Source organism: Psychrobacter sp. M9-54-1 (genome assembly GCF_016613355.1).
Classification (GTDB): domain Bacteria; phylum Pseudomonadota; class Gammaproteobacteria; order Pseudomonadales; family Moraxellaceae; genus Psychrobacter; species Psychrobacter faecalis.
In genome coordinates, this window is record NZ_JADGFW010000012.1 from 1 (window position 1) to 101291 (window position 101291).

Below are 101291 nucleotides of genomic sequence, written 5' to 3' on the forward strand. Positions count from 1 at the left end.
GAGTTACAATGTGGCTTATCCCGAACTGGGGTTTTAAGAGTATATTAGCGACTCTCATCAGGTCGCTTAATGCTATCAGGGCTGGCTTCATAAACCGCATCTAATTCTGCTTCCGTCAAATATTTTTCTACCGTCGGGTATAACTCGCGCTCTTCAAATCGAGTATGGTCGTATAATAGAGTGCCAAGCTCATGAACTTGTGCCACGCTGACCCCTTTATTGCCCGATTTTTGTGATTGTTCGACCGTATTTATCAGTTGATGTAATTGCTTATGCTGTCCATCAAGGGTTTCGAGTACTGACGCCACATCGGATTCAGTAGCGCGATACGGCTCTAAAGCATTAGCGATTAAGTTGTCTTCAATTTGGAAGTGGTAAGCCATGTCGTTAATATAGGAGGTGAGATTGTCCCAATGTTTGGCAATCTCTTCGGGTTCATCCAAGCTTTCTTTGGCATGGCGAGACAGATTAAGCCCAAGATGGTGCTGGCGTGACAGCGGCTGCAATTGATTGGCGCGTTTCATAATTAAATACCTTAATGCTTCGAGAAGTCATGATTGATTCATTATTTGGAGTCATATTTTATGTTTAACTATCTTTTAATTTTGCATTTACTCGGGGCTGCAATTTGGACAGGTGGTCATTTAATACTAGCATTAGTGGTGCTGCCAAAAGTGCTATCTTCACGTAATTTAGACGCATTGTTACAATTTGAGGGGCAGTTTGAAAAAATTGGTATGCCGGCATTAGCCATTCAAATCATCACTGGATTATGGATGGCATATAAGATATTACCTAACATAGAGATGTGGTTTGCCTTTGATAATGACATCAGTGTCTTGATTGGTATGAAGCTGAGTTTATTATTACTGACGGCACTAGTCGCGATGCATGCGCGCTTTTGGGTCATACCGCGCTTATCCGCTAATAATTTGAATGGGTTTGCCATCAATATTATTCTGGTGACGTTATTTTCAGTGGCGTTCGTCGTGGTTGGTACGCTGTTCCGTACGGGGTTTTAATGAGAAGTTTTTAGATAAAATGATATGGGCTAAGTAGCAATTAATAGCTAATACAAATCAACAAGCACAAAAAAACCTCAAGTAAATGAATACTTGAGGTTGAAACTTTGTACTTAAAAACCAAGTTTTAAATATGGCGCAGCGGACGGGACTCGAACCCGCGACCCCCGGCGTGACAGGCCGGTATTCTAACCAACTGAACTACCGCTGCTTAGGTCGTCTTTAGCATTTCATCTTCTAAAAGACCCACTCGCTAAATGAGTGGTGGGTGATGACGGATTCGAACCGCCGACATTCTGCGTGTAAGGCAGACGCTCTACCAACTGAGCTAATCACCCTGAGAAGCGTTAAAAAATTGCACTGCAATTTTAGCTTCGCAAGGGAAATCCTTTAAATAGGATTTCCTGAAAGTTTTAACATTCAAAGCTGTCACCCTTTAAATAACTTTCAACAGAAGAGAACTAACTAAAGCCTCGCTCTGTGGGTGTGTATTATATACATTTACACATGACTGTCAAATATTATTTTAAGTATTTTTAAAATTATGGCTAATAAACTTACTTACCGCTCAAACTAAGCTGTAAGTAGGGTGATGATAGACTATATAGCCGCTATATTGCTGGCTATTGCGTGCTTGCTAAAAGTCACTATACTGATAAGGCTTTTTGCATCTAACGAACAAGACGTCTACTTATAGGGCGTCTACTTAATAAAACAGCGGGCTAATAACTAATAAATAGATGAATGATTTGAGTGATATAGGGTCATGGAGGTGAGCATAGATAATTTTAATATAGAAGCTCTGTCTATTGAAGACTACTTTACTACCTGGTCGGTAGGAGACTTTGCTGGATTGGGTCTGATATTGCACGTGATTTTGATGATCGTCATGACCCTGCGTATCGTCTCGGTGCAGCGCAATATTGGGGTATCGATTGCTTGGGTTGCTGTGCTTTATACTTTGCCTTTGGTTGGTTTTATCGCTTATATCTTATTGGGTGAGCCGATGATTGGGCGACGTTATCGTGCGCGCATGAATCAGGCGCGGCTACTGATGAATGATATGGCCAAGCGTGAGCAAATGGTGTTTGATGAAGGACAAGAGCTGCTACCCGATAATTATCGCGGTGTCAGTAAAATCGGTACACGCTGGACAGGGTTTGGGGTGTTTCCTAATCATCAAATGCAATTATTGACCACGCCGAATGCTATCTTTGGGCGCTTGATTGAAGATATTAATGCCGCTCAGCGCATTATTCTGATGGAGTTTTATATTATTTATCCAAAAGGTCAGATACTCGACGTCATGGACGCGTTGATGGCAGCGGTACAGCGCGGCGTCGAGTGTCATATTTTGGCGGATAGTGTGGGCAGTTTTAGCTTTTTTAATAGCAAACAGCATCGGTTGTTAGAAGAGGCTAGGGTTTTTGTACACCAGTCGCTACCGGTTGGTTTGTTTAAGACGCTATTTAAACGCTCAGATTTACGTAATCATCGCAAGATTATCGTCATTGACGAACATATAGGCTATATCGGTAGCTTTAACTTGGTAGATCCAAAGTTTTTTAAACAAAATAAAAATGTCGGTCAATGGATTGATGTGGCGATACGCAGCGTCAGTCAACAACCGATAAATATTGCCACAGCGATGGCAAAAGTGGTGGTCACCGATATTGGCGCGGAAAATAAAGACAATCTCGATGCGCTCAATCACCGCGTGAATAATTATACGCGTAAGCTTTATGTCATGAATCCGACCATCAATGATATCAATAGCCGCGTTAAAGTGTTAGACGAGATTAGCGATACAGATGAGCTACCCGAGATTGGGTCGACATCGATTGTGATACCGCGTATGCCAGTCGTTGAGAATGTGCTGGCGCAGCTGATACCTTCGGCGCCGCAAGTGACGGCGCACGTGATTTATAATACCTTGGTGACGGTGATACATCGCGCCAATAAACATATTCGTATTACCACGCCGTATTTTGTCCCCGATGAAGCGTTATCAGGGGCGCTGACGACTGCTGCCAAACGCGGGATTGAGGTGACGGTTATTGTGCCCGAAAAAGTGGATTCATTTTTGGTGCAGCATGCCTCGCAAGCGTACTATCAAGAGCTACTCGAAGCCGGGGTGAGCATTGCTTTATTTAAAGGTGGACTGCTGCATGCTAAAACCGTGGTTATTGACGATGATTATTGTCTGTTTGGTACGGTAAATATTGATATGCGCAGTTTTTATTTAAATATGGAGGTCAGCTTAGCGATTTATACGCCAGAAATGGTCGCTCAGGTTGCGGATTGCCAAGAGGTTTACTTGCAGAGTTGTCGGTTTTTAAGTTTAGAAGAATGGCAAGAGCGCCACGGAGCAGAGCGCTTATTTGATAATGTGGTGCGCTTATTTAGTCCTTTATTGTAGCGCTTTTGATTTTAGGTTAAGGTAAACTACTTATTTTTATTACCATCTTATTGTTATTATTATTTGAAATGTTGGTTTTCAAAACGCTCAATTTTTAAAGGATAGGCTCGCCTTATGTCTGCATCGCCCTTAACGCCCCTTGATTATATCGCAGCAGGCTATTGGCAAGATTTTTTAGCCGGCCGTTTTGTTGCCGGCGGCATGGCTTATGAAGCGGAATTGCATCGATGCACACTCGATGAATCGCTGGCAAGTTTACAGCGCGTAGATACTTTGCTGTCGCAGATACGCCGTGACATGGTTAAGTCGGACAGCTGGGATGAGGCGGCGCTATTAATAGATGAGCGCTATCGTAATTTTATGGTATTTTTGGCATTTTATGCAGGGCGCGTATTGGCACAGCAATGGCAGTATACGCCGCATTGGTTCGGTGAGTTTGAGCTACGTAAGCGTTATCCTGCCTTGCCGCTGCTGACCGATGACTTTTATCAGCATATGGCCGTGGTTTATCGCGATGATAGTGAGGTTAATAATCAGTTTAATACGACTGAGTCGCTATTTTTTGCTTTAGAGCCGATAGGAATGCGGATGTTTGGTCATATTGATAGACCGTTTCAAGCGGTGCAAGGCGGTCAGGTGGCAAGTGGGCTATACCAAGCAGTAACTGCAAGAGTGCCAAACGCCATTAATAATAGTTATACATTACCCTTAGATGACGCGCAATCTTTCGATAAAAAATTGACTGAAGTAGGTGTGACGCAGCATAGCAGACAAGACATTTATACAAATCGTGTTAATAGTAATGCTGATAACGGGCTGCAAACAATACCTGAAGTTGTCCAAACAGAGGCGGTATCAGCAAAGCCTAATTTATCGACCGCTTCATTAGAAAGCTCCACTGTACAAACTATAACGGCAGAAACTGCGTCAGTAGCATCTTCACAAGCAGCGTTAAAAGAAGTTGCAGTAAAACCAACAGTAAAACCCGCACCAACTCCAGAACTTTTTACTCAATTGCTGATAGAGCTTGATGAAATAGACGTCGCCCAAAGCGCTGGCAAGACAGAGTATGAGCAAGCCCGTAAAGTTTTAGATCAATTTGAGCAGCATATTGCTAAGCAAGAGAAACCGCGCGCGCAAGTTATGTTTTCAGCAAAGCATTTGGTAGCAAAGCAGCAAGCCCTAACAAGATTGCAAGACGCTGCCCATGTAGGTAATAGCGCGGCGATGCTACGTTTGGCGATGTATGAGCTGCTTAGTGAAGGAATAAATACGGATAAAGTGGCTGGTATGGAAGTAGGCGTAGAATGGGTTCAGAAAGCCGCGAGCAAAAACGACAGCCGTGCCCAGCGCCTATTAAGTAAGCTCTACTATCAAGGATTTGGCGTGCCGCAAGATATGACTAATGGGAAATACTGGCTTGAGCAAGCGGCCAAAAATGGTCATCCAGAAGCGGCCAGTTTGATGAGCCAATGGCGGCAAGCGCAAACGTTAATCAGCACACAAAAACAAGAGCAGCATAGCCTCAAACGTTATCAGCTATTGTTTGCGGTAATCATTGTTATTGCTATATTAATCTTCATTATTGTCTAAATGCTTATTTTAAATTCTAGCTCTTAAATCCTCGTTTTTAAATCTTTGTTTCTGATAGCAAGTGCTTTAAAACTATTGTTTAGCATTAAATTCAGGTAGAATTGGCGCGTTTTTTATTGGCATCTCTTATTGTCATTTTATAACGTCACTTCCTATCGTCCGATCCATTACTAATCTGGGCTTCTTCATGCCATCTTCTGATAATTCCTTACCTTCTTTTGATAAGTCGACTCAGCCAAGCCGAGCCGTTTATAAACCACCTATTTATTATCAGGTGACGATTGGTTTGCTAAAACCGCTCTATCGTCTGCAAGTATGGCGCCGCTCGCATAAGCGTGATAATTACCAGCAAGAAGTCGAGCAGCGTTTTGGTAAGCGCTATCCTGCGCCGCCTGTCCCTAATGCCAAAATTAAACCTAATGCGCCTGCCATCGAAAATGGCAATCTTAAAGAGAGCAATGGTAAAAAGGTCATCTGGTGCCATGCGGTGTCTTTAGGCGAGACCAATACCGTCGCGCCTTTGCTGGATGCGCTATTAGCAAAAGGCTATCAGATATGGTTGACCAATACCACGCAGACTGGATATGCGCGCGGTGCTAGCCGCTTTGCCGATGATATTGCCCAAGGTCGCTTAAGTCATAGTTACGTTCCAGTCGACAGTCCTGCGGTTATCGAGACGTTTTTAGGACATGTACAACCCGTCGCCGCCCTGTTTGTAGAAACCGAGCTTTGGGCCAATATCTTAACTAAATTGTCCGAGCATCATATTCCAAGTGTTTTGGTCAATGGACGGCTGTCGGCGTCTTCTTTTAAAAGCTATCAAAAAATTGGCGCCGTCAGTGCCAGTATGATGAAAAACTTGAGTTTGATTATTGCGCAGGATAATGAATCGGCAAAACGCTTTCGGCAATTAGGCGCTCATAGCGCGCAAATTCGGGTGGCAGGTTCGCTAAAATGGGTCATTAATACCCCGAAGCTGAATGATGATAATGGTGGCGAAAAAGCTGAAATAGTAAACGATGGCGCAGACTTGGACTTAGATTTAGACGTAGCAGATCGTCCGATTTGGGTGGCAGCAAGCACGCATAGCGGTGAGGAAGAGATCGTATTATCATGGCAGCAGCAAATCCTATCTAACCCTTTGTTAGCCAATACCTTACTGATTATCGTGCCAAGGCATCCAGAACGTTTTGATGACGTGGCAGAACTGATTGAAAAATCAGGATTAGCGATGGCGCGGCGTAGTGCTGAAGATGCCATTAGCGCAAATACTCAAGTCTATCTCGCTGATAGTATGGGTGAGTTGATGCGCTGGTATGCGCTTGCCGATGTGGCATTGGTAGGCGGCTCATTGGTCGATATTGGCGGGCACAACCCCGTTGAGCCGGCAAGCGTAGCAACGCCAGTATTGATGGGTGCTTATACCCAGTCTTGCCAAAGCGTGGTTGATAAGCTTGCTAGTGTCGGGGCGTTATATCAGCCAAACAATGCGTTTTATAGCGCTATTGGTACTGATGAGCAGCTATCTCAGCAGCAGAAAATTGCGAGCAATCCGCCATCTAGCGATGATGATAGTTTGCTTTTTCAGCAGCTACAGTTTTGGCTTAGTCATTTGGAATTGGCAAAACAAGCAGGGCAAGCGGGTGCAGAAATAACTGAGCAGCAGCAAGCAGTCTTACATCGGCAGTTATCAATGATTGAAGGTGTTATTGAACAATACGCTAAACCATCTTTTGAGCAAGACCTGAGCCAAGACGTGAATTAACAGCGGATATAAGTGACGCTATGAACTGTATATTATTGCCAGCGACCAACTTTCAACATGATAACGCGTCTGCGTATATCAATGATTTAGCGCAAATTGCTCATGTGAATAAAGTGCTAAATGCCCAAGTAGGCGATAGGTTAAAAATTGGTCAGCTTGGCGGTAAGCTCGGTAGCGCTATCATTAAAACCATTACCTCCGATAGTATTCAACTAAGCGATATACAGCTGAATAACAATCCGCCAGCGAAGCTTAATCTTACAGTGGTGTTGGCCTTGCCAAGACCAAAGGTGTTACGCCGCCTAATCATGGATATGACGGCGCTTGGCGTTAACGATATCATTCTTATCAACAGCTACCGTACGCAAAAAAGCTATTGGCAAAGTCCAATGCTAGCTCGCCTTGACGAGTTTGTGTTAGAAGGTCTGCAACAAGGCGTGGACACAATTGCGCCGCGTATTAGCCTGCAAAAACGCTTTAAACCCTTTGTTGAAGATAAGCTTGCAAACTTAATGACCAATCGTGCTATCGTTGCTCATCCTTATAGCGCGCTGTCATTTGCGCAATATGTCCAGCAACCACTGGCAAAACCAAAGTCAGCTCATGAATCGACTTTACCAAGTATGGTATTTATCGGTGCTGAAGGTGGCTGGATTGATTATGAGATTGAGTTGCTTGCTGAGCAAGGATGTACGCCAGTTAATATCGGGCCACGCATCTTACGTACCGAAGCCGCAGTCAATGTCATTTTAGGGCAGTGGTTACTAGAAGGTCAGGATTAAGCTCAGGCAAATACATAAATCATTGATATCTTGTTAAAAATTAGACCAGTTTATCGGCACAGCAGGGCCAGATAAATTTATTGATAATTAATCTCATTTCTATTAGTATAATGTGTCTTAGACATTAAGGTCTTATTAATCCCGTTATCCCGCTATTCAATTATTTATTAATAATTTTAATGTCGCCTTATCTCACTTATCCGTAGCACCATTATGGGGAATGCCATGTCATTAACTGCTATCAGTGCAAATCTATCTTCTAGTAAGCTTACTTTACCCATTGCTGTATTTGGCATGATGTTGGGTCTTGCGGGCTGTAGTAACTCATCGACGCCAGAAGAAAACGTGGATGCTGACACTACAACCACTGCTGAACAATCTGGCGCTGAGCAAGAAGTGGCGAAAAATGATGACGCAACGGCCGCTGGTGGGCAAACGGTTACGATTTACTCATCACGTAATGAGCAGTTGATTAAACCGTTATTGGATAAATATACCGAAAAAACAGGTGTTAAAATTGAGCTGGTCACCGATAAAACTGGTCCATTGATGGCGCGTTTGCAAGCGGAAGGTAAAAACACGCCTGCGGATATGTTATTAACCGTTGACGCGGGTAACTTATGGCAAGCAGCAGAGCAAGGCTTATTGCAGCCTGTGTCTTCTACTATCTTAGAAACCAATGTTCCTGCTAAATACCGTGACCCAAAAGGTCAGTGGACAGGTCTATCTTTGCGCGCGCGTACAATTTTTTATGATCCAAGCAAAGTTAGCGCCGACCAACTATCTACTTATGCAGGTTTGGCCGATCCAAAATGGAAAGGCAAACTTTGTCTGCGTTCATCAAAAGCTGTTTATAACCAATCATTGGTTGCAAGCATGATGGAAAATCTGGGCGAAGAAAAAACAGAAGAAATTATTCGTGGTTGGGTAGCTAACTTAGCAACGGACGTCTTTAGTGATGATACCAGTATGTTAGAGGCGATTGCCGCTGGTCAGTGTGAAGTGGGTATTGCCAATAGTTACTACTATGGTCGCCTGCTTGATGAAAAACCAAATTTCCCTGTAAAAATATTTTGGGCGAACCAAGGCACGACTGGTACTCATGTCAACATCTCTGGCGCTGGGGTTATCGCTAACTCAGACAATCCAGATGGTGCGCTTAAATTGATGGAGTGGTTATCTTCTGATGAGGCGCAAGGTCTTTATGCCAGTTCTGATAAAGAGTATCCTGTAAAAGTAGGTATCGATGAGTCAGAGCTACTCAGATCTTGGGGTCCGTTTAAACAAGATAGTATCAGCGTGCAGAAGTTTGGTGAGCTACAAACCCAAGCCATTCAAATGATGGATAAAGCGGGTTATAAATAACAAGCTACAAGTCGCTGAGCGGTTGGTTTTTAGCGATTAGATGTTTATTCATCTAGCATCTAATCGCGTCATTATGCGTATGACACGGTAACAACTTATGATAACAATGCCAGAAGCGTCTGCTAAACAAGACAATACTGTCAATGAAGCTAATAACGACAATAAAAGCTCGTCTATCAGTCAAGACCATGTCGTCGGCAAACGTATTATCTCGAAATCAGTCTTAGGACTGATTTCGTTGTTTATGCTCGTACCGATTTTAATCGTACTATTATCATGGACGCAGCCGGTCGCTGATATTTGGACGCACATGCGTCAATATGTGTTGCCGCAAGTGTTAAAAAACACCGTCATTTTATTGCTGATGGTGACACTGATTTCTGGCGTTATCGGAACGGCACTTGCGTGGGTGACCAGTATGTACCGCTTTCCGGGACAGCGGTTTTTTGCCTGGGCGCTGATGCTGCCATTAGCGATGCCCGCTTATGTTTTAGCATTTGTCACTGTCGGTATCGTTGACTTTAGTGGACCGCTGCAAACGGCTCTAAGAGAGTTTGGTTTTACCACCGCTATCCCGTCGGTACGTAATGTTTGGGGCGCAGGTTTAGTCTTGTCATTAGCATTTTATCCTTATGTCTATTTGCTGGCACGCCAAGCGTTTTTATCGCAAGGCAGGCGCGCGATTGAAGCGGGGCAGATGCTTGGCTTAAGTCGTAGTAAGGTGTTTTTTCGGCTGGCATTACCACAAGCGCTGCCTTGGGTCATTGGTGGTTTGCTACTTGCTAGCATGGAAACGCTGGCAGATTTTGGCGCAGTATCGGTCTTTAATGTCGATACTTTTACAACGGCAATTTATAAAGCATGGTTTGGATTTTTTAGTCTAACCACTGCCGCGCAGTTGGCCGCGTTATTAATCGGCGTGGTTTTTATTGTCGTCTTGTTTGAGCAATATTGGCAGGCCAAGCGCGGTAATACGGTGACGCAGGGTAGTAGTCAGCGCTTTGAAGCCAGTAAACCTGCGCAGTGGGGCATGGCGCTACTTTGCACGCTGGTGTTTTTGATAGCGTTTTTGATTCCATTTTTGCAGCTGCTTTATTGGACCGCTTTAAATTTCCAGCAAGACTTTGATGCGCGTTATATTGATTTTGTCACCAATAGCCTTATGATTGCGAGTATGACCACCATATTTATCGCATTTTTGGCGATTATTATTGCGTGGATCAAGCGTCAATATCCGGATAAATCGACCAAACTCATGACTACCTTAGCCAATTTGGGCTATGTGGTGCCGGGTACGGTCTTGGCGGTTGGGATATTTATTCCGATAGCGTGGCTTGATAACCAGCTCATTGCTTTTGGTATTACTTCAGCACAGTTTTTATCCGGTAGTGTGATTGTGATGCTGCTGGCCTTATCGACGCGTTTTATGACGGTAAGCTTTCAGCCGGTAGATCGTCAGTTACAGCGCTTGACCGTCAATCAAGAAGCGGCAGCTAAATTACTCAGTGATAGCCCGTATCAGCGCTGGCGGCAAGTGATGCTACCCGTACTTAGCCCCGGGGTATTGACTGGGTTATTAATGGGTTTTGTCGAAGTCATGAAAGAGATGCCGATTACCTTGATGACGCGGCGACAAGGCTGGGATACGCTAGCAGTAAGGGTATTTGAGATGACCAGCGAAGGCATGTGGGGACGCGCCGCTCTGCCCAGTTTGTTGATTGTGCTGGTTGGTCTTATTCCTGTTTGGATATTGCTGCGTCAAAGCGATAAACAAAGTTAAGCGCATTTATCGTTAAGTAACCATAATCCAAGCGCTATAATCAAAGAGCCTTAATCAACTAGCCCTAGTTAAATAGTAGTTAAACAGTTTCTTTGAAAAAGAAACATATTAAAAAAGCCATATTAAAAACCGTGTCAATAAAAGGTTTTATTCACTAACAGCTTACTGGTACCGTCTATGTATACTGACTTGATGAACGATTCAACCAATCCAGCAGCGTCTAAATCTGTCAAGGTGGGCGGCAAGCCAAGACCGGAGCATGTGAAAAAACCACCGACAACGTTATTAACCAAAGCTCAAGTAGCAAAGCTGCAAGCGGATAAAGGCTTGCCTAAAAATACAGCAAAACAAAATATATTAAAACAAGGCATATCAAAACAAGGTACTTTAAACCAAAGCGTTATAAATCAAAGCGTTATAAATCAGTCTGTCTCAAATCAAGAAACGGCAGAACAGAGCCAATCGCAAAATAACCAAGCTATTAAAGCATCGACTAACAACACCGGTGCTGATGACGCTTACTTTAGCGTGCAAGACTTAATCGTTGGCTATGACGATACGATTATCGTGAATGGCTTATCGTTAGATTTAAAGCAAGGTGAAATAGGCTGTTTTTTGGGTTATAGCGGCTGCGGTAAAACCACGGCGTTAAGGGCGATTGCTGGGTTGGAGCAGAGTCGTGGCGGTAAAATTTGCTTAAGCAATCAGCGTCTCACCGAGCAGACAGCGCGCACCAAATTTGCGGTCGCGCCAGCCAAGCGCGGTATGGGCATGGTCTTTCAAGATTATGCGTTATTTGGACACTTAAGCGTGGCAAAAAACATCGCTTTTGGTCTTAATAAGTGGACGGCGGCCGATAAAAAAGCGCGTATTAAAGAAATGCTAGAACTTGTCGAATTGACGGAACATGCCGATAAACGTCCTAATGAGCTATCGGGTGGTCAGCAGCAGCGAGTGGCATTAGCACGTGCGTTGGCACCAAAGCCTAAACTCTTGCTACTTGATGAGCCGTTTTCCAATTTGGACGTGGTGCTACGTGAATCACTGGCGATGAGCGTGCGTGATATCCTTAAACGTACCAATACCACCGCTATTTTGGTTACCCATGATCAAAACGAAGCCTTTGCTTTAGCGGATAAAGTCGGGGTCATGGATAAAGGTAAATTGGTCCAGTGGGCGACGCCAAGTGAGCTATATCATGAGCCGGTCAGTCCGTTTGTCGCTGAGTTTGTCGGCGAGGGGGCAATGATAGATGGCATCATCAAAGAAGGTCATGTCGAAACCGCGCTTGGTGATATTTATCGGCGTATGGAAGTCTATGATGAGTTAGGGCAGCCACTATATTGCGAGTACGATTATCCAAACGGCACACCGATTAAGGTCTTGGTACGGCCTGATGATATCGTTCATGACGATGAAAGTACGCAGACGGCTTTAGTCGTCGGACGCGTCTTTCGCGGCGCAAACTATCTATATCGCTTACAGCTTGCTGACGGTCAAACCGTATTGTCCCTCGTTGCCAGTCATCATAACCATGAGATTGGCTCGCAAATTGGTATCTTACCTATCTTAGAGCATGTGGTGGTGTTTGATGAAAAAGACATCAATGCTACCACTTGGTCAGAGTACGATAGATCCGAGCGCGTGGAAGAAATCAGATAATTAGCAGTTTTAAGCTTGGCAATACTTTTTAAATTTAACGAAGACGTTAAGCGTGACGCGTTGCCAATATATGCAAATAGCGTCCAAGCCATTTATACGGCTCGAGTTGCGAGTAGCGCAGCTCCATGCGTATAACAGCTTCAGGGTCATTGTGACCACCACGTTTAAGCGGCGCATAATCATGAAATACCCGCAAGCCACTGGCAAGTATGGTTTGATACTCATGCGCATTTAGCCAAGAGTCGACTTCTTCTTTAGCGACCGGATGGTTGGGCGTGAGGCTTTTTTTATTGTCTGCTTTATACTCGCTGTTATCTAATAAGTTGAAATTACCCATAATAAGATTGCGATAATCAAAACTTGCTGGATTATAAAAGCACAGCGATAGCGCGCCATTTGCGCTCAAGTGCCTATCAAAAAAATTCATCACCGCGGCAGGTTCTGCCAACCATTCAAGCAGCGCATGACACATAATCAAATCAAACTTTTCTGTGTTACTCGCGAGCTTTTCTTCAAGCTCTTGATACGGACAAATATACCACCTAATATCTAAATCCTTTTCGACGCTTTCAGCGTTTGCTTGCGCTTTCTCCAGCATATTGGCTGAAATATCATTGATAACCAGCGTATGTCCTTGACTGGCAAGCTCAATGGCAATTTGCGCCAGTCCTGCGCCGACATCTAGAATACGTAACGGTCGCCCAAGCATTTGGCTCATCTGCGCACAATAGACAAAAATATCACGGCGCAATACTGCCAGACGAATGTCGCCCTTTAAGCCGCCATAAACCTTTTTTTCAAAGTGATCGGCAATCGCGTCAAAGCTGCGATCTGTACGCGTGTCGGGTTGTGCAATGGGCGGTATGATAGCTTGTTTGCTTGGCTGGCTAGTTGCATGATTAATGGATGGACTGCTTGCTTGGCTCTCTTTTTGTTTCATAAAGTGCTCTGTTTTATCTAAAATATTTGCATTGGTTGTTTATAACTTTTATTGGATTTTAATAGGGTTTTAGCGTATAAATAGTAGGGTTGCAGCCATAATTTTTATTAAATTATTTTAATTAAACTACACTTGTCCATTGCCTAGGATTTTAGGCAATTTTTTGCATTATCACTGCTAAGGATAGCAATCATGGTTTTACCCAATACCTCTATTATAAACAAACCCGCCATGACGCGTGGTCTATTATCGCTAGCGATTGCCAGTAGCTTATTACTTGTTGGTTGTAATGACGATGATAATGATCATTACGTTTCAGCGCCGTCTGTTAGCGCCAAATTTATAAAAACCTTTACGGCAAATGATATCAATAGCATTATTGGTTTGGGAAGTACAGCAACGCCTGTTGCTAAGTGCGGTGTTACCATAGAAAAAGTCACTTATGATACCAAAGGCGCTGCCGATGAAGATACCAATGCTACAGCCGCTTTGATGCTACCGACTGGCGACGCGGCCGAATGTAAAGGTGATCGTCCTGTCTTATTATACGCGCATGGCACGACAACGGATAAAGGCTACGACTTTGCCCAAGTCGGCAATGCTAAAAATCCAGCAGTAAGAGAAGCAAACTTAATCGCCGCAAACTTTGCCGCCCAAGGTTATATCGTCGTCGCACCTAACTATGCAGGCTACGATGAATCAAAACTTGATTACCATCCTTATTTGGTCGCCCAGCAGCAGTCAACCGACATGGTCGATGCTCTAGACAGTGCGCGCAGCATTATCGAACGCAAAAAACGCGCCAATGATGCCAATTACAGCAAAATTGATGATTCGGGTAAGCTGTTTATCGCTGGTTACTCGCAAGGTGGTTATGTCACCATGGCGACCGCAAGATTGTTAGAAGCGCAAAAGAAACCAGTGACGGCGATTGCACCATCATCGGGCCCTTATGCCTTGGCAGCTTTTGGTGATGAAATATTTAGAGGTAACGTCAATATTGGTGCATCGCGCTTTGCCCCACTGCTCGGTATTGGTTTGCAGGCAAAATACAGCAATATCTATAGCAAAAAATCAGATATATTCTTGGATAAATATGCCGACGCGCAGTTGCCTAGTAATACCCCATTTGGCGAGTTGGTTAAAGCAGGTAAGCTGCCTAACAATGCTTTATTCCAAAAGAATCCTAGCGATCCAAGGCTGGCAGGTCTATCACCAGGTAAGCTGTTTTCTATCTTGGGTGGCTACGATGATACCGATTATCTGATTAAAACGGATTTCCGAGCGGCTTATGTGGCAGATACGCAAAAAAATCCTGATGGTTTAACATTAGCTAATAGTAATAATTTACCGGCTGCTAATCCGCAAAATAATCTGCGTAAGGCGCTTAAGGATAATGACTTACGTGGTTACGTGCCTACAATGCCAACGTTTATTTGTGGCGGCAACCAAGACCCAACGGTTTATTTCGATACCAATACCGGCTCGATGGTAAAACTCATACAGACCGAAGTGGCTAAAAATCCTGCTAAGAAACTTAATATTACGGTTTTGGATGTGGATAAAGACAATGAAGCAGATCGCCCAGATTATCAAACGTTGACTATCATTGGGCAAGCGTCAATGAACCCTTGGAAAGTCAACGATGTAGTCAAAAAAGTACAAACCAACTTTAGTAATAGTGTGAAAAAAGTCAAAGACGATGCAGATCCCAACGGAGGCGTCGCGGCGCTATTGGCATTCTATACCAACTATCACGGTGATTTGGTCAGTCCAGCCTGTACTGAGGCTACGCGTGAGTTCTTTAATCAAGAGTTCAAACCTGTTTAAACTGCTTTGTAATTAAATGTCCTAATAGCTGTAGCCTTACTCACGAAAAACTGTATCCTTTGGGTGCAGTTTTTTTATGAAATAGCCTTTAAAAACAGCAAAGACAATGCCCAATTATTAAAGTCGTTTTTATCCTTATCACTAAAGATAAAAACGAGCGCTAATCAGCTGTTTTGCTTGATTTTAATAGCATCTACAATCCCCTAAATAGACAAAAATGTGTTAAAATAGCTTCTTTAATTAAACGTTATTTTTAACAAAAACCGTATCGCCATTTTCCTATTATTTAGCCTGTTTGATAACGCTTTTTATAGTCTGTACATCATGGATATTGACGCTTTTTAGCGCCTTTATTTTTGTACAACTATCAGCATCTTTAACCGAGCCAAATACTAGAAAAAAATGTGAATAAAGGAGTGTATATGAGCGACTCGATCAGTCCTATTGCCATCGTGGATGAATTAAAGCAGTCCTATCTGGATTATGCGATGAGCGTGATCGTCTCGCGCGCGCTGCCTGATGTGCGTGATGGGTTTAAGCCAGTGCACCGCCGTGTGATGTATGCGATGCATGTGTTGTCCAATGATTATAACAAACCTTATAAGAAATCAGCACGTGTGGTCGGTGATGTCATCGGTAAATATCACCCGCATGGTGATAGTGCTGTCTATGATGCAATTGTACGTATGGCGCAGGACTTTAGCTTGCGTTATCCTATGGTTGATGGTCAAGGAAACTTTGGCTCGATTGATGATGATCCACCGGCGGCAATGCGTTATACCGAAGTGCGTATGACCAAGCTGACCCATCAAATGCTAGCGGATTTGGATAAAGATACGGTCGACTGGGAAGACAACTACGATGGCTCTGAGCGTATGCCAAGCGTCTTGCCAGCGCGTATTCCAAACTTATTGGTCAATGGCGCAACCGGTATTGCGGTTGGTATGGCGACCAATATGGCACCGCACAACCTGACAGAGGTGATTAATGCCTGTTTAGCGTATGCCGAAAATCCGCAAATATCTGCCGAAGAGTTGATGTCGCATATATCAGGTCCTGACTTCCCTACTGGCGGTGTTATTTATGGTCGAGCGGGTATTCTAGACGCTTATCGCACGGGTAAAGGCCGCTTGCATGTACGCGGTCGCTATATCATTGAGCCGATGAGCGATACGGGCGTCAACCGTGACCGTGAGCGCATTGTCTTTACTGAAGTGCCTTATCAAACCAATAAAGCCAAATTGATTGAGCGTATTGCTGAGCTGGTACGCGACAAAAAAATCGAAGGTATTACTGAAATTCGTGACGAGTCTGATAAAGACGGTATGCGTATCGCTATCGATTTGCGCCGCGGTGAAACGGCAGAAGTGATCGTTAATAATTTATTCTTGCAAACGCCGCTCGAATCTAGCTTTAGTATCAATATGGTGGCGCTCGATAACGGTCAGCCAAAACTATTGACTTTGCGTCAGTTAATCGCCGCCTTTGTCCGTCATCGTCAAGAAGTGGTGACGCGTCGTACTATTTTTGAGCTTAATAAAGCCCGCGTTCGTGGTCATTTGCTTGAAGGCTTAACCGTTGCCCTAGCCAATATTGACGAGATTATTGCGACGATTAAAGCCTCTGCAAACCGCGGCCTTGCTCGTGAAAACTTACTCAATAATACATGGGGGTCAGGTAGTGTCGTTGCGATGCTAACTGCGGCAGGTAGCCAGTCGGTACGTCCAGACTTCATCGAAGGCGAAGACCCAAAAGCGCCGTTTGGTTTGATTGACAATCAAGAAAGCTATCGCTTATCACTTGAGCAGGTCAATGCCATTTTAGACATGCAGCTGCATCGTCTGACGGGTCTTGAGCAAGATAAATTGACCGAAGAATATCAAGATTTATTACGTGAAATTGCTCATTTAGAGTCAATTCTTGGTGATTTTGATAAATTAATGACCATTATCTCTGATGAGATGATCGAGATTCGTGAAAACTTCGGTGATGAGCGTCGTACCGATATCATTGATTCCCGTATGGACTTTAATCGTGAAGATCTGATCCCAGAGCAAACCGTTGTGATGACAGTATCGCGTACGGGCTATGCAAAAACGCAGCCGATTGATGATTATGTCGCGCAAAAGCGTGGCGGTAAAGGCAAATCTGCAACCGCGATGAAAGAAGACGATGTGATCGATCATTTAGTCGTGACCTCAACGCACGCAACGGTATTGTGTTTCACCGACACAGGCCGTGTATTTAGCTTACGTGGTTTTGAAGTGCCGATTGCCAGCCGCGGTTCGCGTGGTCGTCCGTTAGTGAATTTGATTGGTTTAAATGCTGATGAAACGGTCACCACGATATTGCCAATACCGCAAAATACCGCGGATGTGAGTGGGCATTTTGTCTTCTTTGCCACGGCAAATGGTACGGTTAAGCGTGTTGAGCTTGAACAGTTTGCCAATATTCGCTCGAACGGTTTGATTGCCGTTGGCCTAGAAGATGATGATAAATTGGTCAGCGCCCGTATTACCAATGGCAGTCAAGAAGTGATGTTATTTGCTTCGAGCGGTAAAGCCATTCGTTTTGATGAAAACGACGCGCGCGTGATGGGCCGTACTGCTAAAGGTGTGCGCGGTATGCGTCTGGCCGCCGATGAATTTATCAAATCGCTGGTGGTTATCGAAGATGATGTGCGCGAAATCCTCATTGCTTGTGAAAACGGCTTTGGTAAACGTACCTTTGTCGAAGAGTTTAATACGCAAAATCGCGGCGGTGGCGGTGTCATTGCTATCAAAACCAGCGCCCGTAATGGCGCCTTGGTTCGGGCGACCAAGGTTGAGCCTGAAGACGATATTATCTTAATCTCGGATAAAGGCACGCTGGTTCGTACGCCCGTTGAACAAGTGGCAAGCTCGGGTCGTAATACCCAAGGCGTTACCTTGATTCGTCTGTCAAAAGATGAAAAACTGGTGGCCATGGCGTGCGTTGAGAACGAAGAGGGCGACGACGAGTTGGTCGAGGCAATGAAAGAAGATGGTACTTTTGGCGTAGAGGGTCAAGAACAAATCGATATTGATGCCGAAACGGGTCATGCGACAGTGACCGACGTCAACGATGTTATCGATATTGCCAATGACTATACGTTAGATGACGAAACGTCGACTGATACCGCAGATGAAAACACCGACGATGACGAATAACTACTTCAGTTGTTAGCTTTTTAGTTTAGTGAGTAATACTGCTCTAGAATAAGCCTCTGACGTCATCGTTGGAGGCTTTTTTCTGAGCGCTGTTTATTCTTACAGCGTGTTTTTTAGCTTTTAACTTTGTATGCTTAGCTTCTATAAAATTATGATAAATAATATCTATTAAGCGCTATTTTTTAAGGCCGTTGTTATGCTTACGACCAATCAAACTTTTCAGGGAACGTTAGCGGCAATATCATCGAGTTTTTTATTCTCGATGATGTTTTTGTTTGGGTTATTTATGCTGCCATTGTCAGGGACGCAGGTAGCATCATGGCGCATATTGATGATGCTGTTGAGTTTGTTTATATTGGTCAGCTTTACTAAGCAGTGGCAACATGTCTTTGATTATTTAAAAACCTTAAAAACGCCAAAAGAATGGCTGATATTTATCTTGCCGACGCCGATTTTGGGTGGGCAAATTTGGCTATTTATGTGGGCGCCGGTCAATGGCTTTGGGCTTGACGTTACTTTGGGCTATTTTTTATTGCCGCTGGTGATGATCATATTGGGGCGCTTTTTTTACTATGAGCATATGAGCGCGCTACAGTGGTTAGCGGCACTGTTGGCCGCTTTAGGTATCGGTCATGATATTTGGCAATATGGCACCATCTCTTGGGTTACGTTGTTTGTCTGCTTGGGTTATCCGCCTTACTATCTGCTGCGGCGTAAGCTTGCCGTACCGCCGATTACTGGTTTGTTGTCAGATTTGACCTTGCTGACGCCAGTGGTACTTATTATGTTATACAGCAGTGGCGGCTTTAGCGTGGCGGCACAAAACATGAAGTTTTGGTATTTATTACCGCTGCTTGGCGCGTTTAGTGCGCTTGCGATGTCATTGACCATGATTGCGAGTAGTAAATTACCCGTCTCGTTATTTGGTGCCCTAAGTTATGTAGAACCAATGCTATTGTTTGTGTTATCTATCACCGTGTTAAACCAGAGCATTGAGGAAGGCGGCTCGTTATTTATGTACGGCATGATTACGCTGGCGCTATTTATTATGATTGCTGATAGTGTGATGGGTTATCTTCGTCGCCGCCGCGACAACCATTTGCATGGCTACCGCGAGCCACAAGTGGGCGGTTTTCCGCCGCGTCGCCGCTTGATAAACTACCGTATCGACGGGGTGTTAGCCGCACATCGTTTTCGTAAGATGCGTCGTTATCAAAGGAAGCTCGATAGCATACAGCGTAAAATCGAGCAGCTTGATAGCAAATAAATCCTCACATGTATGTCAAATGAATAAACTGGATTTTAAAATGAACAGACGGGTTAAGCCATTGTATTGCGTATCTATGCCGACTTTGACATAATGCTGAGCATGAGATACACAAGCGTTTATCTTAATTTTATTTAGTGACAGGATAGATAAAAATTTCTATCAACAATAGAGCTGATAGACAAAAGGCCTCCGACGTTCGCGTCTGAGGCTTTTGTTTTTTTCAAAATTGCCAAGGACGTGCGCTTATTTTTAAAGGCAGTTGTTATGCTCCTCACCAATCAAACGTCGCAAGGCACCATCGTTGCAATCGCAGCAAATTTTTTATATGCAGGGTTGTTTTTATTTGGTCTATTGATGCAGCCGTTATCAGGGACGCAAGTCGCTTCTTGGCGGGTACTGATGATGCTACTCAGTTTGGTGCTACTGGTCAGTGCGCTGAAACAATGGCAGCATATTTTTGATTATCTAAAAACCTTAAAGACGGCCAAAGAGTGGTTTTTATTTATCATTCCCACACCGATTTTGGGTGCGCAAATCTGGATATTTATGTGGGCGCCGGTCAATGATTTGGGATTGGAGGTGACATTAGGTTACTTTTTATACCCGATGATTATGATTGTCGTGGGGCGCTTTTTTTATAATGAAGACATGAGCTTGCTGCAATGGCTTGCGACCATTTGTGCGGCGCTCGGTATTGGCTACGATGTGTGGCAATATGGCGCTATTTCTTGGGCGACTTTATTTGTCTGTCTGGGTTATCCGCCTTATTATCTGTTGCGGCGTAAGCTTGCCGTACCGCCCATCACCGGACTTATCTCGGATTTGGTGTTATTAACGCCGGTGGTGATGGTGGTATTATACTTAAGCGGTGGTTTTGAGCTGGCGTTCGCGACCGATAAGTTTTGGTATCTATTGCCGCTACTCGGTATTATTAGTACAGCGGCGATGGCGCTGACCATGGTTGCCAGCCAAAAGTTGCCCGTGTCGCTATTTGGCACTTTATGCTACCTTGAGCCGATATTTTTATTTATATTTTCCATTACTATTTTGCACCAAAGTATCAATGACGGCGGCTCACTGTTTATGTATGGCATGATTGTCATCGCGCTGCTGATTATGATTGCTGATAGTGCGCTTGGCTATTTGGCACGTAAGCGTCATGACCGCCTGCAAGCGTACAATGAGCCACAAGTCGGCAGCTTCCCGCCGCGCCGCCGCCTAAAAAATCGCCGCATCAAAGGGGTTTTGATTGCCCATCGGTTTCGTAAAATTAGGAAGTATCAGCAAAAAATAGACAAGATGACGCGCAAAATCGAAGAACTACATGCCAAGTAAGGTTGTTCTATAAAGAAACTAAATTAAACTTAGCAGGCATCATTTCTCCTTATTACTCTACATAGTTTCTGTATTAAAGAGCGATTAATTGCGCTATTATCGACAATAAGGTCGCCTTGCTCAATGATGCTTGACGAGTTACAAAAATGAAGTCTGAGGGCAGGCGTAGCCTATTAATATATGTTTTATTTAAGATTATCGCTTATTCAAATTATAACTAGGATGGTTTATGTTACATCTTCATCATTTAGCAAATTCACGCTCGTTTCGTATTTTATGGCTATTAGAAGAGCTTGGACTCGATTATAAATTAACCTGCTATGAGCGCAACAAGGCTTACCGCGCCCCAGACAGTTTAAAACAAGTACATCCGCTCGGTCATGCGCCCATATTAGAGGTAAACGACCGTGCGCTCGTCGAGTCGGGATTTATCATTGAGTACTTGCTTAAGCATTATGATAAAGAACATCAATTTAAGCCTGCTGATGACAATGAAGCGGCATGGGATGCTTATACGTTTTGGCTACATTTTGCAGAAGCATCACTCATGCCGCCATTGGTCATGCGTCTGGTCTTTACCAAAGTGGTTGAGCAATCGCCGATGCTGATCAAACCTGTGAGCAAAAGCATTCGCAATCAGGTCGAGAAAAGCATGATTAGCAAAAGTTTGGATACAATGCTCGCCATGATGGAGCAACATCTGCAAGATAATCATTGGTTTGCCGGTAGCGAATTTAGTGCCGCTGATATTCAGATGCATCTTGCGGTCGTTGGTGCCAATGCGGGAGCAGGTTTAGATAGCAGTAAATATGCCAATATCTTAAACTGGCTAAAACGCTGTGAAGAGCGCGATGCCTTTAAGCGCGCAGAAGAAAAGGGCGGGCGTTTGAAATTTTAGATGCAGCACATTTCATCATTAATAAATGACTGAATTTATATTAAAATAAAGGTTTTGTTTATTTATAGACAAAACCTTTTTTAGGATAAAAAATGACAGACTTAAATAAAACAAACAACCGGCATAGCAATGCTGATACAAGCTTAACTACGGAACCAACTATAAATGCTGCTGAAGAAAATAAAAATAGCCAGCAAGTCTCTATCAAAGCGTGGTCACAAAAGCTGCTGGTAGTACTCCTATGTCTTGCAAGCTTTTATGGTGGTTGGAAATCCTATGAATCCAATATGGTAAATGAATGTACGGCTAATGGCGGTAAAATGATTGAGGGTCAAAGAACCATGCTATGCCAGTCTTTATAAAGTCGTCTTTATAAAAACATCACTATAAAAACGTCGCTATAAAAAGTATTTAGATAAAGAGTTTGCCTATGTTAAAGCTTACCTTTTTGGGCACCTCAGCGGGCGTGCCAACCAAGCAGCGTAATGTCACCGCATTAGCTGTTGAGTCTCTTAATCCCTATGCCTCAAACATCCAAAACACGACTCAATCTAAAAAATCACGGCCTTGGGTGTTGGTTGACTGCGGCGAAGGCACACAGCAGCAGCTCTTACATACTAAGTTATCTCTACATCAGCTCCAAGCCATTTGCATCACTCATGTGCATGGCGATCATTGTTATGGTCTGCCGGGGTTGCTTGCGAGTGCGGCAATGTCAGGGCGCCGTGAGCCGTTAATCATCGTTGCGCCAAAAGCAATCGCCACGTTGCTTGAAGCGGTAACTTTGACGACAGAGCTATATTTTCCATTTGTTATTAACTTTATGGCGATAGAAGATTTGTTGTCTGAGCCAAATGATAAGCATAAAGGTAAAGTAACGATCAATTTAGACCACCAGCATCAGCTGGTTATAGATATTCATCCTTTATCACATCGCGTGGCCTCTTATGGCTTTGCCATTACCCAAACTATCAGCCGCCGTACGCTGAATACCGATAAATTGACAGCCGATGGTATTCCAGCGGGCGCGCTGTGGGGCAAGCTGCAGCAAGGCAAAGATGTCACAGCCGAGGATGGTCGCACACTTTATTCAGTCGATTACGTCGATAATAATAGTCAGCGCACAAAGGTTGTGGTGGCGGGCGATAACGATACGCCAGAGTGCCTAAGTGCTGCGGTAGTCGATGCCGATTTATTGGTACACGAAGCCACTTATACCCATGAGGTGTTAAATAAGTTTCAGGCAAAAAACCCAGACTTTGATCCGATGCACAGTAGCGCGCAATCGGTCGGTCAATTTGCCCAAGAAAACAGCGTTAAAAATTTAATTTTGACCCATTTTAGCGCGCGTTATCAAAGCTTTGATAATCCTCATAGTGATACGCCCAATATGGCGCATATCCGCTTGGATGCCCAAAGTGCTTATCAAGGCAATCTATGGTTAGCCGCTGACTTTGATCAATATATGGTAAATGGCGCAGCTGACTTAGTAAGCGCAGAAGAGGGGAGCCGCGTACAGTATCTAGGCTCTGCACGCGACCATCATTCATGACTTATAGTCATATTTAAGATTGATTGTCCTCAGCTGCTAATTGCATTTGTCCTATCCAGTAACGGCTAAATTGATAGGCCACACGCCCCGAGCGGCCACCGCGCTCTGATGCCCAGCGTAATGCTGCTGCTCTAATGTCGTCAGGTAGCGTATTATTTTCCTCTGCATGATGATTACTTTCTTTAACGTCACTCGCATTATCTAGCTTGCGGTTTGGCGAAAGTGATAAATAATGGCGCACGATGTGTAAATACGTGTTTTGATCCATCGGATGAAAGGACAGCCAAAGTCCAAAGCGATCAGACAAGGAGACCGTTTCATCAATGGTTTCATAAGGGTTGACCTCGTCAGTCTGACCGTTATAAATATTGACATTGTCTTTCATCAACTGCGGCAAAAGATGGCGACGATTACTGGTGGCATAGACGAGTAGCTTGTCTTGCTCGGAATCCAGTGCGCCGTCCAACACACTTTTTAGCGTTCGGTAACTCTCATCTTGACCGTTAAATGCCAAATCATCACAGTACACCACATAACGGCAACCACAGTCCGTCGGCAGCGCATTAATCGCAGCGCGTATCTTATCAAGCATCCGTAGGTCATCACGAGCGATTTCGATAATACGTAGCCCTTCGCTATGATAGGCTTGTAGCAGTGCCCGAATCAGTGATGACTTGCCAGCGCCGCGTGTGCCTGTCATCAGGACGTGATTGGCAGGATAGCCCTTTAAAAACTGGCGCGTGTTTTGTACCAATTTTGCCTTTTGCGTATCGATACCATGCAAGTCATCTAAACTTAAAAACAAATTCACTGCCAAAGGCTCCAGGTGCCCTTGTTGACCGCCAACCCAACGATAAGCCAGCTGGGCAGGATCAATCTCGATAGTTGGCGTGACCTGCTCTTGCAAATACTGCTCAAGTAAATTTAATACATGGTCGGGTAGGGCGTAATTCATAACAGGCGTAGTAGATTGGGGCATAATACATAGTCGCTTATAATTTAGTTACTTATAATCATAAAAATGGCAGATTGCCTATTACATCTATCAAGTACATACATCAAGGCAGCACTTATCATGAAAAATAGTGCCAGTAATCAAGCTGCAATTCAAGCAAAGCCAAAGCAAGACTTGGCAAAACAAACGTTGCAAACGGATGCGCAGCAAATTCTGCCTGTATTGACCATAGCATTCTTGGACTTGAAGTATAATAAGATAACACATCAGCGTATCAGTCAGCAGAGTGTCACTAATGTGCTTGAATATCAAGGTTTAACACGCGCCAAGCATCCCCAGTTTGGTGAGGCCATGATGAAATGGCAATTAAGTACCGATGCTCATCGATACGGATCTGATTTATCTTATGAGGCCGACGTTCTAAAATCTATCAATCAGTTCTCGAACCATCAGGGTAGGTTTTCTTCTATCGCGCCGCCGCTATTAGCCAGTCATCATTTACAGCTACAAGTATTAAATAACAGTCAAACACTCACCATTGTTGTTATGCCAAATTATGCCAACGGTAGTGTCGCGCGCTATTTAAAACAAAGGCTGACTGCCGAGCAAAAGCAGCAATTAATCGTTCAAGCCGCAAAGCTTATTGCCAATTTACATCACATAGGTTGGCTACACAATGATATTAAGCCGAGTAATATTTTGCTAGATGCTTTCGTGCCAAATCATGCAGATATTGGCGGTATCGTACCTAATTTATTATTGACTGATTTTGCTTTGGCAGAACCCATTAATAATGGTATTACTCAAATAAATAAGAAAAATAGTACAGAAAACAATGCTGGCACGCCCGCTTACCTTGCCCCTGAACGCTGGCAAGGACAGGGCGCAACGCTGCAAAGCGATATTTATGCGTTTGGGATAATGCTATATGAAATATTGGCAGGCGAGCGACCGTTTAAGATTGATAATCCGAGTGGTGCGCCGTTAAGAGAATGGACGACTCAGCATTGCCAACAGCCAATTGCAACATTGCCGTTGGAGTATAGTCGCTATCAACGTATTATCAATAAAGCGTTGGCGAAGAGAATGGAAAAACGTTATCAAAGTATGGAAGAAATCGTGCTGGATTTGAAAAGATTATAATCATCAATGCTAAATGCTAGACACAAAAAAACCTGCTAAAAAGCAGGCTTTAATATTTGGTCTAAGATGTACTATCGAAAAATGGTGGGGCTGGAGAGACTCGAACTCTCACACCTTGCGGCGCCAGAACCTAAATCTGGTGCGTCTACCAATTCCGCCACAGCCCCATTTTCGTTACTCTATCATCAAAGGCAGTTAAATTCAAATACCATCGAGATAGTTAACTGATTCGGTAGTGCGTCTCAGTGGTTGGCTATTATATAGAGTTTCAAAGGTTTGGCAACCCCTATTTGCGATTTTTTTTAATTATTTGAAAATTATTTTTGCTAAATCTCATAAATATTTGATATTGCTGGCTTTTATTTCAGAGACTGATGGCTTTAATTATTATTATTATTTTTCTCTGCTGCTGTCATCTCTAATTGCTGTAATTTGCGGGTCAAAGTATTGCGTCCCCAACCCAGTAAGTTGGCGGCAGCTATTTTTTTACCGCCGCTATGATTGAGAGCAGCTTGCAGTAACACACGCTCAAACTCGGGCGTTGCCGTTTGTAAAATATCGGTTTCACCCGTTTGCAGCGACTGCTTCGCCCATATAGCCAACGCTTGCTGCCAGCTTTGCTTGTCATGCGTTTGGGTCAATTGACTGTTCTGGCTGTTTTGCATGTTTTGATGCACGTGATATGCCGCATTGCTTTGTTGCTCTACATTAGGGGCAATATTGTCTAGCAGCTCTGGCGGCAAATCCTCAATCATAACGGTGTCGCCCGTGGTCATTACCGTCAGCCAAAGGCAAACGTTTTCAAGTTGACGAACATTACCGCGCCACGCAAAAGATTGCATCATCTGAAGCGTGGTAGGATGCAGCTGCTTTTCGGCGCTATTTAATTGTTTGGCGGCGCGCTGCATAAAGTAGTTTGCTAATGCAGGAATATCTTCAGGGCGCGTCCGTAAGGGCGGCAATGGCATACGAATCACATTAAGGCGATAAAATAAATCTTCACGAAATTTGCCTTGTTTGACCAATTCTTCTAAGTTTTGGTGGGTAGCGGCAATGATGCGTACATTGACTTTGACCGGCTGCTGTCCGCCGACGCGAAAAAACTCACCGTTGGCCAATACGCGCAGCAGACGCGTCTGGGTACTGTACGGCATATCGCCGATTTCGTCTAAAAATAGCGTGCCGCCGTCCGCTTGCTCAAAACGACCTTGCCGCGTCGTCGTTGCGCCAGTAAAAGCGCCTTTTTCGTGACCAAACAATTCAGACTCAATCAAGTCATGCGGAATAGCGGCCATATTCAACGCGATAAAAGGTTGCTGCGCCCTTGGAGAATGCGCATGAAGCGCGCCTGCCACCAGCTCTTTACCTGTGCCTGATTCACCAGTAATTAAAACGGTAATAGGAGAGTGTGCCAAGCGTCCAATCGCGCGAAATACCGTTTGCATCGCTTGTGATTGACCGATGATACCGCTCGGATTGTTATTAATATCGCTATCCGTTTGGTTTTTAGATTTAGGTTTAGATTTAAGTTCGATGGTCGTTTTGGTTTCATTTTTAGCTTTTTTGACAGTCTTTTGAGCAGGCTTAGTTGCATCATTTGTTATTTTCAAATTCGGCTGATAATTAATGGCCTTATAAATTGTGGCGACCGCCTCATCTAAATCAAAGGGTTTGGGCAGATATTCAAATGCACCAGTCTGATAGCTATTGATAGCAGAACTCAGGTCGGAATGGGCGGTCATAATGACAATCGGTAGCGTAGGGAAGTGCTGATGTACCCAATCACTAAATGACAGACCGTCCATCATTGGCATACGAATATCGGTCAATATCACATCTGGTAGCTGGTCGGCTGCTTCATGCTGTTGCAAGATATCGTTCAGGCGCGTCCACGCTGCTTGCGCTTGGGTAAAGCTAATAACCGTTAAGCCTGCCTCTTCAAAGGTATCTGCCAAGATCAAACGCAGCGCCGCATCATCATCGATAAGCCATAACGTTGCAGGAGTAGCAGCAGGATTATTACCCACAGTGACCATAGGAATTTGCTCATTGCTCGTAAGGTATTTTGTGTCATTATGCTGAATCATGGGTTTGGCCTAATAAGCAGTGAGAAATGGAAAATGAATATAAAATCCTAGCCTTAACGGTCAGCGCTTGGCTGAGAAAAAGGCAGGTAGAGGGTAAAGCTGGTTTGATTGTGCTGATAAGGACTTTTAAAACTGCTGTTAAAACCTTGGGCTTGCTTTGAGCTGACGTCAATCATACCATGATGGCGGCTGATGATATCTTGGACGATGGATAAACCTAGACCTGTACCAGCTGCGCGGTTGGTCACCATCGGGAAAAATATCTGACCGATTAATGCGTCGTCTATCCCTGAGCCGTTATCGGTAATGGTGATTTGCAAGACTTGTTTGTGCTGCAAGCTACCGATGGTATGCTGAAAAACAACTCGCGTTTGGATATGCAGCTTAGGTTGATAGTTATCATTAATATCAGAGTGTTTCTGCGCAATAGCTGATGGAAAGTTGCCAAACGTGGCTGGCGTATTTTGCTGCAGCGTTTGCTCAAACTCAGTCATCGATTCGCAAGCATTATTCATCAGGTTTAAAAGCACTTGGATTAATTGATCTTTATCCGCGCATAACTCAGGTAACGATAAATCATAATCACGTTGTAGCACCACGTCTGGATATTGATGAATGATTAAAGCCAAAACGTGCTCTAGCGGTTCATGGATATTGAGCATTTGCCAGTTTGGCAATTGATGAGAGCCAAGAAGCTGACCAATCAACTGGGTCAAACGATCGGTTTCTGAAATGATAATATCAGTATAACTCCGCAGCTTTGCCGCATTCTTTTTCAGGTTATTTTCATCCGTTACATTCAAATTTTCATTCACAATAGCAGAAAATTCATTAAACCTAATGAATTGCCGCTGTAATAATTGCGCCGCCCCGCGAATACCTGCCAATGGATTTTTAATTTCATGGGCGACCGAGCGTAACATATGACGGGCGACGCTATATTGCTGCTGCTGGCGCTGTTCTTCTGAAATACGACTTTGCCGGTCTTTGCCCCACATCTCTATAATAAAATAAGACTGCTGCTCATCGCTAACGGGCGTCACGCTATAATCCACAGATAACGTCAGTCCGCCGTTTAGCTGGGTGTGTATAAGGTGATCATGATCAATAAACGGCTGTTGATAGTGTTTTGCTTGACTAAAACGCTCCGTCAACGCGCAGGTCTTATCTTCTCGATTATTAATAATAAAACTGTCTTTTAACATGAATTCATCGGGCGCAAGCAGGGTCAAGATTGACTGGCCTCGCAAACGTCCGCTGCTAATAGCAAGCAGCTGCTCGGCTTGCGCATTTAGCCAGGTAACAGTCAGCGCGTCATCAACGCATAAAATAGCGGTAAATAAATGCTGTAATATAAACGTCGAATCTGGGTTCGGTTTGGCAATGGACAAATCAGCCGTCATGGATAATGCCTAAAATTAAGCGATACTGGGAATAATATTTAACCATAAATCAACACACTAGCGCGGCAAAACTGGCGATTATCACAAAAAAAACGTACAATGCGCACAGCCAATTTATCTCTAGCAAGGTCAGCCATGCCCAACACTTCTACCGAGTCGCTTAATACGACTGTTACCACCTCATCAGTTCCTACATCGCCAGCTTCTGCCTCAATAGCTTCTATGCCAAAAAACACTGCCACTATTTTTAATCCTGCAAAGCCAAATATAGCGCGAGAAAGCAGTCAGGCAGATGTCAGTCAAGCAAACACTAACCAGCCTTACCACCATAAAGCCAATCACAATCAAAACCGTAGTATTGAGCAAAGTAGCGATGCGACGTTAGCCAATTCAGCGACGATTGATGCGCCCGTGAACGCTGCGCCAAAGATTGGCTTTGTATCGCTTGGTTGTCCAAAGGCGCTGGTCGATAGTGAGCGCATTATCACCGAGCTTAGTCGTGACGGCTATCAAGTTGCCAGCGATTATGAAGGCGCAGACTTGGTTGTGGTTAATACTTGCGGTTTTATTGAGTCAGCCGTGCAAGAATCCTTGGACGCCATCGGTGAAGCGATTAGTAAAAACGGTAAAGTGATTGTCACCGGCTGCTTGGGTAAAGAGGCCGATAAAATCCGTGCCATGCACCCAGCTGTGCTATCGGTTACCGGTGCGCATGCTTATGATGAGGTAATTACTGCCGTCTCGCAACATGTGCCCAAACCCAAGCGCGATATAGATAGCAACTATGATCCAAAGATAGATCTGATTAATGAGGCGGGGATTAAATTAACCCCCAGTCATTATGCGTACCTTAAAATATCGGAAGGCTGTAACCATCGTTGTACTTTTTGCATCATTCCAAGCTTACGTGGCGATTTGGTTTCGCGGCCGATTGATAGCGTGATGAATGAAGCAATGGCGCTGAAAAATGCTGGCGTGAAAGAACTGCTGATTATCTCACAAGATACGTCTGCTTATGGGCTGGATTTAAAATATAAAACCAGCTTTTGGAATGGCATGCCGCTGAAGTCGAAATTTTATGACTTGTGCCAAGCGTTAAATGATTTGGGTATTTGGGTACGCCTGCACTATGTTTATCCCTATCCGCATGTCGATAAAGTGGTTGAACTGATGGGGGAGAAAAAACTACTGCCTTATCTTGATATTCCATTCCAACATGCTAGCCACAGTGTTTTAAAAGCCATGAAACGTCCGGCGCATAGCGAAAATACCTTGGCGCGTATCGAAGCGTGGCGTGAGATTTGCCCTGATATTGTCATTCGTTCAACCTTCGTCGTTGGTTTTCCAGGTGAGACAGAAGAAGATTTTCAGTGCTTGCTTGATTGGCTGGTCGAGGCGCGCCTTGATCGCGTCGGTGCTTTTACGTATTCAGAAGTCGAAGGTGCGGTCGCCAATGATTTGCCAAATCATGTACCTGAAGACGTTAAGCAAGAACGCTATGAGCGTTTGATGACACTACAGCAAGAGATTTCGGCACAAAAGCTGCAAGAAAAAGTCGGTAAAACCTTGATGGTATTGGTCGATGAGATTGATGATGAAGAAGGCATCGCGATTTGTCGTAGTTATGCTGATGCACCTGAGATTGACGGTCACGTCTATGTCGATGATATCACCGCGCAAGTCAAAGTTGGACAGTTCCTAACCGTCACGATCGATGACGCCAGCGAATATGATTTGTTTGCCAGTTATAAAGGTTAGAGAGCCACAACGATAACCGAGTGAAAGTTGCCCAATCGTGGGCAGTTTTTGCTACAATTAGCGCAATTTGGCTTTTTACCTATTTGACATCGTTTTTGGCGCTTATTATGCCATTTAGGATAATTTGAAAGGGTAAGCTAAAGTCCAATGCAATTTGTGTTTTACCGCTTATTTTCATTATAATTTCATGCTAACAAGGTGACCTCATGTCTGACAAAAACCCGCGTTACTCTCGTATCTTGCTAAAACTTTCTGGTGAAGCCTTAGCTGGTGGCAAAGAGATGGGGATTGATACCGAAGTGCTCGATAAGATGAGCTTGTCTATCGCCCACTTACGCGGACTTGGAGTACAAGTCGGTATCGTCGTCGGCGGTGGTAACTTGTATCGCGGTGCCCAGTTGCAACAAGAAGGCTTGGTCGGCCGTGTCACTGGTGACCAAATGGGTATGCTAGCCACTGTGATGAATGGTCTGGCCATGCGTGATGCCCTCGAGCGCCGTAATATTAAAACGCGTTTGATGTCAGCATTGCCAATTGGCGAAGTCACTGAAAGCTATAGTAGCCGTAATGCCATTCGTTATCTTAAAAATGGCGAAGTGTGTATTTTTGTCGCGGGCACGGGCAATCCGTTCTTTACCACTGATACCGCCGCTTGCCTGCGTGGTATCGAAATCGAGGCGGGCTTAATTTTAAAAGCCACCAAAGTAGATGGCGTTTACGATAAAGACCCAAGCCTCCATGCGGATGCCAAAAAATATGACGGTTTAACCTTTGATGAAGTGCTCGAGCAAAAACTTGGCGTCATGGATTTAACAGCGATTGCTTTATGCCGTGAACACAACGTCCCATTGCAAGTATTTGATATGACCAAGCCTAATGCCTTATTAAACGTCATTATGGGCGAAAATGAAGGCACGCGCGTTTATCATTAAACGCTCACTTTATTTATAGATGACTAAATGATTATATGAATAAAAATCATTGATGTTGTAAGCATCAATCGTTGCATAGGATTTATACCTAACAGCTTTATACCTAACAATAATGAGTGATTTATCGACAGCGATAAATAAGGATACATAATGATTAAAGAGATTAAGCAAGACGGCGAAGCACGCATGCAAAAAACCTTGGAAGCGCTTGAGACGACTTTTAGCAAAGTACGTACGGGCCGCGCGCACCCAGGTATGTTATCTGGCGTGATGGTTAGCTACTATGGTGCCGATACGCCATTGAATCAAGTTGCCAGCGTCAACGTCGAAGATTCACGCACGTTACTGGTACAGCCATTTGAGCGTAGCATGGTGCAAGCGATTGATAAAGCCATTCGCGAAGCAGATCTGGGCTTAAACCCGATGACCGCTGACGTTATTCGTGTACCGATGCCAGCGTTGACCGAAGACACACGCCGCGATATGCAAAAACTTGCGCGTAGTGAAGCAGAAAATAGCCGTGTGTCTATCCGTAATATCCGCCGCGATATGATGAATGACATTAAAGAGTTGGCAAAAGAAAAAGAAATCTCAGAAGATGACGAGCGCCGCGCCAGCGATGATATTCAAAAAATCACTGACAAATATATTGAAACCATTGATAGCCGCTTGAGCAAAAAAGAAAGCGACTTGATGGAAGTATAAGCGGCTGTCTTTTCTTGTTAATTAAAGACAGCAGCAGTATCTTTTCTCTAAAAACAGTCAATATTATATGCATGTTGACTGTTTATTGCCGTATGAGAAATTAAGCCATTGTTAAGTAATTGTTCTGTTAAAAACTCTTTATGAAAGCGTTTTCTGCTGAATTTAGGTTTTTAATAAGCCATTTTCTAAATGCGCAATATTTTTCTTAACAGGCGATAATTCGCGTCACATTACTTTACCCAAACCACAAGCAAGTCAGCCTATGTCTATTTCAGATAATTCATCTCCCGCGCTTCTCCCGCGGCATATTGCCGTCATCATGGATGGCAATAACCGCTACGGTAAAATCCATCAGTTAGGCAAAGGTCAGGGGCATATCGCTGGCAAAGATGCGCTAGATCCCATTGTCGAATATTGCGTTAGCACGGGCATTGAAGTGCTAACCGTCTTTGCCTTCTCTAGTGAGAATTGGCAACGTCCACCGAGCGAGGTGGCTTTGCTGATGCATTTGCTAAGCTTAACGATTAATGAGCAATTGCCGCGCATGCAAAAATATCGCATTCGCTTGCGTTTTATTGGTGATCGCAGTCAGCTTAGTGAAGAGTTGCAAGTATTGATGTTAGATGCCGAGGCAAAAACCGCTGACTTTGAAGCGATGACCTTGGTAATCGCTATTAGCTACGGTGGTCAGTGGGATATTGCCCATGCTGCTAAGCAGTTGGCGCAGCGAGTCGAAGCGGGCAAGTTGCGCGCAGAAGTCATCGATAAAGAGATGCTTGGCGGATATGTGCAATTAGCAGATGCGCCTGCGGTTGATATGTTGATACGCACGGGCGGCGAATACCGTTTGTCAAACTTCTTATTATGGCAATCTGCTTATGCCGAATTGTTCTTTACCCAAACCCTGTGGCCCGATTTTAAAGTCGCAGAGCTTGCAGCGATGATAGCAGAGTTTGCTCAGCGCCAACGCCGCTTTGGCAAAACCAGCGAACAAGTAGTGATAGAGCAGCAGAGTCCTTAAAATAATTTTAGCTAATAAGCGCTGTAGAAATAATTGCTTAAATCGTCCGCGAGGTTTGAATTACACTTGTTTGGTCTGTAATAAGCTGCTTTAATTGGCGTTAATCCTGTTTAATGGGCTATTATAGAGCGCTGTTATGCTAGATTTTGACCAAACATTTTTCGTTATATAAGGCTCGATAAGTATGTGGCAACGAATTAAGACGGCAATTGTTCTCGTTATTATCGTTGGTATTGCAATGTTTGCGAGCCAAACGCCTATTTTATTTGCACCGCTGCTAGCGATTGGTGTCATTATCGCTGCCCACGAGTGGACCAAACTGATGCCAAAATGGCAGCAGCCTGCGTTGTTTGTGTTGTTGGTTTTGGCGCTGACCATCGTCTCGCTGATGTTTAAAGTCACCTGGCTGTTTTGGTGGGTGGCATCACTAGTTATCTGGCTGATGGCCCTGTCTTGGGTTCGAGTCTTTCCTAGTCATACCAACTGGTACGGTAAAAAACTGGCTTGGATGGGCGCTATTATATTAACCGCTGCCATTACCGCTATGTTCTATTTATGGCAACTGTCTGCATGGTGGCTGCTGTATGTATTTTTATTGGTTTGGTGTGCCGATAGTGGCGCTTACTTTGTTGGGCGTAAGCTCGGTCGCCGTAAGATGGCGCCAAACGTCTCCCCCAATAAAAGCATGGAAGGCCTAGCAGGCGGCTTGGTCACAGGTTTGCTTGTGGTCATCGTCATTAGTGTCTTTAAACTACAGTTGACTGGTCTACCGTTAGTCGCCTTTGTAGCATTGTCAGCACTGACGATTTTGGGTTCTGTACTCGGCGATTTATTTGAGTCGATGCTCAAGCGCCGCGCTGACGTCAAAGACTCTGGCACCATTTTGCCAGGGCATGGCGGGGTACTTGACCGCATTGATTCGTTATTATCTGCTACTCCGATATTTGCGCTTGGCTTTTGGGCGCTACAGCAGCTTGGTCTAATTGTCGTATAACAATAAGTAGTCCAAAAATAAAAAGCTATCAGGCTAAAGATATAAAATAGGTAGGGCTTACGTATTTGGTAGCGACTAGGCTGCCTCTTATTAGGTTTTATACCTTATATTTATTGTCTTTATTTCTCATTTAATTTCACCGTATTATAGGCATAGATGGTTATGACCCAACGCATCGCCGTACTAGGCGCGACAGGCTCGATAGGCGATAGCACGTTAGCAATTTTGGCGGCACAACCACAGAACTACGACGTTTATGCCTTATCAGGCTACCACCGTTTAGATAAATTATTCGCGCTTTGCCAACAGTTTTTGCCAAAACGCGTCAGTGTGCCGACAGCAGCGGTCGATGATTTCGCTCAGCGTCTTAGTGCCGCTGGTTTAAATATCGACGTGGTCGGCAGTGCTTCAGGGTTGGTCGATATTGCGACTGATCCGCAAACCGATACCGTCGTCGCTGCTATCGTAGGCGCAGCCGGTCTGCCTTCTACTTTGGCAGCAGCGCGTGCAGGCAAGCGTATTTTATTGGCGAATAAAGAAGCATTGGTCATGGCAGGGAAGGTGATGATTAATGCGGTTAAAACGCATCACGCGACTTTGTTGCCTTTAGATTCAGAACACAATGCGATTTTCCAGTGTTTACCCTTTGCGATTCAACAAGACAGTAGCCAAATTCATCAGCCAAACCATGGCGTTCGTAAGCTATGGTTGACCGCGTCTGGCGGGCCTTTTTTACAGAAATCGTTTGCGCAAATGCAGCAAGCAAGCATTGCTGAAGCGGTTAAACATCCCAATTGGTCAATGGGACAAAAGATATCGGTTGACTCAGCAACGATGATGAATAAAGGGCTTGAGCTCATCGAAGCTTGTCATTTATTTGATTTGAGTGAGGATAAGATAAATGTGGTGATTCATCCACAAAGTATCATTCACTCAATGGTAGAATATAGTGATGGTAGCTTTTTGGCGCAGCTTGGCAGCCCTGATATGAAAACGCCTATTGCCCATGCACTTAGTTACCCTGACCGTATCGATAGCGGCTCGCAGCCATTAGATTTATTTGCGTTAAGCGGTTTAGGGTTTATTGAACCTGATTTGCAAAAATTTGCCTGTTTGCGCTTGGCAAGGCAAGCGATGCAAGCGGGTACGCAGGCCACGATTGTACTAAATGCGGCCAATGAGATTGCAGTTGCCGCATTTTTAAATGGGCAGATTCGTCTGACTGATATTGCCGATATTAATGCGCAAGCACTAGATGAGATACAAGTAGCGGTATTAAATGAGACTGCCGATATCGAAGATATTTTAGCGATTGATCAAATAGCGCGTCAGCATACTGATACGTTAGTAGCAAAGTTGGCATGAATCTATAGAAGTTCAGTCATTTGATAAACGATGTTAAAAGAGCATATTGAGAAAAGATCATGACGTTTTTATTAACGCTACTTGCGGCAATATTTGTCTTAGGTCCACTCATCGCCTTACATGAGTGGGGTCATTACATCGTGGCGCGTCTGTGCGGCGTTAAAGTACTGACGTACTCTATTGGCTTTGGTCCGAAACTCTTTGGTTGGACCAGTAAAAAAAGCGGCATTGATTATCGTATCTCGGCACTGCCGCTTGGTGGCTACGTCAAAATGCTTGATGAGCGTGAAGGTGAGGTAGCAGCAGACGAGCTACATCTAGCGTTTAATCGTCAGCATCCGCTCAAAAAGATTGCGGTGGTTGCCGCAGGTCCTATCATGAATTTTGTCATCGCTATTGCATTATTTTGGGTGTTATTTATGACCCCATCAGAGCAATTGGCAACAAAGATAGGGCAAGTGCTGCCCGATACCCCAGCAGCGATGGCACAGTTACCTGTGGGCGATAAAATTGTCGCTATTGATGGTCATGAGGTGCAGACGTGGGAAGGTATTAACTATCGCCTTGCTGGGCGTATGGGTGAGACGGACAATGTCAGTGTCACCTTACAATCTGATGCAAAAGGTAGTAACACCACCAAAACCTATCAAGCACCGATTAAAGAGTTTATGCAAGGCGATGCCCAAGGCAAAGATGCGTTATCAAGCTTCGGCATGATACCGTGGCAACCAAACATCCCACCAATCGTTGGCAATTTAACGCCCGATGGCGCTGCCAGCCGTCAAGGCCTACAGGTTGGTGACCGCATTACGGCTATTAATGGTAAAGAGATTACCGACTGGATTAGCGCCACGCGTATCATTCGCGACAATCCTGAAACTTTGCTTAATTTCACTGTATTGCGTGATGGCAAACAAGTTCAGTTATCCATCATGCCGCAAGGTAAAAAAGACAATTTAGGTAACGATTACGGGCAAATTGGTGCTATGGTGGCAGAGTCTGAAATTGTCATTCCTGACGCCTACAAAACCACGGTTGTCTACGGCCCTGGTGAGTCATTGATTAAGTCGTTTGAGAAAACGGAGCAGTTAGCCGTCATGACGGTCAGCTCAATGGGCAAGATGCTGTCTGGTATGATAGGTTTGGAGAATTTATCAGGTCCGATTACCATTGCGAAAGTCGCTAAACAAAGCTTTGATATTAGCTGGCAGATGGTGTTATCGACAGCAGCGTTGATCAGTTTGAGCCTTGCAGTCTTGAATCTTTTGCCCATTCCAGTATTAGATGGTGGACATATTGTCTACTATCTTATTGAGCTGATACGCGGTAAACCTCTGTCTGAAGGCGTGCAAATGGTCGGTCTAAATATCGGTTTACTCTTGCTGGCAGGTTTCATGGTGTTAGCAATTGGTAATGATATCAGTCGGCTATTTTGATAAATAATGCGGCGGTTTATTAACTAAAGCATGATGGTTTAATGCTTGCATGCTGCTACAGCGCAGGCAGTTCATGTAATACGGCGCTTGTTTTCTATTACCGCTACTGTACTAATTTTATTTTTTAGTTTATTTTATGATGCGTTTTATATAAAGTGTCCTGAGTCTGCCGTGCTGAAGTTTTTCGACTTTATGCGAAATGGGCTAGACAACACGTGCTTTTTACCTTAACTTAAGCAAGTTTTTTATTGACGGATAGTGTTTATGCGTACGCCTTTATTTATGAGCGCGGCTGGGTTGCCGTTAGTTGTAGCAATGATGAGTATGCCGGTGCAGGCTGCAGAATTTGTGGTCACTGATATCGGCTTTAATGGTCTACAACGCCTAACTCCTGATAGTCTCTATCCAGTTTTGCCGATTTCGGTGGGTGATACGGTTAATGATAGTCGTTTGGCCGCCAGTATTAAGGCACTATATGCGACTGAAAACTTCGCTGATATTCAAAGTCGTGTCGAAGGCGGCAAGTTGCGCTTTGATGTCGTCGAGCGTCCTATCATCGCTGAAGTCAACTTTGAAGGCAATAAACTTATCCCAAAAGAAGGGCTTGAGCAAGGGCTTGGTAACGCCGGTTTGTCTGTGGGTGATGTGCTAAAGCAAGCGACCTTGCAAGGTGTTGCCAACGAGCTACAACAGCAATATATTAGTCAAGGTTATTACAATAGCAATATCGAAGTCGATCAGACATTATTAGATGGTAATCGCGTCAAGCTTGATGTGCGCTTTATCGAAGGTAAACCCGCCAAAGTCGTCGATATCAATATCATTGGTAATAAGCACTTTAGTGATGAGCAGATTAAAGACGTTTTTGCGGTAAAAGAGTCGTCGTGGACGCGCCTATTATCTAAGTCTGATCGCTATGCTAAAGAAAAGCTGGCGGCCAGTTTAGAAAATTTAAAAGCACTTTATCAAAACGATGGTTATGTACGTTTTTCTGTCGATAATGCGGTTCTTAATATTAGCGAAGATAAAAGCAATGTGTTTATCGAAGTCAGTCTTAGCGAAGGCGAGCAGTATCAATTTGGCGAGGTGAACTTCTTAGGTAAACCAACCTTTGATAACGCTGAGCTAAAAGAGCTGGTCACGTTTGCGCCCGATGAAAAATATTCACAAGCCAAACTGGATGCGACCACTGCTGCACTGAAGAGCCGTTATGGTAATGAAGGATATTATCTCGCACAAATCAGACCAGTACCGCGTATCAATGATGAGACCAAAGTGGTCGATATTGACTATTATATCGATCCTGCGCGTCCTATTTATGTGCGCCGTATCAACTTTACGGGTAACTTAAAAACCCAAGATGAAGTGCTGCGCCGTGAAATGCGTCAGTTAGAAGGTACACTAGCCTCTAATGATAAAATTCAGCTGTCGCGTACACGCTTGATGCGTACCGGTTTCTTTAAAGCGGTCAACGTTGATGTGAAGCCTGTGCCAAACCAGCCAGACCAAGTTGATGTCAACTATACGGTCGAAGAGCAGCCTTCTGGCAGCTCAACGATTGCTGCTGGTTACTCGCAAAGTGGCGGTGTGACTTTCCAGTTGGATTTAACCCAAAATAACTTTATGGGTACGGGTAACCGCGTGAAAGCAGCGCTATCACGTTCTGAAACGCGCGATTCTTACAGCTTAGGTTATACCGATCCGTACTTTACTGAAAACGGTGTGTCGCAAGGTGTCAGCGCATATTATCGCGAAACCAAATACGACGACAGAAACGTTAGTAACTATGTCACTGATGCTTACGGTGCCACGCTAAACTACAGCTATCCTGTTGATGAAACCAAACGTGTGAGCGCAGGTTTAAACGTTGATAAGACAACTGTACGCGGTGGTAGCCGTCTTGGTGTTTCAAACGTGCAGCAGATTATTGATGGTGGTGGTTCATTCGAAAAATTTATCAATGATGATAATGAGTTCTCGGGTCGCACCGGCTTTAAAAACGATTATCAGACCTACAACTTATTACTAGGCTGGGATTACAGTACGCTAGATCGCCCCGTATTCCCAAACAAGGGCATGAGCCATACCGTCGATGCAACCATTGGTTTTGGCGATGAAAGTTATCAAAAACTTGTTTATCGTGGCAATATCTACTATCCGATTTATAAAGATTGGGTTGCCCGCGGTTATACCAAGCTTGGCTACGGTAATGACTTGCCATTTTATGAAAACTTCTACGCCGGTGGTTATGGGTCAGTACGTGGTTACGAAGCTTCAACGCTAGGACCTAAATCGCAAAGCTACTATGATGCGGTCAGTGATAAACCGGGCTCGTTAAAACCAGAAGAGATCGGCGGTAATGCGTTGGTTAGCTTTGGTACTGAACTAATTCTACCGATGCCATTTAAAGGCGATTGGGCAGACCAAGTACGTCCAGTACTGTTTGCCGAAGGTGGTCAAGTATTTGATACCACAGATAAAGAGGACCGCACTTTTATTGATCCTGTTAGTGGTGACGATACGGGTGTTCCATTATTAACCCAAGATAATAAATTCCGCTTTAGTGCGGGTTTAGGTGTCACTTGGTATACGCCAATTGGTCCGATCTCGCTCAGTTATGCTGTGCCTATCGGTGACAAAGAAGGCGATGAGACTGAAAAAGTTCAGTTCCAAATCGGTAATACTTTTTAGTACCACAAAGTTAAATGCAGCGATTTAATTGCTCTTGTTTATTTATGCAGCTAAGTAAACTAGTCTGCAGTTGAAATTTAATAGGTCGCCAAGCTGATATCTCAACTTGGCGACTCACTTATTCATACCCATACTAATTTTAATTATACCAATAGCAACTATGATAACGATTGAGCAACTTATCACGCGGATTGAGCAGCGTCAGCCTATTCTTAACAAAGATGACCTTAGCGCTGAGCAGTTGTGTCTAAAATTAGAGGGTATCGGTAATTTGACCACCGCCAATTCGCAGCAATTAAGCTTTTTGGCCAATCCGCATTATTTGCCTAGTCTGGCAACCAGTCAGGCTGGAGCTGTGCTGACCACCTCAGACCATCAAAGCAAAGTTGCACAGAATACGGTTGCCTTAATCGTTGCGGCGCCTTATTTGGCTTATGCCAGTGCCAGTCAACTATTTGCCTGTACGTCCTTGTTTAAAGGTATTCATCCGAGTGCTGTGATAGCGGAAAGCGCTGTTATTGGCAACCAAGTGACTGTTGGGCCTTTTTGTATGATTGGCGAAGGGGTACAAATTGGTGATCGCAGTGTGCTCGATGCGCACGTGGTCATTGAAGCGAACAGCAGTATTGGTACCGATTGTGTGCTCAAATCACAAGTGGTCATCGGGCATGATTGTGTGCTTGGCAATCGTGTAAGATTGCATGCTGGCGTTAGCATAGGGTCAGAAGGCTTCGGCTTTGCGCCTACGAGTAATCCTAGTGTTACCGGCTGGGAGCGTATTGCTCAATTAGGACGCGTGGTAATTGGCGATGATGTACGTATAGGTAGCCAAACCTGTATCGATCGTGGTGCAATTGACGATACGGTGATTGGCAATCATGTTATTATTGACAATCTTGTACAAGTTGCCCATAACGTCCGTATTGGCGATGGTACTGCCATCGCGGCGCAAACTGGTATCGCGGGTAGTACCACTATCGGTAAGCGTTGCATTATCGGCGGTGCTGTTGGCATTACTGGTCATATTGAGATTGCGGATGATGTTACCTTATCTGGCATGACTATGGTGACCAAATCCATTACCAAGGCTGGTTCATACTCCTCTGGTACAGCGGCCATGCCAACCGCCAATTGGCGCCGTGCGGCGGTACGCTTTCGTCAGCTTGGTCGCGATTAGTCTAGCGCGGTTAATACATAACTCAACAACATATCCAATTTATTTATAAAATTTAAAAACACAGCAATGCTTAAACACAAAGCACTGCTTAGTATATAGCAAGGAAGCGCGATTATGAGCACAATTGATATTGATAGACCAAGTGATGAAGACATCAAAAGCTTAGCAGAACAAGGCTTAACACTGCCATTAACCTATCATACATTGAAGCATTATCTGCCGCATCGTTATCCGTTTTTGCTGGTAGATAAAGTCATATCGTGCAGCCCTGGCGAATGCATTACAGCGATCAAAAACGTGACCATTAATGAAGAGTTTTTCAATGGACACTTTCCCGATCAGCCCATCATGCCGGGTGTATTGATGGTGGAGTCGATGGCGCAAGTATCGGGCGTCCTTGGGTTTATCAGTGCCGGATTGACGGCAGAAGATGGTTATTTGTATTTGTTTGCAGGGGTGGATAAAGTGCGCTTTAAACGCCGTGTTATCCCTGGTGACCAGCTGATTATCCGTGCAAAAACCGTGATGCAAAAGCAGGGTATCTATAAGTTTGATTGTACCGTCCATGTCGAAGATGAGCTTGCTGCTAGTGCTCAAATTATGATTGCCCGTCAGGGACAATAAAATACGATGAACGCTAACGTATGGCAAGTTTATAAGATTGGCTAAATCTTTCGCCTTTAGATAATTGTTAGTAGAAATCTAGAAATTTATCTCGGTATTTTACCTAGATTGCCATTTTTAAACACCACTGTGCTTTTGGGCGTCGTTGTCTTTTTAACCAGTTTTAACCAAAACCAGTATCAGGTTGATTATTTACCCTAAGCTTGCTTTACTTGTTTTACCATTTATTCGCATCAGATGATACAAAGGTCCATATTATGAGTCAGATTCATCCAACAGCACTCATCTCACCGTCCGCTAACATTGATGAGACTGCCATCATTGGTCCTTATTGTATTGTCGGTGATGAAGTTTCTATTGGTGCCCATACGGTTTTGCATCGGCACGTGGTCGTAGCAAGACTGACGCGTATTGGGCAGTACAATCAGTTCTATCAATTCGCCAGTATCGGCGAAGACCCGCAGGATTTGAAATACGCGGGTGAACGTACGTGGCTTGAGATTGGCGATCATAATACCATTCGCGAGGCGTGTAGCTTGCACCGTGGCACTGAGCAAGACGGCGGCTTAACGAAGATTGGCAGTCACAATCTTTTGATGGTCAATACCCATGTGGCCCATGATTGTTTAATCGGCGACCATAATGTATTGGCTAATAATGTCGGGGTGGCAGGGCATGTGACTATCGGTAATCATACGATTATTGGCGGCAACTCAGGTATTCATCAGTTTTGTACCATTGATGATTACAGTTTGGTTGGCGGCGCCAGCCTAATTTTAAAAGACGTCGCTGCTTTTACCATGGTTTCAGGTAATCCTGCTAAAGCCCACGGGCTAAATGTTGAAGGTATGCGCCGTAAAGACTGGTCTAAAGAGACGATTGATGTATTGCGCCAAGCGTATCGTGTTATCTACCGATCAGGTCTAACAACGGCTCAAGCGCTTGAGATTTTAAAAACAGAACTATTACCAACAGAGCCAAAAATCGCCCTGCTAATAGATTCGCTACAAAAAAGCCGCCGAGGCGTGGTACGGTAAACATAGTTTTAGTAATTATAAAAGTAGCATAATAGCAAGATTTTGCATCTAGCATAGTTTGACAAATTATCTCGATAAATATAAAAAGCCATAACTAATAGTTATGGCTTTTTATATTTATCGCTACTTGACTTTTTTGGTCGCTTAGCAGAAACTGGGCGTTTACGATATTGTAAACAATTCTTTCATAATGTTGCTAAGCGCGTCACATTGACAAGCTGGTTAAATGAGTCTCAGTCATTAAGAGCGATTTATGATAATCAAGGAAGATTATAAGCAACAGTAATTGAAGCACGAGGAAGGCAAAATGGCTATTAATAAACAAGAACATGCTCAGTGGAGCTCAAGTTTTGGCTTCGTACTAGCAGCAGTAGGATCGGCAGTTGGTTTAGGAAATATTTGGAAGTTCCCTTATATGGTTGGGGAGAGTGGTGGTTCCGCTTTTGTTATCGCCTATTTATTTTGTCTTGCTCTGATTGGTTTTCCAATTTTGGTTGCAGAATGGCTGATTGGTCGCCGTGGGCAAAAAAACCCTATCAATACGTTTTCTGATGTCGCCGCAAGCGAAGGTAAATCACGCAGTTGGGGTATTGTCGGTGCGACTGGTATTTTAGGTGGCTTTTTAATCTTATCGTTTTATAGTGTCATCGGTGGCTGGGCGCTTAACTACATCACCAAAGTTGGCTCAGGCAGCTTTGCCGGACAAGACAGTGACTCTGTAGCGGCAACCTTTGATGCGATGTTGGCGTCAGCTGGCACCTTGACAATTTGGCATACGGTTTTCATGGCAATCACCGCTTTAATCGTCGGTGTTGGTGTCACGAAAGGTATTGAAAACACTGCCAAAGTGCTTATGCCTTTACTGGGTGTGATTTTATTCGTGATTGTTGGTTACAACGTCATGAATGGCGGTTTTGGCCAAGCGGTGAACTACCTGTTTGCGCCAGACCTTAGTAAGTTAAATGGCGATGTGATGCTAGCGGCGCTTGGTCATGCTTTCTTTACCTTATCTATCGGTATGGGCATCATGGTGGCTTATGGCTCTTATTTGGGTCGTGATGTCAATCTATTAAGCACGGCGCGTACCGTTGTTATTCTAGACACTGTCATTGCTTTAGCGGCTGGTTTGGCTATTTTCCCAATTATCTTTAATAATGGTCTTGATCCTGCTTCAGGTCCTGGTCTTATCTTTGTCAGTTTGCCAATTGCTTTTGGTAGCATGGGCGCCGGTGCCATCATTGGTACGTTGTTCTTCTTATTGATTACCTTTGCCGCTGTGACTTCTTCAATCTCATTACTTGAGCCAACGGTTGAGCTGTTAGAAGAGCGTACGCCAATGAGCCGTACCGTATCGACCATCGTCGCCAGTATCGCGGTTTGGTTATTAGGTATCGCAGCTTTGTTGTCATTCAATCTATGGAGTGACTTTACCATCATGGGTAATGGTATTTTTGATGCACTGGACAAATTAACCAGTAAATTCATGTTACCTTTAACCGGTCTTGCCGCGATTATCTTTGTCGGTTGGAAAATGGATCAACGTAGCATTCAGCAAGAGCTTGGATTGTCTAATGGTACCTGGCAATTATGGCAAATCATTGCTAAATTCGTCGCGCCGATTGCTGTACTGATTGTTTTTGTGACCACATTAATGAGCTGATAGATTGCCTATTACTTATTAATATTTTAGGTAATAAAAATTCTAGCTAAACAAAAAGGGCTTAAGATTAATCTTAAGCCCTTTTCCATTTTAACGCCTTTAGCTTAAAGCAGCTTACGCAGATAAAATAACTCTAAAAATGGTTAACGTAAATTGAGTTCAGGAACGCTTTGACCGCGTTTGCTATAAAACTCATTTACAAACTCATCAAACTTATCTTGTTCAATCGCGTCTCTGATACCTTGCATCAAACGCTGATAGTAACGCAAGTTATGAATGGTCGCTAGCTGCGCTCCTAACATCTCTTTACATTTATTGAGATGTGATAAGTAAGCACGGCTAAAGTTTTGGCAGGTATAGCAGTCACATTCAGGGTCTAATGGCCCTTCATCAGTGCGATACTGGCTATTACGTATGCGTATAATGCCGGCATTCTCAGCGTCACCGGTGACAAAGTAATGACCATTACGGGCGTTGCGAGTCGGCATCACGCAGTCAAACATATCGACGCCGCGGCGTACCCCTTCAACGAGGTCTTCAGGCTTACCAACGCCCATCAAATAGCGCGGCTTGTCAGCAGGCATATCGTCGGCGATATAATCTAGGACGTCTATCATTTCTTCTTTTGGCTCGCCAACCGACAAACCGCCGATGGCATAACCATCAAAGCCAATCTCAAGCAGACCTTCGAGTGATTGCTGACGCAAATCGGCATACATACTGCCTTGGATAATGCCAAATAAGGCATTGGTGCTGCCAAGCTTCTTATGCTCATCGACACAGCGCTGGCCCCAGCGTAGTGACAACTCTAAAGATTTTTTGGCTTCTTCATGAGTGGCAGGATAGGGCGTGCACTCATCGAACTGCATCACGATGTCTGAGTTTAAGCTATATTGAATTTGCATCGATTTTTCTGGCGATAAAAATACTTTTGCGCCATCGATAGGCGATTTAAAAGTCACGCCTTCTTCGGTGATTTTACGCATGGCCCCAAGACTGAATACTTGGAAACCACCCGAATCGGTGAGAATTGGCTTATCCCAATGCATGAATTTATGCAGACCACCAAATTTATCAATGATATCAGTGCCCGGACGCAGCCATAAATGGAAAGTATTGCCCAAGATAATATCAGCGCCAATCGCTTCGATATCACGTGGCAGCATGCCTTTTACGGTACCATAAGTACCCACTGGCATAAAAGCAGGCGTTTGCACATCGCCATGATTGAGATGAACCGTACCACGGCGTGCGCGCGTGATACCGCTGGCCGTTTTGTGTAAAAAAAATTGCATAAGATAACCGCTATTTAAGCTGTGAAAATGGCGCTGATTATAACATTGTTAAGCATTTTTTTGGACATGGATATTTAAGCGGCTGACAATTGGTTTAGAGAAGGAGAGCGTTTATAAAATAGCCTAAGCATGCCAACAATTAAACGGGACATTAATCACTTATTAATTGGCATGCTATAACCAAAAAATACAGACATTCTTGCCAAGTCATTGCTAAATTAGAAGAGTAGCTACTATAAATCAAATAAATGTTAAGTGCTAAATGTATATAGCGGAGAGAGGATATGGATAAAGCAATTTATTTGTCATCGATTCGCTTGCTATTGAATAATGACTTATCAAATAAAGCCCTATTAAATGGACTGTTATTAACGAGCGCATTATTACTATCAGGAGCAGCTATGGCAACCGAAGAGCCAAAATATACTGTACTAAAACAGACTGAAGACTTTGAGCTGCGTCGTTACGATGAGCAGTTAATGGCACAGACTTGGGTAACGGGCGATCAAGATGCCGCCATCCGTGCAGGATTTAAGATTCTAGCAGATTATATCTTTGGCAATAATAGCGCCGCAAATGGCAAGATTCGTAAAATTAGTATGACTGCGCCAGTAACAATGCAACCTGAAACTAAAAAAGGGAGCGGTAAGTCACAGAAAATTGCCATGACTGCGCCAGTCAGCATTTAACAAACTAAAGATAAATGGCGCGTGCAATTTACCATGCCAAGCCAATATACGCTGCAAACGCTGCCAAAACCTAATAATCCGAATATCGAAATTGTAGAAATACCGGTGCAAACTTATGGTGTTATTAACTTTTCAGGATTGGCTGGTGCTGAAAAAGTCGCGGCGAAAACTAAAGAGCTACAATCTTGGATGCAAGGGCAAAATTTAACCATCATAGGTAAGTCTGAGCTGGCGCGTTATAACCCACCTTGGACGCTGCCATTTATGCGCCGCAATGAAATAATGATTGCTTATCAGTCTAAATGATTCTTTATTGACAAAAATGACGCCAATAAAAAAGACAGCAAGCGCTGTCTTTTTTATTGGTGATTAAATAAGATTAGCTGTTTTGCTCACGGATGATATTTAGCATACGGCGTAATGGCTCTGCTGCGCCCCATAATAGCTGGTCGCCAACGGTGAAGGCGCCGAGATACTCAGGACCCATATTAAGCTTACGTAGGCGTCCTAGCGCCACTGTCAAAGTGCCAGTCACTGCTACCGGTGTTAAGCGGTTGATAGCAGCCTCTTTGGTATCTTCAACCACATCTAACCACTGATTACCGCTGTTTTTCAATGCCACTTCGATTTCTTCTAGCGGGATGTCTTTTTTAAGTTTAATCGTTAAGCCTTGAGCGTGACAACGCATAGCGCCAACGCGGACACACATACCGTCAATGGCAATTTTATCGGCTTCAGAATTGCCAAGGATTTTATTGGTTTCAACGCCACCTTTCCATTCTTCGCGCGATTGTTTGTTTTCTAACTGCGAATCGATATAAGGAATCAAACTGCCTGCTAGTGGCACGCCAAAGTATTGCTTAGGAAAGTCGTCTGAGCGCTGCGTTTGGGCGATTTTTTTATCGATCTCAAGAATAGCGCTGGCAGGGTCGGCAAGCTCGTCTTTGACTGCGTCATGGAGTACGCCCATACCTTCGATTAGCTCGCGCATGTTGTTGGCGCCAGAGCCACTCGCTGCTTGATAAGTCATGGCGCTGACCCATTCAACCCAGCCTTTATTAAATAACTCACCGATCGCCATCAGCATCAGTGACACGGTACAGTTACCACCGATGAAGTCTTTTTTGCCATTTGCCAGTGCCTTATCAATCACACTGCGGTTAACAGGATCAAGAATGATGATACTGTCGTCTTCCATGCGTAAGGTGCTTGCTGCATCAATCCAGTAGCCGTTCCAACCGCTATCACGTAGGGGCTGATGTACCTTTGAGGTATAATCGCCGCCTTGGCAGGTGATAATTACGTCACAGGTAGCAAGTGCTGCAATATCATGAGCATCTTTTAGTTGGCTGGTCTTGATACCGTCAAAGCTTGGGGCGTCGCCGCCAGCGTTACTGGTCGAAAAAAACACCGGTGTGATACCATCGAAGTCTTTTTCTTCACGCATACGCTCTATCAATACTGACCCGACCATACCGCGCCAGCCTACCAAGCCTACTGTTAAATTACTCATAAAACTCAATCCTTTTTACCATAAATTGTTGCACTGCCAACCGATAACAATGCCGTGAATAGCAGCAAAAAGCAAGGTTTTTTAGAGAATATACCGCATTTTTCAGATATGACTTATTCACTTTTCTACTTATCAATGCTACTACCCATAAAGCCTGCTATTTATTAAGCTTGCTGATTGTTTATCGTGTCAACTTCTCTTAAATTCAAGCCCCTCTAAATAAGGCTTAAATTGTAATTTTTTATAGCCGCTAATGTCTAATGAATGTTCAATAGTAGGCGCAGGCGTGATGAGGTGCTAAAGTAAGCAGGCTATTTATCTTGTGACAAAGGTTTAGAGTTTAGACGCTCAATCATTTTTAGCTTAAATAATTTTAGCCTAAACAACTATTATATAAAGAATATTCACTATTATTGGCTTTGTCATTCATTTAATAAACGGTCGACACACATTATGGATCTCTCCCTCTTATATTATGGCGCTCAGTGGTTGGCAGGATTCATCGCCTTTGTCACTATTTGGGGCTTGTTGCCTCTTGATAATTGGTGGGTGCGAGGTGTTGAGTTTCCCCGTATTCAAATCATGTTCCTCGGCCTCGCCGCTTGGCTTGGCATGGTTATATTTTGGTCGGACTGGCAGCTTGGTCAGTGGCTGTTATTTATCGTTTTAAGTAGCGCGCTCGCCTTTCAATTGCGTATGGTGTTGCCCTATACCATACTTTGGAAAAAAGAAGTGCTCACTGCCAAGGATATGCCAAATGGACATGCGCACCAGCTTAAAATCATGGTTTCAAACGTATTGACGCCCAATGATGAGACCCAAAAACTGGTTGAACTGGTAAAAGATAAGCGCCCCGATATTTTAATTACTTTAGAGACTGATAAAAAATGGGAGAAAGCCCTTAATCAAATAGAAGCAAATTATCCTTATACTGTCAAAGTGCCTTTGGATAATCTATACGGTATGCATCTGTATTCTAAGCTTGAGCTCATAGACCCTGAAGTTAAGTATTTGATGATTGATGATATTCCATCTATCCATACGCAGCTACGTTTGCAGGGTGGACAAGTGATTTGGCTCTATTGTTTGCACCCGATGCCGCCCAGTCCGACAGAGGCAGATAAGTCTACGACCCGCGATGCTGAGCTGCTGATGGTTGGAAAACATATCAAAGAAAATAAGCAAACGGCGATATTGGCAGGAGATTTAAACGATGTCGCTTGGTCAAAGACTACCCGCCGCTTTCAACGTATCTCAGGCTTGCTAGATCCTCGTATCGGGCGCCATTTTATCAATACCTTTCATGTTAAATATCCGTTTTTACGTTGGGCGTTAGATCATATTTTCCATAGTGCCTGCTTCACCTTAGTCGATATTCAGCGCATGCCGTCTATCGGCTCCGACCATTTTCCGGTGCTGACAACGCTACAATACGAGCCCGAAAAAGTCAGCACCCAAGAAACTAATGCGCCAACTGAGAAGGCAGAAGATGTCAAAGAGGCAAAAAATACCATTGAAGCGGGTAAGGAAGAGGGCTGTAAAGTATCAAAAGAACATGCAGAGGCTGAAAAGGAAAGTAATTGCTAAAAAGGTTTTATCATCTGTATAAAACCCTCGCCACAAACAATGGCGACGTAAGCAAATGCTTACGCTAAATAAGGTCTTTAGCCTCTAGTCGTTCCGCGTCAATTCACCTAGAATACAACCATCAACACAAGGATACGTAAGGATGCAGTGTTGAGGCAGTAACAATAAAAGCACAGGTCAGCCCGCTGTCTTATAGGTTACTGTTTATGACTTAGGACGAGTCAACACGGAAGAGATAATAACAACAATATGAAACGCCATAGCCCTGAACCCAACGCCCTAGGTTCGGGGCTTTTCTTTGTGCATTATTTTTATTTGAAAAATATTTTCGACCGTTAATAAAAGCGTTAATGAATGTATAGTTAAAATATCCTAAAAACGCGACGGTATTGCTGATATTAATTTTTTGTAGCCTCTGTCTGCGAAGGCACAGCAAGCAAGAAAAATTTATATCAGCATTGCGTGATGTATCTTTACTACTGTTCACTCACTATACAGCTCTAATCTAAAGCTTATCCCATCATTTATGGAGTTTTTAATAAATGACTTAAATTAAAAAAGGATACATGCATTAGCATATACCCTTCTTTTATAAAATTTTTTCGATATTGTTAAATAACTAATTAGCCGAGTATCTGAATATAAGCGCCGGCTTGTAGTTCTTGTAGCCAGTCTTCTTTGGCTTGCGGAGCAAGGCGCTGATATAGCGCTTGACGTGCCATATTGCGACGGTATTCATCGCTGATATCTTGCTCGCGTTTGCCTTCAACTTTTAGAATGTGCCAGCCAAATTGCGTTTTGAATGGTGCAGAGTAATCACCGACGGCGGTATTCTTCATCGTTGTTTCAAACGGACCAATCATTTGCTCTTCACCAACCCAATCCAAATCGCCACCGCGTCCTGCTGAACCGGGATCATCTGAATAAGTTGAGGCTAGGCTCGCAAAGTCGGCTCCTTTACGTAATTGCTCGTAGAGGTCATTGATTTTTTGCTCAGCCAAAGCATCGGTTTGTAGCTCATCGACTTTGACTAAAATGTGACGCGTATGCCACTGCGGCACTAGCATGGTATCACTGGATTTTTTATCAGCCAGTTTGATGATATCAATACCTTCTGGGGTCACTAACGGCGCACTGACGGCGCCAACTTCAAGTTTGGTGATTTCGCTAGCAAGCTCGGTTGGTAGTGCAGCCGCTTTATGAAAGCCCATATCGCCCCCTTGCAGCTGAATAGGGTAGCTGCCTTGACTTGCGGCAATGGCTTCTGTGACATCGACATTTGGCGCTTGCAGTCGTGTGCGTAGACGCTGCGCGACTTTTAATGCTTCTTCACGCTGGGCGTCCGACAGACGGCTGTAATCGTCCATATAGGGGATACGTACGTGAATAGTTTGATATTCGCTTTGACTCAAACGCTTGGCTTCAGGAGAGGCCAAAAAGGCATCGATATCTTGTTCGCTGATGCGCACGCGGCTTGCGATTTGGCGCTGCTGCAAGGCTTGAATCGCGGCATCTTCAATCAATTGCGCGCGTAGGGTAGCATAACTGCCTGGTTTTGCGGCGTCCAAACGTTGTTGTAACTCGCCAAGGCTGCTGAGTCCTTCTGCTTGGGCGATTTGAGCCAGCCGCTGATTGATGGCAGCTTCATCAGGATTGAGCCCAACTCGTTTGACCATTGAGAGTTGTAATTCACGCATAATGAGGGCGTTTAGTACTTCAGACTGTAGCTGGGCTGAATTGGGAATGGGTTCACCAGCCGCCTGCGCTCGTGCTTGGGTTTGCGCCATAGCAGCGATCAGATCGCTTTTTAAGATAGCGTTTTCATTGACTAAGGCAATGATACCGTCCGTACTATTGGCAGGTGTCAAACGTGCGGCGCTATTTTTCTGAGTGCCAGCATCAACGTTTGCAGCTGAAGTTTTTGCAGGCTTAACGGTGGCTGCTTGCGCACTTAGGCTCAGAGCAATAGCGCCCGTCATACCCATAGAAAGCAATACAACTCGGCTTGTCTGACGTAAAGAAAAAAATCTCATGATGCTCCTCATCAATGTCATTGCATCGGATGGTAATCGGTTAAGCCCTAGCCGTTACTCTTCATTTAAGTAGCGGCTAAGGCTGTTTATAATAGGGTGTAAACACTGCTATATGCTGTTATAGCACAAATGTTACTTGATACATAAACCATCAATCATACGTGAGTCTAAGGATATAGACGACGTTTTATTCATCTTTCCAGGCGCTTTGAACCGGCTCAAAGCCCAACACTTTATCAGAAAGTAAGCGTGTTAAGCGGCTGCTACCGCTACCAAGACCGTTGAGTCTGATTTCTGCCATAATCGCTTGTGTTGGTTTGTCTTTGATATTCAAATCATTATAGTAACGACGACCATAAACTGCAAAACCAAAACAGCAATCCTCATAATCAACACCGACTAACGAGTCGAGCATTTTATCACGATTATAATCGTATTGACCTTGCGCCAATACGCGCCAGTTATTATTAATTGGGAAAACCGCTGATGCGGTAAACGCCGATAAAGGTAACTGGTCAGTGTTTTCATCGCGCATACGCTTCACAAAGCCGACGTTAAATAAACTGTTGTCAGATGGCTGATAACGCAGCTCAGTGGTGATATAGTTTAAATCATAGCTATGAGTAAGCGCGCCGCTTACATCGACCCAGACGTTATTATAAGGCTGGGTACTGGTATCCCAAACCAATCCTGAGGAAGAATTCGTCAGCACGGGTTTTTGGTCTTCGAGGGTCACGCGCCCATCATCGATATAAAACTGCTCTGCGATACTACCATCAAAACGTGTCACACCCGTTGCATCGATGTAACGATAATTAATACCGGGTGTAAAGGCATGCAAATCTTGCAAGCGGTCATGACCTAAAAACCAGCTGTCCGAAAACAGTTGCTCGTAGTTGATAGAGGCAATACGGGTATTAAAGTTAGGAATATCGTTTTGGTCTTTATAGGGCGAGTAGGTATATTTTAAGCGTGGACTGAGCAAGCGATAACCGCCTAAAGTATCGTCAAAGGCGCCAAAGGGTGAGCCCGCTTGAGAAAAGTGCAAGCCAGCATCGACACTGACTTGAGGCACAAATACCGATTGGTTGCCGTCATCTTTGCTCAAATCATTGTCCGCCAAACTGTCTTCATCATAAGACGTATACAGATGCTGTAAGCTGAGCTTAGGTTTGATATAGCCCCAAGATTTTTCCATCGGATAAACGGCGCTTAATTTATTATAAAAACGCGTGCCACTTTTTTCATTTTCAGAGCCATCATCGATGGATTTTTTAAAATAAGCCGAGTCACTTACGCCTGTGATATCAAAGCTTTTTGCCCATGGTAGACGATAGTCAAGTTTAAGCTGTGGCAAGCGCGAGTACGGCTTGTCTTTATCTTGTAAAGGCTGTCCACTATTGTTAAATGCATCGAGCGTTTGGAAAGTCTCGACTTTTAATTCACCATTGACATAATCGTTATAATAATTCACCCGCGCACGGCGTGGTAGGTTTAACGTATTGTCTGACAAACCCAAGGTATCGAAGTCGTTGAGATAATCGGCATCTGACACATAGCTATATTTTGCGTCGCCACTTAAGCGCGGAATACTGGTAGATGACCAATAATGATCGTAAAAAAAGCTGCTACGATCTTCGCCATCATATTTTTTATCATTGGGCAAATAAGAGCCGTTAAAAATTCCTTCGCCGTACTCCTCAGTTAGATAACGAAACTCACCGGAGAGCATAGGGTTACGATTGGTATAAACGCGAGTGTTAAGGGTGGCGTCGTAGTTTGGCGCTAAATTAAAATAATAAGGTACGTCAACTTCAAGTCCGCTTTCACTACCGACACTCGCGCTCGGTAATAAAAAGCCGCTGCTGCGTCTATTGTCTATAGGGAAATTAAAATAGGGTAAATAAAATACCGGTACATCAGCAATTTTAAACGTTGTGTTGTAAGCTTCGCCGCGGCCTGTTTCGGTATCTAAATCGATGCTTTTGGCATCAAACTGCCATTTGCGGTTGGTCGGCGGGCAAGTACTAAACATCACTTCATCAAGCTCATACTGCGTCTCGTTAGGGCGGTTTAAGCGCTTGGCATAGCCGTGTGCTTGCAGCTCTACGCTGGCAAAAGCCACATCTTTGGCGGTTGATTGTCCGGTTTCGGTATTGTAGTTTAAGCTGTCGGCGACACCGATAAGACCGCCAGTTGAGGCTTTATCACTGAGGCTAGGTTTACCGTTTTGGACATTAATATTTTGTCCGTTGCCGTTTTGAAATGCGCTATTTTGAAAACGGTTAGCTTTGGCCAAGCCAGTGGCGTTTTTGTTTTGTCCAGTCGCTTGGTCGGTAAACATCACTTTACCCTGTGCGGCCGCCACATTGTTGTTCAAATCGAGTACGATTTTTTCCGCTTCGATATGCTGCGTTCCTTGGTCAACGATGACATTACCAGAAAGCTCGGCATAGTCGACATTGTCGTAATAGCCATAATCCGACTCTGCAAACAGTGGCGCTTGATTATTAGGAATGCCGTTTAAGTTGGGCGCTGGCTGGCCATTAGGTGCGCCCGTTTCATTGATCGCACGTTGGTAATTAGGATTTTTCTTGGGATAAACCCATTGGCCTTCGCAGCGCTGGGCGCTATCGACGCTATTTGGTAGCAGTTTTAAGTCGTTACCTACAGGTTCAATGGTTTGCGCGGCAAAAGAGTTTTGAATATCGCTGTCATTGCTATCTGCTACGTCATCATTGCTATTATTGTGTAACGTAGCGGGATCTGTATCAGGCGTTAATTCATAAAATTCTGCTAAACGTATCAGGCTGTCTTGAATACTTTCGTCATTGACATCAATGCTGCGCTTATTGGATTTGGCTGTGCTGCTGTTATTAACGGGCGCAGTGGTATTGTTTGTTTTAGTAGCGTTGTTGACGGCATTATTATTAACATCAATCCTGTCACTGCTGTCATTAATTGCCGTGATATTTACGTTGTCACTGGTAAATACGTCATCAGTGTTGAAAACAGGCGCAGTTGTTAATTGACTGTTTAACGCTTTATTATTAGCATCAGCAGCGCCATTTTGGGTTTGATTGCCCTTTTCAGTAGAGAGGGTAGACACGGCGGCGGCGTCATTACTATTTTCAGTGATTAGTGGCTCAGTCGTCTGTGCATCAACATTGTTATCGACAGGATTAAGAGCCGCACTGACCGTCAAGCTGGTTAAGCCCAAGGCGCCAAATAAAATCAAACGGATGCTTTGGTAAAGCGGAGAATATAACAAGGGCACACCTATGATTGTAGAGCCTATTGGATTGCGATCGTTAAATGACAGGCTATATTTTAACGTTATTTGATGGCGAATAAACCTGTCATTAAGACGATAATCTCGAAAATCGGAACGTTTTACATATAATGACGACTAATCATAGTCAAAAAAAACCAAATCAGCTACACTATTTACCAAAATTTATAATATAGCGGATGATACAGACCTTTTTACGGCGGCATAGCCAGTAGAGTTTGTCTGCTTAAAGCGGCTGCATTGCTCAGTTGCACGCTCATTATTTTAACAACTATTTGCCCCACATATCACTTATTTATGACTGATATTTAATTTGCGATGCTTTTTATGACGGATAAAACCATGACAGTACCTAGCGTGACTGGTACGCGCCAGCAGCAGTTAGAGCAGTGGCTGCAAGACGTGTTTGCCAACCAAAAATTTATTCTTGATAGTCTGCCGGGTGATGCCAGCGCGCGCCAATATCACCGTATCCAGTTACTTGATAATGACGATGTCGAAACTGAGCGCTATATTGTCATGGATTCGGCTGACGAACAAGACGCGTTGCAGCAGTTTATCAATGTCGCAAAACTGATGGCACCAGCAATCAATGTCCCGACACTCGTCGCTCAAGACGTGGCAAAAGGCTTTTTGGTATTGCAAGATTTTGGTACGGTAGAATTTGCTCATCTGCTGGTCGATGCGCCAGCCGCTCAGGTGAATGACTACTATCAATTAGCGCTGCGCACTTTGGTGGCCTTGCAGGCGGTGCCAGTGGCGACCGCAAAGACGGATCATCAATTACCAGATTATGATGCTGCCCTACTAAACCGTGAGATGGATTTGTTTAGCGAGTGGTTTATTCCTTATATTGGTATAGAGCTTGAGCAAACGCTTTGGGAAAATCTTAAATCGGCTTTAATCGCTGAGATTTTGGCGCAGCCGCAGGTCATCGTCCATCGTGATTATCACAGTCGCAACCTTATGCAAGACCAAGCAGATCATACACGATTGGGCGTGATTGATTTTCAAGATGCGGTGATAGGCGCGTATAGCTATGATTTGGTGTCTTTAGTACGCGATGCTTATGTCGAATGGCCAGAGAGTCAAGTCACAAGCTGGATACAGGACTGCTGGCAATTGCAGAAACAGGCAGGACTGGTAACGGCTGATAATGCAGCGCAGTTTGAAAATGATGTCAATGTCATGGGCGTACAACGGCATTTAAAAGTGCTGGGTATTTTTATCCGCTTGTTTGAGCGTGATGGCAAGAGCCGCTATTTGGCTGATATTCCAAAAGTCATGCGTGACCTGATTTTTGAGCTAGAATGGCTGGCAGAACACGGCAATTCCAATATGCAGCAAGCGGTTACTCCTTTTAATGAATGGCTGCGAGAGTCTATCTTGCCTGCTTATCAACATAAATTTGTGCAACAGTATATCTAAACAGCATGAGCAAAATAAAAGCGATGACAGTATTCATCGCTTTTACTTTGTTTAAAACAGTCAATAATGAATAATAGGCAATCATACAGCCAACAACAAGGAGCGTGTATGTCGGTAATAACGCAAGCGATGATTTTGGCGGCTGGCAAGGGTACGCGCCTGCGTCCGCTCACACTCGAGACGCCAAAGCCTTTGGTGGAAGTAGGCGGGCAGCCACTTATTGTCTGGCATATCAAGGCGCTACAAGCTGCTGGTATTACTGATATCACTATCAATGCTTCATGGCTTGCAGACAAGCTGATGCAGACATTGGGTGATGGTGCAGAGTATGGCGTGACGCTGCATTGGTCGGATGAAAGTGATGAGCCGCTTGAGACCGCTGGTGGCATTTTTAACGCGCTGCAAAACCATAAGCTGCGCGATGAGCCTTTTATCTTAGTCAACTCTGATATTTGGACGACCTATGATTTTGCGCCGTTGCGAGATTACCCGTTAGGCGCTGACCAACGAGCCCACTTATTATTGATTGACAATCCTGACCATAATAATGGCGGCGACTTTGCTATCAATAACGGCTTGGCAAGCGAGCAGCCGATTGCCGATGCGGACAAATATACCTTTGCTGGCATCAGTGTCATCTCACCAAGACTGGTTGATGGGCTGGTAACAGGACAACCAGCAGCCCTTGCGCCACTGCTAAAACAAGCAATGCTAAAGTTCCAAATTACCGCTGAGGTGATTAAAGACAATTGGATAGACGTCGGTACGCCCGAGCGCTTAACACAAATTAATGACTATATAGAAAATCACAGTGTCGATAATCATCGCGGCGCATAAACGGTTTTACGACAGTCAAAGTTAAAGCAAAAAAGCAGCGCTGAATATTTACTATTCAGCGCTGCTTTTTTATGGCGCTAGGTTTTGATAAAAGAGATTTTATACACCCATTGCCAATTTTATTAATCGGGCAATGGTAAAAACAACCAAGAAACCCGCCAAATATAAGCCTATAAACCAAGCCCATTGCGACTGTTTTTTACTGAGTTTTTTCATCACTATCTCCAAACTGCCTTTTAACTCCAAGCTATTTTCTAACTTCAAACTACCTTTCTAATCTAAGCCATTTTTTAATAATCAGTCATCACATATTCATGAGCGGATTAAGCTAAGCGCGGCTACTATCCTTACTAGATAGATAATAGCCGCAGCTTATTTAATACATGTGCTCGTGGTCGGTTTTACCTTTAAAAGTATAATACGCGAAAGCCGTATAGCTTAAGATAATAGGTAACATAATACCGGCGCCGATGAGCATAAAGGAGAGCGAAGTATCAGCCGCTGCTGCTTCATAAATTGTCATTTGATACGGTACGATATATGGGAATATCGCTATACAAACGCCGATATAACCCATCAAAAATAACGCAACGGTCAATAAAAATGGACGATACTCGCGCTCAGTGGTTAAATCTTTACGCATAAAGAAGAATAAGAGCAAGACGATAATTGGCATCGGCGCTAGATATAACAGCCCTGGTAAACTAAACCAGCCTTCCAGCGCTTCGATATCTGAAAAATACATGAATATCGTCACCGCAATCATCGCGACGATTAAAGCGGTGAGCAGCCAACCTGATACTTTGCGTGCCCAGACTTGCAGCGTATGTTCGGTTTTGATAATCAGCCAAGTAGAGCCCAGTAGCGCATAACCAATCAATAGCGCAAAACCGCACATGATAGAAAAGGGCGAGAACCAATCAAAAGGGCCGCCTGTATACAGACGATTGCTGGCCTCTAAGCCTTGAACCAGCGCTCCAAGCATAATACCTTGGGCAAACGTCGCAACGACAGAGCCGATAAAAAAGAAACCATCCCAAACGTAGCGATGGGCGGTGGCTTTAAAACGGAATTCAAATGCCACGCCGCGCATAATTAAGCCAAACAGCATAAAAATGACCGGCAGATAAAGACCGCTCATAATGATGCCGTAAGCGACAGGGAAGGCGGCGAATAAACCACCGCCGCCCAGTACCAGCCAAGTCTCGTTACCATCCCAAAAAGGCGCGATAGAGTTCATCATGCGGCTACGGTTTTTATCAGAGCCTGCAAACGGAAATAAGATGCCGCAGCCCAAATCAAAACCATCTAGTAAGACGTAGATAAAGACTGATAGCGCAATCAAGCCACCCCAGATTAAGGGTAAATCTAATACATCACCATAGTTAAACATTAGCGTAACCCTCCATCATCGACGTCGTCAGCAGGTTCATCCAAACCTTCTTCAGGCCCTTTGGTTTTATCAGCAGCGCGCTTATCACCGCTTAGCGTGCGACCTTGGGCTTCGGTGACAGAGTGATCATAGAAATGATCATCCGACGGATCCTCGTACGGTTTGGGTCCTTGTGCGATGAGGCGCAAAATATAAAAGCTGCCCGCGCCAAATACAAAGGCATATAGCACAATAAAGCCAATCAAGGTTGTTGCCACTTGCTGCGCTGCGATAGGTGACATACTCTCAGCAGTACGAATGACCCCATATATTGTATAAGGTTGACGACCTGTTTCGGTCACAAACCAGCCGGCAAGTAACGCTATAAAGCCAAGCGGCGTCATCATCATCCACGCACGGTGGAAGAGCTTACTCTCAGGATCGAACTGCTGCTTTTTAAAGTACTTATAAATACTAAATAAACCGATGAGCACCATTAACATACCAATACCAACCATGATACGAAATGCCCAAAATACAATCATAACGGGCGGCTGATCTTCTGGTACCCAATTTTTAAGACCTTTGACTTCGCCATCTAGTGAATGGGTGAGAATCAAACCGGAGACGTAAGGAATGCTAAGCTCATAGTTATTGGTTTGGTTCTTTTGGTCCGGTATGGCAAATAGCCGCAATGCCGCACCGCGCTCATCTTCCCAAATCCCTTCCATCGCTGCGACTTTAGCTGGCTGATGCTCAAGAGTGTTTAAGCCATGCTCATCACCGATGAGGACCTGCGCTGGCGCCACAAATATCGCCATAATCATCGCCATGCCGAGCATGACTCGACCATGCTGCCGATGCTCAACGTGCTTTTTGGACTGTAAATAATAAGCGCCAATACCGCCAACCACAAAGGCGGTGGTTAAAAAGGCTGCCGTCATCATATGGGCATAGCGATAAGGGAACGAAGGATTAAAGATAATTTCAATCCAGTTGGTGGGGTATAACAGACCATCAGCGCCCAGCATAAAACCTTGCGGCGTTTGCATAAAGCTGTTGGCGGCCAAAATCCAAAATCCTGAAATCATGGTACCAATGGCAACGATAGCGGTGGAGGCAAAATGCATACGTTTGCTCACCCGTCCCCAACCAAAGAGCATAATCCCTAAGAAGGACGCTTCTAAGAAAAACGCCGTTAAGACTTCAAACGCCAATAATGGGCCTAAGATATTACCAGCTCTGTCGGAGAACACGGCCCAGTTAGTTCCGAACTGATAGGACATGACCACACCCGATACCACGCCCAGTCCGAAGACGACGGCGAAAATCTTGACCCAATGTTTGTATACTTCAACATAAATGGGCTCGCCAGTTCTCAGCCAGCGAAATTCAAGCACGGTTAACCAGCTGGCAAGACCGATAGAAAAAGCGGGGAAGATAATATGCCAGGAAATAACGAAGGCAAACTGAATGCGCGCGAGCATCAACGCATCCATTTGATCAATCATAAATGTAGCGAACATAAACGGTTACCCTTATCTGTTAGCTGAATAGCGTTGGCTTCCATGATACGCGCAAGTAACTGTCCGTAACCGTCCATCAATCAGGGCGCTTATTATTACGGGCAATCGCTAAATATTAGTTAGCGGCAAATGTAATTAAGATAAAAATTTAACTAAAATAGCGTTCATTACCCTTATGTTTTATTCATTACCGTAGGGTAAGACTCAAAAACTTTAGGGCCGACTATTTAGCCAAAGTAAATAATTCATATCCTTATAAACTATTAAATATTCATCAAATGATCGTTTTATTCATATTAAACGTTTTAGTATTATGCGCTTCACCTTACGCACACGCAAGTTGCACAAGTGTGCTATCACACACCTATGCGTTCATAAACCACTTACAATATTAGCCAATAATCTTTGAAATAATAGTCATTGTTTAACTATTGTTATCAATAGATACCAAACAGTAATATAAAAAAACAAATTTTAATAATAAGAATTCAAAGCTTTTTATATAGGTGAAATTTAGTTTGTATCTTGCTCCTGTAATTGTTGATGCAAAATACGGCGTAAGGTCAAAATGGTTTGCGGGTTTTCTTGGATGCTATGACCGCCGTTAATAACCGTCTCTGACGCTGCACCATCGAGGTGAGCGCTGGTGTAGGGCACGATACCATCTGACAGCTGCTCGGTGAGTGCTTGCCCAATCTCGCCATCGACTGTCACGGCGGCGACCAGCGGTTGACCTGGCAACTCATCACTATCCGTTAACAGCGCATTGCTGTCATCGACATCGATAACGTCCTCTGTATTGTCATTTTCTGCTATCTCCTCAGACAAATCGAGCTTTGCTCCAGCAGGCTGCATTTCTGCCAAACCTCGGGTGATATCGGCATCGTTATTGGCGATGATTGAATGATAGGTGATACGGTCGTTGATACGGATATCTTTGGTTAATTGAATAAAAGACGATTTGTCACTTAATTGACTGGCGCCATTTTGTAAATATAGCGCGCCGAGCGGGTTCTGGGCCAAATCGCCTTGGATGGCCAAGGCTGCTAAGTTATCGGTCACCGTTTTTACCAAACCAACGGGCAGATACACGATGCGGCGTAGCGCGCGCGTGAACCAGCGGTCGGCATAATCGGTACCGCGAAACGGCGACGATAAAAATACCGCCGTATCTACTTGTGGCAAAGTTTTAAGCTCAAAACGCTCTTTTAGCTGCTCTTTGCCCGCAGACTGCTTGATCGCCTCACGTATTTGACGTTTCTCATTCATCGACAGCGCATTCTGGTCGTCAAGTCGGTCCAAATCATCGAGCAAGTTTTCGTCAGACAGCATCATACGCGCAATGATGCCGCCCATACTATGGCTGATAATGACGCTGTTTTTACTGGCGATATTTTGCCCCGTAGGGTCGGTTTTCTCATAAGCGGTATTGATGAGCTTTTGGATTTGATAGCGATTTTCTAAAATAGGCAAGTTGGTCGGATAAAAAATCTGCCAAACTTGATAGTTATTACGCAGTTTGTCATCATTAAAAATATCGTTGGTTAAATTGACCCACGTCGCTGGGCTTGAGGCCAAACCGTGCAGCATGATGATGACGCGCTTATCAGCATCATAAGGTTCGAGCATAAAGAGCTTGGGTAAACTGGTTTCTTTTTTACGGGTAATCAGGTTTAGATAACCGACGCCATCGAGCTGGTTTTCTGCCAACCATAAGCCGTAACCTGCTGAAAAGTTTGCCGCCAGTGGATAGTCGTCACCTAAGATATTGGCGCTCTCGCTGCGGTAAGGGTTGTATAAATGAATATCAAGCTGTTTGCTGCTCAGGGTATCAAGCACGCTATTGCCCATCGGCTTAATCAGCCCGGTCATTAGTAAATGTCCAGTCGGATAAATCCGCGTACTGGCATCATCACTGTCCAAGCTATCCTTTGAGCGCTCCTTCGAGCTTTCGTTTATATCGCTGGCTGTTCGACGAGGGCTTTCTTGATGCAGTCTGCCCGTCCTATCTGCTAACGACGAGATTAATAATTGACGAATGGTAGTGGTATAGCGGTCGTCCAATGAAGCTACCAAGCTGATACCCAGACCTGGGCGCTTACTAATAGAGTTTAGTCCAGAGAGGCGTAGCTCATAGGTCGAGACCAAATCGGTTAGGGCAGCGGTTTGTTGGTTGGCATTTTTGAGGTAGTTATTTTCGTTGGGCAAATAGACATTGAGATTGTAATCGTCTATGTGCATTTTCATGACTTTGATTTGGTCAGTTGGTCGCCCCTTGACGGCCGTGCGATTGGCAATTACTGCTCGCTCGCTGCTAGTGGCAGTACTTGCGGACGTCGGTAAGTATTCTACCTTGGTATTACCCATCATTTTACCGCCACCATCAGCCGTTTGATAGAGCTGGGTAATCACATCGTTACTGGCGGCGTTATATATGTCTTGGGTTTGGATATCCATCTCACTTGGAATACGACTTTGCGCGTGTGAGCGTCTGGTTTCTTTATCCGCACCTTCAAAATCATGCTCTAAGCTGTCATAAAATAAGTACGTATAACTGGTTTTAATGGCATCAAATAAACGTTCTTGATAGCCAATCAAGCAGCTATCGGTTCTTTTTTGCTGCGCCTTGGCATCAGTGTCGCTTAAAGGCGCGTTGGCATAATAAGGGTCAAGTGGCGGGCGGGCGAGGGCATTGCGGCAGTCTTTAGATTCGCCAAGCTGGCGCGCTTTAGCGTAGTGTAATTCAGCAAATACTGCCAAAGCTGGGCGATAATGTTCATTTAGCATGCTGTCGGTAAGCTGCGTTAGGCAGAGGTTAAACTGCTGCATACACGCTTGCTCATTAAGCCCGGCTGACAATAGGACTGAGGCAGTATCGCTACTCAATTTGTTATCGGTGACAATATTGCCGCGCTGGGCGGCGATAGTCTTTTCTGAGGGCTGTTTATTGACGGAGACGGTGCTACAGGCAGGTAATATTGCCATGGCGGCGACCACTGCGAGTAGAGCAAAAGGCGTCTTGTTTTTACGCTTGTACTTGTACTTATACTTATGTTCTAGCGACGGCATATCGTTGGCAAGGTCAGCAAATATCATAGGTCATTCCAGTAATAAGTATCAGCAACGCATCATAAATAAGTGATAAATACCACCTTTATATAGCAGCATGAGTGTAACGTAAGTCGAGCTATTCAACTATTGTAGTTGTTATCTTATAGTCATCTATCTTATATTCATATAGCACGAAATACTATCGAAAAGATGGATAGGCAATGCTTAACAAAACCCACTTAGATATTTCTAAATTAAGCACAAAAAAGCGCGCTCACATTATTAATCATAATTGCAGCGCGCTTTTTACAGCTCTTTAGAAATCGGTGTGAGCTATCATTTTACCAAATAGCTAACACTTTACGTTTCCATCACAAAGAATTAAGTGCTTGGTTTGATATTAATATCTGGGGCAGGGATATCCCAAATATAGAATTTACCGTCCTCGATCAGCTTAATTTGTTGACGAATAATAGCGTTGTCAGGGTTTTGTTGTGCCAAGCGGCGTAAACGCTCTAACGCCTTATCACGGCGATCACTTAACAAGTCAGATTGCGCAAGACTCTGCTCAGCTTCGGTGTAACCAAGAGTGACGGCTTTATCAAGATATTTTTGACCTTCTTTAAAACCGCCACCTTCTGAGAGCATCATGCCATAGATAAAATTGGCCTCGCCGCTATTTGGTTTAAGTTTAATGGCGCGATCGATATATTGTCCGCCACGTACCGTGTATTCTGAGCCTAAATCTAAGTTGCGTCCCATGCCATTGAGTTTGGCGGCGCGAACTAAGACATCGTACGAGGCATTTGGCGCTTTGGCATACGGCTCAATCCATTCAGTCAAGACTTTGATTTTTTCACGGGCGTTGTGGCGCTGGGTGCGGTTCGGGAAGTTTGGTGGATAATGGCGCGCATTTGGTGAGACTTCTTTGATAAAGTCATCGAGTAAGCTGACGTCCAGTTTATCAGTGCCAAGTCCTTGCTGCTGCGGTATGAGCACGGTAGGGACAAAGCTGATATCTGAAATACTCACTTGCGGGGCTGGAATGTTTGGCAGCTGACCACTGCGTAAATCAATCCCCGTCGCAGTGATAGGACCACGCTCATAAACGCGCGTCGTACCGGTCAACTCGGACGTGTCTGGTGTTGGTACGGCTGGTGGTTGGGCAGCATTTTGCGCAGTATTTAAAGGCGCACGGTTTGGTTGGACAATAGCCTGCTGGACATTGCCTTGCTGCGTATTAGGGGCTTGATTATTAGCTGATTGCGCTATGTTAGTTGGTTGGACGGTATTCTGCTCAACATTGTTTTGAGCGCCAGTCTCAACTCCAACATTGGCTTGAGCATCAGTTGGCGCCGTGCTAATCGTTGCATTTGGCTTGGCTAGGCGAATGATACGTTTACTAGAATCGATAGCGCTAGGTACTGCTGTGCTGCTCGTAGCGGGCGCTGCGGCGGTATTCGCTTCTTCAGCTGCATTTGCCGGCGCTGATAGCAGCATGGCACAAGCGGCAGCGAGTGCCGTTAGAGTCGCAAGCCTAGGCGCTTTACTAGAGTGCGATGCTTTATTAGAAATAGGGGTTTGGCTGATGGCTTTCATAAAAATAATTACCTTTTAATCGTTGTCGTTTATCAGTTATTGTAGTTACTGACTTGTTATCTATTCATCCATTGATTGATCGTTAGGTTTTGGCATTCCGTAAAATCGTACAAATTTTTCATACCCTAGCAAATTAATCTGACTGCTAACAGTAGTAGGATTGTTAAAAGCACAGAATAATGCCGTCTGTAGCCACTAAAAAAAGGATGTAGCTTAGTAGTGCTTTGCGTATTATAGATGATAAACGCTTATAAATGATAAGCCGTGGCCTTCATGCGATTGGCCATCCAGCGCATTGTGTGGCGTACCAGTGGCGACAAGGCTGCGCCGCCATTGGCGAGTGCCAACTCGCGATGATGTAATTCTTCAATATCCATTTGCGCCAGTATTTCTCTTGAGCGTTGATCTTGCGGTGGCAATTGACCGATATGGTCTTGCAAATGCTCACTAACTTGCGCTTCGGTTTCGGCGACAAAGCCCAAACTGAACTCGTTAGAAATCGCCCCTGCTACCGCGCCAAGCCCAAATGACATGCTGTACCATAAAGGCGTAAAAATACTAGGATGGCTGCCAAGCTCATCTAAGCGAACCTCGCACCAAACTAGGTGATCGACTTCTTCTTCAGCAGATTGCTGCATGGCTTGCTTGACGTTATCGTTTTTTGCGGCAAACGCTTGCCCGTGATATAGCCCTTGGGCACAGACTTCGCCCGTATGATTGATACGCATCAAGCCTGCGACATGACGCGCTTCGTTGATACTTAGCTCAGGAATCTCATCACTGCTAACAGGCAGCGGGCGAGTGCTAGGATTTGAATGCGGTACAACCGCTCGCAATGCTTTATCTACGCCAAGTAATAGCTGGTCAATTTTTGATAAGGAACGCTGCGCCATGATTCACTCCTGATGGCTGTATGAATTATAAATAGAACTTATGATGAATAGGTTTAAGCTATTTAATAGGCCACTAAACCTATCAGACAACACTTATCGAACCACTATAACAAACAATAGACAATCTCGGCAGCGAAATTATTGGCTTGCCGATTCATATTGCGTTTGACGCTAGTCGTATCGATTTTTCTCGTCATCATGAGTTTGGATAACGGCGTGTTTGATGTGTTTATTAAGCTTAAGATATAAAAATATACCAAAGATAATATTTAATAAGCCGGTGACTAAAAACAGTTGCGGCAAATTTAGACCCAGCGCATTTAATACCACAATCGAGAAAATCGCCGAACACACCATAAAAATGGCATTAAAGATATTATTGGCACCGACGATACGCGCGCGATGGCTTTTTGGCGCATAAGCCTGCATAGAGGCGTATAAAGGCACGATATATAAACCGCCGCTAAAGCCCAAAAAGAACAAGTCGGCAAACACGCGCCAGCTACCGCTCATACCCCATAAATCACTGATACCAAATAAGGTAGCCGAGCTGACACTGAGTTTGAGCCCTGACAAAGAAAAATATAAATCAATGGCAAAAATGCTAAGACCTGCAATGCCAAAGGGCAGTAAGCGCAAGCTGACTTGGTTTTTGGTCAAGGATTTGCACAGTAGCGAGCCGATCGACACCCCAACTGAAAATAGCGTTAATAAGAAAATCACCACGGATTCATCGCCATGCAAAATGACTTTGCTAAATTCTGGTGTTTGGGTCAAAAACGTCGCGCCATAAAACCAAAACCAGCTATTACCAAGAATGACAAAGAATAAAAAAGGCAACGAGTATAAATAACGCACCGTCGCCATACTGGTGGTAAAGATATTCCAATTAATCTTCAAATCAGGCTGCATCGCTGGCATGGTGGGAATAAAACGGGCGGCAAAATAGCCTATCGCCGCAACAAAAAGCACCGTCACACTTATCCAAAATAGCGGCTGGGTAATTTGGGTCAATACCCCAGCGATAATCATACCAAGCAAAATGGCAAGCGAGGTGCCCATTTGGAACAGACCATTGGCACCGACCAGCTCATTTTCCCTCATCGCTTGTGGCAAGTACGCATACTTAATCGGCCCAAAAAACGTCGATTGCGTGCCCATCAAAAACAGCGCCACAAATAACAGCGCGTACCATTCAAAGACAAAGCCGACAGCAGCGATAATCATAATGCCTATCTCAAGCAATTTAATTAAGCGTGTCAGTTTTGATTTTTCAAACTTATCAGCAATTTGCCCTGCCAATGCCGAAAATAAAAAGTACGGCAAAATAAACAACATCGCCGCCAAGTTATTTAAAATACTGACTTCCATGCCCAATTGGCTGGCAGCAGTATAGGTCAGCACCAGTATCAGTGCTTGCTTAAAAATATTGTCATTAAAAGCACCCAAAAATTGGGTAAAAAACATGGCATTAAACCGGCGATGCTTAAATAATTGAAACTGATTGGCCATGAAAATTCCTACAGGTGGGTCGCGGCTAATAAAGGAGAAAACAAACTTTTACGCAGTGATTGGCAGATAAACAATTATCAATACTATCAAAAACTTATCGAAATATAGCATAGGTTTTATCGATATTACGCCGTATAATAGCAAGGCTTTGGTAAAAATACATGCGCACAGTGCTATGATTTGAGAATTAACTAAGTTATGATTTGTAAATTTTAGCCGTCCAAACCTTTAATTTCAGCGAACTGCTCTACGTTTATTCACCGGTAAGACGAGGCGATTGCCATCGACCGTCACTTGTGCCGCGTGAGGTGATAGGAAATAAATATGAAACACCAGCCTTCAACTCTAGCGCGCCACTCATCGGGGATACCGCCTGCTGCTGCGTCAAATGCGCCGCTGTGTTCGGCTAAATTTGCTCATCCTACTCATATAAATCCCATGGATAACCCTCGTGTTTATTTTACGCGTACGGCACTATTTCGGGCATTGACCACCAGTTTGGTTGGTTTTGGGGTCAGTGTTGCTATCGCGCCTAGTGCTTTTGCCGCCACTGATTCAAATAATAATACGGCCAATAATGCAAGCAGCAGCCAACTTATCAAAAATAGTGGCAATGATGCGACCACTGCACAGCCGCAACGACAATCGCAGCTACCAACGCCAAAACCGCCTTCCAATTCTTCGGCTCAGTCCTCGTCTAAACGAGCACTTTCTAAAGATGCTTATGAAGACAGCCAGCTTGATATTGCTTTGGACGCCTTACGTCTAAAAAAAGCCGTTGAAGAAGGTATTATCGATCAATCGGTATTGGATGATTATAGCGAGCAGAACTTAGGTATTAAAAATCCTAACAAAAACGCCACCGCGCAAGCAAATAATACGGATAAGTCCCAGTTATCAAATAATGATATCGATAGTATTAATGACTTTGCTAGTGCTATCGGTAATGGCATAGATAGTATAGGCAACAACCAAGCATTTGACAGCAATGAAAACTTAGAGCAGCAAGTTAATAGCGTGCAGCAACAAGGCTATCAGATGATGACGCCTGACGAGATTGATCGCGAGCTGGCGGCGATGGATAAGCAAAACGCTCAAGATATCGGCAATATCACTCAAAGTAATGCCGTTAATAATATCGATGGCATGCGTTATGACGACAATGACTTTCAAGCTTTAGATGGCGCATTTGATGCGCCTGTTGCAAGGTTAGACGATAGCACGCCGCCAATTGGGCTCGATGTGAGTTTAGATGCTACCAATTTACCAGCACCAAGCAATCTTGAAACCTTGGGTAGAAATGAGGCCGCTGCTAAGCAGGCGGAGACAGATGATGTGATGTCGCGTCCTATTGACGTCAGCGATTCGGTTGCTAGTGGCACTGGCGATAGCGTGACTAGTGTGGACATGGATAGTGGTATAGAAAATGCCCAGTCGGACAGCATCAATCCTGATGATTATTTGCCTAACTATGAAAACGATGTCAATGCGGTAAAAGAAAGTATCGAACAAGCGGCGAAACCCAAACCGATAGCACGTAATAAAAAAGGCAATATTGTTAAGCGCCTTTATAATCGCTTTTTTAATGGTGGCGTTGTCACCCTACCGCATGTTGAGACGACCATTTATTTGCAACAAGCTGCCGCAGATAATTTAAACGATAATAGCAAAAACAACGCTCAAAACAGTACAAGGAATGCTAAACCAAAATTAACCAAAGCCGATGATGATATTCAGCCCTTTAAGAATATCAAAGCCGCTATTGATGACACTACCTTGCAATCTGTGGTTGATTTCACTGCTGCGCTGCCACGTCTACGACAAAGCGCCTTAGATGCCGCCAAAGCTGTCGGTTACTATGATGTGACCCTACGTTTGCGCCAACCAACTACCGATACCATTGATGTCATTATTGAAAAGTTAGGTGAGCCGGTACGCGTGGATAGCCGCATTGTTGACATTCGCGGCGAGGGCAGCGAGCAAGAAGAGTTTGCCAAGCTGGAAAAAGACCTACCGCCACAAGAAGGTGATATTTTTAATCACCGCGTTTATAAAGACAGCAAAGCGGCGCTTGAGTCGCTCAGCAATACCTATGGTTACTTTGATCAATATTGGCTAAACAAATCGGTCGATATTATCTTGCCGGACAATACCGCCGATGTGTCGCTGGTTTATAACACTGGTGATCGTTACCAGTTTGATGAAGTGGTATTTTTTACTTATGATGAAGCGTCGGGTACGCTGACGCGCGACCCTGAAAAGCTGCCCGTTGAATTGTCCTTGTTAAAGCAGCTGGTCGGCTTTGAAGAAGGCGAGCCATTTTATCGTCCGGCCGTGACCAAGTTTAGTAACGATTTATCGGCGACCCGTTATTTTAATACTGTTAACGTCGAGACGATTTTGCCGCCAGACGAGCGCACAGAAAGCAGTACTTTAGCCTTTGATAATACGCCTAATAGCAGTAGTACTGAGACTACCGATGATGACTTCGATAGCAATAATATCGAGCAAGATGAGGCAGTCAAAGCCGAAAAAGACGCTGAGCGTTACGCTACCAGCGGTGAGACGGTCAATCCAGCCGATATCGCTGCCATCGAGTTTGAAGCCGATGAAGAAACCTTGAGTAAACTGCAAGCCATTAGACAAAAAGCTGAACGTTTAAGCCGTCTGCCGGATGATCGCGTCTTGGATGAAAAAGACCAAAAAGCCACTAGTATTTTGGGTAAAATCAGCGACTCTATCAGTAATGTCGCACAAAAAATATTCCCTGATGAAGAAAATATCCTTGCCGATGAAAACTTCGTCCCGCCAACGCTTGCTGGACGCAAAACCCCGCAGGATGTGTTAGAAAACAAAAAAGTGCCGCTGTACGTCTTTGTTTCGGCAAACAAACCACGTGATGCCCAAGTCGGTCTCGGTTATGGTACCGATACTGGGGTGCGCGCCACTGCCAAGATAGATTATAATCTGATCAATCGTAAAGGCTATCAAGCAGGGGCAGAAACCGAAGTTTCGCGCATTACCAAAAATGTCGCCGTGTATGGCAGTCGACCATGGAAGCATCCGCTAAATGATAAGTTGGATGCCCGTTTGACCTATGAAGAAGAGGTTATCGATCAAGGCGAAGGTAATTTTGACTTATCTACCCGAACCTTAAAAGCAGCATTGGCGCGTAATATCCGCCGTGAAAATGGCTGGGATCGTAGCTACTCTCTGCGCTACCGTTTAGATGAGTTAGAAACTGGCGTCGATGAGGAAGAATTAGACAATTTGCCAGTGCGCTTTACTTCCTCGAAACCGACGCAGCACGCTTTGTTATTTGGTTATGGTATGAGCAAAACAGACGTCGATAATGCTGCCAATCCTACCCGCGGGTTCCGTCAGTATTATGCGCTTGAAGCAGGTTCAGAAAGTCTGCTAAGTGATACCGATATGGCAATTTTACGCGCGGGTGTGAGCGGTCTTTATAGCTTCGGGGCTGACGATAAACACCAAGTGCTGGGCAGTTTAAATACCGGTTATATTTGGGCGGATGATTTTTACGAAGTGCCTTATAAACTGCGCTTCTTTGCTGGCGGCGATCAAAGTATTCGCGGTTATGATTACGAAAGCCTATCACCGATTGAGAAAGGCTATCTCACCGGCGGACAAATCCTCGCAGTCGGCAGCGCGGAATATAACTATGAGTTTAGACCAGGTTTCCGCGGCGCAGTCTTTACCGATGTCGGTAATGCCTATGACAAAGATTTTGAAACCGATACCAAAGTTGGCGTCGGCGTCGGTATCCGCTGGGCGTCGCCGGTTGGTGTGGTACGTGTCGATGTTGCTGCTGGCGTGACGGAAGATAGCATCCCTGTTAGACTGCATCTGTTTATCGGGTCGCCTTTATAAATGGCTGCTATAAGTACGCCTAACACGAGTGCTTATAGCAGTCTTGATAAAAACGCAAAAACCGCCTTATTTTTCATTCTAGCGCTTGCTGGTAATCCTTCTTTAACATAGCTGAGTGTCATGTTGACCAAAAATACCCCGCCAAATAAGCCCTCGGATAAAGATCCAGCACAGCGCGATGCCCGCGCTGTTAGACGTTGGTTTCCCCTGTCTTTTTTGCTCAAATTAACGGTTCTTATTTTGATTGTACTGGCGATTATGTTCGCCATATTTTTATATGCGGTCGGTACTGAGTCAGGCACAAAATTCATTTTAGAAAAAATCAGTGCCGAGACGGGGGTTAAGTTTAAATACGGTCGGGGTAATCTGCGCGATGGTATTTGGGTCAGCGATATCGATATCAACGCTACCGAAGACCTTGAGATATTGGTCGATAAAGCTTATGTCAAAATAGGCTGGCGCGCGGTATTTGCCAAAGAAGTGCATCTGCGTGATGCCGACATTCAAACCATTGAGATTATCAATAATAAACCACCTACGGGCGAGCCGTTTGATTATCGAACGCTTAGCTTGCCAGTCAATTTGCGCTTTGATCAAGCAAAAATAAAAACCATTATTTATAAACAAGTCACCAAAGACCCTATCGTTGTGCATGATATCGAAGCGCGAGATTTGACTTGGGTTGGTAGCGTGGTGAACGTCGGGCGCGGCAAATTGCAGTATGCGGATATTGTAAAAGTCAGCGCTTTAAAAGGTCAGGCAGATTTACAAGGCGACTATCCTTTAGATTTGAGCGGAATTGTCGAGGTAAGTGCGTTAGAAAAAGCCTATATCGACCCTTTAAATATCTCCGCAACCGGTACGCTAAAACGTACCGTTGGTAAAGTCCGTAGCCGTTATAACGACAGCGATGTCAGCGGTGATTTCGTGGTGCAGGGCCTAGATGAAGGTTCGCCGTTTCAAGCGAAACTTAAATGGGACGATATTTTAATTCCTTATGCCGATAGCCAAAATATCCACCTAAAAAGCGGCATGGCGACCGCGTCGGGCGTCATCTCGGAGATACGTCTGCGTATCAATACCGAGCTGACCGCTAAAGATATCCCATCGGGTCACTATCAAGGTCGCGGTATTATCGCCAACAGTCAGCTGCGCGTTGATCGTTTGGATGCGCAAGTACCAGCAGGCAATTTGACATTGCAAGGTATTTTGGACTGGAAAGAGAGTTTTGATGCGGTAGTCCGCGCCACGGGCAGTAATTTTGATATTCGTCAGGCGATTTCAGATGAATATGCCGACTTTAAACCCTATGCGCCGCAAAAGCTCAATGGTCGCTTATCGGTACATTATCAGCATAAAAATAAAAATGGCAATCTAGAGATGGATGCAGATTTGCGTCAGCGCGATGGCGAGCATCTCAATGCCAACATCGTGCGCGGCAAAACGCCTGCTCGTGGTCGCAGCGCCAATGCTAAGCAAGTCACGCCTTGGTATATCGACGCCAAGTGGCAAAATTTGGTACGCCGCAATTTGCCTAATATCGGTAATGTCGACAGTCCAAGCGGACAAGCCAATGTTATTATCCGCGGCTCGAATTTATCGGTCGATGGCAAAGCGGTAATTAATGAGTTAAATGTCGCCCCTAAAGGCAACTACGATGTGCGCGTGCGTAAAGCCGGCGACGTGATTAATATCAACCGTCTTAATTACAAAGGTATAGTAGGCGACCTATCTGGTACAGGGCAGATTCAACTGGCCAGTAAAAAACGCCCGCTAACGTGGCAAATTGATGCGCGTACCAATGGCTTATTACCCAAAAAATATCGTAGTGACTTACCGCTTGAGCGCTTAACAGGGCATATCAATGCGCGCGGGCGCATGCTCAATATCAGTAAAAACCGTGTCAAAGGTCAGCGCCATATTATTAGCTTTACTAATACCGATTTAAAAGCAAACCTCGATGCCAGCCAAGATAGCCGCGCTATTGGTATCACGGGCAGCGGTGATGCTAGCGTCGATATTATCGGCGGCGAGCTGTCTGTTTTTGATGCCCGTTTTGATGGTCATATTGATACCGCTGACGTACCAAAGGGCAGCTTATCGATTGATGCTGCTGGTACGCCAAAGCTGATTCGTATTCGTAAACTCAACTATAACGGTGAAGCCGGCGCAGTAAAAGCGAACGGTGTCATTGACTTACGTCAAAACATTGGCTGGACAGTCGATGGCCGCTTTGATAAATTTAACCTCGGCTATTTTTTACCCAATAACGCTGCCATTATCACCGGTGATTTAAAAACCAGCGGCGTGTGGCAAACGCCGCCAAAGAACCAAGCCAATACTAATGCTAACGCAAAGGGTAAGCTGAAAAACTTTGCGGTGAAATTTGATGGTGTATTAGATGCTGAGCAACTGCCAGCCGGTAAACTTAGCATTGACGCCAGTGGTGACGCGCAGCTGATTCGTATCAAGCGTTTCCGCCATGTCGGCGCCGCAGGTAGTATCGATGCCAATGGTACGGTCGATGTGCGTAAAGGTATCGCTTGGGATGTCAAAGCGGTGATGAATCGCTTTAACTTGGGTTATTTCTTTAAAGATATCCCAAGTACCATCACTGGCACTATTGATACCGATGGGCGCTGGGGTGACAATCAGCAAATCGTTAATATCAAACAAGTTAACCTAAGTGGCGTGCTAAAAGGCCAGCCGCTCAGTGCCAAAGGTAGTTTGGCGGCGAAGCTGCGCCTACCAAAAGACTTGGGCAGTTATTTTAAACGCTTACAAGCACAGGATGCACAAGCACAGTATCAGCAAGTTAATGCGCTAATCGATAGCTTAAATGCCAATAATTTGGTGCTACGTTGGGGCGACAATTATCTTACTGCTAATGGCAATGCTAAGCAGCTACAAGCTAAGATTAATATCACCAGTCTTGACCAGCTATCAGATAAGCTTGCTGGTAAAGTGACGGGAGGCGCAACCTTGTCGCAGCCGGAAGGACAGGCGCTGCCCACGATTTATATCGACTTGGTTGGTGAGCGACTAGCGCTACCGGGCTTTATTTTGCGTCAAGGTCGTATCCGCGGTAAGCTGGTCAATTTGGCCAATAGCCCAAGCCAGCTTATTATTAGCGCCGAAGGTTTGGATGCGGCAGGTCAGAGCTTTAAAAAGGTCAATGCCACTTTTAATGGCACTGAGCAGGCGCATGTGGTCAATATTGAAGTGGCAAATGATGAGCTTGCTATCACCGCTCGACTCAAGGGTGGCTTTAATCGCGATAAGCTCAGTTGGTCAGGCGTGATTGGTAAAGGGCGTATCAAATCAAAATATGCGACGTTAAACCAACTACAACCTGCACAATTAATTGTCAATTTACCCAAAAAGCAGGGTAATAATTCTACTGACTTAAAAGTGCAGCTTGCCGCCCACTGTTGGCAGGCGACCGACCAAACGGGCAAGCTGTGTTTGCGTGAGAATCTCATTGCTTCACCAGCGGCAGGTCAAGTCAATGTAGCGGTACAAAACTTGGATACTTCGCTGTTTTCCGTATTCTTACCCAAGGATATTGATTGGCAAGCGAAAATTAATGGTAAAGCCATCGTCGGTTGGCAACGTGGTCGTCCGCCAACGATTAATACCACGCTGTACTCTGATAACGGCAAAATCGGTCTCATCCAAGATGGCGATAGTCAGCCGGTTACCTTGCCTTATAAGCGCGTGTCGGTCATTGCTTTATCGGTCCCTGAAGGCATCAAACTGCGCACGGATATCAATACTGGTCGCGGTGCGCGTGGCTATGCTGAGGTTATCGTTGACCCTTATAAAACACCGAAACCTATCTCGGGTGCGCTGGTGCTCAATGAGCTGAATTTGGCAGTGTTTAAGCCTTTCTTCCCCGGTATGCGCGTGCTCGAAGGTAATATCACTATGGCAGGTGGTTTGGGTGGGACGCTCGATAAACCGCAGTTTTATGGCGATGTGAAATTGGCTGATGGCCGTATTGCGATGCTCGATTTACCAATCAATTTAAGAAAGGTCAATGTCGATGCCAAAATTCGTGGTACGCAGGCGAATATCGACGGCACTTTTAATAGTGGTACCGGTACGGGCAAGCTGACTGGTACGGTAAATTGGCAACAAAAACTGCAAGCTAAGCTCAGCATTATTGGCGAGCGTTTGGTATTGACCCAGCCGCCATTATTGTTGGCTGAGATTAACCCTGATATCGACATTATCGTGCGTCCGGGTGACCGTTATGTCAATATTACTGGCGCGGTCAGTGTGCCGTCAGCGACCATTCGTCCACCAGAAGCTAGTGAAGATATCATTACCCAAACCGAAGATGCGGTGGTTCTTGATCGCCGTTTGATTGGTAATATTGATGAGGTTTTAGCGATTTCAAAACCTTGGTCAATCAATGCCGATATCGGTATTGACTTGGGCGATGACATCAATTTCCGCGGTTTTGGTGCAGTGATTCCGTTAGCAGGGGCGATTAATGTGACCCAAAATGGCACAGGCGTTATGCGCGCCAAAGGCGTCGTGCAGGTTTCTCGCCGTACCAATGTCAATATTTTTGGTCAGAGCTTAGAGCTGAATTACGGTCAGGTGCGTTTTAATGGCGACGTGATGAAACCAAATCTGAGCATTGAGGCGGTGAAAACCATCAGCGGTAAGACCGTCGGCGTACGCGTTAAAGGCAATACAGAAAATCCAAATATTATCGTCTTTAACAATGCTGGCTTAACCCAGCAGCAAGCGATGAATGCCTTGATAACGGGCCGTATTAATAATAAGAGCGCGACACAAATCAGTGAGCAAGGCTTTAAATCGCAGGTGACCAATAACCTTGCGGCGGCGGGACTAAGCTTTGGGCTGAGTGGCACGCGCAATCTGACCAACCAGATAGGTCAAGCGTTTGGCTTCCAAAGCCTAACCGTTGATGCGTCAGGCAGCAGTGATGACACCAACGTTAACGTTACTGGTTATGTAACCCCTGATTTGTATATTCGCTACGGCGTGGGGGTGTTTAATGCACAAAATAGCCTATCTATCCGTTATCAGCTAACGCGCCGCATTTATGTCGAAGCAACTTCAGCGGCGGAAAACGCGGTCGATGTGGTTTATAGTTGGCAGTTCTAAGCACTTAAGCTTTTAATAGCCTTACTATACTGTCGATTTTTAAGTCGCTTGTTAGTGGTTCATTTAATGCAATAAAAAACGCCTTTATTAAAAGGCGTTTTTTTATGCGGTGAGCAGTTGATTTATTTGGTCAAAATTAAGCGGTTATTGCGCGTTAAGCGTAAGCGATATTCTTCGCCTTCGTGCTCGATACGCACTTCTTTGGTTAGCGCAAATAGGTGCTGCGACTGTAGCGTAGGCAAACGGTTTTCGCGGCAGTTTAAATAACGAGAGATGACCATGCTCATAGTAAATTCCTTTTGATAAAATAATTAGAGATAAGGCAGTGGGGTAAAGTAAGTTATTAACGATAATAATTATCATTTACATTGAAGGCTTTTGCAAGCTATTTGATAAAATAAATCACAGTTATTATGTAAACTTATATAAAGCAGCATTTACAAACGCTATAAATCAAAACAGTCGTACCATTATAAAGGGCAATAGAATGAGCAGTCATTTAGAGAATTCAAGCAAAAATTTGTTCGCTAAAAATGAGGCAAGTGCTCCTAAACCGCTAAAAATCGTCAATGTTGCGGTGGCGGTCATTTATTATCAGCATCAGTATTTGCTCGGTTTTAGAAATGCATCGCAGCATCAAGGTAATCGTTATGAGTTTGTAGGCGGCAAGATAGATACTAATGAAACCGCTCAGCAAGCGCTGATACGCGAAGTCGCTGAAGAGACGGGCATTGATATCGAGAATAATACTGCGGTAAAACTTGGTCGGCTGCATCATGACTATGGCGATAAGCAGGTTTGCTTACAGGTTTACAAGGTAGCACTAAGTGCGCAGCAGTATGAACAGCATAGACATTGCCAGCAGGGATTGGAGGGTCAAGCATTAACTTGGGTAGATAAATCGAAGTTATTGGCAGGAGATTATCAACTGCCAGCCGCTAATAAAACCATTCTTGCATGGTTGCGCTTACCACAACAGATAGCAATTACTTATCCATTGGCACACTTCAACGACGCGGCTGATCCAGCAGCAGCTTGGCTACAGTTTCATGCAGCGCATTTGGCGCATGATGCTTGGGTTTATGTCCGTCCAAAAGCTATGGATGCAGATAATAATATAGCGCAGTTATTACGCTTGCGTGCAGATATACAGGCGATTGTACCAGCTGAATTTGAAAGCGACCAAGCACATAAGCAAGCTATAAACCATCAAATCGTCGCAAAGCAGTTAACCCAGACGCAGCTTATGCGCAGGGTAAGTGATATTGATAACGATATTCACCAAGATAAAAATGCATTTCACGACGTTCTATCTACAAACCATTTATTAAACTATCCATTAATCATTAGCTGCCACGACGCCCAAAGTATCGCTGCCGCTAATAAGTTGGCGCATAGACGTTTAGAGCAGCAATTGCCGCCGGTTATCGGTATTTTTCTATCACCAGTTTTAGCAACCCAAACCCATCCTGATACCGAGCCACTTGGCTGGCAAGCGTGGTCAATATTAGCAGAATTAGCAGATATGCCAGTGATTGGCTTAGGTGGTTTATCGCCAGCAATGAGGGCTCAAGCAGAGCAGTATGGCGGCATTGCTGTTGCTGGCATTCGTCAGTTTTTGCGGTAATTTTTAAGATGGTATTTATAGTATTTGAGAGTATATTTTAGGCCAATAATTGACCAAAATATGAAAGGTAAATCAAAAACTGAAAGCAAATGTAAGGCCATACAAGTATAGGGTTTAATGGGGGGCAAACCACTGATTTTAAATCTATTTTTACACAAGGTAACTATGTATTGCTTGTATGGCGTAAATACAGAATTACTTACAAACCGTTGCGTTTTCCTACATTGCTACACTGTTTTGCTTAGCCCTTTGCCATTACTATAAACCTGAAAATTACCAAAGGGCGCAGAATCAGTTTGTTAAGGGCGATTCATCTAGCAACTTTTTATCCAATCACTTGCTATTTAACCAATTGCTATCCAACCACTTCTTATCTATCGTAATTTTATTCATCACAGCGCCACTGAAAGGTATAGTAAATATAAGTAATCCAGTATTTAATTTTCACTCATCTGTCTTTTGTATTTAAAGTAATTGTTGAGCATTATCTATACTGAGTCAATCGCTATAAAATTTGATAAATGAAAATTTTAACTAACACTATTAATAAATGGTACTCCTATGAAAACCAATAAGTTACCTAAGTCAGCCTGGCCTGATTCGCAGGCAGCTGGTTCTCAATCACAGCAGACTGAATCAAGTCAGCATTACCTTGATAAAAACTATTTAAAAAAAGGTTATCGTAAGACAGATAATACGTCACAATCGAGTAATGCCAGCAACGACGCCAGCTATCACAACGATAGCGCCAACGACATGTCAGTAGACGATGTCGCTCTAAATACCTTGGCAACAGATAATGAATTTGGCTATAAAAAGAGTGGACAAAACGCGCCTATAGCCGCCACGCCTGCATTGATTCAGAAAAGCAATCACCGCCAAGATAAAGATAATACAAGTTTTAAAAGCACTCAAGATTTGCAAAGCCGCAGTTTTCAAGATGGCGGCGGATACAAAAAAGCGCTTGCTTATAAAAAAGTACAAAAAACTACTGACCTCAATACTTCCGATATCAATATTGACAGTGAAATTAACAGCTCAGCGAAAAGCTTAATTGAAAGTAATAACTTCAATAAGTCAATTACTGCTGAAACTGTTGATATAGACGACGTCAATGAAGATATGGGTTTACCAACAATACCAGAGCGTATATTTATGAATGGACTTATTAAGCATACAGGTATTGCCTTAGCGATTATTATTCCATTGGCTGCGTTCTCAGCCTATGCAGCGACGACGCCCGTCAATACCGCGGCTAAAGCTGGGGTGACAGCGAACGCAACGACGGATAAAACCAGCACAGAGACGTTATCCATTAAGCCAAATGCAATTATCCATAAATCTGCTAGCGTACCAACCACAGTTAATAGCGTTGATCTAAAAAAATACGCTGGTACTTGGTACGAGATAGGGCGCTTGCCGATGTATTTTCAGCGCAACTGTGCCAGTGATGTGACGGCGACTTATATTGAAAAAACTGACGGTTCAGGCATTAAAGTGATTAATCAATGCAAAGCACAAGATGGTTCAGCCATTACTGCAGAAGGTTTAGCAAAACCCGCTGATGCTTCGGGTAGTAAATTGAAAGTTACTTTTTTACCGTCATGGATTCGCTGGTTGCCTGTTGGCCGCGCAGATTATTGGGTGCTTGCTCGTGATACAGATTACAAAACGGCATTGGTTGGCACGCCAGATAAAGAATATTTATGGTTACTGGCTCGTTCGCCAAATGTTAGCCAAGAAACTTATGCAAAATATCGCCAAATTGCCCAAAAGCAGGGCTACGATTTAAAAGAATTTAAACTTACCCCGCAGACCAATCAGACAGTAAAGTTGGTTCCTTAAGCTTTTTATCACCATACATGGCATAACCATATAAGTATTTTATAATTGTCCTATTTTTGCATAGGTTATTATTAATTGACAATAGAGCAGCAGTGTAAGCTGCCTTTATTTTTATCAAGCAACTTATAAAGCTATGAAAAACGCGATAAGTACGTCAAATTCGGTTATCACTAGCAAAATAGGGCGTTTTAGGCTAAAATCTACCTTATCTAAAGACGGTGACGATAAAGACTGTGACGCTAGTTAGTGATAGTTACTATTGCCAATTACTACTGCCAAAGTCGAGCATGACCGTTTTAATATCATTATTTAAGTAATGATGACCTATCTATTTATATTTCTTTCTACTTTACAGCTATCTAATTACTGACCAAAAGGATGTTTCTCGTGAGCAACGCTGATACCTTACGCCAATTACATCAAGACCATTTGAGCAATTATAACCAACAAGAGCAACAAGCCATTGAGCTTATGGGCTTATTAAATAAGCTTTATAATGAGCAAGATGTGCAAGTGACTTTGTTTGGTGATACGCTAGATACAACCTCTGTGGGTCAAATACTGGCATTGCATCAAAAAGTCGCGCTACGTGATAAAGGTGCTAAACCTATCGCTGTCGCGGATACTTTAGCGATGGTTAAAACGCTTGCAGAGAATAAAGACATCCAAGCGGCGCGTATCGATGTTGGTCAATTAATTGCTAATGACAGTGATTTACAAGCGGCATTACAGTCTATTAACGACAATAACGCTGCAAGCAATGGCGCAACAGACGTGGTGCTGTATGGTTTTGGCCGTATTGGTCGAATTTTAACGCGTCTATTGTTGTCACAAGCGTCAAGCGCTAAAGGCTTACAGCTAAAAGCCATTGTGGTGCGTCCAGCAGCAGCGGGTGATCTGGCTAAGCGTGCTTCATTGCTGGAGCGCGATTCAATCCATGGTAGTTTCGCTGGTGGCGTCGTTGTCGATGATGAAAACAATGGTTTGATCATCAATGGCCGCTTTGTACAAGTGATTTATGCCAAAGACCCAAGCGAGATTGACTATACGGCTTATGGTATCAACGATGCATTAGTTATTGATAATACCGGTATTTGGAAAGATGAAGACGGTCTTGGCAAGCATTTGCAATCGACTGGTGTGAAAAAAGTATTGCTAACGGCTCCTGCTGGCGGTGATATTAAAAACGTCGTTTATGGGGTCAATAACGATACGATCGGCGATGACACTATCGTCAGTGCAGCGAGCTGTACCACTAACGCGATTACCCCAACGCTCAAAGTTTTAAATGATGAGTACGGTATCGAGAATGGACACGTAGAAACCATTCACTCGTTCACCAACGATCAAAACTTAATTGATAACTATCATAAAGCCGATCGCCGCGGGCGCAGTGCAGTATTGAATATGGTTATCACCAGTACTGGCGCGGCAAAAGCAGTTGGTAAAGCCCTACCAGAGCTTAGCGGTAAATTGACGGGTAATGCGATTCGTGTACCAACGCCAAACGTCAGCTTAGCGATTTTGAACTTAAACCTTAAAACGGCGCCAGCCAGTGCCGATGCGTTAAATGAGTTCATGCGTAAAGTGTCTAATAGCAGTCAGTGGCAAACTCAGATCGCTTATACAGATTCTGCCGAAGCGGTATCAACTGATTTTGTTGGTGATACGCATGTCGGTATCGTCGATGCGCAAGCGACTATTTTGACAGACAATCATGCTATCGTTTATATTTGGTACGATAACGAAGTCGGCTATAGCACGCAGGTATTACGTTTGGCCACGCAAATGGCTGGCATCAGCTATGCGCAAATTCCAGCGTAAAAATTTGCACAGCTGCTATCTTAGCCGTTTGTATTTAGATAAAATGCTAAGGCAAAATAGCGGGACGAAAGTAAGTTTTATCCTAGATAAATCGGTGTAAATTATTAACGGCAGTATTCAAACACCCGATAGTCCGAATGGTTATCGGGTGTTGTTGTCATGCTAAATGCTAAGCGTGGTATGACATTTTAGTAAATGCTGTTTTAAAGAAGATTTTATATTTTTTTAAGTTATTCATAACTACCAAACATATAGCTACCACCTAAAATACAGTCGTGGACTGTAGCCAGTTGATAAGCTGGATGGTAAATAAAGGAACGTAAGATGCGATTTATTGATGAAGCCGTCGTAACGGTAAAAGCAGGTGACGGTGGTAACGGAATCGCCAGTTTTCGCCGAGAAAAGTATGTCCCACGCGGTGGCCCTGACGGTGGCGATGGCGGTAAGGGCGGCGATGTCTATGTCATTGCCGATGACAATACCAACACCTTAGTTGACTACCGTTATACCCGTCGTTATGACGCCATGCGCGGTGAAAACGGTCATAGTAAGAACTGTTCGGGTAAAGGCTCTGACGATATTTATTTGCCGGTTCCTATTGGTACGACCGTGGTTGATACCGAAACCGACGAAGTATTAGGCGATTTGATTGAAATTGGTCAAACGCTACTGATTGCCAAAGGCGGCGACGGCGGTCTGGGTAATACCCATTTTAAAAGCTCAACCAATCAAGCACCGCGCAAAGCCACTTCAGGTTTTGAAGGCGAGTTAAAGGTGCTGAAGTTTGAGCTAAAAGTAGTCGCTGACGTTGGTCTGATTGGTTTACCTAACGCGGGTAAATCAACCTTTATCCGTCAGGTATCTGCCGCCAAACCTAAGGTTGCCGATTATCCCTTTACCACCTTAGTGCCAAACTTAGGCGTGGTTGATATCGGTCGTCACCGCTCATTTGTGATGGCAGATATTCCGGGTTTAATCGAAGGCGCGTCAGAAGGCGCAGGACTTGGCATTCGTTTTTTAAAGCATGTCGCTCGTACACGCCGTCTGTTACACTTGGTTGATGTAAAACCGATCGATGGCAGCGACCCAGTAGAAAACGCGCGCGTGATTTTAAATGAGCTTGAGCGTTTTTCACCTGAATTGGCCAATTTGCCACAGATTTTGGTGCTAAATAAAATTGATCAGGTTGCCGAAGAAGACTTAAACGAGCTTTGTACCCATATTGTGGCTGAGCTTGGTTGGACAGGTATGGTATTTCGTACCGCAACCTTGACCGGTGAAGGCGTTGATGCGATTAAGTACCATTTGATGAATGAGATCGAGCGCGAGCGTGAGCGTGAACTCGAAGATCCGATTTTTGCTGAAGCCCAAAAAGAGCGTTTTGAGCGCTTAGAAGCAGAAGTTCGTTTGAATACCGAAGCGCAGCGTGAAGCCTATCGTGCGGCTCGTAAAGCAGCGCGTGAAGGTACCAATTTAGACGACGATGACGATTTCGACGATGGCGTCGAAGTGGTATACGTTCCTTAATATATCTAAGGTTAAATTGGCAAAAGTTAATGTTTCGTTTTTTAAATAGGTGTGCGTACAGTTCTAATATTATTCACGTAATTCATTTACCCTAGCAACAGGAGTTTATATGGCAGTTGACATAGAGAACACGACAGAAGAAGCAAGGTTTGTTAAGCAAGCTCGCAACTTTGATATTCGGCGCGTTATTGTCAAGATTGGCTCATCGCTATTAACCAATAATGGACGAGGGCTTGATCGAACTGCCATTTACGAATGGGCAAAGCAGATTGCCAAACTGCATAAGCAAGGTGTGGAAGTATTGCTAGTGTCGTCAGGTGCGGTTGCTGAAGGCGTGGTGCGGATGAATCTGGACGAGCGCCCAAGGAAACTGGCGGCGCTACAAGCTTGTGCGTCCATCGGACAGATGGGCTTGATTGAAACCTGGTGGTCAGCATTGATTCAGCATGGTATTCAAAGCTCGCAGCTGTTATTAACTCATGATGATTTGTCTAATCGTAGTCGCTATTTAAATACCACCGGAGCATTGACGCAGTTATTAGAATGGCGCGTACTGCCCGTGATTAATGAAAACGATACCATAACCATTGATGAGATTAAGTTCGGCGATAATGACACCTTGGGCGCGATGGCAGCGGCGATGGTCAATGCCGATTTATACATTATTTTGACCGATCAAGAAGGCGTCTTTACTGATAATCCACGTAACAATCCGAATGCCAAAATGATTCGCCAAGAGCGCGCGATGGCCGATTACTTATTTGATATCGCCGGTGACGGCGGCAAACTTGGCCGCGGCGGTATGCTGACGAAAATTCGTGCTGGACGCTTGGCTGCCATGGGCGGCTGTCCAACGGTTATTGTTAGTGGCGCTATCGACGATGTGATTACGCGGGTGGTATCTGGCGAAGCCGTTGGTACGTTATTGACTACTAATGATGCCGATAAAATCATTGCTCGTAAACAATGGCTAGCAGCGCATTTGCGCATGTCAGGCACGCTTATTGTGGACGCTGGGGCTGCAAAAGCGGTTGTCGAACATCACAAGAGCTTATTGCCAGTTGGCGTCGTCGAGGTCCGCGGTGATTTTGATGAAGGTGATGTGGTAGAGGTTGTCCATCAAGACACGGGCGAGCGTATCGCAGTCGGTCAAGTAAATTTCTCATCGCGTGACGCTTGCCGCGTGGCTCGCGAGCGTACAGAGCAGTTTGATAGAATCCTTGGTAACAAGGAAGAGCGCGTGGTCATGGTACATCGCGACAATTTAGCGTTAACCGTGTAGTTATACCCCTTTAATCGGTAGGTGTTCTCAAAGCTTAATAGTAAATGGCATTTAATATAAAGAAGCTGATATCAAATGATTATGAAGCTTTTTAGAATTAAATGCCGCTATCTATGCGTTATAAGCGTTTATTAATCTTTTCTTTCACTTATTTTATCTTGCCCTGTTATTTATTTTATTGAATATAGGGCTGTTTTGGAGAGTTGTACATGAGTGCTTCAGACAGTAACAATGCGCTTGAGCAGAACTTTGCGCCTTTAAAAAACGATAGATTGCTACGAGCACTCCGCTTTGAGCCCATAGATACCACGCCAGTATGGATGATGCGCCAAGCTGGTCGTTATTTACCAGAATATAAAGCCACTCGCGCTGAAGCCGGTGACTTTATGAGCCTATGTAAAGATACGGCGCGTGCGACCGAAGTCACTTTGCAGCCGCTGCGTCGTTATGATTTAGATGCCGCGATTTTATTCAGTGATATTTTGACCATTCCTGATGCCATGGGGCTAGGACTGTATTTTGAAACGGGCGAGGGTCCGAAGTTTAAGCATCCGATTCGTACGCAAGCGGATTTAGACAGATTGCCGGTGCTCGATATGAATGACTCGCTTGATTATGTCATGCGCGCGGTGACGAGCATTCGTAAAGCACTAAACGGACAAGTGCCGTTATTTGGCTTTTCGGGTAGCCCTTGGACGCTAGCGACTTATATGATTGAAGGCGGCAGCTCAAAAGATTATCGCTATACAAAAGGTTTCTTATATAGCAATCCGGAGTTTTTACATCAATTATTAGATAAATTGGCAACGTCAGTGATTGATTATTTGGATGCGCAAGTGGTTGCTGGCGCACAAATTTTGCAGATATTTGACAGCTGGGGTGGGGCGCTTGGTCATCGTCAGTTTGTGAATTTCTCGCATGCCTATAATAAGCGTATTGTCGCTGAGCTAAAGGTACGTCATCCAGAAATCCCAGTCGTACTATTTACCAAAGGCGGTGGATTGTGGCTTGATGTGCAAGCGGATAGTGAGGCCGATGCGCTAGGTCTAGACTGGACGATGCCTATAGATCGCGCCCGTCAAGTATTGACAGAAAGTCAGCGCCAATTGACCAAGCAACATAAAAAGCTACAAAGCAGCAAAGCCATTCAGGGTAATTTAGACCCCGCAACCTTGTACGGCTCGCCTGCAACTATCCGTGCTGAAGTCAATGCGATGCTCGATAGCGCTTACGCCAGTGGCGAAAAAACCGGCTATGTGGCAAACTTAGGTCACGGTATTACCCAGTGGGTCAATCCTGATAATGCCAAAGTCTTTATCGATGCGGTACATGATTATAAAATTTAAGTTATAAAATTTAATATCGTTAATTATTAAAAAATCAACGTTTAAAAGCGCTAGTAACAGCGCTTATATTTAGAAGCGACAAGGTTTAACTTTGATGTAGAGCTTATCTCTATCTAAATATTTACGCATTAAAAGAAAAAGGAATATCTTATGATTTCAGCAGCGATTGTCGGCGGCACAGGCTATACAGGTATTGAGCTGATTCGCTTATTGTCTGCCCACCCTGAAGTGTCTATTGATTTGCTAACCTCGCGTAGCGAAGCTGGCACCCGCGCTGATGAGATATTCCCAAGTTTACGCGGTATCTCAGATATCGTCTTTAGCGACTTGGGCGATGAGACACTTGCTACCTTACAAAAATGCGACGTGGTGTTTTTTGCCACCCCGCATGGCGTGGCGATGAAGCAAGCTGAGGCGTTAACGGCAGCGGGCGTCAAGGTCATTGACTTGGCGGCGGATTTTCGCTTGCAATCATTAGCAGATTTTGAGCACTGGTATCAGCAAGCGCATGCCTGTCCTGAATTGTTAAAGACCGCCGTTTATGGCTTACCTGAAATCAATCGTGAAAAATTGGCCAATGCGTTAGTTGTCGGTAACCCTGGCTGCTACCCAACTACCGCTATTTTGGGCTTAAAACCTATTATCGATGCGCAAAATCAGCAAGCCGAAAGGCTGGTTGAGTCGCGTATCGTTATCGATGCAAAATCTGGCGTTTCGGGCGCGGGTCGGCAAGCGAAGCTCGCGCTTAACTATGCGGAAACCACCGATAATTTTAAAGCGTATAGCGTTGAAGGTCATCGGCATTTACCAGAGATTGAGCAGGGTGTTGCTCAATTATTAGAAAGTCAGTTTGACCATCGTATCCGTTTTTTACCGCATCTGGTGCCAATGATACGCGGCATGCTGAGCTCTATTCATTTAGAGCTTACCGAAGCAGGCACTGCTATCGATTGGCAGCAAGTATTTGAGAGAAGCTATGCGGCAGAGCCGTTTGTCGATGTGATGCCAAAGGGGCTTTATCCCGATACGCGCAGCGTGCGAGCCAGTAATCGTTTGCGTATTGGTATTCACCAAGACAATGCGCGTGCTGAGCTGACGGTGATTGTTGTGCAAGACAATTTGGTGAAAGGTGCTGCTGGGCAGGCCGTGCAAAATATGAATGTGATGTTTGGTTTCGATGAATCGATGGGCTTAGACTTTGCCCCTATCGTTCCTTAACAGATGTCTAGCCATTAACAAATCCCACATATTTATGGTGCTAGGTATTGATTATAAATTCCGCTATAATAACCTGCCTTTATTGTTAAGAGATATCGTCTAAATGCGTTTGAAGAGTGCACCACGCCTTTGCCAACAGCCTGCACGAGTATTGTGCCAAGACTCTGTTTCCTATGATGTGGGGCACGATGCGCATCTCTCTTATTCTCATTACCAACAGAGTAATGCGCTGATAAATAGCTCGCTTATTAGTAATAAGCAACGAGGCGCTTCCACCTTAGTATTGGCATTATTCGTGGTGACGGTATTGGTGACCGCTGGAGTTGGACTCGCATTTGGCCATAAACTTGGCTATCAGCGCGGCTATTATTCTATGCAGGCAGAAACTCAGCAAGCGGTAATTACCAGTAAAGAAGCCACGCAAGAACTAAAAGATTTACGCCTTAGTAGCAAAATTGCGACCAATGAAGCAGCTACTGCTAAGCAAGAGTTAGAAATAAGTTTGGCAAATTTAAAAGAGCTACGTGAAAACCAACAGGAATTGACGGTTGAAAATAAACAACTAGCCCAGCTTAATGAGGTATATGCCGAGCTTGTTAGCGAAAATGGCGGTATGCCTTTACAAATATTTGGGGCGAAAATCAAACCTTTGCCTGAAAACGCTTTTGAGTACGGCTTTGATGTGGCTATGCTGGCCAGCGACGGCAAAGCTAAGCGCTTAAAACCTACTTTAACCTTACTGAATGATAATGACTTTGTAGAAGTGCCGCTTGAGCCGGCAAGTTATACCATCGATGGGATAACGCGTATTCGTGGCCGCTTTATGATGCCAACAGGCTTTAAACCTTTGCAGGTTAAACTAAGCTTAAATGCTGGCGGACAAGAATTGGAGCAATTATACGACTGGAAGCTTGGTGATAAGGTTGATAGCATGCCGTTGTCACTTTTAGATTTGCCAGAAGTCGATGAAAGCCCTATCGAGCCTTAAGTTTTTGATATTTTATTGAACTTTATTTTATTGCACTTTATTTTGTTGAACCTTAGATTTTTAATGTGTTAATACTTTCGTGTCTTATGCTAAGTGATAGCTAGACAGGTCTGCTACTCTTTTTTAATCCTCTTTATGCTGATACAGCATCGCTATTAATTTGTACGCTAATTATGATAAAACAACCGATATTACATTCAACGCCAACCGTTGCTGATTGGCATTTCCCAAATACGCCGCTGCGTCTGGCGCAAGATGGTGATACCGAGGGCGAAACTTCACCGCAAGCCGATGTATTGGTCGCTGAGCCAGAAGTGGCAAAACCGCCGATGTATGCAGTGGTCATGTATAACGATAACTACACGCCGATGGAGTTTGTCGTCTATGTGCTGCAATCAGAGTTTCGTCATAGTATGGATACGGCGGTTGAAATTATGCTGACCATTCATAATAGTAGCAAGGGTATTGCCGGCATTTATCCAAAGGACATTGCTGAAACCAAAGCCAAAAAAGTCAATAGCTTGGCGCACCGTGAAGGCTATCCTTTATTGACTCAAATCGAGCCGCATCAGGGTGAGTAATTTTTTAGCCTATTTTGTCTTAAGTTTTCTCTAATTTCGGTTGATTCTACTCACCTTTTTATTTCTTACCTTTTTATTTATTACAAGAACTCTGCCGTAGAGCAAACCTGATGTATTAGCCAATGGTTTGCTCTAATCTATTTATCTACTTGATTCCTGCCTTTTTAAATTTATTGTCACTCCTTTAATTCTCTTTTATCAATCTTCCTAGCTTTGCATTTTCTGCTTGATTTTTTTTTCATATCACCCATATATTAAAGTATACCCTTGTACACCTAATCGTATTAAGCCCCACATTTTTTCATATCGTTTTAGCACCTTTTATCTCTGTTATATTCAACCGTGAATTTTAAAAATAGCCGCTCGAAGTACTTTATTGTCTATTTGTCGCTTTAATACTGCACAATAAATACTGCGCAATAAAGGTCTAGTGGACACTTCGATACATTTTAGTCAGCGTTAAAAGATTGACTATGGTTAAGTATCATGTTGAGATAAAGGTAAGACGCAAATAGTATTCAAGCCATGGAAGACATCATTCAATAATATGCAGTAATGTCTGTTAATAATCCCAACATTGCCCTTGAACAATCCATCTATCGCCCTGATTTAGTTACTAACTCATTCATAAAGCTATCAATAATAAGATAGGTACAACCGTAGGAAGTCCTTATGTTAAGTCGTCATCTTGAAGTTTCTTTGCGTTTAGCAATGACACTTGCGCGCCAAAAATCGCATGAGTATCTCACTGTTGAACATCTGCTATTGGCGTTATTGGAAAATACCAATGCTGCCAATACGTTGACTGCTTGCAATGCCAATGTCTCAACGTTGCGTAGTGAGCTAGAAGCTTATATCAATAAGCATACGCCAACCGTGGACGCAGATTCTGAACAATCACCACAACCCACCCAAAGCTTTGACCGCATTTTACAGCGTGCTATTTTCCACGTGCAGTCTATTGGTGGCGGGCGTTTAGTGGAAGGTTCTGATATTTTGGTATCGATGTTCTCAGAGCATGATACTTATGCCGTTTATTTGCTTAAAAAACAGGGAATCAGCCGCCTTGAGCTGACCCAGTATTTATCACATGGTCAAGACAAAGACGAGCCATCTGAGCCACGTGCGTCGATGACAGGTGAGCGCCGTAGTGCGTCAGAAAAAACCAGTAAAGATCCTTTGGTTGAATTTGCAACTAACTTAAACCAACGCGCCGCTGAAGGCAAAACCGACCCACTCATTGGTCGTGGCCCTGAGATTGAGCGTGCTGCACAAGTGCTATGTCGCCGTCGTAAAAATAACCCGCTACTGGTCGGTGAGCCGGGCGTGGGTAAGACTTCAATTGCTGAAGGTTTGGCGTGGTTGATTATCAATGATAAAGCGCCAAAACCGCTTAATGGCTGCGTGATTTATAGCCTAGATATCGGCTCATTAATCGCTGGCACTAAGTACCGCGGTGATTTTGAAAAACGGATGAAATCACTACTTGATGCGTTAAAGAAAAAGCCCAATGCGATTTTGTTTATCGATGAGATTCATATGATTATTGGCGCAGGCTCGTCAATGAGTAGCAATATGGACGTCTCAAACTTAATCAAACCAGCGCTTGCCAATGGTGAGCTGCGCTGTATTGGTTCGACAACCTTTACTGAGTATCGTCAGGTGTTTGAAAAAGATCATGCATTGTCACGCCGTTTCCAAAAGATTGACGTCAAAGAACCAAGTGTCGATGACAGTATCGATATTTTACGTGGGTTGAAACCGCGTTATGAAGAGTTCCATAACGTCGAATATACCGACGAAGCCTTGGTCACTGCTGTGCAATTATCGGCGAAACACATTCATGAGCGCTTTTTACCCGATAAAGCCATCGATGTTATCGATGAAGCGGGTGCTTATAAGCGTTTGGGCATAGTCGCGGATTTGGACGATATTGATGCTGAAGAAAGCTTTATTGCCAATTTAGAACAAGACTTTGATGCGCAAATCGATGCCGATGAAGAAGGTCTTGGGGGTGATGCTGACGATGACAGCCTTGATGAAACAAGGACTGCTAACGAAATGCAAGAAGAAGCAAATACGGCAAAAGCCAATGATAAAGCCAATGGATCTAAGAAATCTAAAGGCAAACGCGCACCGATAAAAATCGATGTTGCTGATATCGAAGCCATCATTGCTAAGCTGGCGCGTATTCCGCCCAAATCCGTATCAAGTGATGATAAGAGCATTCTTGAGCATTTAGATCGTGATCTTAAACACTTAGTATTTGGTCAAGATGAAGCGATTGAAACCTTGGCGGATGCGATTAAACTGTCGCGTGCCGGTCTAAAAGCACCAGACAAACCAATTGGCTCGTTTATGTTTGCTGGTCCAACCGGGGTTGGTAAAACAGAAGTATCGCGTCAATTAGCAAACTTATTGGGTGTTGAGTTGGTTCGCTTTGATATGTCGGAGTACATGGAAGCGCATACTGCCTCACGTCTGATTGGTGCGCCTCCTGGTTATGTTGGTTATGATCAAGGTGGTTTGCTGACTGAAAAAATCAATCAGCATCCGCATTGCGTGTTGTTACTTGATGAAATCGAAAAAGCACACCCTGATGTCTTTAACTTGTTATTACAAGTGATGGATCATGGTACGTTGACTGACAACAACGGCCGCGTGGCTATCTTTAAGCAAGTGATCGTCATTATGACGACCAACGTCGGCGCTGAAAGTATCAGCCGCTCTTCGATGGGCTTTACCCAACAAGACCACAGCCGTGACAATACCGAAGCGCTCAAACGTGTCTTTACGCCTGAGTTCCGTAACCGTTTGGATGCGATTATTCAGTTCAACGCGTTAGATACGTCGGTTGTGGTTTCTGTGGTCGATAAGTTCTTGGTTGAGCTACAAGTACAGCTCGATGACAAGCAAGTCACGCTCGAGATTGACGATGAAGTCCGTGATTACTTGGCGGAAAAAGGCTATGATCGCCTCATGGGTGCGCGTCCTATGCAGCGCCTTATTCAAGACGAGATTAAAAAACCACTCGCAAGTATGATTTTGTTTGGCGACTTGGTAAACGGCGGGATTGTACATTTAAGCTTAGAGCCCAAAGAAGCCAATGAGCAAGACGGTGATACTGTTAAGCTTGATAAAAATGGCGGTAAATCTTCGGATAAAGGGTCAGCCGACAGTCGTATTATCTTAACGGTCGTTGAAACCCATGAGCCCCATCCAGATTCTGAGTCACTAGCTAGCTAAGTTTTTACTATTGATATAATAACAACGGTTACGGTGTTATAAAAACGGTTACAATGGTAGCCGTTTTTTTATTGCTATAATTTATTGAATGACCGTATTTCTTATACTCCTATAAAAAATAAAAAAGGACCTATCATGGAATTGTTTGATGAAAAATCTACGAAAACCGAGGCCCAAAAACAAGCGATTCTGGACAATGTGCGCTTACCGGACGACTGGAAACAAGCCTTAGCAGAAGAATTGACCTCTGATAATATGGATAACTTGCGCGCTTTTTTAAAAGAAGCTTATCAATCAGATGATAGTATTTATCCGCCAGCGCCCTTAATGTTTAATGCATTAAATCTAACGCCGTTATCGCAGGTGAAGGTGGTGATACTGGGTCAAGACCCTTATCATGGACCAGGGCAAGCGATGGGTTTATCGTTTTCAGTACCAAAAGCCATACCAAAACCGCCGTCTTTAAATAATGTACTAAAAGAGATGGCGAGTGACATCGGAATCGCTCCTTCAAAACATGGCGATCTGACTTATTGGGCGCAGCAAGGGGTGCTATTGCTCAATAGTTCTTTGACGGTTAAAGAAAGCGAGCCTAATAGCCATCAAAATAAAGGTTGGGAGCAGTTTACCGACGCCGTGATTGACGTGGTCAATGAACAAACAGAGCATACGGTATTTATATTGTGGGGCAGTAAAGCGCAGAAAAAAGGCAAATATATCAATACCGATAAACATTTGATTCTGACCGCTGTCCATCCATCGCCGTTGGCTGCCAACCGCGGCGGGTTTTTTGGTTCTAAGCCGTTTTCTAAGACCAATGATTATCTAATACAACATGGCCAAAAACCGATTGACTGGCAATTGCCACAGTAAATGAGAAATATACAGAATATAAGCTTGCAGCCATTTCAGACAATTAACTACCAACTTGCTACAGATGAACTTTGGGCAGTCGAAGATATCAACTGGATGCAAAAAGCCCTTAATCTTGCTAAGCAAGGCGCTGCACGTGAAGAAGTGCCTGTAGGAGCGATACTGGTACACAATCAGCAGATTATAGGTCAAGGTTTTAATGAGCCGATTGGACGCCATGACGCAACCGCGCATGCAGAGATTATCGCGTTAAGGGATGCCTGCAGGCGTTTAAACAATTATCGCTTGCCGCTTCAGACAACGTTATATGTGACTTTAGAGCCGTGCACTATGTGTATTGGCGCGCTGATTCATGCTCGTGTCGATAGACTTATCTATGCAGCAAGCGAGCCGAGGGCTGGTATGGTTGGTAGTCAAATGAACTTGGCTGCCGAGTCTTTTTATAATCATCGTATTCAAGTGCATAAAGGCTTGTGCCGTGAGCATAGCAGTCAAATGCTAAAGGCTTTTTTTCGTGAACGTCGGCAAGCGTCCAAACGAAAAAAAAGATAAAAAAACCGTTCAAATGATTAACAAGATATTGTTCTCACTGCTAGTGATAGGGTGTTATGTTTGCTATACTATTGCACTATTTGCTTACGAATCTGTCTATTACCGTGCAAGCGTTTGATAGTGCAGGGAAATTCTTTGTTTACCACGATGTCAGCTTTGCCGACGATTAAGTGAGTGTTATGTCTGCTTGTACACTTGATACTAATGACAATAGTGAGACGCCGTCATTGCGCTATCCGGTTATCTGTATTGATGGTCCAAGTGGGGCAGGTAAAGGCACGGTTACGTGGCGCTTAGCGCAAACCTTGGGCTATCAGCTGCTTGATTCAGGGGCATTATATCGCATCGTTGGTCTAAAGGCGTTTGAAGCAGGTCTGATTACAGCAGATGCCAGCCAAGCGATTGATGAGACTGCGTTATTAGAATTGACCCAAAGCTTACAGATCGTTTTTGAGCCCAATAGCGATTCAGGGCGCGTGGATATCATTGTCAATGGCACTAAGATTGGCGAGCAAGTACGTAACGAAACCGTTGGCGGTTATGCTTCACAAGTCGCAGTTTATCCAAAGGTGCGTCAAGCGCTGCTTAAATTGCAGCAAGACATGGCAACCCAATCAGGATTGGTCGCTGATGGTCGCGACATGGGTACGGTAGTTTTTCCTGATGCCGATGTAAAGGTCTATCTGACCGCAAGCGCTACCGCTCGTGCAGAACGCCGCGTCTCACAGCTATTAAAGGCTGGACAGGCGGCCGACTTTGACGCGATTCTGGCAACGATTAAAGCGCGAGATGAGCGTGATGAAAACCGAGCAACGGCACCGTCAAAACCGGCTGAAGATGCACTGGTTTTAGATAGTTCAAACCTAGACGCTAATGCAGTCTATGAGCTGGTAAAAAAACATTGTCAGGACAAGGGTATTAGTTTTAATCGTTAATAAAAACAACATTTTAAGTACTAAAAGGTTTCCTATGGCTTCCATTTTAGTATAAAATTGTATAAATATAAGTAAGACAGTCGTTGCTAGTGAGTTCGCTACAAAATCGCTTATTAGCAACAACCGTTTTTTTTATATGACTGCATAAGATATAAAACCAGTATTCTCGTTTTATACAGTCATACATTTGATCCGTACTGTGCTGGACAGGATACGGCTATACAAAGGTAGACATAATGGAATCATTTGCTGAACTATTTGAAGCGAGCATCGAAGAAACAGGTCTTGATATCGAGCGTGGCTCGGTTATCACTGGTACTGTTGTAGCCATCGATAGCGATTGGATCACAGTAGATACTGGTCTTAAATCTGAAGGTATCGTCGCTCGTGAAGAGTTTTTAAGCGAAGAAGGCGAACTTGAAGTTGAAGTTGGCGACACAGTCGACGTCGTGGTTGAAGCGGTTGATAACGGTATGGGTCAAACCTTACTGTCACGCGAAAAAGCCAAACGCGTTGAAACTTGGAATTTCCTTGAGAAAATCTCTGACAACGATGAGATCGTTAAAGGTATTATTTCTAGTAAAGTAAAAGGCGGCTTTACCGTTGATATCGGTTCAGTTCGCGCGTTCCTACCAGGTTCATTGGTAGACGTCCGTCCGATTCGTGATACCACGCATCTAGAAGGCAAAGAGCTAGAATTTAAAGTTATCAAACTTGATCAAAAACGTAACAACGTCGTGGTAAGTCGCCGCGCTGTTATGGAAGCTGAAAACTCAGCTGAGCGTGAAGAGCTATTGAACAAGCTTGAAGAAGGTATCGAGATCGAAGGTATCGTTAAGAACCTAACTGATTACGGTGCATTCGTTGATCTTGGTGGTATTGATGGTCTACTACACATCACTGACATGGCGTGGCGCCGTATCAAGCATCCATCTGAGGTGGTTGAAGTTGGTCAAGATCTAAAAGTTAAAGTATTGAAGTTTGATCGTGAGCGCAATCGCGTAAGCCTAGGTCTAAAACAACTTGGTACGGATCCTTGGGATAACGTTGGCGGCACTTACCCAGTAGGTAGTGTGGTTAAAGCACGCGTCACTAACCTAACTGATTATGGTTGTTTCGCTGAAATCTCAGAAGGTATCGAAGGTCTAGTACACGTATCAGAGATGGATCATACCAACAAAAACATCCACCCATCAAAAGTTGTTCAAGTGGGCGATGAAGTTGAAGTAATGATCCTTGATATCGACGAAGAGCGTCGCCGTATCAGCTTAGGTATTAAACAAACTCTTGCTAACCCATGGGATGAGTTTGATAAGAAACACGAGCGCGGTGATAAAATCACTGGTACGATCAAATCTATCACTGATTTCGGTATCTTTATCGGTCTAGACGGTGGTATCGATGGTCTTGTTCATCTGTCTGATATCTCTTGGAACGAAACTGGCGAAGAAGCTATCCGTAACTACAACAAAGGCGACACCGTTGAAGCAATGGTATTGTCTGTAGATTCAGAAGCCAACCGTATCAGCTTAGGCATCAAACAATTAAGCTCTGATCCATTTAACGAATACCTGGTCAACAATGACCGCGGTGCTATCGTTAATGGTAAAGTAAAAGAAGTAGACGCGAAAGGTGCGACTATCGAACTTGCTGACGAAGTAGAAGCTTATTTACGTGCTTCTGAGATTCAACGTGATCGCGTTGAAGATGCAACCAAGCATCTATCTGTTGGTGATGATGTTGAAGCGAAAATCATCAGTGTTGATCGCAAAACTCGTAACATCAACTTGTCAATCAAAGCCAAAGACGAAGCTGAAGAGCGTCAAGCGATTAAAGAATTGGGAAGCACTGGTACGACTGCTGCTGCCGGTTCTGATGCACAGCCAAAAACCATTGGTGACTTGATCAAAGAACAAATGCAGTAAGCGGTAGTTTGTTGATATAGTTATACTATAAAAAGAAAGCGACTCCGGTCGCTTTTTTTTGTGATTAAATTTGAGTATGGGGCAAGTTGGTAAGGTTTTATGGTAAAAAAGGAAACTCTTATTCCTATTTATGCCAATATCCGCTATCATTTGCAACATTGAGTAACGAGATATGAACGTAAAATTAAACAGTTTTTAATTGTTCAATTTACTTCATTATCATCTTATCCATTAATCAATAAGGTCCATGTGATAATGCAGCAAGCAATTAACAAGTCCGAATTTATTAGTAATCTGAGTGCGAATTGTGACAACATGACAGACACTGTCGTCGATGATGCAGTACGCGAAATATTAAATTTGATGACCGATACCTTAGCCAATGACGGCCGAGTAGAGGTGCGTGGCTTTGGTAGTTTTTGTCTTCATCATCGCCGTGCCCGTATGGGGCGCAATCCTAAAACAGGCGAAAGCGTACCCGTACCTGCAAAAGCCATTCCGCACTTTAAGCCGGGCAAAGCGCTACGTGAAGCTGTCAATGCCAAGGTAGCGAACGGTTAATAAAGCAGAGCCGTCAGAATGTCCGCGTTCTTTGTTAAACGGTTCATACGATTCAATACGAAAGGATATCTTTGATGCGCATTTTACTGCTGATTTTACTGTTTCTAAGCTTTGCTTATTCGCTAGGGTTGGTATTGGCCAATAATACTGAAGTTGGGGTGAATCTACTTTTTTCCCAAGCACCGACAATGAATTTGGGCTTATTACTGATTCTGTGCTTAATACTGGGCATTGTGATTGGCATGTTACTCGCGCTGCTTATCTTCCGCGTGCTACAAAATAAGTGGGAAATCTCACGGCTACAAAAGCTAAATACCAATCTGCAAGAGCAGGTGACGCAGGCTAATATCGTCATTGACCGTCAGGCAAACGCACCATCGGTACAAGAAGCGGTTTACGGCGCGACAGCGACAAATGTACAAGATGACAGCGTTATCGATATAGACAATGGTGCAACTTTAATCAAGCAAAAGCGTGAGCATTGAGTGCTGAATAAGCATTCTTATATTGAGACGTTTATATAATCATTTAATAATAATCATTTAATAAACTGATATAACGTGGCACAACTATGAATAACATCATCCATTCTCCAGTCGTCGTTGCACTGGATAATATGACTAAAGATGCCTGTTTAGCGCTAGCTGACCAATTAAACCCAGCGTTATGTCGCTTAAAAGTCGGCAAAGAGCTATTTACCCGCTGCGGTCCTGACATTGTTAAAGCGCTACATCAGCGTGATTTTGACGTGTTTTTGGACTTAAAATTTCACGACATTCCTAATACTACGGCACAAGCGGTGCTTGCAGCAGCCGAGCTTGGTGTGTGGATGGTCAATGTGCATGCAAGCGCGGGCCTCGAGGCCATGTCGTTAGCCAAGCAGCGCTTGTCAGACGGTAATTTTGAAACCCTGCTAATAGCTGTTACTGTGCTGACTTCTATGGACAATCAGGCACTGACGCAAACAGGTATCACTGATGGTCTAGATGCCCAAGTGAGCCGTTTGGCACAACTGACCAAGCAAGCGGGCCTTGATGGGGTGGTATGCTCAGCACAAGAGGCCAAAACGCTTAAAGCATTATGTGGGCAGGATTTTAAGCTGGTCACCCCTGGTATTCGTCTGCTAGACGACAATGCTGATGATCAAAAACGCATCTGTACACCGAAGCAAGCGTTAGCAGATGGTTCTGATTACTTGGTGATTGGTCGCTCAATCACCCAAGCTGTTGATCCTTTGGCCAAATTACAATTGATAATTAATAGTATCTAGTGCTATAGATTCACCATACAATAAAAAAGACAGCCTAATTCGCTGTCTTTTTTACTTTTTGCCCATTATTAAAAAGCTGCTACACTGGTTAAATTTACGCTAATCGTAAGCTGAGGAAAAAGCTGACTTTTGCAAATAGTCTGATTGGATAATAGTAAAACCTATGAAATTACAGATTTTAAGTGACTTACATATTGACAGTTATGCGCGGCAGTCGTATCCACTAGGGCGCATCCCTAAAACGGATGCAGACGTGCTGCTCGTAGCGGGAGATACTGCCAATAGTGATGATGGTATGGCATGGCTACAAGAGCAGGCAGCGCATTTGCAAGTACCTTTGATTACTATCGCGGGCAATCATGAATACTTCGGCGAAGATGTGCTGCATTTTGATAAAAAGCTAGCCACTTGGGATAATTATAATAATGAACTAGAGCAGGGCGTGCGCTTTTTACAGTGTCAGTATATGGATATTGGTGAAGTGCGGATTCTGGGTTGTACGTTATGGACGGACTATCAATATCAAGCCGATGCCGATACGATGGCAGCAGCTAGGCGTTTTATGCGCGATTACAAGCAGATTTATGCGGGTGGCGAGCTGTTCTCTCCTGAAGTATCGATACAAATCCATACTGAGCATCGTCAGTGGCTACAGCAAGCGCTGATAACGGCGCAAGCATTGGGTAAAAAAACGGTGGTCATGAGTCATCATAGTATTAGCCCGTTATCGGTGTCTGAGAAATTTGCCAACTTGCCGAGTAATGCCGCCTTTGTCAGTGATTTATCGAGCTGGATGCATGAAGATTGGGCACCTGTGCTATGGGTACATGGCCATACTCATGAAGCCTTTGATTATCAAATTAATAAAACGCGGGTGATAGTCAATCCGCGTGCTTATCCTAATGAGGTGAGCAGTACCGAATTGGCGTTTGTTTGGAACAAAGTGGTGGATATTGGCTAAATCCTGTTAACCAAGCGCTTATATCGATATATAGCTGAATAAGCTATAGTGCAACTGAGCTTATATTTTGTTCATTCTCATCAATAAATCTGCTACGCTTACTATCATGAGTAAATTACCTAATAATATCCCATCGGGACTATCGACGCCGATTGAAAAGCCTACTAGCCTCCGGCCAAGCGTACCTGCACCTTCTCACTTACCTGACAGTATGATGTCTTCGGTCGGTTTGTTGCCAGTAGATAAAAGACTGATTTTATTTACCAGACATTCTTTACGTGAGCGCTCTGATGGTAATGGGTTTGCCAGTTATCAATTGCCGCTAACGCCAAAAGGTCGCGTGTTGGCAAAGTCTTGGGGGCGCTGGCTAGCAGAACATTTGCCGTATTCGCTCGATGTTGATAGTATCTCAAGTCCGATTGGTCGCTGTATTGATACCGCGCAGCTGATGCAAGAGGGTGCGGGACTACGACGTGATATTGCCCATCAATCGCTACTGGTTGAACCTGGCAGTCTGGTGACCGAACCTGAGATTGCCAACCCAATTTTTAAAGAAATTGGCGTGCTCAATTTTATCAATCGCTTTTTACAAGGCAATCTTGAAGGCACGAAAAACGCTTATCAAGGTGGGCTCGATCTTTTATCGCTTTTTTATCAGAATCAGCCGCAACATGGGCATTTAATGCTCGCGGTCAGTCATGATACGTTACTATCAGCGTTTTTAGCAGTGATGCTAGACGTGGTTGAGATTGATTGGAATGATTGGCCAAAGATGATGGAAGGGGTGTTTTTGTGGTTTGATGATAAGCCTTTTGAGCAGGCTAATGCCTATTTCGTTTGGCGCGGGCAAGTATATATCCGTCCGATCAGTGATTTACTAAAAGGCTACCGTGCCGCTGGTTTTCATCCAAGCAAATTGCTATTGCCACCAGAGGTAAAATGGACATAGACCTTATTCTTGAAGTATTTAATTAGCTTTATAATATTTTTAAAATAGTAATGATTAACTTTTAAATAGGCATAAAAAAACCTTGCTCCAGTATGAAAACCAGTAGCAAGGTTTTGGTCATCACACTATCAAGTGCGATGCGGTCTAAACGCAACCAATCTTAAGCTTGTAAGCCTTTGATGGTTTTGTTTAGGCGGCTCTTACGACGAGCAGCTTTATTCTTATGAATAATACCTTTGTCAGCCATACGATCAAGAACCGGTACCGCTTTTTTGTAAGCTTCGGTAGCCGCGTCATAATCTTTAGCAGCGATAGCCGCATCAACACGTTTTAGATAAGTACGAACCATAGAGCGTTGTGACGCAGAGTTCTGACGACGTTTGGTGTTTTGACGGGCGCGTTTACGAGCTTGTGCAGTATTAGCCACGCGTATCTCCTTGATAAAGACAGATAAAAATATGAATGTTGATTGCAATAATAATGGGTTTAACAATCATCGGTGACGAGCAGCCTCTCGCCAAACATGATGTCGATGTCTATTATGAGGGCACTTATCTGTTATTAAAGTACCTAATAGTAATAGAGCATCGCTCGCGCCAGAACTGTTTGGAATAATTAAACAGCGTTGACGTGTAAAGCCGGTTATCTTAGCAAATTATTGCGCTTAGAACAATATATTTGATGATTAATGCTAAAAGAAGTTATGCTAGCCGAACTTAAAGGTTTAATTAAAGGATTTATCGCCCTAACAAGTGAATTATCTAACAAAAGTTAAACTTAAAAGTCTGTATTATTCCAATAAACCTAGGCGTTGATAAAATCTCTTACAATAAATTGTGTAGAATAGCGCTAGCGAGTTGTTAATTTAGGTATGATACCAAAGCAAATAATTTCTACAAGACATCATTTTTAGCATTATAATCACCCCAACATGATATAAATGGATAGGCTATGCAGCGAAAAGCAATTGTAATTGGCGCAACAGGACTGGTCGGACAGCATCTTGTTAAGCAGCTTAGTGAGCTTTATGACACGTTGATTGTAATTGCACGGCGGCCGCCTCGCTACATCAATGCCAGCATGCGCTTTTTTCAGGTTAGTGATTTTGATAACTTGGCTGAAATATTTGCCAGTGTCGGCGTAGATAGTAAGACCGATGCCTTTAGCTGCCTTGGTACCACCAAAAAACAAGCAGGTAGTGACGAAGCGTTTCGAAAAGTTGACCACGACTATAATGTCAATTTTGCCACATTGTGCCGTGTGAAAGGCGTGGAAAACTTCTTTTTATTGTCCTCAATGAATGCCGATATCGACAGCCGTTTTTTATACAATCGGGTCAAAGCGGAAACAGAGCAGTCTATTATGGCGCTAGGTTTTACCCAGTTGGTGATTTTTCGGCCATCGTTATTACTTGGCAAGCATAAAGGCCGTCCGCTTGAAAGCTTTGGTCAAAAAGCATTTAAACTGATCTCGCCAATCGTCCCCGAGTCATTATCCTTGCATCCTATTTCTGCCAAGCGCGTTGCCAGTGCGATGGCGATGAGTGCGCATGAGGTATATCAGCGTAATAAATATCGTAGTGAGCCTACCATTACGGACACGGAAATTATCGAAAATAAACAGCTACTAGCAATGACCAAAGTCAAAAAATAGCCTAAGCATAAATTGATAAAAACTCAGATTTCATGATAGATAATTCGGTGGTGTTCTAAAAAGTATGCTGGCATCAGAC

69 protein-coding genes, 3 tRNA genes and 3 pseudogenes are annotated in these 101291 nt (G+C 44.1%); 55 read left to right on the top strand and 20 right to left on the bottom strand.

The genetic code is table 11. The annotated features are described in order from the left end of the window. Positions 1-44: 44 nt before the first annotated feature. Positions 45-524, bottom strand: coding sequence for a hemerythrin domain-containing protein (locus IQ457_RS05660; RefSeq protein WP_200662410.1), 480 nt, complete (start codon positions 522-524; stop codon positions 45-47). 60 nt (positions 525-584) lie between these two features. Here IQ457_RS05660 and IQ457_RS05665 point away from each other — a divergent pair, with 60 nt between their 5' ends. Next, positions 585-1022 carry a CopD family protein gene (locus tag IQ457_RS05665; protein ID WP_200662411.1) on the top strand — a complete coding sequence of 146 codons (438 nt, stop codon included), beginning with the start codon at positions 585-587 and terminating at the stop codon, positions 1020-1022. 134 nt (positions 1023-1156) lie between these two features. Here the strand turns inward: IQ457_RS05665 and IQ457_RS05670 are convergent. Together IQ457_RS05670 and IQ457_RS05675 are read right to left on the bottom strand one after the other, a co-directional pair. Then, positions 1157-1233 (bottom strand) — tRNA-Asp (locus IQ457_RS05670). A gap of 51 nt (positions 1234-1284) precedes the next feature. Beyond that, positions 1285-1360 (bottom strand) — tRNA-Val (locus tag IQ457_RS05675). A 428-nt stretch (positions 1361-1788) separates the two neighbouring features. Here IQ457_RS05675 and IQ457_RS05680 point away from each other — a divergent pair. The 7 genes from IQ457_RS05680 (at position 1789) to IQ457_RS05710 (ending at position 12388) form a co-directional block, all read left to right on the top strand. Further along, complete coding sequence (locus IQ457_RS05680) at positions 1789-3441, top strand: cardiolipin synthase (RefSeq protein WP_200662412.1); 1653 nt, start codon at positions 1789-1791, stop codon at positions 3439-3441. Positions 3442-3555: 114 nt separating this feature from the next. Beyond that, the gene (locus tag IQ457_RS05685; protein ID WP_200662413.1) at positions 3556-5034 is read left to right on the top strand and encodes a tetratricopeptide repeat protein; all 1479 of its coding nucleotides are present in this window, start codon (positions 3556-3558) and stop codon (positions 5032-5034) included. Between the two features lie 187 nt (positions 5035-5221). After that, entirely contained in the window at positions 5222-6799 is a 1578-nt protein-coding gene (locus IQ457_RS05690; protein ID WP_200662414.1) for a 3-deoxy-D-manno-octulosonic acid transferase, read from the top strand. A 20-nt stretch (positions 6800-6819) separates the two neighbouring features. Then, positions 6820-7581, top strand: a complete 762-nt coding sequence (locus tag IQ457_RS05695; protein WP_200662415.1) for a 16S rRNA (uracil(1498)-N(3))-methyltransferase — start codon at positions 6820-6822, stop codon at positions 7579-7581. Between the two features lie 225 nt (positions 7582-7806). Next, the gene (locus IQ457_RS05700; protein WP_200662416.1) at positions 7807-8946 is read left to right on the top strand and encodes a Fe(3+) ABC transporter substrate-binding protein; all 1140 of its coding nucleotides are present in this window, start codon (positions 7807-7809) and stop codon (positions 8944-8946) included. Between the two features lie 97 nt (positions 8947-9043). Then, positions 9044-10726: an ABC transporter permease gene (locus tag IQ457_RS05705; RefSeq protein WP_200662417.1), complete on the top strand. Its 1683-nt coding sequence runs from the start codon at positions 9044-9046 to the stop codon at positions 10724-10726. A 177-nt stretch (positions 10727-10903) separates the two neighbouring features. Beyond that, a complete protein-coding gene (locus IQ457_RS05710) occupies positions 10904-12388 on the top strand; it encodes an ABC transporter ATP-binding protein (protein ID WP_242465364.1) in 1485 nt (494 codons plus the stop codon). A 46-nt stretch (positions 12389-12434) separates the two neighbouring features. Here the strand turns inward: IQ457_RS05710 and IQ457_RS05715 are convergent, their stop codons facing one another. Next, positions 12435-13328, bottom strand: a complete 894-nt coding sequence (locus IQ457_RS05715) for a methyltransferase domain-containing protein (RefSeq protein ID WP_200662418.1) — start codon at positions 13326-13328, stop codon at positions 12435-12437. Between the two features lie 192 nt (positions 13329-13520). Between IQ457_RS05715 and IQ457_RS05720 the strand changes: the two genes are divergently transcribed. From IQ457_RS05720 to IQ457_RS05750, 7 genes are all read left to right on the top strand, one after another. Then, positions 13521-15158 carry an alpha/beta hydrolase family protein gene (locus IQ457_RS05720; protein ID WP_200662419.1) on the top strand — a complete coding sequence of 546 codons (1638 nt, stop codon included), beginning with the start codon at positions 13521-13523 and terminating at the stop codon, positions 15156-15158. A 422-nt stretch (positions 15159-15580) separates the two neighbouring features. Next, complete coding sequence (gene gyrA, locus IQ457_RS05725; RefSeq protein ID WP_068404598.1) at positions 15581-18346, top strand: DNA gyrase subunit A; 2766 nt, start codon at positions 15581-15583, stop codon at positions 18344-18346. Between the two features lie 196 nt (positions 18347-18542). Continuing rightward, entirely contained in the window at positions 18543-19613 is a 1071-nt protein-coding gene (rarD, locus tag IQ457_RS05730; protein WP_200662420.1) for an EamA family transporter RarD, read from the top strand. 267 nt (positions 19614-19880) lie between these two features. Beyond that, complete coding sequence (gene rarD, locus IQ457_RS05735; protein WP_200662421.1) at positions 19881-20951, top strand: EamA family transporter RarD; 1071 nt, start codon at positions 19881-19883, stop codon at positions 20949-20951. Positions 20952-21180: 229 nt separating this feature from the next. Further along, complete coding sequence (locus IQ457_RS05740; protein WP_102076351.1) at positions 21181-21849, top strand: glutathione S-transferase; 669 nt, start codon at positions 21181-21183, stop codon at positions 21847-21849. Between the two features lie 92 nt (positions 21850-21941). Beyond that, complete coding sequence (locus IQ457_RS05745) at positions 21942-22211, top strand: hypothetical protein (RefSeq protein ID WP_200662422.1); 270 nt, start codon at positions 21942-21944, stop codon at positions 22209-22211. A 68-nt stretch (positions 22212-22279) separates the two neighbouring features. After that, complete coding sequence (locus tag IQ457_RS05750; RefSeq protein WP_200662423.1) at positions 22280-23401, top strand: MBL fold metallo-hydrolase; 1122 nt, start codon at positions 22280-22282, stop codon at positions 23399-23401. Positions 23402-23414: 13 nt separating this feature from the next. On the opposite strand, the gene IQ457_RS05755 is transcribed toward IQ457_RS05750, so the two are convergent. Then, a complete protein-coding gene (locus IQ457_RS05755) occupies positions 23415-24380 on the bottom strand; it encodes an ATP-binding protein (protein WP_200662424.1) in 966 nt (321 codons plus the stop codon). A 96-nt stretch (positions 24381-24476) separates the two neighbouring features. Between IQ457_RS05755 and IQ457_RS05760 the strand changes: the two genes are divergently transcribed. After that, the gene (locus IQ457_RS05760; RefSeq protein WP_200662425.1) at positions 24477-25499 is read left to right on the top strand and encodes a serine/threonine-protein kinase; all 1023 of its coding nucleotides are present in this window, start codon (positions 24477-24479) and stop codon (positions 25497-25499) included. Between the two features lie 82 nt (positions 25500-25581). On the opposite strand, the gene IQ457_RS05765 is transcribed toward IQ457_RS05760, so the two are convergent. From IQ457_RS05765 to IQ457_RS05775, 3 genes are all read right to left on the bottom strand, one after another. Further along, positions 25582-25666, bottom strand: a tRNA-Leu gene (locus IQ457_RS05765). Positions 25667-25879: 213 nt separating this feature from the next. Then, positions 25880-27586 (bottom strand): sigma 54-interacting transcriptional regulator, encoded by a 1707-nt coding sequence (locus IQ457_RS05770; RefSeq protein WP_200662426.1) that lies wholly within the window; start codon positions 27584-27586, stop codon positions 25880-25882. A gap of 53 nt (positions 27587-27639) precedes the next feature. Beyond that, on the bottom strand, positions 27640-28989 hold the full coding sequence (locus tag IQ457_RS05775) for a two-component system sensor histidine kinase NtrB (RefSeq protein ID WP_200662427.1): 1350 nt from the start codon (positions 28987-28989) through the stop codon (positions 27640-27642). 135 nt (positions 28990-29124) lie between these two features. Between IQ457_RS05775 and rimO the strand changes: the two genes are divergently transcribed. From rimO to IQ457_RS05835, 12 genes are all read left to right on the top strand, one after another. Continuing rightward, positions 29125-30747, top strand: coding sequence for a 30S ribosomal protein S12 methylthiotransferase RimO (gene rimO, locus IQ457_RS05780; protein ID WP_200662428.1), 1623 nt, complete (start codon positions 29125-29127; stop codon positions 30745-30747). A gap of 206 nt (positions 30748-30953) precedes the next feature. Beyond that, positions 30954-31679: a UMP kinase gene (gene pyrH / locus IQ457_RS05785; protein WP_068404576.1), complete on the top strand. Its 726-nt coding sequence runs from the start codon at positions 30954-30956 to the stop codon at positions 31677-31679. A gap of 150 nt (positions 31680-31829) precedes the next feature. Next, the gene (gene frr, locus IQ457_RS05790; RefSeq protein WP_068404574.1) at positions 31830-32384 is read left to right on the top strand and encodes a ribosome recycling factor; all 555 of its coding nucleotides are present in this window, start codon (positions 31830-31832) and stop codon (positions 32382-32384) included. Between the two features lie 262 nt (positions 32385-32646). Next, the gene (gene uppS / locus IQ457_RS05795) at positions 32647-33405 is read left to right on the top strand and encodes a polyprenyl diphosphate synthase (RefSeq protein WP_200662429.1); all 759 of its coding nucleotides are present in this window, start codon (positions 32647-32649) and stop codon (positions 33403-33405) included. Between the two features lie 184 nt (positions 33406-33589). After that, a complete protein-coding gene (locus IQ457_RS05800; protein ID WP_068404570.1) occupies positions 33590-34399 on the top strand; it encodes a phosphatidate cytidylyltransferase in 810 nt (269 codons plus the stop codon). 156 nt (positions 34400-34555) lie between these two features. After that, entirely contained in the window at positions 34556-35764 is a 1209-nt protein-coding gene (ispC, locus tag IQ457_RS05805; protein WP_200662430.1) for a 1-deoxy-D-xylulose-5-phosphate reductoisomerase, read from the top strand. 59 nt (positions 35765-35823) lie between these two features. Next, entirely contained in the window at positions 35824-37200 is a 1377-nt protein-coding gene (gene rseP / locus IQ457_RS05810) for an RIP metalloprotease RseP (protein ID WP_200662431.1), read from the top strand. 264 nt (positions 37201-37464) lie between these two features. After that, complete coding sequence (gene bamA / locus IQ457_RS05815; RefSeq protein ID WP_200662432.1) at positions 37465-39891, top strand: outer membrane protein assembly factor BamA; 2427 nt, start codon at positions 37465-37467, stop codon at positions 39889-39891. Between the two features lie 160 nt (positions 39892-40051). After that, positions 40052-41068 (top strand): UDP-3-O-(3-hydroxymyristoyl)glucosamine N-acyltransferase, encoded by a 1017-nt coding sequence (gene lpxD / locus IQ457_RS05820; protein WP_200662433.1) that lies wholly within the window; start codon positions 40052-40054, stop codon positions 41066-41068. A gap of 114 nt (positions 41069-41182) precedes the next feature. Further along, entirely contained in the window at positions 41183-41692 is a 510-nt protein-coding gene (gene fabZ / locus IQ457_RS05825; protein WP_102076364.1) for a 3-hydroxyacyl-ACP dehydratase FabZ, read from the top strand. Between the two features lie 257 nt (positions 41693-41949). Beyond that, positions 41950-42729, top strand: a complete 780-nt coding sequence (gene lpxA, locus IQ457_RS05830; protein ID WP_068404561.1) for an acyl-ACP--UDP-N-acetylglucosamine O-acyltransferase — start codon at positions 41950-41952, stop codon at positions 42727-42729. 307 nt (positions 42730-43036) lie between these two features. Then, positions 43037-44389: a sodium-dependent transporter gene (locus IQ457_RS05835; RefSeq protein WP_200662434.1), complete on the top strand. Its 1353-nt coding sequence runs from the start codon at positions 43037-43039 to the stop codon at positions 44387-44389. A gap of 143 nt (positions 44390-44532) precedes the next feature. On the opposite strand, the gene tgt is transcribed toward IQ457_RS05835, so the two are convergent. After that, positions 44533-45684, bottom strand: a complete 1152-nt coding sequence (gene tgt, locus IQ457_RS05840) for a tRNA guanosine(34) transglycosylase Tgt (RefSeq protein ID WP_200662435.1) — start codon at positions 45682-45684, stop codon at positions 44533-44535. 401 nt (positions 45685-46085) lie between these two features. Between tgt and IQ457_RS05845 the strand changes: the two are divergent. After that, positions 46086-46679, top strand: a pseudogene (locus tag IQ457_RS05845) (SOUL family heme-binding protein). A 73-nt stretch (positions 46680-46752) separates the two neighbouring features. Here the strand turns inward: IQ457_RS05845 and asd are convergent. Then, positions 46753-47886, bottom strand: a complete 1134-nt coding sequence (gene asd, locus IQ457_RS05850) for an aspartate-semialdehyde dehydrogenase (RefSeq protein ID WP_200662436.1) — start codon at positions 47884-47886, stop codon at positions 46753-46755. A gap of 453 nt (positions 47887-48339) precedes the next feature. Between asd and IQ457_RS05855 the strand changes: the two genes are divergently transcribed. Beyond that, positions 48340-49473, top strand: a complete 1134-nt coding sequence (locus tag IQ457_RS05855; RefSeq protein ID WP_200662437.1) for an endonuclease/exonuclease/phosphatase family protein — start codon at positions 48340-48342, stop codon at positions 49471-49473. 623 nt (positions 49474-50096) lie between these two features. Here IQ457_RS05855 and IQ457_RS05860 read toward each other — a convergent pair. After that, positions 50097-51506 (bottom strand): peptidylprolyl isomerase, encoded by a 1410-nt coding sequence (locus IQ457_RS05860; RefSeq protein ID WP_200662438.1) that lies wholly within the window; start codon positions 51504-51506, stop codon positions 50097-50099. A gap of 187 nt (positions 51507-51693) precedes the next feature. Continuing rightward, entirely contained in the window at positions 51694-54777 is a 3084-nt protein-coding gene (locus IQ457_RS05865) for an LPS-assembly protein LptD (protein WP_200662439.1), read from the bottom strand. Between the two features lie 339 nt (positions 54778-55116). Between IQ457_RS05865 and IQ457_RS05870 the strand changes: the two genes are divergently transcribed. Further along, entirely contained in the window at positions 55117-56226 is a 1110-nt protein-coding gene (locus IQ457_RS05870; RefSeq protein ID WP_200662440.1) for a phosphotransferase, read from the top strand. Positions 56227-56334: 108 nt separating this feature from the next. Then, positions 56335-57063 (top strand): N-acetylmuramate alpha-1-phosphate uridylyltransferase MurU, encoded by a 729-nt coding sequence (gene murU, locus IQ457_RS05875; protein ID WP_200662441.1) that lies wholly within the window; start codon positions 56335-56337, stop codon positions 57061-57063. 376 nt (positions 57064-57439) lie between these two features. On the opposite strand, the gene cydB is transcribed toward murU, so the two are convergent. The 6 genes from cydB to IQ457_RS05905 form a co-directional block, all read right to left on the bottom strand. Next, complete coding sequence (gene cydB, locus IQ457_RS05880; protein WP_144296532.1) at positions 57440-58456, bottom strand: cytochrome d ubiquinol oxidase subunit II; 1017 nt, start codon at positions 58454-58456, stop codon at positions 57440-57442. Continuing rightward, the gene (locus IQ457_RS05885; RefSeq protein WP_446737532.1) at positions 58456-59946 is read right to left on the bottom strand and encodes a cytochrome ubiquinol oxidase subunit I; all 1491 of its coding nucleotides are present in this window, start codon (positions 59944-59946) and stop codon (positions 58456-58458) included. Before IQ457_RS05885 ends, cydB begins: the two co-directional genes overlap by 1 nt. Before the next feature lie 528 nt (positions 59947-60474). Then, positions 60475-63057, bottom strand: a complete 2583-nt coding sequence (locus IQ457_RS05890) for an esterase/lipase family protein (RefSeq protein WP_200662443.1) — start codon at positions 63055-63057, stop codon at positions 60475-60477. Between the two features lie 336 nt (positions 63058-63393). Further along, entirely contained in the window at positions 63394-64611 is a 1218-nt protein-coding gene (locus tag IQ457_RS05895; protein WP_200662444.1) for a tetratricopeptide repeat protein, read from the bottom strand. Between the two features lie 248 nt (positions 64612-64859). Further along, the gene (gene coq7 / locus IQ457_RS05900) at positions 64860-65504 is read right to left on the bottom strand and encodes a 2-polyprenyl-3-methyl-6-methoxy-1,4-benzoquinone monooxygenase (protein ID WP_200662445.1); all 645 of its coding nucleotides are present in this window, start codon (positions 65502-65504) and stop codon (positions 64860-64862) included. 171 nt (positions 65505-65675) lie between these two features. Further along, the gene (locus tag IQ457_RS05905) at positions 65676-67016 is read right to left on the bottom strand and encodes an MFS transporter (protein ID WP_200662446.1); all 1341 of its coding nucleotides are present in this window, start codon (positions 67014-67016) and stop codon (positions 65676-65678) included. 324 nt (positions 67017-67340) lie between these two features. On the opposite strand from IQ457_RS05905, the gene IQ457_RS05910 reads away from it, so the two are divergent. Both IQ457_RS05910 and IQ457_RS05915 read left to right on the top strand, forming a co-directional pair. Beyond that, on the top strand, positions 67341-70907 hold the full coding sequence (locus IQ457_RS05910) for an autotransporter assembly complex protein TamA (protein WP_200662447.1): 3567 nt from the start codon (positions 67341-67343) through the stop codon (positions 70905-70907). Between the two features lie 120 nt (positions 70908-71027). After that, positions 71028-76049, top strand: coding sequence for a translocation/assembly module TamB domain-containing protein (locus IQ457_RS05915; RefSeq protein ID WP_200662448.1), 5022 nt, complete (start codon positions 71028-71030; stop codon positions 76047-76049). Positions 76050-76171: 122 nt separating this feature from the next. Here IQ457_RS05915 and hemP read toward each other — a convergent pair whose 3' ends face one another. Further along, positions 76172-76330, bottom strand: a complete 159-nt coding sequence (hemP, locus tag IQ457_RS05920) for a hemin uptake protein HemP (protein WP_227672156.1) — start codon at positions 76328-76330, stop codon at positions 76172-76174. Between the two features lie 206 nt (positions 76331-76536). On the opposite strand from hemP, the gene IQ457_RS05925 reads away from it, so the two are divergent. The 20 genes and pseudogenes from IQ457_RS05925 to IQ457_RS06015 all read left to right on the top strand — a co-directional run bounded on the left by IQ457_RS05925 (position 76537) and on the right by IQ457_RS06015 (position 99559). Further along, positions 76537-77676, top strand: a complete 1140-nt coding sequence (locus tag IQ457_RS05925) for an NUDIX domain-containing protein (RefSeq protein ID WP_200662449.1) — start codon at positions 76537-76539, stop codon at positions 77674-77676. A gap of 561 nt (positions 77677-78237) precedes the next feature. Beyond that, a complete protein-coding gene (locus tag IQ457_RS05930; RefSeq protein WP_200662450.1) occupies positions 78238-79521 on the top strand; it encodes a lipocalin family protein in 1284 nt (427 codons plus the stop codon). Between the two features lie 378 nt (positions 79522-79899). After that, positions 79900-81345 (top strand): glyceraldehyde-3-phosphate dehydrogenase, encoded by a 1446-nt coding sequence (locus IQ457_RS05935; protein ID WP_200662451.1) that lies wholly within the window; start codon positions 79900-79902, stop codon positions 81343-81345. Positions 81346-81669: 324 nt separating this feature from the next. Then, positions 81670-82872, top strand: a complete 1203-nt coding sequence (gene cgtA, locus IQ457_RS05940) for an Obg family GTPase CgtA (RefSeq protein WP_068404524.1) — start codon at positions 81670-81672, stop codon at positions 82870-82872. A 109-nt stretch (positions 82873-82981) separates the two neighbouring features. Continuing rightward, the gene (proB, locus tag IQ457_RS05945) at positions 82982-84154 is read left to right on the top strand and encodes a glutamate 5-kinase (protein ID WP_200662452.1); all 1173 of its coding nucleotides are present in this window, start codon (positions 82982-82984) and stop codon (positions 84152-84154) included. Positions 84155-84363: 209 nt separating this feature from the next. Continuing rightward, positions 84364-85500: a uroporphyrinogen decarboxylase gene (hemE, locus tag IQ457_RS05950; RefSeq protein ID WP_200662453.1), complete on the top strand. Its 1137-nt coding sequence runs from the start codon at positions 84364-84366 to the stop codon at positions 85498-85500. Positions 85501-85650: 150 nt separating this feature from the next. After that, complete coding sequence (gene argC / locus IQ457_RS05955) at positions 85651-86718, top strand: N-acetyl-gamma-glutamyl-phosphate reductase (RefSeq protein WP_200662454.1); 1068 nt, start codon at positions 85651-85653, stop codon at positions 86716-86718. A gap of 103 nt (positions 86719-86821) precedes the next feature. Continuing rightward, a complete protein-coding gene (locus tag IQ457_RS05960) occupies positions 86822-87706 on the top strand; it encodes a hypothetical protein (protein WP_200662455.1) in 885 nt (294 codons plus the stop codon). 173 nt (positions 87707-87879) lie between these two features. Continuing rightward, positions 87880-88287, top strand: coding sequence for an ATP-dependent Clp protease adaptor ClpS (locus IQ457_RS05965; protein ID WP_068404516.1), 408 nt, complete (start codon positions 87880-87882; stop codon positions 88285-88287). A 711-nt stretch (positions 88288-88998) separates the two neighbouring features. Beyond that, positions 88999-89085: pseudogene (locus IQ457_RS13725) on the top strand (Clp protease N-terminal domain-containing protein); the annotation flags it as partial. A 396-nt stretch (positions 89086-89481) separates the two neighbouring features. Further along, positions 89482-91533 (top strand): annotated as a pseudogene (locus tag IQ457_RS05970) (AAA family ATPase); the annotation flags it as partial. A 135-nt stretch (positions 91534-91668) separates the two neighbouring features. After that, positions 91669-92406 carry a uracil-DNA glycosylase gene (locus tag IQ457_RS05975; RefSeq protein ID WP_200662457.1) on the top strand — a complete coding sequence of 246 codons (738 nt, stop codon included), beginning with the start codon at positions 91669-91671 and terminating at the stop codon, positions 92404-92406. Beyond that, complete coding sequence (tadA, locus tag IQ457_RS05980; RefSeq protein WP_200662458.1) at positions 92407-92958, top strand: tRNA adenosine(34) deaminase TadA; 552 nt, start codon at positions 92407-92409, stop codon at positions 92956-92958. 179 nt (positions 92959-93137) lie between these two features. Then, positions 93138-93893, top strand: a complete 756-nt coding sequence (cmk, locus tag IQ457_RS05985) for a (d)CMP kinase (protein ID WP_200662459.1) — start codon at positions 93138-93140, stop codon at positions 93891-93893. Between the two features lie 236 nt (positions 93894-94129). Next, complete coding sequence (gene rpsA, locus IQ457_RS05990) at positions 94130-95818, top strand: 30S ribosomal protein S1 (RefSeq protein ID WP_068404509.1); 1689 nt, start codon at positions 94130-94132, stop codon at positions 95816-95818. 255 nt (positions 95819-96073) lie between these two features. Then, positions 96074-96379, top strand: coding sequence for an integration host factor subunit beta (locus IQ457_RS05995; RefSeq protein ID WP_068404507.1), 306 nt, complete (start codon positions 96074-96076; stop codon positions 96377-96379). A 74-nt stretch (positions 96380-96453) separates the two neighbouring features. Continuing rightward, positions 96454-96864, top strand: a complete 411-nt coding sequence (locus IQ457_RS06000; RefSeq protein ID WP_200662460.1) for a lipopolysaccharide assembly protein LapA domain-containing protein — start codon at positions 96454-96456, stop codon at positions 96862-96864. Positions 96865-96950: 86 nt separating this feature from the next. Further along, the gene (pyrF, locus tag IQ457_RS06005; RefSeq protein ID WP_200662461.1) at positions 96951-97649 is read left to right on the top strand and encodes an orotidine-5'-phosphate decarboxylase; all 699 of its coding nucleotides are present in this window, start codon (positions 96951-96953) and stop codon (positions 97647-97649) included. Positions 97650-97812: 163 nt separating this feature from the next. Then, positions 97813-98610 carry a metallophosphoesterase gene (locus IQ457_RS06010; protein ID WP_200662462.1) on the top strand — a complete coding sequence of 266 codons (798 nt, stop codon included), beginning with the start codon at positions 97813-97815 and terminating at the stop codon, positions 98608-98610. Between the two features lie 106 nt (positions 98611-98716). Further along, positions 98717-99559: a histidine phosphatase family protein gene (locus IQ457_RS06015; protein WP_200662463.1), complete on the top strand. Its 843-nt coding sequence runs from the start codon at positions 98717-98719 to the stop codon at positions 99557-99559. A 160-nt stretch (positions 99560-99719) separates the two neighbouring features. On the opposite strand, the gene rpsT is transcribed toward IQ457_RS06015, so the two are convergent. Then, the gene (gene rpsT / locus IQ457_RS06020; RefSeq protein WP_010200097.1) at positions 99720-99986 is read right to left on the bottom strand and encodes a 30S ribosomal protein S20; all 267 of its coding nucleotides are present in this window, start codon (positions 99984-99986) and stop codon (positions 99720-99722) included. 524 nt (positions 99987-100510) lie between these two features. On the opposite strand from rpsT, the gene IQ457_RS06025 reads away from it, so the two are divergent. After that, positions 100511-101212 carry an NAD-dependent epimerase/dehydratase family protein gene (locus tag IQ457_RS06025; protein ID WP_144296508.1) on the top strand — a complete coding sequence of 234 codons (702 nt, stop codon included), beginning with the start codon at positions 100511-100513 and terminating at the stop codon, positions 101210-101212. Positions 101213-101291: the final 79 nt, after the last annotated feature.

Coding starts and splice junctions, on each gene's coding strand:
- IQ457_RS05660 (WP_200662410.1), bottom strand. CDS start 524: ATGAAACGCGCCAATCAATTGCAGCCGCTGTCACGCCAGCACCATCTT.
- IQ457_RS05665 (WP_200662411.1), top strand. CDS start 585: ATGTTTAACTATCTTTTAATTTTGCATTTACTCGGGGCTGCAATTTGG.
- IQ457_RS05680 (WP_200662412.1), top strand. CDS start 1,789: ATGGAGGTGAGCATAGATAATTTTAATATAGAAGCTCTGTCTATTGAA.
- IQ457_RS05685 (WP_200662413.1), top strand. CDS start 3,556: ATGTCTGCATCGCCCTTAACGCCCCTTGATTATATCGCAGCAGGCTAT.
- IQ457_RS05690 (WP_200662414.1), top strand. CDS start 5,222: ATGCCATCTTCTGATAATTCCTTACCTTCTTTTGATAAGTCGACTCAG.
- IQ457_RS05695 (WP_200662415.1), top strand. CDS start 6,820: ATGAACTGTATATTATTGCCAGCGACCAACTTTCAACATGATAACGCG.
- IQ457_RS05700 (WP_200662416.1), top strand. CDS start 7,807: ATGTCATTAACTGCTATCAGTGCAAATCTATCTTCTAGTAAGCTTACT.
- IQ457_RS05705 (WP_200662417.1), top strand. CDS start 9,044: ATGATAACAATGCCAGAAGCGTCTGCTAAACAAGACAATACTGTCAAT.
- IQ457_RS05710 (WP_242465364.1), top strand. CDS start 10,904: ATGTATACTGACTTGATGAACGATTCAACCAATCCAGCAGCGTCTAAA.
- IQ457_RS05715 (WP_200662418.1), bottom strand. CDS start 13,328: ATGAAACAAAAAGAGAGCCAAGCAAGCAGTCCATCCATTAATCATGCA.
- IQ457_RS05720 (WP_200662419.1), top strand. CDS start 13,521: ATGGTTTTACCCAATACCTCTATTATAAACAAACCCGCCATGACGCGT.
- gyrA (WP_068404598.1), top strand. CDS start 15,581: ATGAGCGACTCGATCAGTCCTATTGCCATCGTGGATGAATTAAAGCAG.
- rarD (WP_200662420.1), top strand. CDS start 18,543: ATGCTTACGACCAATCAAACTTTTCAGGGAACGTTAGCGGCAATATCA.
- rarD (WP_200662421.1), top strand. CDS start 19,881: ATGCTCCTCACCAATCAAACGTCGCAAGGCACCATCGTTGCAATCGCA.
- IQ457_RS05740 (WP_102076351.1), top strand. CDS start 21,181: ATGTTACATCTTCATCATTTAGCAAATTCACGCTCGTTTCGTATTTTA.
- IQ457_RS05745 (WP_200662422.1), top strand. CDS start 21,942: ATGACAGACTTAAATAAAACAAACAACCGGCATAGCAATGCTGATACA.
- IQ457_RS05750 (WP_200662423.1), top strand. CDS start 22,280: ATGTTAAAGCTTACCTTTTTGGGCACCTCAGCGGGCGTGCCAACCAAG.
- IQ457_RS05755 (WP_200662424.1), bottom strand. CDS start 24,380: ATGCCCCAATCTACTACGCCTGTTATGAATTACGCCCTACCCGACCAT.
- IQ457_RS05760 (WP_200662425.1), top strand. CDS start 24,477: ATGAAAAATAGTGCCAGTAATCAAGCTGCAATTCAAGCAAAGCCAAAG.
- IQ457_RS05770 (WP_200662426.1), bottom strand. CDS start 27,586: ATGATTCAGCATAATGACACAAAATACCTTACGAGCAATGAGCAAATT.
- IQ457_RS05775 (WP_200662427.1), bottom strand. CDS start 28,989: ATGACGGCTGATTTGTCCATTGCCAAACCGAACCCAGATTCGACGTTT.
- rimO (WP_200662428.1), top strand. CDS start 29,125: ATGCCCAACACTTCTACCGAGTCGCTTAATACGACTGTTACCACCTCA.
- pyrH (WP_068404576.1), top strand. CDS start 30,954: ATGTCTGACAAAAACCCGCGTTACTCTCGTATCTTGCTAAAACTTTCT.
- frr (WP_068404574.1), top strand. CDS start 31,830: ATGATTAAAGAGATTAAGCAAGACGGCGAAGCACGCATGCAAAAAACC.
- uppS (WP_200662429.1), top strand. CDS start 32,647: ATGTCTATTTCAGATAATTCATCTCCCGCGCTTCTCCCGCGGCATATT.
- IQ457_RS05800 (WP_068404570.1), top strand. CDS start 33,590: ATGTGGCAACGAATTAAGACGGCAATTGTTCTCGTTATTATCGTTGGT.
- ispC (WP_200662430.1), top strand. CDS start 34,556: ATGGTTATGACCCAACGCATCGCCGTACTAGGCGCGACAGGCTCGATA.
- rseP (WP_200662431.1), top strand. CDS start 35,824: ATGACGTTTTTATTAACGCTACTTGCGGCAATATTTGTCTTAGGTCCA.
- bamA (WP_200662432.1), top strand. CDS start 37,465: ATGCGTACGCCTTTATTTATGAGCGCGGCTGGGTTGCCGTTAGTTGTA.
- lpxD (WP_200662433.1), top strand. CDS start 40,052: ATGATAACGATTGAGCAACTTATCACGCGGATTGAGCAGCGTCAGCCT.
- fabZ (WP_102076364.1), top strand. CDS start 41,183: ATGAGCACAATTGATATTGATAGACCAAGTGATGAAGACATCAAAAGC.
- lpxA (WP_068404561.1), top strand. CDS start 41,950: ATGAGTCAGATTCATCCAACAGCACTCATCTCACCGTCCGCTAACATT.
- IQ457_RS05835 (WP_200662434.1), top strand. CDS start 43,037: ATGGCTATTAATAAACAAGAACATGCTCAGTGGAGCTCAAGTTTTGGC.
- tgt (WP_200662435.1), bottom strand. CDS start 45,684: ATGCAATTTTTTTTACACAAAACGGCCAGCGGTATCACGCGCGCACGC.
- asd (WP_200662436.1), bottom strand. CDS start 47,886: ATGAGTAATTTAACAGTAGGCTTGGTAGGCTGGCGCGGTATGGTCGGG.
- IQ457_RS05855 (WP_200662437.1), top strand. CDS start 48,340: ATGGATCTCTCCCTCTTATATTATGGCGCTCAGTGGTTGGCAGGATTC.
- IQ457_RS05860 (WP_200662438.1), bottom strand. CDS start 51,506: ATGAGATTTTTTTCTTTACGTCAGACAAGCCGAGTTGTATTGCTTTCT.
- IQ457_RS05870 (WP_200662440.1), top strand. CDS start 55,117: ATGCTTTTTATGACGGATAAAACCATGACAGTACCTAGCGTGACTGGT.
- murU (WP_200662441.1), top strand. CDS start 56,335: ATGTCGGTAATAACGCAAGCGATGATTTTGGCGGCTGGCAAGGGTACG.
- cydB (WP_144296532.1), bottom strand. CDS start 58,456: ATGTTTAACTATGGTGATGTATTAGATTTACCCTTAATCTGGGGTGGC.
- IQ457_RS05885 (WP_446737532.1), bottom strand. CDS start 59,946: ATGATTGATCAAATGGATGCGTTGATGCTCGCGCGCATTCAGTTTGCC.
- IQ457_RS05890 (WP_200662443.1), bottom strand. CDS start 63,057: ATGATATTTGCTGACCTTGCCAACGATATGCCGTCGCTAGAACATAAG.
- IQ457_RS05895 (WP_200662444.1), bottom strand. CDS start 64,611: ATGAAAGCCATCAGCCAAACCCCTATTTCTAATAAAGCATCGCACTCT.
- coq7 (WP_200662445.1), bottom strand. CDS start 65,504: ATGGCGCAGCGTTCCTTATCAAAAATTGACCAGCTATTACTTGGCGTA.
- IQ457_RS05905 (WP_200662446.1), bottom strand. CDS start 67,016: ATGGCCAATCAGTTTCAATTATTTAAGCATCGCCGGTTTAATGCCATG.
- IQ457_RS05910 (WP_200662447.1), top strand. CDS start 67,341: ATGAAACACCAGCCTTCAACTCTAGCGCGCCACTCATCGGGGATACCG.
- IQ457_RS05915 (WP_200662448.1), top strand. CDS start 71,028: ATGTTGACCAAAAATACCCCGCCAAATAAGCCCTCGGATAAAGATCCA.
- hemP (WP_227672156.1), bottom strand. CDS start 76,330: ATGGTCATCTCTCGTTATTTAAACTGCCGCGAAAACCGTTTGCCTACG.
- IQ457_RS05925 (WP_200662449.1), top strand. CDS start 76,537: ATGAGCAGTCATTTAGAGAATTCAAGCAAAAATTTGTTCGCTAAAAAT.
- IQ457_RS05930 (WP_200662450.1), top strand. CDS start 78,238: ATGAAAACCAATAAGTTACCTAAGTCAGCCTGGCCTGATTCGCAGGCA.
- IQ457_RS05935 (WP_200662451.1), top strand. CDS start 79,900: ATGTTTCTCGTGAGCAACGCTGATACCTTACGCCAATTACATCAAGAC.
- cgtA (WP_068404524.1), top strand. CDS start 81,670: ATGCGATTTATTGATGAAGCCGTCGTAACGGTAAAAGCAGGTGACGGT.
- proB (WP_200662452.1), top strand. CDS start 82,982: ATGGCAGTTGACATAGAGAACACGACAGAAGAAGCAAGGTTTGTTAAG.
- hemE (WP_200662453.1), top strand. CDS start 84,364: ATGAGTGCTTCAGACAGTAACAATGCGCTTGAGCAGAACTTTGCGCCT.
- argC (WP_200662454.1), top strand. CDS start 85,651: ATGATTTCAGCAGCGATTGTCGGCGGCACAGGCTATACAGGTATTGAG.
- IQ457_RS05960 (WP_200662455.1), top strand. CDS start 86,822: ATGCGTTTGAAGAGTGCACCACGCCTTTGCCAACAGCCTGCACGAGTA.
- IQ457_RS05965 (WP_068404516.1), top strand. CDS start 87,880: ATGATAAAACAACCGATATTACATTCAACGCCAACCGTTGCTGATTGG.
- IQ457_RS05975 (WP_200662457.1), top strand. CDS start 91,669: ATGGAATTGTTTGATGAAAAATCTACGAAAACCGAGGCCCAAAAACAA.
- tadA (WP_200662458.1), top strand. CDS start 92,407: ATGAGAAATATACAGAATATAAGCTTGCAGCCATTTCAGACAATTAAC.
- cmk (WP_200662459.1), top strand. CDS start 93,138: ATGTCTGCTTGTACACTTGATACTAATGACAATAGTGAGACGCCGTCA.
- rpsA (WP_068404509.1), top strand. CDS start 94,130: ATGGAATCATTTGCTGAACTATTTGAAGCGAGCATCGAAGAAACAGGT.
- IQ457_RS05995 (WP_068404507.1), top strand. CDS start 96,074: ATGCAGCAAGCAATTAACAAGTCCGAATTTATTAGTAATCTGAGTGCG.
- IQ457_RS06000 (WP_200662460.1), top strand. CDS start 96,454: ATGCGCATTTTACTGCTGATTTTACTGTTTCTAAGCTTTGCTTATTCG.
- pyrF (WP_200662461.1), top strand. CDS start 96,951: ATGAATAACATCATCCATTCTCCAGTCGTCGTTGCACTGGATAATATG.
- IQ457_RS06010 (WP_200662462.1), top strand. CDS start 97,813: ATGAAATTACAGATTTTAAGTGACTTACATATTGACAGTTATGCGCGG.
- IQ457_RS06015 (WP_200662463.1), top strand. CDS start 98,717: ATGAGTAAATTACCTAATAATATCCCATCGGGACTATCGACGCCGATT.
- IQ457_RS06025 (WP_144296508.1), top strand. CDS start 100,511: ATGCAGCGAAAAGCAATTGTAATTGGCGCAACAGGACTGGTCGGACAG.